Below are 115,343 nucleotides of genomic sequence, written 5' to 3'. Positions count from 1 at the left end.
GGACTTCGCTGTAACATTAAACGAAGGTGACTTTGGTTTAAAAGTTGAGAATGTTGAAAAAGTTTCAGGACAAGTAACTATCGCAGATGCTGATATCGTTGTATCTGGAGGTCGTGGATTAAAAGGTCCAGAGAATTGGAAAATGTTAGAAGACTTAGCTGAGGTATTAGGAGCGGCGTTAGCATGTTCTAAACCTGTTTCTGATTTAGGATGGAGATCTCATGAGGAACACGTTGGGCAAACAGGTAAACCTGTAGCTTCAAACTTGTATATTGCAGTAGGTATTTCTGGAGCAATTCAACACATTGCAGGTGTTAATTCATCTAAAGTGAAGGTTGCTATTAATACTGATGCAGAAGCGCCATTCTTTAAAGTTGCAGATTATGGTATTGTTGGTGATGCTTTCCAAGTTGTACCGCAATTAGTTGAAAAATTAAAAGAATTCAAAGCTCAAAATTCGTAAGAAGTACAAAGCTTTCACAAAATATAAAAGCAACTAAGCAAAGAATTTATATCTTTGTTTTAGTTGCTTTTTTGTTTATAAACGAAAATTATGAGTTTGATAAAATTAATGGTGAAAGGAATATCATACAGCCATTCACAAAATGGTGCGTATGCCCTAATATTAGATGAAGTTGAAGGTCAAAGAAAGTTGCCAATTGTCATTGGTGCTTTTGAGGCTCAATCTATTGCGATTGCAATTGAGGAGGAGATAAAACCCCCACGTCCTTTAACTCACGATTTGTTTAAGACTTTTGCTGAGCGTTTCGAGATTCAATTGAAACAAGTAATTATTCATAAATTAGTAGATGGTGTTTTCTTTTCAACTATTATTTGTGAAAGACTTGGTGTTGAAGAAATGATGGATGCGCGTACTTCTGATGCGATTGCATTGGCTATTCGATTCGGTGCACCTATATTTACCTATAAAGATATAATGGAGCAAGCTGGTATAATACTCAGTGGAGAAGATGCTCAAGAAAATTCGCAAGAGGATGATGTAGATGATATCGTAGCTCAAGTTGAACAGATTATAGAGGAGGATACAAAGGTAGATGACTACAGTGGATTCAATGAGAAACAATTGAATATTTTACTGAATGAGGCTATTGAAAATGAGGATTATGAAAGAGCAGCTAAGTTGAGAGACGAATTAAATAAAAGATAAGAAACGATAAGATTTTAGGACCACACAACAATGAAACAATATTTAGATTTAGTAAAAGAAGTATTAGAAAAAGGGGTACAAAAAGGTGACCGCACGGGTACAGGAACCAAAAGTATTTTTGGTTATCAAATGCGTTTTGATTTATCTGAAGGCTTTCCTTTAGTAACAACCAAAAAAGTACATTTAAAATCGATAATACACGAGTTATTATGGTTTTTAAAAGGAGATACTAATATCAAATATTTGAAAGATAATGGCGTTCGCATTTGGGATGAATGGGCAGATGAGAATGGCGATTTAGGTCCAGTATATGGTTATCAATGGAGAAATTGGAATGGGGAAGGGATAGATCAAATTAAGGAAGTAATAGAAACTTTAAAGGGGAATCCTACAAGTAGAAGGATTATGGTTACAGCTTGGAACCCAAGTGTAATGCCAGATACTTCTGTTTCCTTTGCTGAAAATGTTGCCAATGGCAAAGCAGCTTTACCTCCTTGTCACTCTTTCTTTCAGTTCTACGTATCTGATGGTAAATTGTCATGTCAACTTTATCAACGTAGTGCCGATGTGTTTTTGGGTGTGCCATTTAACATCGCTTCTTATGCTCTTCTAACGATGATGGTAGCTCAGGTTTGCGATTTAGAATATGGAGACTTTGTACATACTTTTGGTGATGTACATATCTATAATAACCATATTGATCAGGTGAATTTGCAATTGTCAAGAGAGCCTAAAAAATTGCCTAAAATGTTAATCAATAGCGAAGTAAAGGATATCTTCGAGTTCAAGTTTGAAGACTTTAGTTTGGTTGACTATGATCCGCATCCAGCTATTAAAGGACAAGTATCAGTGTAATAGTAAAAAAGAGAATACTATGGATAAAGAAAATAACTATGAAATGTACGATTACGCACGTCATCGTATAAAACAGAAAAAGTATTTATTCTTTCATTTTGTACTGTTTGTATTAGGGAGCATTGCAATGTTTGTTATAAATGCTTTTGTTCAAGATACTACAGTCGCTCCAGTTTGGTGGCCTTATGCAATTGGATTATGGGCATTTGTGTTGTTTCTTCATTTTGTCAATGTGACAATTGTCAACCGATTTATGGGCAAGAAATGGCAAGATAAACAAATAGCTCGTTTAATTGAACAGCAAAAAAAGAAGATTAGTGAACTCAGAACAAAAGTAGAAAAGGACTTTCCGTTAGTGGATGTGAAGCGCGATCTGAATCAACAAGAAACAGTTTCAATCAACACAGATACTGAGTCTATAAACTAATATACTGAGAGATGACTATTACATTAATAGCGGCAGCTGCTGAGAATAACGCTTTGGGTAAAGACAATAAGTTATTGTGGCATTTGCCAGATGATTTTAAGCATTTTAAAGCAAAAACTTCTCATCATACAATCATTATGGGAAGAAAGACGTTTGAGACATTTCCAAAGCCCCTTCCTAATCGAAAACACATTGTTATAACAAGGCAATTAGATTACGTTGTACCAGAAGGATGTGTGGTTGTTCACGCTTTGAGTGAGGCATTTGATTTAGTCAAAGATGAACAGGAAGTATTTGTGATAGGCGGTGGAGAAATATATAAACAGGCTTTGCCTTTTGCTCATAAGATTGAATTGACACGTGTTCACCACACTTTTGATGCAGATGCCTTTTTTCCTGAGTTTAATCAAGATTTATGGGTATTAGAAAAAGAAGAATATCACGAGAAGGATGAGAAGCACTTTTACGCTTTTACCATTCTTACTTATACAAAAAAATAAGAAATGCGTTTTGTAACTACTGTACTATTTTTATTGTTTTCTGTTTATAGTTTTGGACAAGATACGCTCCGACCAAAACTTAATCTATCTGAAGGCATAATAAAGAACTCTTCATTTCTGATTAGAGATGTTTTTGACTATAACTATACGCTATTAGAGAATACGCTATATAAAGCAAATAAATATCAATCAAGCCATTATAAAACAAGTAAGTTTGGAGATATTTCTAATGTGGACTTAACAATCCCGAATTCTCCTATCTTGTTTTTTAAAGAGGAACAAAGTATCATTGTTTTGAATCGACTATTAGCCCAGCTTGATATCATAGATTTCAATGTAAAATTTCCAAGCATGGATATAGCTTATATTGCGCATAGTGCTGGGAGAAAATTGTGGATGGTTGATTTGGCAAATGATGGATTTGTTCGCTTGTACAATATGAACTCTTATGAGCGTCATACGATTTACAATTTAGAAGAAACAAATTTTGTCAGTTATTATTCAACGTTGACAAACTTATATTGGTTGAATACATCCAATGAGATTAAGGGAATAGACGTAAAAGGACAAGTTACCTTGAACTATAAAAGCGAAGACCCTATTGATAAATGGCAGATGGTTGACAATAATAAAATTATTTATTCTTCTAATAATAAATTGTACTTCGTTGATATAGTGAAAAGTAAAAAGTATTTCATTGATTTGAAGGAAAAAAGCATTTTAGGCTTCTTTTATAACACTCAAAAATTGAGTATTTTTACAGACGAAAAATTAAACAATTACCTTTTAAAATTACCGTAATGCATATAGCTATTGCTGGAAATATTGGTGCGGGAAAAACTACATTGACTAACTTATTGGCTAAACACTATGGGTGGGAGCCACATTATGAGGACGTTGTAGATAACCCATACTTAGATGATTTCTACCATCAAATGGATCGTTGGTCTTTTAACCTACAAGTTTACTTTTTAAACAGTCGTTTTCGCCAAGTTTTACAAATTAGACAAAGTGGTAAGGCCATCATTCAGGATCGTACTATATATGAAGATGCGTATATATTTGCTCCAAACTTACACGCTATGGGGTTAATGTCAAATAGAGACTTTAACAACTATTCTTCGTTATTTGAATTAATGCAAGAACTTGTTGCAGCACCTGACTTATTAATTTATTTAAAAAGCTCTGTACCTAACTTAGTGGGACAAATACACAAGAGAGGGAGAGAGTATGAGAACTCAATCTCTATCGAGTACTTGAATAAATTGAATGATCGTTACGAAACTTGGATTAAAGGGTACGACAGAGGTAAACTCTTGATTGTAGATGTTGATAACTTGAACTTTGTGGATAATCCTGAAGATTTGGGAGATATTATCAATAGAATTGATGCAGAGATAAACGGATTATTTAAGAAATAAGAAAAAAAGCTAATTCAATTGAATTAGCTTCTCCGATATTGTAGAAAGTCAAGAATCATCATTCTTGACTTTTTTTATTGTGTAATTTCTCTAAAGAGATTTTCTAAGTTTTTGCTTTTTACTTGTAAAGACAACAGTTTTAAGCCTTGCTCTTGTGCAAAGTCAAATACAGTAGCTCTAAAATCTCCCTCTATTGGAAATACAAGTTCCCATTTGGTATCGTGGATGTGATTTGAACGAATTAAATTAGGGATTCGATTAATGAACTCTATCTCAATTTTATAGTCAAATTCTACTGCAATGATTTGTTCGTTTTGATTCTCTAACATTGATGAGAGCATTTGGTCTGCTACTATTTTACCTTGTTTAATGATAATAACGCGTTCACATATAGCTTCGACTTCTTGCATAATATGAGTTGACAAAAACACCGTTTTATTCTTTCCAATATTCTTAATTAAGTCTCTAATTTCAACTAATTGATTTGGGTCTAACCCAGTTGTTGGCTCGTCTAATATCAAAACAGCAGGATCGTGTAATAGAGCTGTCGCAAGTCCAACACGTTGTCTGTATCCCTTCGATAGTTGACCTATCTTCTTGTGTGCTTCAACAGTCAAACCAGTTAGAGTAATCACTTCTTCAATGCGTTGTTTTTCTACTTTGTATATTTCCGCATTGAACTTTAGATATTCGCGTACGTACATATCGAGATATAGGGGATTGTGCTCAGGTAAGTAGCCGATAGAACGCTGCACGTTTCGAGTTTGCGTCTCTACGTTGTAGTCGTTGACAAAGGCTTGACCTTGGTCACTGTGTACATAAGTAGTTAAGATTTTCATTAACGTTGATTTTCCCGCTCCATTCGGACCCAAAAAACCTACTATTTGACCTGTTGGTACTGAAAAATTAATATTGTCTAAGGCTTTTTGATCGCCGTAACTTTTACTTATATTTTGAACGATTAAAGACATTTTATAGCTGTTTATAAAGAATTGACTATTGATTTAATGCGAAAAACCTAAGGTTACACTCAGTACTATGATTCCAATCACTATCAGAGAAATAAATACATATAACCAGTCTTTTTCAAAAAAGAAAGACACTAATGAAAGTAACAAACGCAAAGCAGGTGTTATAAAAAGTAACAGTATCCCAAGAAAGATGATTGATTCACCATCTCCATGTCCCACTCCTGCAAATATGCGATTAATTACATTGAATATATTGTCGTCTTTTTCTATAAACGTACTAAAGTCTACTGTATTACCTGACTTGGTAAACATTACGATAATTCCCCCAATCACTGCTACTGTCAAGGCAAGTAATACACCATATCTCAAGACATTACCAATGATGCTTTGTAAGTCTGAGTCGTTGAATTTTGCTGTACTCATAGTTTATATATTACCCATTATACCATTATACATCATATTTATAGCTAATGCCAAAATTAAGAAAGCAAAGAATACTTTTAGTTTCTTAGGATTAGCTTTTACCAAAACTTTTGCTCCAACCATAGCGCCGATCAATACACCTATAATCACTGGCATACATATACTCGGTTCGATATAGCCTTTTTGGATATAGATAACAGAACTTGCAATAGCTGTCACTCCCATCATGAAGTTACTTGTAGTTGTTGAAACTTTAAAGGGTACTTTCATGATTGTATCCATTGCAATTACTTTAAAAGCTCCTGAACCAATTCCTAAAAGTCCGGACATCATACCTGCAATTCCCATCATACTGAATCCACCGACAATATTGGTCATTCCGTATTTTACTTTTTCTCCTGATGGAGTTGGATAACTGCTGTTTAATTTTAAGTTGCGGGCAAGAGCAGATGAATCTTCGGGTAATACTAAGTGATCCTCTTTTTTTCTAAGTGAATTAATAGATGAAAAAGTCAGTGTAAGTCCAAATACGATTGCTAAGATTGAGGTAGGAGCATTTGTCGAAATAATAGCGCCAATTACGGCTCCTGCTGTAGTGGCTATTTCTAAAAACATTCCCAATCGCATATTCGTTATACCTTCTTTTACATAAGCAGAGGCGGATCCGGATGAGGTTGCAATAACTGCTACTAAGGCTGTACCAATGGCATAATGCATATCCACCCCTAAGAAAACAGAAAGAAGAGGAATAATGATAATTCCTCCACCCAAACCTGAAAGTGACCCTATAAAACCTGCTGCAAAAGCTCCTAAGAACATAATTAGTGTAAAGGTTAATAATGTCATTTACTTTGATTTTTGATTGAGTAAGGCGTAAAAATACTTATTTATAAACAATTAATCTTTTAAAAATATAAATATTCTAATTCTTTAGCTTAAATTGTATCCCTTTTTGAGTATAAAATCGTAATTTTCCACTCAATTAAAAGTCGTTATTAATGTAAATATTTAAACCAATGGAAAAACTTGATGTAAACAAGGATTGGATGTCTTTATTCCAAGGACAAAATCCTGCAATAATTGCAGGACCATGTAGTGCAGAAACCCCAGAACAAGTAATGAGAATCGCTAAATCTTTGCCAAAAGAAGTAAAGGTCTATCGCGCTGGTATCTGGAAACCTCGTACTCGTCCAGGTGGGTTTGAAGGTGTTGGAGCCATTGGATTAAAATGGTTGCAACAAGTGAAAGCTGAAACGGGAATGTTACTTGCAACAGAAGTAGCAACTGCCGAACACGTTCAATTGTGTTTGGAACACGACATCGATATTTTGTGGATTGGTGCGCGTACAGCTGTTAACCCTTTTGCTGTACAAGAAATTGCCGATGCACTTGAAGGTACTGATAAAATAGTACTAATTAAAAACCCTGTTAATCCAGACTTATCTTTATGGATGGGTGGAGTAGAAAGATTAGCAAAAGCAGGTATTAAAAAACTGGGTGTTATCCACAGAGGTTTTAGTACTTACGAAAAAACAAAGTATAGAAATATTCCAGAATGGCAAATACCATTAGATTTAAAGTTACATTTGCCAAATATTCCAATTTTCTGTGATCCATCACATATTACAGGAAATAGAACGAAGATATTAGGAGTATCTCAACAAGCATTGGATTTGAATTACGATGGGTTAATGATTGAAACTCACTGTGATCCTGATAACGCTTGGAGTGATGCTGCTCAACAAGTTACTCCAGAACAATTAAGCGATATTATCGCTAATTTGAAGGTGAGAAATGCAACAGATGACACAGAGGATTTCTTACAAAGAATACAAGGAATGCGTATCCAAATCGATGATATGGATAGTAAATTATTGGATTTGTTGAGAAAGAGAATGGTGATATCTGATTCTATCGGTACATTGAAGAAAGAGAAAAACGTAGCCGTGTTCCAACAAGATAGATGGACGAAAATATTGGAGAAAATGCAAGAGGAAGGAAAACACATTGGGTTTACCGAGGAGTTCATTACTAATATTTATACAGCTATTCACCAAGAGAGTATCTATAGACAAGATAAGATTATTAATAAAGAAGAAAAGTAAGATAAGAGTATTATATGAAGGGAATCGTTTACAAATCAACAGGTAGTTGGTATTCGGTTAAGAGTGAGGATGGCGAATTCTATGATTGCCGTATAAAGGGAAAATTCCGTATAAAGGGGATCAAGAGTACTAATCCTATTGCAGTTGGAGACCATGTACAATTTGAGTTGGAAACGACAAATGATGTGACTACAGGAGTAATTGATATAATTGAGACAAGAAAGAATTACATTGTCCGTAAATCAGTCAATCTATCAAAGCAAGTTCATATTATTGCATCGAATATCGATGTAGTGTTTTTACTTGTAACTATTGATAATCCTGTCACAACAACGAGCTTTATTGATCGCTTTTTAGTTACCGCTGAAGCTTATGGTATTAAGACAGTATTGGTGTTTAACAAAGTAGATACTTTCTCGGAAGAAGCCTTAGATGAACAACTTTATCTTCAGTACATTTACAGTCAAATTGGATATGAGTGCTTACGTGTTTCTGCCATGACGGGTAAAGGTATAGAGGAAGTGAAAGAGAGAATGAAAGGAAATGTTTCGATGTTTTCTGGACATTCCGGGGTAGGAAAATCTACTTTAATCAATGCGATTGAGCCTGGCTTGAATCTAAAGACAGCTGAGATTTCACAGCAGCATCAACAAGGGCAACATACAACAACCTTTGCTGAAATGTTTGATCTTTCTTTTGATGCCCAAATTATCGATACACCTGGAATCAGGGGGTTTGGTATTGTGGATATGGAGCCACAAGAAGTAGGGGATTACTTTCCTGAGTTCTTCGCCTTGAAAGATCAGTGCAAGTTTAATAATTGCCTGCATAGAGAAGAACCTCAATGTGCTGTCAAAGATGCTTTAGACGATGATTTGTTAGCTTGGTCAAGATACAAGAGCTATATACAGATCTTAGATGGAGAGGACGAAAATTATCGAACAGATGTTTATAAAGAAGGAAGAAACCAAGACGAATAGTCTTGGTTTTTATTATTATTGCTGGATTGATCTATCTTAAACATCTTTGTTTTTCTCAAAGAATACCTTACCTTTCTTCTCAATTATTTTAAGTAGAGTATAAATGAAAAAAATATTTCTTATCTCATTTTTAGTTTTGAGTACTTTTAGTAGTATTGCTCAGGTATCAATAGACAATGTAACTAAAGAAGAATTATTAGAAAAGCAGAATAGAGCGTTTCCTACAAGTGGTGCTGTCATTGTAGATGAAAAGAACAAGGTGTATTTTGATATTAACTTAAGGGACGGAAATTTTATATCAGGCGAAGAAGTTACTCGAAAAATTAAGCTTTACAAGGAGCGGGACCTTAGTAAATTATCCTTTACAATACCTTATTTTGTTCGAGGTGCTTATGCAGAAGATGTCACTATCGATGAAGTCTATGTTTATTCTTTAGTAAACAATGAAATCACAAAAACTAAAATAACATCTTTTGAATCAAAGAAGGAGGGGGATTACCGCGAGAAAGGTGTAGATTTTACCAAGATTCCCAATATCCCTGAAGGCAGTATAATTACTTATCGATATAAAAAGTTATCGGAGAATTTAGATGTCTTGCCTGAATGGTTTATACAAGGAGATTTGCCTAAACAAAGATCTATTTATACCATGCGCATTCCAACTTATTTTACGTATCAGATGATTCAAACAGGTAGTCAAAAGATTGCGTCAAATGAGAGTATTATCGATGTGAAATACGGAAATGGTTTACTGGATTCGAATACGATTAAAACATTAGAGAAAACACTTGTCGCACTTAATGTTCCCACTTTTTCTGAAGAAGTCTTGGTAGATAATGCTGCCAATTATATCAATAAGGTTAGATTTGATTTGAGTAGTGTACAATTTCCTGGAAGTAAACAGCAACAAGTTTTAGGAACAAAACAAACGTTTTTTGAAAACTTACAGAAGAATAAACGCTATTGGAAGGAAATTTTAAATGACCGCTATTACAGAAAAAAAATAAGTCAACTTGATTTATCTGCAAAGAGTGATTTAGAGAAAGCTGATTTGATACTAAATTACCTTCAGAAGGAAGTTACTTGGAATGGAATGTACGGCATTTACCCAGAAAACGGACTGAAGAGCACTTATTTAAGAGGGCAGGGAAATACTGCTGATATTAATCTCATGTTAATCTCAATGCTGCGATATGTTGGATTAGATGCAAACCCTGCTTTGGTTAGTACACGTAGCAATGGGAAGAAAAAGGAATGGCAAGGAATGTACTACAATAACCTTATAGCTGTTTTACAAAGTGAAGGTAGCTACTATTTTTTAGATGCCTCAAGTAAAAATGCCTCTATAGGTGTAATTCCAATTGACAATCTAAATGGTGTTGTTACTATGTTTAGTGACAAAGAAGGTACGAAAGACTTAATCTCTACACCTGCTTTTGTTTCTTCTCGAAAGGAGAATTATCAATTAGAGTTTAAACCTAATGGTTCCTTGACAGGTACAGCAATCCACGCCTATGATAATTACGAAGCTTTTTTTGTAAAAGAAAAGTTTAGTTTTATGGGAAGGTTTAAATATATAAAGGAGTTAGAGTTTGTAAACCCAGGGCTATCTGTTCACAATTTTGTTCTTAATGACAATAGGACGGTGGATAAGAATATTGCTCGAATATCGTTTGGTGTGAATAAACCAAATGGAAGTTTTAGTTTTAACAATAAGTTTTTTGTCAATCTCTTTCAATTCTATGATGGGAAAAGCAATCCTTTTGTGACAGATAATAGGCTTTACCCTATCGACTTTGCCTTTCCTAATTCATATACTTATTCTGTTTCCCTTTTAATTCCTAAAGGGTATAAGGTTGATGTGTTGCCAGATGATTTAGAAATTAAAGATGTTGATTCTGGTGTATCAGCTCAAGTAAAATATACAAGGAAAAACAATAGGATAGAGGTAATGGTCGGTTTGCTTAAATCAAAAGCGGTCATTGAACCAGAGTATTACGAGAATATAAAACAGGTATACAACAGCTTCTATAATAAGTTACAAGAGCAAATAACGATTGAAGTTGAACTTGAATAAGCATATTAAGTGACTATTAGAAAACGGATTATTCTCGATCGGAATAATCCGTTTTTTTTATTTATTTACCCTGTGTATTCAGTTCTGTGATAATTATCTTATGTGAAAGAGTATGTCATAAAAGATGTATCTTGATCTAATTAAGACTAATCTTTAGTATTTTCTCATTAAATTATCATAGTGAGATAGCAGTCAGGTAAGTAACAAGTAGAATGTTATTTTGGTGTAACTAAGAATACACCGTAATTAGTCTTATCAAATATAGAATTTGCTGTATTTAGTACATCCTTTGGGGTAATGCTGTTAAGTATATTCTCATAGTCATTAAAGTCCTTCAAAGATCCAAAATTAAGCTGAACTTCACGCAGCTTTTCTATCCACTGGTAAGTGCTGAATTCCGTTAAATGAAGCTGTTTGTTGTTGAGTACAGCTAATTTCATTTGATCTAAATCCTTTGTTGATATTGGTCTTGTCTGTATAGACTGAATCACCTCTTTAGCTAAGTTTTCAAGCTTTTCTATATCGGATAAAGCTGCAGAAAAGTATAGACTAACAGACGTTTTGGGCGTTGGATAAATCGCAACATCTATTGAAGAAGAAGGAGAATATACTAATCCCTCTTTTTCCCTTGATAACTGTAAGAATTTATTGTCAAACAATTCTCTTACCATCTGAGCAAGGATACTTTCTTTGAGTGTTGGATTAATACTTCCATTAAATACAAGTGTTGCTTCAGTGCGTTCTACATCTGCACTTGGTATAGTCACTCGCTTGATATCGTTTATTTGTGCCTTTGGTTTGTTGTTTTCTTTTAGGTAAGAAGTATGTGGCGTAGTAACTAAACTACCAAAGTATGCGATTGATTCAGCCTTTATATCTTCTACATTAAAGTTACCAGAGATCAATATGTACACTTGGTCTAAGTTTGCAAATGTTTGTTGATAAAGCTCAAAGAAGCTTTCTAACTTAACCTTTTGCCAATCTGCTATTGTGTTTAATTCTTCTTGAATAAAAGGCGTTCCTTTTTTGTATTCTTCTATTTGATGACTGAGCTGAATAGAAGGATTGTTTAATAAAGTAGAAGGTATAGGCTCATGTTCTAAAGACACGATGCTCTCTTGTATATATTCATTAAAATCCTCTTTTGGTTCTATGTAATCATACATTTTGCGGTAGGTCCATTCAAACATATCTCTAATATGTCCTAATCTACTTGAAGTATTGACAATAGTTGCCTCATTAGAGAGGCTTACCAGTGTGGATACCTCTCTATCAGCTCCCACTTGTAAGTACCCATCTTTAGTTAGGCCATGAATCCATGCAGAGTCAATAAAGTAACTGGCGTCTTGATAATACTTTTGCTCTTGTTCCTGGATAAGATTTAAGCCATTTCTGGTAAAGACAGTGAGTATGATATTATTATCCGTAGCATGAGTGGGTTTAATACCAATGCGTAGACCGTTTGCTAAGGTTAATTCAGTTACCCCAATGTGGTTGTAAATATGCTCTTTTACAACGGCATTATCATTTGATTTAACTATAGGAGGCATCGTCTTCCAGTGAAACGAACCTTGTGTTCTTTCTTGTTTTTTCTTTTCTTTTTTGTCTTTAAAGAGGAGTGTTTTAGTCTTGCCTTCATTCCAGGAGTCATTTAATTCTTGAATAGAATGAATTGAGAAGATATTGCTATTTACGGTGCATAAGTACAAATTTTGTCTATCTACCGACCATGTATTTTCGTGTTTTACTACAAGATCATTTGCTGTGATTGTCGATAGAATTTCTTCTAATAATTGAATTTTGTGTCGATCTGTCAAGTAATGACTATTCACAACGACTTGGTCTATATAGTTATTAGCTAAGAAGTATGCATCCTCCTCAGTAGAAATAGCAGATTGATTGAGCAAGTGCTGTTTATAAGCTTCTAATTCTTCTTTGTGAATTCCCTTTAAACTCATTGTATTTAGCACACTTGCTACTAAGTGGATGCGAGTAGATAGTTCTTCCTTTGTTTTGGCAGTTATTTCTATGACATCCTCATTTTTATTAGGTAGATACCACGTGCTATGAGCAGAGGTATGTGTCTTGGCTTGGCGAAGCTTCTTGCTTAACCATTGTTTATACAATTGTGCAATAGTGTGTTCTTTAAACCCTTCTTTAGTAGATAAAAAGGGAGCACTATTAAAACGAATAATTTCAACCTTATTAGTACGAGTATCTGAGGTGTTTACTATTTCTAATGCATTGTCAAATGAAGGGGAGAAGGTATCCCAACTTTGAGATCGCATTAAAGTAGAGTTCCCTTTAAACGAGCTGAAACTCGTTTCAATCTGTTGTATAGCTTCTGTTGGATTTACATTTCCTGTGATAATTATAGTAGCGAGAGAAGGTGAGTACCATTGCTTATAAAATGCCTTTAACCTTTTTGCGTCTAGTACTTTAATGTTTTCTATACTTGAGATAGGCAATCGATGTGCGTGTTGACTACCTTCCAACTTTTTTTTGTTAAAAACGGATGCTGTCCCAAAGTCCTTAATTTCTTGGATGACGATCCTCTTCTCTTTCTCAATATCCTCTGTGTTAAGGTGTGCTTTGCCTAAGAAGTTCGCCAATATAGTAATCGCTAAATTTTGTTGACTTTGATCGAGCAGGGATAATTCATACACAGTACGCTCATAGGTAGTATAAGCATTGATATCTCGGCCAAAGCGATACCCTAAACGCTGTAATGTATCAATGGCTTGTCTACCTGGAAAGTCATCACTACCATTAAAAAGCATGTGTTCTAAGAAGTGTGCATATCCTTGTTCATCATCTCGTTCTTGTAGTGATCCTACATTTAAGACCAGACGATATTCCGTCTTCTGTTGAGGTATAGGATGGATAATATAGTTTAGCCCATTGTCTAATGTACCATAAATTGCATTATCTGCTTTAGGCAATGGAGATAAAGTATCTTGCCCAACTGCAAACAGGGGGCAAAGTACTAAAGCAAAGAAATATAGTATTTGAGTACGTTTCATTATTTTAGTTTGTATTCAACAGTGAATAAGATGTAGTCATTTGCATGTTCATGCCCTATGATGAACTGAAAGTTAAGATGCGTATCTGTTAATGTAGCCGATGTCGTTCTGTAGTTACCTCCTTCTCCCATATCGTAATAATCTTCTTGTATATCCTGATTATTGAGATAGTATGACGGGTTTACAGTACCTCCCATTTCTGTGTTTTCTATAGCAAGGGGATTTCCTTCGTCTAAGAGTTTCTTAAGTCTATCCCATGCACTGTATTTAAACTGAAATGGTACAATCGTATAATCATCTCCCCATATATCTTGGAAGGTTTTAGTATATGATAGCTTTCTAGTCTTTAAATCTATGTATATATCGTCTAATTCTACTTCAAAAGTTTCCTTGCTGGTAGCACTTAGGTTGATCAAATTCATGATGTGTTGAGAGGCAGGTACTTGAGTCCAAAACTCGTTGTCATCTATCGTAAGCAACCGCTGTAGTTTATATAAATACCCTTCTATCCCCATAGGATTAGACACCATTTTTAATACTGGTTGTTCAGGTGTAGATTTATCGCTTAATGTGATAGTGGTAATTCCATTTATTTGGGAAGTTTCTGCTTGATACATAGTTTCGAGATTAGCACCTCCAGGAAAGTTGATTGTAGTATTCACTTTAATCTCTCCCATTAATGGATAAAGATCTAATCCCTTTCGTTTATAACCATCGAGTAATTCAATTTGTTTATCTGTTAGTGCTTCTACCTTTTTGATAGGGGTGACTAATAGTTGTACCTCTTTATCTAAGGGGAGTTTGCTTGTATTGTTGATTAGTTTTATAGTGATTGTGGTTTCATCACTTAAAAGTTGTCTTGATGAACTCTTTATTTTTAGTTGTGCTTTTTTCTCTTTTGGAGCAAACTGTATAATAGGATTTTCAATGGTAAGAATATCTTTACCATCTATCGTATTGTTTTCTAATGCGAACTCCAGTGTAACGGCTTCTGTGATTGAATTAACCAAGAAGACATTGACAGTTACTTCATCTGTACTGTTATCTTGTAAGATGTGAGTCCCGTTTGGCTGTAAGACAATTCTGTTCTCTCCCGTATAGCCTTGTAGCTGATTGTCGTCTTGTGTACAGCTCAAGGTAAATAAACTCAAGAGTATTCCCGTAAATATCGTTAAGTAGTGTTTCATTTTAGTAATCTTAAAGTTCTATTGACTGCCATCCATCATTTTGTACCAGGTTGTTATTAAGGCGAATTTCAGCAGTTGGTATAGGCCATGTCCAGCGAAAATCTGTAGCTTCTATGGTATTGGATTTTTTATTAGAATCAGATTCATATCTCGCGATATTGGTATTCCACCTTTTTAGGTCAAAGTAATTAGTTTTTTCACCTATGAATTCCTTTTGTTTTTCTGCTCTAAAGAGTAGTCTTAGTACTTGTTGAGAAGGAGAATCTGTGATAGTTTCACTGTGTACAGAAGTTTTAAAATCATTGTAGAGTGATATTGCTTGTGCTATTTTATTTTGCTCGATTAAGCTTTCTAACAATAGAAAGTAAGTTTCTGTATTTCTCGATAAGATGATGCGTTGTTCTTCTTTGTCATTATAGTTAGATTTGTATTTGCCCAATAGAGCTCTTGTACTTGAGGCTATACCTTGTGCTTTCATGTCATAAAAGAACTGAGATATTGTATATCTCATGTCACTTTCTTCAAACTTATTTAAGAAATGTATTTGCATAATATCACCATCGGTTGTTGTAGTTAGGTAATGATTGGGATTTTCTCTGAAATCGTAAGCCCAATACACTTGCCTTGTAGGCGAGTTGTCTTTGTATTTCCAAAGCGAAGCATATGTCTCAGCAGTATTTGGAAGTGGAGCGGATTCGCTTAATAGCGCAGTGGCTAAAGCTTCTGCCTTGTCGTATTGTCCTTGGTATAACGCAATTTTGATCTCTAATTGTTTAGCGGCTTGAGTAGTGATAAAGTATATTTTTTGCGCTGCATAACTATCCATTAAAGAGATACCTTCTTGTAACATCCTCTCTATATATTGAATAGATTCACTTTGTGTTAACCTTTTGTTGGATTCTATTTTTAGCTCATCCTTTCTCAACACTCCTGGAGCTTCTGGATTATATCGCGTGCTGTATAGCTGTAGTAGATCAAAGTAGATATACGCTTTAAGTACTAAGGCATTTCCTTTGATGTAATCCCAGTCAGTCCCTTTGTCTCTAATGTGTGCTTCTGTATTTAAAAGTGCATTTAAGTGAACCATTGCGCTGTAATAACTATCCCATTGACTATTGGCTAAGGTCTTTAGGGCTATCTCATTCCAAGTATAGTGTTGCTTAGCATTGCTATTATATTCTATGAGATAAGTTGGCTGTAGGTCTTCGCTTAATAGTGTAAATGTACTTCCATTTACAGGTAGTTCCTTGTAAGCTTGAGCCAATACAGAGGTTGCTTTTTGGGTTGTATTGATGATGTCATCACCTGATATTTCTTGTTCATTTTTGACATCTAAGGAACAAGAGCTGATTGACAGAACCGTCAAGGCTGATAGTATATATTTTATCATTAGAATGTGGCGTTAAGTGAAAAGGTTAAAATGGGTTGAACGACGTCTTTTAAGTTTCCTCTATCTTTTTCAAAGCGATAAGTGTATATGTTATCTGCCTGAATATTTATTTGTAGTGTTTTAAAATATTTATTGACAAAACTGTTGTTTCGAATACTATACCCTAATTGGATATAATTAAGTTTGATATAATCTGTCTTGTATATTTTTCTTGAACTGGGTTGTTTGTATAAGTTAAAGACACTGCTGGGCATATCTTTCATTGGATAAGTTTTGTTTTCATCTCCTATTTCAAACCACATATTGTCTAATTGACCAGCCAAAGCATTTTGATTTGAACTAGATAGATCGCGTACATATTGTTGGCTTTGTACTGCTTTTCCTCCTAATCCATAGTTAATATTTACAGCAAGAGACCAGTTTTTATATGACCAATAGTTATTAAAGAATCCTTGGTAAGGAGCAATGCTATTTCCATAGTCTCTATAATAAGTCTTTTGTAAAGGGGCATTGTAAATGATGATATTGTTATTGCTGTCTACATATTCTGGCAGCCCTGTAATAGGGTGTATTCCATTGTCGTGAATACCGTAGATTATACCTAAAGGTTTGCCTACTTCGTACTCAGGCATTACTGCGGTAGGTGAATTATAGATTTTATCTGTTCCATATAGTCTTTTGACAGTATTCTTGTTGTAAGATATGGAAGCAGCTGTATTCCATTTGAAGTCTGACAGGCGTACAATATCTCCACTTAGCAAGAACTCAACTCCCGCATTTTCTATTTCTCCTATATTTTTGGTATATGTCTGAAATCCATTACTTGAAGCTATAGGCGTAGCGAATATGGCCTCTTTAGTTAGGTTGCTATAAAAGGATGTCAATAAATTAAATCTCCCCACAAAACCTAAATCCATGCTTATATTGGTACTGTATGTCTGTTGAGGTTTTAGACTCCTATTGGGTAACCCCATTAGTTGTAGAACGCGGTATTCTCCATAAAAGCTATTGGTATTTGAATAAGTTGTGTTTATCGCACTTGGGACGATTCCTGTCATACTTGCTGTATAACCTAATGAGGTCTTAAATTTAAGAGAAGTTAATAGATCTTGTTTTTTAAAAAAGTCATATTCACTTGGTGTCCAACCTATACCTGTAGACCAGGCATCATTCCATCGCTTATTACTTGGGAGAATAGAAGATCCATCTCTTTTAATACTGGCATAAAAATCATATGTATTCTGGTAGTTATATCCTAAGGCTAACCCGAAACCGAGTTGAGTATTTTTAATTTTATTACCGCTGGCTTTTGGTGCATAAGTACCAGTCAAGCCATTGTTAATACCAGAGAGACTATTGACGTCGTCTGATATTCCATATCCACTTGCTTGTAGATCTTTAATTTGTGTTGTGTAATAATCCATGTTTACTCCAACAAATAAGTTGTGATCTCCAAATTGCTTTTGATAGTTGGCGCGGATATTAGAAGAGAAGTCAAATATCTTGTTATCACTTTCACTGATATACCCTTGTGCGTTTAGAGGTATTTGTTTTTGACTATAGGCCGTAGATAGAATGCGTTGGTTTTTTTCTGCGATGCTGTAATCACCACCTAATACACCCGATATATTCAGCTCTGGCAAGATATCCCAGTGCATGACCACAGAGGAACTAAAGCGTTTAGTCGTTGTCTTCTGTTTGTATTGGTTGATCAAATCTTGATAGCTGAGATTAGAATTTTGACTAAATAATTTTTTTGAATCTTTAGATTCGTATGGGTTGAGTGTAAATGCTAATGAGGTAGGGTCATTACTCATGCCGTTTTCTGTATTCGCCGTAGACAGACCAAAACTATTGTTTAAAGACAACCTAAAGTTGTGTGCTAACATATAATCTAAATTGGCACGTGCGGTTAGTTGATTGATATCATTACCTGGAATACGACCTCCTTGTTTACTGTAGTTCAGGGAATAGAAATACGTACTTTTTTCTGTTCCTCCGCGTACTCCTAAGTTATAAGCTTGAAAGATATTGGGTCTGATTAACTCTTTAAACCAGTCTGTGTTGATTTGTTTTAAGGAATCCAATGTTTTAGCTCCACGTGCTAATTCTTGTTGCAGATTTGGGCTATTAGCATATAGACTGTTGATGTATTTAGCAGAATTGATATAACCAGGAGAACCAGCTTTTTGGATGCGTTCTTCGAAAGCGAGTTTTTCTTCTGTTCCCATCATACGCGCAGGGCGTTCACCTCTAAAAGTAATTCCTTGTTTCATCGAGAAGCTCACTACTGGTTTGCCTTCGAAGCCTCTCTTCGAAGTTAATTCTATGACTCCATTAGCCGCTTTGATTCCATATAGAGCAGTAGCAGGTGCGTCTTTTAGTACCTTGATTGTACTAAAGTCGTTAGGGTTAAGCGTCATAAAGGTTTCTGTTGAGATAATAATACCATCCATAACAAATAGTGGTTCATTAGCACTACCTGTATAAGAAAAGGAAGAATTACCTCTAAGGCGTATCTCTGGCTTTTGACCTAATTCTCCCGAAAAATTGACTGTCAAGCCTGGTACTTGACCTTGTAATAGCTTTGCCATGTCTAACTCAGAGCGTTGGCTTAGTTGTGTCATGTCTACTGTGATGACAGAACCTGTGCTATTTCGAATATCGATATCGTTGATATTCGTGGATTTGTGTATGATTAATTCGTCTAGTTGTTTGACGTTGGAAAGTAAACGGATGGTTTGTTCTCCTTTTTTCAGTTTCGTTTCTAAGTTTTCGTAGCCGTAACGACTGATGATGACTGAGGAGTGATATAATTCAGGAATTGCGAACTCTCCTTTTTCATTGGTAAAGAAAGTATCTCCTGAGGCTAATACGGTGATTATAGCCGTATCAATTCCTTTTCGGGTTTCTAAATCAATAATCTTACCTGTAAAGACAGGTTGTTGTGCATAGACCCCTATAGCACAGAGTAAACTGATTACAAGTAAGGTAATCGTCCGTTTAGATGTGAGTAACATAATAGTTAAATATAATTAAGACTAATTCTAAATTAAAGCGCAAAAGTAAAGAGTTTTTTTGCTTTTCAAAATAGATAATGACTTTATTTAGATTAGATAGATTTTAGTAGTGGATAAATTGCGAACTATTTGTTTGTCACTTTCGCTTGAAGCATAAACTGTTTTGTTTAGATAATGTGTTGTTTTTTAGTTGTGTGTAATCTTTGTCTATGGTATATTTAATAAACTATTATTTAGAGTAGTTTGGCCTACTTCTTTGAGTTGCGTTTGGGATAGTAGTAGTGTTATATTTTGGACTTTTAAGAATAGTTATAATAATTAGCTTGATAAATTCGAAGACAAAAGAGAGGTGAAAATCTGTTTTTTACAAGAAAACGATCCCATTTCAAAGGAGTTATTAAATAGATTGTATACAAGGGAAATTGATAAGTATAAACGATTTGTTATATTTTTATTGGAAGTGGTCGCATAGTGATCGCGATCTGATGGCATAGTGATCGCATGTTTTTTGCTTTTTATTATGCGACCACGATGTGATTATTATACTATCATTATACTATGATATAGACTAATATTCAATGAGATAGTCAAATAAGCGGGATGTAATCTTGCTCATAACCTTAGAAGTAAAGCAATAGCAATTTAGGGGAGGAATGAAACTCTGTCTATTAGATAGCAATGGATTCAATTAGCACCTCTTCTTGATTTCATTTGAAAAGGGATAAGAGTGATGAATATTTCCCATAAAAAAAGAGGACTGCTTATTAGGCAGTCCTTGCAATGTATGGTAAAACAATTTTTATTTTTTAGTAGAGGTAGTATTCTTATAGATTTTCCCACCTTTGATAATCACGATAAAATTCTTCTCAGGATTAGCAATAAGTGATAAATCTTTAAGTGGGTTTCCATCGACTAATAATAAGTCTGCATAAGCATTTTCTTCTACTACCCCAAGTTTTCCTGGATATGGGCTGCGTAAGCCAGATAGTTGTAATAATTCGGCATTATCTTGCGTCACCATTTTTAGAATCTCAGCATTTGTAAACCATTTTTGTAAACGCAGGATATATTCGTTTTGTTCTTTATTTAATTCTGGTTCGAATAAGAAGTCAGTTCCCCAAGCCAGTTTGACACCTAATTGTTTGGCTAATGGCCATACTTTGTCTTGACCTTCTAATACAGGTTTGCGTTTTTCTTTGCGTTGGGCATCCATATTATCATTGTTGTCCATTAGGTTCTGTAAGCTTAGCCATATACCTTTGTCTTTCATGATTTTCAAGGTTTCTTCATCCAACATCTGACCGTGTTCGATAGATTTTACACCTGCTTCGATAGCGCGTTGTACAGCTCTGGGTGTATAGGCGTGTACCATAACATAAGTACCCCAATCTTCCGCAGCATCTACAGCTGCTTTGATTTCGTCAAAAGTGTATTGTGTCACATCGATAGGGTCATAAGCAGAAGAAGTACCTCCACCTGCCATCACTTTGATCTGACTTGCCCCGAAGCGTAGGTTCTCTCTTGTAGCAGTAAGTACTTCATCACGTCCATCTGCTATAAAAGTAGCCCCCATTTCTTCAGCACGAGAAGGCTTTCCGAAGAAGCGTCTTGAGCGCTCATTAGGAGTTCTAAAGTCTCCATGTCCTGCAGTCTGACTGATCGTAGCTCCTGAAGGCCAAATACGTGGACCTGCAGTCTTGTCTGCATCAATAGCTGCTTTTAATGGGAATATTGGTCCACCAGCATCTCTCACGCTTGTAAACCCACGCATTAGCATACTGTGTGCTCCAGTAGCTACCTCTTTCATCAAGCTTTCAGGAGTAGCTGTAGGCGACATCATTTGCTCCATAGTTAACGCTCCAAATACCATATGTACGTGTACATCGATTAACCCAGGCATAAGAGTCTTGCCTTGACCATTGATTTTAGTAACGTCATTACCTTTTACAGAGATGGTTTTAGGACTAATTTTTTCTATCGTTTGCCCATTAACCAATACATTCATTGGCTCTGTTAGAGAGGCAGTTTCGTGATTCAGGATTCTGACGTTCTCAATTAGAACTTGTTTTGTCTGTGCAAATGTGATAGTTGTACTAACTACAAATAGCGCTAATATGGATTTTAACTTCATAGACTAAAGTAAATTTTATGTTGATTCTACTAAAAAATTTGATAGCCTCTAAGATATTATAAAAACAGGGTTTAGCCTAATGTAATTTTTGAAAGTAGCTTGTAATTCGATTAGGTAGGCAGGAATCTCCGTTTGTAAACAGTGTGTTTTTAATCATTTGTTATCAAAATAAATAAAGGTAATATAAGGTATAACTTTAGAAAGTTTTTAAGTTTGTAAGTAATAGATTAAAATAAAAAAATGAAAGTAGTAATCCAGCGTGTGACCAGAGCGTCTGTTACCGTAGAGGGAAATAAAATAGGAGAGATTGACAAAGGGCTTCTTGTTTTAGTAGGAGTAGAAGATGTAGATACTGAGGAAGATATTAATTGGCTATCAGGAAAGATTGTGAATTTGCGTATTTTTGAAGATGAAAATGGAGTGATGAATAAATCTGTAAAAGAAGTAGAAGGGGAGGTATTATTAATAAGTCAGTTTACGCTGCACGCTTCTACTAAAAAAGGAAATAGACCTTCTTATATCAGAGCTTCTAAACCAGATTTTGCTATTCCGATGTATGAAAAGTTTATTAATAAACTTGAAAGTGATTTAGGAAAAAAAATACAAACAGGTGAGTTTGGGGCAGATATGAAAGTAGAATTACTGAATGATGGCCCAGTCACAATTGTAATAGATAGTCAAAATAAAGAATAATGAGTACATTAGTAAAATACAGTTTCTTTACTGTAATATTTGTAATCCTAACTTGGGTTATGACAGATGAAGTTTCATGTGCCTTGAAGGGAGATGAAATCTGTTTAATGAATTTTGCATTTAAATACTTGGTGTTTATGGTGCTAATGGTTATCTACGATAAATGGTTGAAATATAAGATTTTTAAAAAAAAGTAAATAATGAATATACAAGATGCACAAAAAGCTGTAGATAGTTGGATCAAAGAACACGGCGTACGCTATTTTAACGAGTTAACTAATATGGCTCAGCTTACGGAAGAAGTAGGAGAAGTTGCGCGAATTATTGCAAGACGTTATGGTGAGCAATCTGAAAAAGAGAGTGATAAAAATAAGGATTTAGGTGAAGAATTAGCAGATGTAGTCTTTGTTGTACTGTGTTTGGCAAATCAGACTGGTGTGAATCTACAAGAGGCATTTGATAAGAAAATGGACTTGAAGACAAAGAGGGATCACGATCGTCATCACAATAATGAAAAATTAAAATAAAATATAAAGCGTGAAAGTATTTCTTCCTCAAACGCAATTAGCCACGAATCAGCATCTCTTTATTTCAGGTAGTAAGTCTGAGAGTAACCGCCTGTTGATTTTAAAACAGCTATTTGACAAATTACAGATAGGTAACTTATCTGATGCTGATGATGTGCGAGCTATGGAACAAGCCTTAGAATCTAAAGGAGAACTTGTTGATATTCACCATGCAGGTACTACGATGCGTTTTTTGACTGCGTATTATTCTTTATGTACTACTCGTGAAGTAGTATTAACAGGGAGTAGTCGAATGCAAGAAAGACCTATAGGGGTTTTAGTAGAAGCATTAAGGCAATTGAACGCTGAGATTACCTATGTAAATAAAGAGGGATTTCCCCCATTGAAAATCAAAGGTCATCTTTCTGAAGGTGGAAAAATAACACTTCCAGCAAATGTGAGTAGTCAATATATTACTGCACTATTGCTGATTGGAACCAAACTTGAAAAGGGAATGGAACTGCATTTGATCGGTGAGGTAACTTCTCGTCCATATATTGAGATGACTCTGCAATTGCTCAGAAAATTGGGGGCAAAAGTGTTTTTTGAAGATAATGTTATACATGTATATCCTATTGAGCAAATTGTGGAAACTAACTTTGTAGTAGAATCTGATTGGTCATCTGCATCTTATTTTTATTCTATGATTGCTTTGTCTGAGATAGGAACTAAGATTCAGTTGTCAAGTTATAAGGAGGAGAGTTTGCAAGGAGATAGCAAAGTTGCACTATTGTATGAACAGTTAGGAGTAAACACTTCATATAAAGCTGACGCTACAATAGAACTTACTAAGGTCAAACATGTAAATACAGCTTTCGAAGCTAATTTGATAGAAACGCCAGATTTAGCACAGACAATTGCAGTGACTTGTTTTGGCTTAGGGATTGACTGTCGTATGTCTGGTTTGCACACTTTGAAAATTAAAGAAACGGATCGATTATTAGCTCTAAAAACAGAGTTATCAAAATTAGGGGCTACTATTTCGGTTGATGATGAAAGTTTAACATTAGAAGCTTCAAAAGAGATTCGCTCAAATATTTCTATTGATACTTACCAAGATCACCGTATGGCTTTGGCTTTTGCTCCATTGGTGCTAAAGACCAATCTCATGATTAATGAGGCTGAAGTGGTAACAAAATCTTTTATTAGTTATTGGGATGATTTGCAGAAATTAGGTTTTCAAGTTCAAGAACAATAAGGGATAAAAGAAAAATATGGGCAAATACTTGACAACCCCTATGTTGAGGTTGTATATTTGCAAATTCTTTTGCGAAAGCAAAAAGTCTTTGTGTAATTAAATATTAAAAGCGTATTCAATGAAGTTATCAAACTTTAATTTTGATTTGCCAGCTGAGTTATTAGCAGAGTTCCCATCTGAGAACAGAGATGAGGCACGTTTAATGGTGGTGGACCGTAAAACTGGAAACATAGAACATAAATTATTTAAAGACTTAATCGACTATTTTGACGAAGGAGATGTTATGGTATTGAATAATACGAAAGTTTTTCCTGCACGTCTATATGGTAATAAAGAAAAAACTGGAGCAAGAATCGAGGTTTTTTTATTGAGAGAGTTAAATGCAGAACAACGTTTATGGGATGTTTTAGTTGATCCAGCCCGTAAAATACGTATTGGAAATAAACTATATTTTGGTGATGATGATTCTCTTGTGGCAGAAGTAATTGATAATACGACTTCAAGAGGTAGAACACTGCGCTTTTTATATGATGGTTCTTATGAAGAATTTAGATTTAAATTGCAAGAATTAGGAGAAACGCCAATTCCTAAATACATTAATCGCGAGGTTGTGCCAGAGGATGCAGAGAGATACCAAACAATATATGCGACCGAAGAAGGGGCAGTAGCTGCACCGACTGCTGGTCTTCACTTCTCTAAACACTTAATGAAGCGTTTAGAAATCAAGGGAATTAAGTTTGCTGAGGTAACTTTACATATTGGTTTAGGGACATTCAACCCAGTTGAAGTAGAGGATTTATCTAAACATAAGATGGATTCTGAGGAGATGTTTGTCAATCAAGAATGTTGTGATATCGTAAATGAAGCTAAAGTTAATAAGAAACGCGTATGTGCGATTGGTACAACTTGTATGCGTGCATTAGAAAGTTCAGTTTCTTCTAATCAAACATTAAATCCGTTTGTGGGTTGGACTAATAAATTTATTTTCCCTCCATACGATTTTAGTATTGCAAACTGTATGGTGACAAACTTCCATATGCCTAAATCGACTTTATTAATGATGATTTCTGCTTTTTGTGGTCATGATCTTATGATGAAAGCCTATGATTTAGCTGTAAAAGAGAAATATAAATTCTATTCATACGGAGACGCAATGTTGATCCTATAGTAGATTAAATGATAATTTAAAAAGCCTTTGAGTCTCTCAAAGGCTTTTTTTATGTCAAATACGAAGGAGGGTTTTATCTTATATTTAGGAGTTTGTTTGTTTAAAAAGGATTAAATTTACAGTTAATAGTTATTGAAAACACTCTATATATCATGACTTTTAAGAATATACTTGCTTATGCCAAGAGTTTGGATGAAAAAGATCCCCTTGCTAAGTACAGAAGCGAATTTAACTTTCCAAAAGTAAATGGAAAGGATGCTATTTACTTTACAGGTAATTCGCTTGGATTACAGCCCAAAAGAGCTGTTGAATATGTAAATGAGGTAATGAAGGACTGGGGAGAGTTGGCTGTTGAGGGGCATTTTTATGCTGATAAACCTTGGTGGGATTATCACGAAAGATTTCGTGAGCCTTTAAGTGCAATTGTTGGAGCCCTTCCAGAAGAAATTACAGTTATGAATACACTGACTGTAAATCTGCATTTGATGATGATTTCCTTTTACAAGCCAACAGCACAACGCTATAAAATCATCTGTGAAGAAAAAGCATTTCCCAGTGATCAATATATGATTCAATCTCAAGTGAAGGTACATGGATTAGATCCAAAAGAGACTATTATTGAGGTGAAGCGAAGAAAGGGAGAACACAATTTCAGAACAGAAGATATTTTAGCTGCTATTGAGGAAGCAGGTGAGGAGTTGGCTTTAGTGTTAATGGGCGGACTAAATTACTATACTGGCCAAGTCTTAGATATTGAAAAGATAACTGCTTCTGCTCAAGAACAGGGGGCAAAAGTTGGTTGGGATTTGGCACATGCTGCGGGAAATATTGAATTGAAATTACACGAGTGGAATGTTGACTTTGCAGCATGGTGTAGTTATAAATATATGAATGCTGGACCAGGAAGTGCTTCAGGGTGTTTTGTTCACGAGCGCTACCACGACGATGAAAGTATTGTTCGCCTTGGTGGATGGTGGGGACACAATAAAGAGAAGCGATTTTTAATGGAACAAGATTTTGATCCTATTCACTCTGCTGACGGATGGCAAATAAGTAATCCTTCTATTTTAAGTTTAGCACCCTATTTAGCTTCTGTTGAAATGTTTGCTGAGGTTGGTATGAAGGCTTTGATAGAGAAAAGGGATAAGATAACGGCTTATTTGGAATTTGTACTGCAAGATATTGCAAATGAAGAACAAGCCTCCTATGAAGTAATAACACCTCAAAATTCATCAGAGAGAGGAAGTCAGGTGTCTCTCTTTCTGCATGGCAAGGGTAAGAACTTATTTAAATACCTTATGGAACAAGGAGTTATTGTAGATTGGCGTGAACCGAATGTGGTTAGACTTGCTCCAGTACCACTTTATACTTCTTATGAAGACGTTTTTAATTTTGGACAGATTTTAAAGAAAGCAAGTCGAATAATATAGTTTTAATCAGAGTTTTAGAGATTGAATTATAATTTTAAATTTGCAAAAAATAATAACTATATAGATGTCAACAAAACAGCAAAAGATAGCTAATTTCGATCCTTCTCAACCAGGATTAGCTGATGCAACAATTTATGGGCTTCCATTCACAGCAGATGAGAGTGAGGTAATTGTAGTTCCTGTACCTTGGGAAGTTACAGTAAGTTATGGAGCCGGGGCGTCAGAAGGGCCAGAAGCTATATTAGAAGCTTCTTATCAAGTAGACTTATTACACCAACAATATCCTGATTTATGGAAATTGGGTATTTATATAGATGAAGCTCCAGAACATTGGGCAACAGATAGTGCAAAGTATAAAGAAATGGCTCAGCCAATCATTGAAGCACTTGAGAATGGTGAGAACATTGCGGACTTACCAGAGTTGCAAAAAGATTTAGATACAATTAATGCCGTGTGTGATAAATTTCACAAAGAAGTAGAAGAGAAAGTATCTTACTGGATGGCAAAAGGAAAACGCGTAGTATTATTAGGAGGAGATCACAGTACTCCATTGGGATATTACAATGCATTAGCAAAACATCACGATTCTTTCGGTATTTTACACTTTGATGCGCATATGGATTTAAGAGATGCTTATGAAGGGTTTACGTATTCGCATGCGTCTATTATGTTCAATACTTTAAAATTACCTCAAGTAAAAACAATAGTACAAGTAGGTATTCGCGATTTCTGTGAACAAGAAGTGGCAACAGTAGTAGAAGCTGATGGTAGAGTGCTAGTGCATACTGATGCAGATTTGAAGAAAGATGAGTTTGAAGGAATGAGCTGGAAAGATAAATGTGATCAAATAATTGCTTCATTACCTGAAAAAGTAGCTGTTAGTTTTGATATTGACGCTCTATTAGCATGGTATTGTCCTAATACAGGTACACCAGTACCAGGAGGGTTAACTTATGAACAAGCGACTTATATGATTACTCGATTATCAGAATCTAACAAGCAGATTATTGGAATGGACTTAGTAGAGGTTGCTCCAGGTGATGATGATTGGGATGGTAATGTCGGTGCAAGGCTGCTGTTTCACATGTGTGGCGCTTTTGCTAAATCACAAGGTTTAGCTGTAGGTCAGAAGATAGAGTTTAAGAAATAGTAAAGTTTTATAAAAAAATAAGAGTCCCTTAGGGACTCTTATTTTTTAGGATAGGGATTGATGATTATATTATATATTGCAATACTTATTGCTGCAATTAAAAAGATCTGTTTAAACATACTATCCGTTTTGAATATAAAGTGCATAATATACCAAAAAGATAGTAAGATAGTGGCTGCTGTCCATAGTAAGTGCTTCATTAGGCTTGTGATTTAGGGGGTACTTAAAGGTAGAGAAAGTTTGATTTTTTAGAGAAAGAGTATCAAACAATGTTTCGAGATTTTAATAACAAAACAAATAAAATAAAGGAATGAATAGTATAGCTGTTGTGGGAAGTGGGTTAGTTGGAGTGGTACTGGCAATTAGTTTAAAGCAAAAAGGCTTTGATGTTGTAGTTTATGATAAAAGTATTGATATACGCCATATGGATTTTAAAGGAAGATCAATCAATTTGGCAATGTCTGATAGAGGGTGGAAAACGCTTAGGGAAATCGGTATAGAAGATGAAGTCAAACAATTGGCAATTCCCATGCATAGTCGTGCTATACATACCATAGACAAACAACAGAGTATTCAACCTTATAGCGTAAATGGTGATTCTGCTATCTGGGCAATATCCAGGGGAAATCTCAATAAAGAGTTAATTACTATTGCAGAGCGATTTGGAGTTGAGTTCTGTTTTGATACGCCTATTTGGGATGTGGATTTAGATCAAGGACTTTTGTACACTGCTAAGGAAGAGAGAGATAAGTGGACGTCAATTAAATACGATGTTATTTTTGGTGCCGATGGAGCTTATTCACGCGTTCGCCATAGGATGCAGAAACAAAGTATGTTCGAATATCAGCAGTCTTATTTGGAATTGGGGTATAAAGAGTTTATCATACCTGCAGATGCTGCTGGAAAACACAAACTTTCGCCAAATCTATTCCATATATGGCCGAGAAAGGATTTTATGTTTATCGCTTTAGCTAATACCGATGGTTCATTTACTTGTACGCTGTTTCTACCGTATAAAGGAAAGGTGTCCTTTGAGAGTATTCAGTCCGTTGAGGAAATTGAAGTGTTTTTTGAAACCTTCTTTTCTGAGGTGAAAGAGTTAATTCCTGATTACTTAGCTTTATATCAAGAAAATCCTGTAAATTCATTGGTTACCATGAAATGTTTTCCTTGGGTATATGAAGGTAAAGTTGCCCTGATAGGAGATGCAGCTCATGCTGTAGTGCCGTTTTATGGGCAGGGATTAAATGCAGGTTTGGAAGATATTTATGTTTTAAGTCGAATTATTGACAATTGTACTGAACGCAATTGGAAGGAAGTATTTAAGGCTTATCAGGAAAATCGAAAACCCAATGGGGATGCTATAGCAGAGTTGTCTTATCGCAACTTTGAAGAAATGAGTGCGTCCACGGCAGATACTATGTTTTTGTTGAGGAAGAAAATAGAAGTGAACTTTTCTAAGAAGTACCCTAAACTTTGGCTACCTCTTTACGATAGGGTTACTTTTAGTGATGATAGTTATCTCAAAGCATTAGAAATAGGAGACAAACAAAAGAGTATAATGGATGATATCATGCAAATTGAAGAAATTGCATTGATTTGGGATACGGAAGCGATTGAAAAGGAAATACTAAAAAGATTATAAAAAAAGAGAAGGTAAGAACCTTCTCTTTTTTGCTATTATTTCTTTTTCTTGTTGTTGTTCATCATCTTGTTTAGGATTCCAAAAGCGCCTCTAATGAAGGTAGCACTTGTGACAACTTTTAGAATGCCTTTTGTCAAATCGCTGTTGTCTGACTTAGAACTGGTAGAAGATGTCTTGGAAGGAGTTTTGTTGTTCTCTTTTTCACTTTCTAATTGCTCTAATTTGGCGGTAAGTATTTCATAAGCACTTTCTCTGTCAAAGTATTCGTTGTATTTAGGTGTTAGTTTAGATTTAGATATAATATCATCTATTTCAGCTTGTGACAATATATCCATTCTACTCATTGGAGCTCTCATGGCGCAAACTGCCAAGGGAGTAGGTATCCCTTTTTCGTTTAGTGCTGTAACTAAAGCATCACCTGTTCCCAATTGAGTAATGATCTCATTTGTTTTGTAGAAATCAGTAGAGGGGAAGTTTTCAGATGCTGTTTTGATTGCTTTTCTGTCTTTTTCAGTAAAAGCGCGTAGTGCATGTTGGATTTTTAAGCCCAATTGAGAGAGAACACCATTCGGGATATCTGTGGGATTTTGGGTAATAAAATAGATACCAATACCTTTAGAGCGAATTAGCTTTATAATAGTTTCAATTTGATTGAGTAATGTTTTGCTTGCCTCATTAAAGATCAAGTGAGCTTCATCTATAAAAATTACTAATTCAGGTTGTCCGCTATCCCCTTGTTCTGGCATTTGCGAGTAAACTTGTGCAAGTAAATTAAGCATAAAAGTAGAGAATAACTTAGGTTTGTCTTGAATATCCGTTAGTCTTAAGATATTCACATAACCGAAGCCTCTGTCATCTACACGCATTAAATCTTGAATATCAAAAGAGGGTTCACCAAAGAAAAGTTCTCCTCCTTGCTGTTCGATTTCGATTAGTTTGCGAATAATAGCTCCCGTAGAAGAAGCAGATATTCTACCATAATCGGCTTCTATTTCTTCTTTTCCTTCATTTGTAAGGAATTGTAATGTCTTTTTAAAATCTTTTAAATCTAAAAGTGGTAATTTTTTATCATCACAATATTTGAATATTAGAGATACAATTCCACTTTGAGTTTCATTTAAATCAAGGATTCTACTAAACAGTATTGGACCAAACTCTGTCAAGGTTGCTCTTAGTCGAACTCCATTCTGTTCAGAAATAGTCATCAATTCTACAGGAAAGCTACTCGCAGCAAAAGTTAGGTTCATTTGCGAATGTCTATTCTTAATAAATTCATTTTCTGTACCAGCTTGAGCAATTCCACTGAAGTCTCCTTTGATGTCCATCATTAAAATTGGAATACCTTTTGCAGATAACTGTTCAGATAATACTTGTATAGTTTTGGTTTTACCCGTACCAGTAGCTCCAGCGATAAGTCCGTGTCTATTAATGGTTTTAAGAGGAATATTGATGAAGTGATTAGGCTGAATTTCCTCATTAAATTTGGCAGCACCGATAGTAATAAAATCTCCTTTAAAGGAATATCCACTATTGATTGTCTGGGTGAAGTTTTCTTTTGTCATAACTTAAGTTGAAATGTGAAAAATTTTATACATTAGCACAAAGATAAAAGAAAGAAAAATTATATTTTGTTTAATTTCGAAATGTTAAATTTAAAGGTAATGTAAAAATCTATGTAGATTATTTCATTTAGAGTTGTTATCTTTACCTTTGCTTAACATTTTCTTTTAATACGAGGTTGTTAAATTATATTAGTGTTAAATGAGATGGATTAATTTTAAAAATATTGTTTTTAATTTTTTTATTTCATCTAAAAACATAAATTTGCGACTCTCATATGTTCTAAAAGAGAAAAAAGTAATAAGTAATAATTGAAAAAAAAAGAATTAAATTTTTAAAAAGATGACAAACGTATCAAACGAATCAGTTGAGAAAAAAAGTTCTAGTTCAGGAGCAAGTAGAGTAATTGCATCTGCAGCAGTTGTGCTATGTATATTATTTGGATATGTTATTTGGCAGTATGTAATGGGAGCTCCATCTAACTTTGAGAATGGAGATCCAAATGGACACCCACTTCCAGGAAACTTCATGGGAATGGTTTATAAAGGAGGAATTGTAGTAGCGGCGTTAATTGGATTATTAACAATGACTGTAGTTTTCTCAATTGAGAGATTCTTTGTGATTTCTAAAGCATCAGGAAAAGGAAATGTTGGGAAATTCGTACAAGAAATTCAAGCAAGCATCAATGCTGGTAGAATTAACGAAGCTATGGAAGCATGTGACGCTCAACAAGGGTCAGTTGCTAACGTTGTAAAAGCTGGATTAATTAAATACGAAGAGATGAAAAAAGAAGGTTTTAGTAGTGAAGAAGCTACTGAGGCTATTCAAAAAGAAATCGAGGAAGCTACAACATTAGAGATGCCAATGTTAGAGAGAAATATGATTGTATTAGCTACATTAGTATCTATTGGTACGTTAGTTGGATTATTAGGAACAGTAACAGGTATGATTAAAGCGTTCTCTGCTTTAGCAACTTCTGGTACTCCTGACTCAGCTGCATTAGCAACAGGTATTTCTGAAGCGTTAGTATGTACTGCAACAGGTATTGGTACTTCTACATTAGCAATCGTAATGTATAACTCATTTACTACAAAAATTGATAGATTAACTTACTCTATTGACGAAGCTGGTTTTGCTATTACTCAATCTTACAGAAGATTCAAAGGGTTAGTAAAATAATTAAAGGTTAAGTTAAATAAAGTATTAATAGATTGGGATTTGCCTTTGGCAAAACTTAATCAAAAGATCTAATCAATGGCAAAAGGTAAAATGAAAAAGAAAAGTATGAGAGTGGATATGACCGCGATGTGTGACGTGTCTTTCCTACTTTTGACTTTCTTCGTATTAACTTCTACAGCTAAACTTCCGGAGCCATTACCAGTAGATACACCAAATTCGACAGTTCAAACTAAATTACCTGAAAGTAACTTAGCTACTGTAACACTTGGTGAAGGTAAAGTATTCTTTGGAGTATTAGGAAAAGAAGATCGTAAAGCTACTCTTGAAAAAATGGGTGAGCGTTACAATATTACTTTTAGTGAGGATGAGAAGCTAGCATTTTCATATTTGGAGGGAATCGGTTCTCCAATGAATGAATTAAAAAGCTTTCTAAGTTTGCCAGCTGATGTTCGTACAAAACAAAGTGCATCACAAAGTGGTATACCTACAGATTCACTAAATAACCAATTAAAAGATTGGGTTCAATGTGCACGTCTTGTTGCCAAAGAAAAGAATGAACTTGTCTTAAACGTTGCTATCAAAGGGGATGCTGAAGAAGAATTCCCTCAAGTTAAAAAAGTTATGAACATTCTTCAGGAGCAAAGAGTAAACAAGTTTTTCTTGGTTACAGGTTTGAGAAATGAAGATTTTTAATCATTAAAAAGATACTGTAAATGGCTGAATTAAATACAGGTGGTGGCGACAAGGATAAAAAAGTAAGAAGTAAGAAACAAAATGCCGGAGTTGACTTAACAGCGATGGTTGACTTAGCATTCTTATTGATTACATTCTTTATGTTGACAACATCAATGAATAAGCCTCAATCAATGAACTTGGCGATGCCTGATAAATCTGAAGATATTCCTAAAGAGGAAAAAATTAAGGTTGATGAGAATCGTACAATGACTGTTCTAATTGGAGGTGATAATAAAATGAAGTGGTATATGGGGATGCCTGGTACACCACTTGAAGGACCTACAGAATCTTCTTATGGAAAAGAAGGAATAAGAAAAGTCCTACTTGAGAAAGATAAGCAAGCTAAAGCTTATTCTCAAGACGTAGAAAAAGGATTGATTGTTATTATTAAAGCAAGTGATAAAGCAAATTATAGCAACTTAATCGATATTTTGGACGAAATGGCTATCACGAACATAGGAACCTATGCTATTGTAGACATTACTCCAGAAGAAGTTGAAATGTTAGGTGAGAATTAATAAACGTCCTTAAGGATAAATAAAAGAAATTATGTCAAAATTAAATATCTTTAAAAAAGATTGGCTTGATATCGTTTTCGAAGGACGTAACAAATCTTACGGAGCATATCAGCTTAGAGCTACTAACCCTACAGTGACCACTTTTTCTTTGATAGGAGGTATTGCTTTCTTTACGTTAGCAGTTTTTTCTCCAAAGATTTTTGGTGAATTAGGGAAAGAGCGAAATAAAGGAATTGATAAGGAGGTTGTGATTCAGACAATTGAAATGCCTGATGTGGAGTTACCACCACCGCCACCGCCACCACCACCAGTTGAGGATGTTCCACCACCGCCACCTCCAGCAGTGAAGTCGGTAAACGATACTAAAAAGTTTACAGACCCTGTAGTTGATACTAAGGAGAATGCGAATGAAGAACCACCAAAACAAAAAGATTTCAAAGACGATGTTGATCCTGGAGCTAAAGACGCTGAAGGAGATAAAAAACACGGTGAAATTAAAACTGGTGAGAAAACTGGTGACGCAAATAAAGAGGATAAAGTAGAAACAGATGAAAATACAGTATTCGTTGCTGTACAAGTTCAAGCTTCTTATCCTGGAGGTATGCCAGCTTTCCAAAAACAATTTGTTAGTAGATTTAGAACACCAGATATTGATTCATCTACTAAGCGTATTCAAGTTATTGTTCAGTTTATCGTAGAGAAGGACGGTTCATTAACTGATATCAAAGTTCTTCGTGACCCTGGTTACGGAGCTGGTAAAGAGGCAGTGCGTGTTCTTAATGGTATGCCAAAATGGAAACCTGCACAACAAAACGGTAGAACAGTACGTTCTCAGTTTACATTACCTATTACAATTCAAGTACAATAATCGTATGTTGAAAAATAAATTTGAACAGAAATCGCTATTGCAGCGATTTCTGTTTCTTTTTGGCTTCTGTTTTTTTTTATTGTATGTCGGACTCGGCATTACTTTAATCGTATGGAAGGATATGCCTATAGCTTTAGAATATAATAATCGTATGCTATTTGGTATTTTATTAATTGTTTACGGAGTATTTAGATTCATCCGTTTAAGGCAAGAGAATTAGAATTATTAGAAATAGTAAAAAGGGGACCTGTTTAGGTGCCCTTTTTTACTTTATGCTTTTGTTAAATCATTCTATTTAAGGATGTTTTCTTATAAATCTTTTTATCTTTATAGAACTTAGATTGGTTTAAGTTTGTAATAAAGATTATTTATGAATAGAGTAGTGCTCAAAAGAGCTCGTTTTATCTTGACAATATGTTTGTTAGGATTAGGATTTGCACAGTGTAAAAGTGATAAAAAAAGTGGTTTGGGGTCTAATGATACCAAGGAAATTAACTTTGAAGAGATCGAGGAGACACCAGTTTCTGGAAAGATTTCTATTCTGGTAGAGGAATCTGTATTTCCAATTACAGAGGATGTGGCAAGAGTTTTTGAACATGAATACACACGTGCTAAAGTTGACTTAATTTCAAAACCCCAACAAGAGATATTAAGTATGATGCTCAAAGATTCATTGAGAGTAGCTATTCTTCCACGTGACTTAAATGAACAAGAACTTGCTTTTTTTGTTGGAAAAGTTACGCCTAAACGCACACATTTTGCCACGGATGCTATTGTATTTGTTACCAGTAAAAGCTTTAAAGATTCTGTTGTAGATTATGATCGCGTTTTGAAGAACTTGGTTAAGAGCGATTATCTAAGAGATACGAAAGATTTGCAATCTGAGTTAGTGAAAGATCCTATTTTGGTATTTGATCATTATAGTTCTTCGGTATCTGCCGCTTTTAGAGAAGCAACAGGAAGTAGAGATTTTCCGAAGGATTATGCCTATTTTTTACCATCAACTAAGGATGTTGTCAAATATGTAAATGAGAATCCAAATGCAATCGGTGTTATTGGGCTAAATTGGTTGGTTCAACCTGATGGTGAGTTAAAAGATGTACTTAAGAATATTAAGGTTTTAGGTGTAAAGAATAAGGAGGACGGTATCTATTATAAGGCGAGTCAAAATAATATAGCCGAAGGAAAGTATCCTTTAACTCGTAAGATATACGTGATAGATACGCAAGGTAAATCGGGATTAGGTGTTGGTTTTGCATCTTATATCGCTGGGTATAAAGGGCAGAGAATAGTACTTAAGTCAGGTTTGGTTCCATTTAAAACCCCGCCAAGAGAACTTAACGTTCGCAATGAATTATAAATCAGAATTAATAAACACACTATATCATGACTAAACACAATAAGTTATCACTTACTTTATTAATTGGCGCTTTGTGTAGTACTGGTGCACTTCATGCACAGGACTTAGCAGAGGCAAAGAAAGCCATAAAAGGAGATCAACTAGATAAGGCAAAGCATATTTTAAAAAATTTGATTGATAGTAAACCTAATGAAGGTGAGAACTATTATTATTTAGGAGATATTTATTTGCAAGAATCTCAAGTTGATTCGGCTAAGTACTTTTTTAATCAAGGTGTCTCTGTTAAGAAAAAGGGATCTTTAAATTATATTGGTTTAGGGCAAATCGATCTTGATTCATCGAATTTAACTGAAGCAAAAGACAAATTTGCTAAGGCTGAGAAAGAAATGAGAAAGAAAGACTACCATGAACAGTTACTTGTGGCAGCAGCTTATTTGAATTCGAAGAACCCAAATGTTGAAGAAGCAGAGCGCATAGCTAAAAAAGTGTTGGAGCAAGACTATCAGAATGCTTACGCTTTTTTCATTGTAGCTAAAGCTAATTTGGCTAAAAGCAATTATAATGAAGCATATGCTGCTTTTAGCGATGCCGCTATATTAGATCCTAATTTATTAGAGGCTCGTATGGAGCTTGCAATTATTACTAAACGTACAAGGGCTTTTAAAGAAGCAATTAATTCTTTAAATGAAATTAATAAGGAGTTTCCGGATTATGCACCTGTTTACAGAGAGATTGCAGATACTTATTACTTATGGTCGACTACAAATAAAGCTGATGAAAGCGATTTATTGGCTAAGGCAAATGACAACTATAAGAAGTATGTTAGTGCTACTGATAATTCTTTAGAGGCTAAGATGAGATATGCTAAGTTTTTAGCGCAATCAAATAATTATAAAGAGTTAGAGATACTTGCTGAAGATTTAGTAAAGTCTAAAGGAGTAAATGATAGAGTATATGAGTATTTAGCTGTGGCTACTTTTAATAATGGCAATTATGCGAAGAGTAGTACTGCTATTGAAAGTATAAAAAACAAGTCTGCAGAGAATTACCTGCAATTAGGTATCAGCTATTTAAAGCAAGGACAGCATACATACAGTAAAGGTATCGAAAGCTTAAAGAAAGCGGTTCAAGTGGATTCAAAAATAGCATCTTCTTTTAATACTTATGGAATAGAGCTTTTTAGAGCTGATAAGTTTCAAGAAGCTATTGATTTGCTAAGTATCTCTGCTGAAGTTAAGGATCAAAGCAATTATAGTTACGATAACTATTATATCGCTTATTGTTATTATTCTTTAGGATTAGATATGAAAGAAGGTCAGGAAGATTACATGAAACAAGCGGTTAAATACTTTGATCGAACTATTGCAAGTGCTCCTAATATTACTGAATCTTATTTTTTCCAAGCGAGAGCATATCGCAATATAAATAGCGAAGAAGCATACGAAGCGCGTTTCAAAGCTTATCAAACATTTGAGAAGGTTGTTTTAGCTAATAGCAAGGAGACGGAACTATCAGATAGTGATAAGAGTCGTTTAGTTGAAGCTTATAATGCTATGGGGGCTTATTATGCTAACATAGATGATATTTCTAATGCAAAAGATATGTTTAATAAGACATTGCAATATGAAGCAAACAATGAATTTGCAGTACAGACATTAAAGGCAATTTCGAATTAAGTGTTATAATTTTAAAAAACTTATTTGTATTCTAACAAATAAGTTTTTTTTATTTAGGAAGTTTATACCTTGAATATGCTTTATCTTTGTAACCATTAAGAAGATTAGAATATGTTACAAGAAGAACGTAATCTTGCGTTACAAGAGGGTAGAGTATTGCCATTAATGGAGGAGTTTTATACTATTCAAGGAGAAGGATTTTATTCGGGAAGTGCTGCTTATTTTATACGTTTAGGGGGATGTGATGTTGGTTGTCATTGGTGTGATGTTAAGGAAAGCTGGGACCCAGAATTACATCCATTAACTAAGATTGAAGATATCGTCGCTAATGCTTCGTCAGAGGCAAAATTGGCTGTAATAACAGGAGGAGAACCTCTTATGTACAATTTAGATTACTTAACTTCTAAATTGAAAGAAGCAGGTATGCAGACTAATATTGAGACTTCTGGTGCTTACGAAATGTCTGGAGATTTTGATTGGGTTTGTTTATCGCCTAAGAAAACTAAATTGCCTACTGAGAGCGCTTATGCTGCAGCGAGTGAGTTAAAAGTTGTAATTTATAATAAACACGACTTCATCTTTGCTGAAGAACAAGCTGCAAAGGTAAATCCTAATGCTTTGCTTTTACTCCAAACTGAATGGGGTAAACGCCAGGAGATGATGCCACTTATTATAGAATACGTTAAGAATAATCCCAAATGGAGAATCTCTTTACAAACACATAAGTATTTAGATATCCCTTAATATGTATTTCATTTACCAATTATAAAAATTAATTTAATATGAGAAAACTACTATTTACTTTTGTTGTAATCTTCGCATCTCAAGTGAGTTTTGCACAAGATTTCAAAACTGATACTAAGAAGTATATGGATATGAGTGGGCAACTTGCAATCTTTGAAAAACTTACAAGTCAGTTAGAAGAAAATATACCATCAGACAAAAGAGCAGATTTTAGAAAAGATCTAAATGCAAGCTTGAATGTATTAAAAGATAAGATGGCTGATTTGTATATGAGTGAGTTTACACATCAGGATGTAAAAGACCTAATCCAATTTTATGAAACACCTTTGGGAAAGAAACTTTCAACTAAGAGTACAATATTAATGGAAAAGGGTGAAAAAGTAGGTCAGGAATGGGCTATGGGATTACAGGGAATTATGATGAAGTATATGCAATAAAATAGAAAAAGAGGAACTAAGTTTCCTCTTTTTTATTTTGTCAAACCTACTGTATATGGCAATAAAAGGAAAATCACTTTTAATCGTGATAAGCACAACTTTACTGCGATGAGCAGGAAATGGTGAATCGTATTGAATTACAATTAGATATATAGCTTAGCTAAGTAATCACAATTGTCTCCTTCGTAAATTAAATCACATTCAAAACCATTTGCATGGGCAGCATTTTGCAAGGTGTTATAGTCCAGGTATAACCAATTAAATGGATTGTCAATTTCCCCTTTGTATTCAACTGTAAAGGTTAATTCTCCATAATAATCTTTGTTCTCCATTGGTATCCACACGCCGCCATCTTCATCTGTATCAAACATATAAATCAAGTCAGAACTGTCTATTAATATTTGTCCACCTGGATTCAATAACGTCTTTAAATGTGTGAGGTATTTTGTTGTATTTATAAGTTTACCAAATATCCCTGTTCCATTCATTAACAGCAGTATAGTATCGAAAGTTTCGTCTTTTAAATCTAAAATATCTTTTACTTCAGCAGCTTGTATTCCTCTCAAGCGACAAGCTTCAATTGAATTTGGTGATATATCAATGGCTTTTACATCGAAGCCTTTCTTGATTAAATGCAAGGAATGAGCTCCAGCACCGCAACCTACATCAAGTATCTTTCCCTTAGCTAAATCAAGTGCTTTTTGTTCGATTTTAGGCATTTCTTCATATTTTCTAAAGAGATAATTAATATCCATTTCTTCAGATTCAGAAATGTCTGTTTCTGTGATTATATTCTGTGGATTATTATTTGTTTGGAAATCTAAAATTGCCTTACCTAATAAATCTTTCATTGTAATTATTGTAAATAAATTAAATGGAGGTTGTAAATTTGCATCAAAATTTAGTTGATGGATAAAGTATTAAAACAACTTCCTACACTCGCCAAAGATAAGCATAACGAGAATAAAAAGTATTTCGATAAGTTAAAAAAGAAACCTCCTAAGGATCTCGATTACAAAATGGAAGAAATACACGAACAAGTTTTTGATCGAATAGATTGTTTGAGCTGTGCCAATTGCTGTAAAACTACTGGACCTCTTTTTACCAATGCCGACATTGAAAGAATAGCAAAGCACCTGAGATTAAAACCCCAACAGTTTATCGATCAGTATTTGCGTATTGATGAAGATAGGGATTATGTTTTACAAAGTGTACCTTGTACTTTTTTGGATGCTGATAATTATTGCATGATTTACGATGTAAGACCAAAAGCTTGTCGAGAATACCCCCATACAGATCGCAAAAAGTTTAATCAAATAACCAATCTAACTTTAAAGAATGTAGCTATTTGTCCTGCTGCTTTTGAAGTTGTAGAGGAAATGAAAAAAAGAATAGCCTTAAAATAATTATTATTTTAAGGCTATTCTTTTTATTTTTTAAATGAAGAAATGTTCTTCTTCTAATAATTGTAATTCTTCTTCTGTGTATTCATCTACTTTCTTTGTAAAGTATTCTACGTACTCTAAAATTAAGTCTTTTAGTTTTTCAAAAAATGCAACCGCATTACTTAAAAAGCCTTTGATTCTATCAAACCAAGCAAGAATACAATCCACCCAGTTGATTAAACGATCTCCTATGTTCATAGTTGTTTTATTAGTGTATTTGTTAGTTGATAATATTCCAAATATAATAAATTAAAATGCGAATAGTTTATAAAATTAATATAAAGTTATTGAAATATTAGTAGTTAACTTAACCATGCTTTAAGCTCGTGAATCTGTGATTTACTCACGAGTATAGGACTTTCCTCTTCGGGATTTGGCTGTAGTTTTATCTCAATTTTTTGGCTATTGTGTTTAATTATTTCGCTTACTGAATTTATATTAACAATGTATTTTCTATTGATTTTAAAGAAGTAATCTGTGTCTAACTTTTTAATTACGTCTTTTAAAGTGTCATCGTATATATAACTATTGTTGTCAAAAGTATGTAAGAATAAATGCTTTCCTTCCGCAACAAAATAGGCAATGTGGTTTGATTCAATAGATTTTAATTTATGACCATTGTGTACTAAGAAGCGCTTTCTAATTTCAGAACTATTTTCTTCATCCAATAAAACTAGACTTTTAAGCGTATTATCAACTTCAAATTGCTTTACAATATTGTGAAACTTCTGCAATGCTTCCTCTAATTCTTCCATTGTGAAAGGCTTGAGTATATAGTCTATTGTAAACTGTTTAAATACTTGTATAGCATATGAATCATAGGCTGTTACAAAGATTATTGGGCTCTTTACTTCTACGTTTTCGAAGATTTCAAGACTTTTGCCATCGCCTAAGTGAATGTCCATGAAGATTAAGTCGACCTTGTTCACTAAGAAAAAGCGAGTAGCTTCCTGAACTGAAGACAGTAAAGTAATATCTGTGATATGGATAATATCTTGTCTTTCTAAAAGGCTTTTTAGGTAGTTTGAAGCCAAGCTCTCATCTTCTACTATAGCTATTCTCATTTGTGACTTAATTTGATCACAAAATTAAGAAAATTAATTTTATATCATTATAGTCAATTAAGAACATAAAAAAAACTACTCTAAAGATAGAGTAGTTTTTAAGGCGTGTTTGGCTATAAATTTGGATTGCTTTGTTTTGCTGTTTTTGGAAAAGGTAAAGTATACCTTATATCGTTTTCGACAAGTCTGTAAACTTTCCCATCTAATTCGTGAATGATTTCTTTTTGATTTAATCGTCTTAAATCAAACCAACGATGTCCTTCGAATGCAAACTCTCTGAATCGCTCTTCTAAGATAAAATCTAAAAATTGCGCTTGATTAAAATTAGATATCTTTGAAAGTAGTTTAGTAGCAGCATCGCTTTTATAGCGTTTAGCTATCAGTGACTCTAAAGCTTCTTTTGCTTCAGCTAAGCGATTTAATTGTACTAATGCTTCTGCTTTGATCATGTATAATTCAGCAGTTCTAAAAGATACTTTTCTGTCTTTTAAACCAGTTTTTTCTACTGTTAATTTATCTCCTGATTTTGAAAAGTAACTTGTGAATCTCAAATCGTTTTCTTGATCATACGCTTGAATTAAATCTTTTGATACATAAGCAATATTTCTAAACTGACCATCAAGAGCGTCTTCTAATGCTAAGATTGACTCTACACTTGTGATTGAAGTCACAGGTGTTTTATTGTCTTGATTCAAATCTTGTAATTGATGCTTATAAGTCAATGCTTCTTCAGCACTTTTTAACGCATCTTCATAGTTTCTTTGATAAAGGTGTACGCGAGCTTCTAAGGCTAAAATTGCTGGTCTTGTAAAACGGTAATTTTTCCCCACTTCATAATTGTCCACTTGAATGTGTTCTTTTGCACGCTGGATGTCACTGTGAATTTGAGCATATACTTCAGCTACAGTGTTAGGAGATTTGAATTCTTCTATCTGAACTTCATTTTCAATTACAATACCTCTTTCATGCCCAGCAGTTTCTTTGTCATATGTTTTAGCATAAAGGTTTACCAAATCAAAGTTAGCCATTGCCTTTAAGGCATAGTACTCAGCTAATAACTGTTCTTTAGCACTTCCAGGCTCCATAGTCTTTACTCCTTCAAGAGTCGCGTGATTAGCGTAAAATACTATTTTATAAAAACTCTCATATGGAAACTCTTGTGTGGAGTTGTCTGCATTTTGATCATTGAATCTGTATATCTCTCTAACAGAAGTAAGAAATGTATTTTCTTCTGTGTATAAGACTACTTCATCAGTACGAGTAGTAGCTAATGATTTATGCTTAGGATAAGCATCGTAAGCCGAAGTGATGAGTTTTCTAAAATCATCTACTGTCTTAGGTATTACTTTTCCCTTTGGTTCTATATCTAAGAATTTATCACAGCTCGATGTTGTTAGAGCTAATGTGATACAACTCATTATTAATACTATTTTTTTCATTTTGTTTCAGGTTGTTAGAAGCTTATGTTTAATCCTATTGATACAGACTTTTGTATTGGCTGAGTATATATGTTTCCATAAGTCTCAGGGTCAAAATAACCTTTGTAATCACTTCCAAATACAAATAAGTTTCTTCCCTCAATAGTGATTTTAGCATTGTCAATTCTCATTTTACTCATGACCTCTTTAGGGAATGTGTACCCTAAACGAATACTGCTGATACGGATATAGCTTACCTCTTTAGTCCAAATGTCAAGGTTCTTGTATGCGTTTCCTGCATCAATTCCTCCGAAGTACTTCGATAACATCCACATGTCGTTTGTTGCTCCATAGTTACCATTGTTATCATCTGGTGTCAAGTTAGGCATTGATCCATTTGGATTCTCAGGTGTTTTCATATCTAAGATTTCTCTTGAATAGTTATGACCTGGATCCAGTAATGAAATATCGTATGAAGGTGCTCTTTTTACAGTTTGTTTTATACTAAAAGCAGCAGAGATATTCAAATCGAAATTCTTGTATCTAAAGTTGTTGATGATACCTCCTGTAAACTTAGGATCTGCATCTCCAGCATAGCTATATAGGTTTCTATATTCTTCAGCTGTTAGGTCTGATCCTACAAGATATCCTGGCATAATATCTTCCATTTCATCTTTTAGTTTAAAGAACTCTACTCCTGAAACTTTATTTCCATCTTTCCAGAATAGTATATTTCCTTGATCATCTAAACCTGCAGTTTTAATTACAAATACTGAGTTTACTGGTAATCCTTCTCTTGAAGGTAAAAAGCTATTCTCACTAATCATGATTCGGTCAACATTGCTCTTATTACGAGCCAAGTTGATTGTTGTACTCCATGAGAAATCAGGTGTAGCTATGTTACGTGTGGTTACCGAAACCTCAAAACCTTTATTGGTTACTTGAGCCCAGTTCATTTGTGTAAAAGCAAAACCTGTTTCAAGTGGCAATGCTCTCAATCCGATTAAGTCTGTACTCTTACGGTTGTATGCATCAAATTCAAAAGCAATTCTGTTATTGAATAAACCTAAATCTAAACCAACGTTTGTATTAGTTGTTTTTTCCCAGCGCAATGTTCCGTTAGGAGGATTTGTAACCTGGATATTTGACTCTGAATATCCTGGTAGAATTTCACTTTTGTTGTATTCTCCAATTACAAAAGGAGATGTTGTTTTATCTATGTTTCCTTGTAACCCATAGGATGCACGTAAACGCAAGTTGTTAATAAACTCAACGTTTTCCATGAACTTCTCATTGCTTACTGCCCATGATCCTGAAATAGCCCATAGTGGCACATATTTGTATTTTGGATCTACTCCGAATAGGTTAGAACCATCATATCTCACACTACCAAAAATGGTGTACTTACGGTCAAAAGTATATGCCGCTGTCGCAAAGAAAGAAGCAAATGCATCATTCGCTCTGGTCTTTCTATACGTTTCGTATTTGTTTTTATCTCCTTGCCCAATACTCTCAGGAAACAGAATTTGTTGTGTTTGCAGGGTATTAGGATCATAACCATATCCCTTTGACTTGATAATTGTGTTTTCTGTTTCGCGAATCTCCATACCTGCCATAACATCTACTTCGTGTTTGTCGTTGAATATAGCATTGTATGTTGCTTGAGTCTTCCAGTTGTACTGGAACAATTCGTTGTTGAAGTTCTCAATTACTCCACCATCAGGTAAGAAGTATTTTGTTTCTCCATTTTGTCTATATCTCGTTCCTTCTCTGAGTACACGAGTAGAATAGGTTTCTTGTCCTAAGTATTTTTCAGTGTCACTTTTGTCTAATTGTAAACCAAATTGTGATGTTACTTTAAGATCTTCAAGTATTTTATACTCTAAGTCAAATACTGCTTTGATAGACTTAGTCTTTAAATCATAGCTTGTGTTTGCTCTTTCTTCTAAGAAGTTAAACGGAATATAGTTTCCGTCAAATCCATCAATATCTTTATCGTAATTGTAACTTCCATCGGCATTGTAAGGTGTTAAATATGGATTAGCATTACGTGAATATACGCTTGGACTAATATTCGCATTTATGTCAGTAACAAAATTCTCCTTGATAGAGTAAGTTCCGAATACTGCCACTCCTGCTTTAAACCTATCTGTCAATTGATAGTTGTTTTTGAAAGTTAAGTTGTAACGCTCAAATCCTGTACCTATCGTAGCTCCTTTTTCATCGTAGTAACCTAAAGAGAAGTAGTAATCTGAATGGTCATTTCCTCCAGATAAGCTCAATCCATACTGTTGGTTCACAGTTGCACGATACAACTCATTCCCCCAATTTGTATTTGTATTTCTTAAATTATTAATGCCATTTTGAGAAGCTAATGAGATTGCTCCAATACCTCCTTGACGGTAAGCATCTAAATCGTTGTTTTGGTTTAAGATGCGCATTACTTCACCTTGTCCAGAACGCAAGTTATTGATGTCTTGTCTTCCTGCTAACATTAATTCTAAATCAACTTTTTCAGACGAGTTCATCATGTTTAATTTAGAGAATCTCGGTCTTTCGTTGATAAATGTATTTGCAGTGAAGTTAACCTTCATAGGTCCTTTTTTACCTTTTTTAGTCGTAATAACGATTACTCCATTGGCAGCTCTTGCTCCGTAGATTGCTGTTGCTGATGCATCTTTTAGAATAGTAATATCTTGAATGTCATCTGGGTTTAGACCGGCAATTGAAAAGTTTTGCAACTGATCAATATTGTCTTTATCGTTAAAATTAGGTACGTCATTACCTTCTAATGGCATACCGTCAACTACCCATAATGGATCTTGAGGCCCATTTAAAGAAGCTGTACCACGTATTCTAATTTTTGTTGGTCCTCCTGGTGAACCTGTAAGTGGTGTAACGGCAACACCTGCAATCTGTCCTGTTAACATTTGGTCAACGCTGGCTACACCTACTTGGTTAATATCCGACATTCCTATCTGCGCAACTGATGAAGTAAGTTTTCTTTTTTCAATTGTTTGATATCCAGTTACAACCACTTCACTTAACATATTTGTGTCACTACCAAGAAGTATAGTATAGCTGTCTTTTGTCGTTAAGTTTACCAGTTTAGATTCATATCCAATGTAACTTACGCGTATCGCTTTTGTATTAGTAGGAACTTCAAGTTTGAAGTTCCCATCCATATCTGTCATTGTACCAATACTGGTACTTTCTATAATTCCTTTTTGTGCAGTCTCGTTCGAAACAGTCTGTGTTTCTACGATAATGGATGCCCCTGGTAAACTTAATTTATCCGTAGCATCTGCAACAAAACCTGTAATCACTCTTTTCTCTTGTGCAAAAGTCAGAGAGAACGTTAGAAGTGAAAATAAAAGAAAAAGTTTCTTCATTGTTTGTTTAAATAAGTGGGGTTAGTTAAGGTTTAAAGCCTCGTTTATTCTATTGATGATATCAATATAATGTGCGCGTGTAGCTTTGTCACCTGTATTCTTCTTTTTGTTTAATAGGTGTTTGATTCTTATTAATTCTCCTTTTTTGTAAGAAGTAACTTCGGATACTCTTTTCATTACGGTATAATTGATATTGCGCAATTTGTTTGCCCCTTCTGTGTAATTACACAAAGTTGGCATTTGTAATGAGTAGTCGCTAATTAATCCTTTTTTACTTGTTTTCTCAAAAAGTTTATTAACATCAATAATTAAGGCGTCAACATAATTCTTTTGTGTCATTCGCTCTAAAATCGATAGTGATTTTCCTTTTTTTGTCAATGCAAAAATCTCACTATTAAGCATATCAAACAAGTCAGAAATTGTGAAGTTTTTCTCTGTTCCCATTTCTGCTTGTAATACTTCATTCTCTAAAAGACGAAGTAAACGTTCATCCATTAATGTGTAGTACAAGGTTGTGTATTGTAACTCTCTCGCTAATGAATAAGGAGAGTATTCAAATGGACCTACAGGAGAGTCTTTTAGGCCGTATGTTCTATCTATCACTTCATTAAAGAACAACCAGTTTGGCAATTGTAAGGCATTTTTTGCCAAGTATTCTACTGCTCTTTTTTGTGTTTCATATGGGACAGGTTCATAAGCTTTTTTGTTGTTTCCGTAAACCGCATGGTTTAAATAAACCCCTCCAATATTGGATAGAACATGTTGATTATACATCTGCCATTGTCCAATAGCTCCCATGTATAATTTTCCAGCCTCGTAATATCCCTCTCCTTTGTCGTATGTCCAAGGAATAATATTATTTACTACAATTTTTAAATTCTTTAATCCGTATTCACTTGCTTTCATTGCATCATCTCCTAAGTCCTCTGATTGTGAACGTGGATCTACAATGTTTAGATAGCTCTGTTGTTCTCCGTAGAAATACATTGGATCATCTTGGTGATCTTCTATCATTTTGCGCAAAGCTTTTTTCTCTGTTTCTTGATCAGGATACCAACGGTAACCCCACTCAATTGCATATTTATCGTACAAGCCAATTTGCGGAGTTATAGCAGTTACTCCATCTTCAGGTTGAGCTACGTAGTTGTACCTCGCATAGTCCATAATTGATGGTGCTGTACCACCCATTTTATCTGTGAACTCTTTTGAACGCAATGAATCTACAGGGAATGCATAAGACGCACCCATATTGTGTTTCAAGCCAAAAGTGTGTCCTACTTCGTGAGAAGATACAAATCGGATAGCTTCTCCCATGTGCTCATCTGTAAACTTATTCGCTCGCGCTTTTGGGTCTATTGGACCAGTTTGTATTCTCATCCAACTGTGTACAGATGTCATTACATTATGCCACCATATAATATCTGCTTCTAAGATTTCTCCACTTCGTGGATCCATAACAGATGGTCCCATAGCATTAGATTTTGGTGATGCAGCATATGTAATTACGGAATAGCGTACATCGTCAATATCGAAATCTTTATCCTCTGCTGTTGGTTCTTTAGCAATAATGGCATTTTTGAATCCCGCTTGCTCAAATGCTACCTGCCAGTCATGTACCCCTGCGATAATCTTTTGTCTCCATTGTGGTGGAGTAGCAGGGTCAATATAGTATACGATAGGTTTTTTAGGTTCTACTAATTCTCCTCTTAAATATTTTTCTACATCTTCTTCTTTTGGTTCAAGATTCCATTTAGTGATGTACTCGCGTTCTTCCATTTTGTGTTGAGCATCACTGAAAAACCAACTCTTCTCAGTAAAGAATCCAACTCTTTTGTCGGCAATACGCGGTTTCATTGGCTCTTTCGCCAATAACACTATATTGGTAGTCACACCTAATGACACAGGCATATCACCACTACCTTCGTTTACACTTGTCGTCAGTAAAGACTTGACAACCATATTCTGAGGAAAGGCTTTTACACCTTCGATATACGATAAGTTTGTCTTAATGGATGTAGGTAACCCCAATCCAGTTAACACGTCATTAAAGCTGGTTTGATTTCCATCAAATACTTTATTAACTTTAATTACTGTAGCTGTGGAATCTGGGTTTTGTGCTTCAATTTCAAAAAATTCAAGAACTGATTCAATAAAGTTGTCTTTAACAGATTCTGTAATAGCATCTTCTTTGGGAGAAGTTACTCTTGGCGTTTCTGTCTTTACCCATATTTTATTAGCTAAAGTATCTTTGTGAAAAGTGATTAGTTTGTTTTCATAATTCATTCCTTTATTTGCACCAGCATCATTCACTTCTAAAGGAACTTGTGATAGTTTGTTGACAATCAAAAACTGACGGTTTAATAAACTATCAGGTATTTCAAAGTACATATCCGTTTTGACTTGGATTGCATTGAACATCCCTTTTTTGTATACGCCATCTTTTATTAAGTCAGCATATTTATTTTTTTTAGTATCTGTCGAATCTTTTTCCTTGGAAACTGCCTTCTCAGTTTTTGGGGTAGTTTTTTTCTTTGCAGCCAAGGCTGGGGGAGCCTGTAATAAGGCGCAAGCAAAAACTAATGCACTGATACTTAGTTTAACCGTGTTTTTATTCATTACAATGTTAAGTTATAGTTAAGTCAGCTAAAGCTAAAGCACTTCGCTATAACTAAAAAATTTATGGGAGTGAGTGGATTAAAAAGGGGAGTGAGTGGATAATTTTAACATTTTATCAAAGGCAATATACATACAAATGTATTCTCATGTGCTGATGCACTGAACATAGTTATATTGTAGTATTTATATATTGATTCTAAGTATTTTAGACCAAATAACTCTCCTTCTTGTGCTACTTTCTTTGGTTGCAGATTATTAATTACCTTTGCTTTATCGTCATCGATTATTAACTGAATTAACAAAGGTTTTTCTCCCGTTAGTATATTGTGTTTTAAAGCATTCTCAATGGTAATTTGCAAAGCTAAAAAAGGAATTTTATAACAACTGTTTTCCTTTCTATTGTCGTTTATTTCAAATTCTAAAACGTCTTTAAAGCGAATTTTCTGTAGTTCAATATACTTTGTAATAAAAAAGATCTCGTCTTCTAAATTCACAATATTGTCCTGAGGAGGAGTGATTAAGTAACGGTATATTTTACTTAAATTTAACGTGAAGTTCTGAGCCATTGACTTGTCTAAGTCAATTAACATAAAGAGGGAGTTCAGTGAATTGAATAAAAAGTGCGGGTTAATCTGATTCTTTAGTTGTTGTAATTGGATGAGTGCTTTCTCTTTGTTTACCTTTTCATTTTCAACAGCAAGCTCCTCTTTTTCTATATATACCTTGCGTGTTGCTAAGGTGAAAAAGTAGAAAAGCATGACAATTACCAACACCGTTGTGATTAAAATTAAAATAGTGTTTCGCTCAATTGGCGCTATGTTGTCATCGACATTGAATTTCGGAAAATTAACTGTGATATACCCTTTGAAATTCTCGGATTTAAAAGAGCTGACAAATCTAAATACATCAAGTTTTAAATACTCAGATTCCACGACATCGGGATTGGTCACTTTGGTAGGTGGGATAGTATCTTTTGGTGATATATTGTGTAATTCGAATACATTTTTCCCTATGATTGATATCTCAGGATGATAGATACACAATCCTTCTTTCGTAAATATATAGGCGTAGTTTGGTGTAGTAACATCTATTGTTGTAAGGTATTTGTGAAACATTTTCATATCTACCGTAATACCGTAGACTAAACGCTTGTTATCGTTCAGTTTATAGCTGTTGTACATCAACCAAAAGTATTGTTTGTTATCAGCAACGAAATCATTGTATGTTGATTTGTCTGGATTATTCAGAATGTGCTGAACAAATATATTTTTATCGGTTAAATTGGTAATATCGCCTACGTAATAATCACTTATTTGATTGTTCTGATCTAATACAATGTACCAATTGGTCTTGATAATATTGCCGTGACTGTAAACCTCATTTAGTACTTCAAATTTGATTTTAAGTTGATCTAATGGCGTTTGCGTAGCGATTTGATCTAATGATAGAAGGTGCTCATCAACTTTGTAAAACTCTTGTTCGAGCGAACGTAATTTTTGATAAAAGTTCTTTGAGGTAATATACTTATAGGTCTCTTGATTGTTCTTATTGATGGAAGAGCTAAGAAAATAAATAGCGATAATTGTCACGATTAGGATGACAATACCAATAAGCATAAAAGCTTGTCGTGATATGTATAATTTAGTCTTTGATGTCAAGAGATAGCCTATTAGTAGATTAGATATGGCGAACGCATTATTTTAAATTGATCAAGATCATCTTGCCAACTTGCTCTGATTTGCTGTTCGCTTTTTCCAGAGGTTATTTGTTGTTTCAATTTATTTGTTCCAGCTAACTTGATGAAAAAATTAGTGAAGAACTTTTCTTTATTTACAGAGTTTTGATATGCTTTTAGCAACCATTTGATTTCTAATTTATCTACGTTTTCTATCGCACTTAAATTTTCCCCATAACACATTTTTCCGTTGTTCATAGGGTCCTTAGCTCCTGCATTTGGTTTTGGAGTAAAAGAATAGGGCATGTTTTTGAGATAAGGGGAACCGTAGATTTGAAACTGTAAATTAGTACCTCTACCTGAACTCACATTCGTCCCTTCAAAGAAACACAAGCTCGCATAGAGGTTGATTGCCTTTTGATTGGGTAAATTTGGCGAAGGGGCAACTGGCAAGTCATATGACTTTGTTCGATCATAGTTTAGAACAGGGATAACTGTTAGGTCACATTGAATCCCTTTCTTCAACCACTTTTGACCATTAATCATTTGTCCATATTCACCAATGGTCATTCCGTGCATAGCCGGAATGGGATGCATACCCACAAAGCTTTTGTTTTCCATCTCTAAAGTTGGTCCATCAATGATACTTATGTTTGGGTTAGGTCTGTCAAGTATAATAACGGGAATATTGTTTTCCGCACATGCTTCCATAAGGTAGTGTAAGGAAGATATATAAGTGTAAAATCGTGCTCCAACGTCTTGTAAGTCAAATAACATGACATCAATATTGTTCAATTGTTCGACTGAGGGTTTTTTACTGTTTCCATAAAGTGAGATGATTGGCAAGCCTGTTTGAGCGTCTTTGCCATCTTTGATTAGTTCTCCTGCATCTGCTGTACCTCTAAAGCCGTGTTCCGGTGCATAAATCTTTGTAATGTTTACACCATTGCTTAACAAGTAGTCAACAACAGAGGTGTCATAGTCATTTGAAGTAAGATCTGACTTTACCACGCCTGTTTGATTTGTAAGAATACCTACTTTCTTATTCTTTATTTTATCGAGATATAGGGAGCTATTTTGTGCACCTACGATTATTGTTCTTTCCTCATTTGAAAGCTTTTTTTTCGTATTAAAAGCGTGTAATTGAAAATTTACTGTCAGTAGCAAGGCTAAGACTGAGAATAAAAATGTATTTTTGAACATTGAACTTGATATCATATTTGTCTTGAAATTAGAATATTTTATAACCAAACGATTAGTAACTACAAAGAATCATAAAAGTAGTATTTCTACGCCAATAATTAAAATTGCTATTACAGCTATAGCAATGGGAATTGTTATGATGTTGGTTTCTGTTGCTACTGGTTTAGGATTAAAGTACAAAATTAGAGATAAAATTTCAGCTTTTAGTGGGCATGTCGTAATTACAAGCTATGATAATAACGCAACTGATATTACTTTAAAACCACTGGATGCTGATTTGTCTAAATACGAGGCATTTAACTCGGTTAAAGACATAAAGAAAATACAGTCCTACGCATCTAAAGCTGGGATAATTAGAACAGAGTCTGCTTTTGAAGGTGTTGTGTATAAGGGTGTTGATTCTCTTTACGATCTAACAGAGGTCGAAAAGTACCTTACAGTAGGTCGATTGCCGAAAACCCAGGCAGCAATGAGTAATGAAGTTTTGCTATCCGAGTATATCGCTAATCGATTGCATTTGGAAGTAGGGGATAAGATTACAACCTATTTTATGAAAGAATGGGGAAATAAAGTACCCAATGTGCGTCAGTTCGAAGTTGTAGGTATATTCAATTCAGGCTTGCAGCAGTTCGATGAAAATATTGTCATAGGTGATATTAAGCATGTGCAACGTTTGAATAGATGGAAATCTAATCAAGTTGGTGGATTCGAAGTCATTGTTAAAGATTTTGATAAGATTGAAGAAATTGGCGCTCAAATTTATTTAGACTTACCTTCTTCTGTTGATAGCCGTACTATAGTCGAAAAGTATAATAATGTTTTTGGCTGGATTGATATGTTTGATTTTAATATTATGGTAATCATTATCATTATGATTGTGGTAGCTTCTATTAATATGATTGTAGCACTTTTGGTATTGATCCTGGAGCGCACACAAATGATTGGAATATTAAAGGCTTTAGGAGCTAATAATTGGACTGTACGCAAAATCTTTTTATACAATGCTTGTTATTTAATCTTGAAAGGTTTGTTCTATGGAAACCTTATTGGATTAGGATTATTATACTTACAAAAGTTTACAGGTTTAGTTAAACTTGATGCTTCCGCATACTATGTGAGAGAAGCGCCTGTATTGATTCGCTTATCAGATGTTTTGTTATTGAACATTGGTGTTGTTATTATTGCACTATTAGTTTTACTTATTCCTTCTTATTTAATTACTAAGATTTCTCCAGTCAAAGCAATTAGGTACGACTAAACTATACATTATTGTAGTTTTAATGCTTGTGCAAAAACGCAAGGGAGGGGCAAACTGTTTACAATTATTTTTTTATCGCTATTTGTTTTGTTAAATTCGGGAATTATTTATTTAACAAAATCATATTATGATGCGAAATTTACTTTTTTTATTGTTGTTTTCTGCAATGATACTTACTTCTTGTGAGAAGAAAGGAGAACCTTCTCCAGTGGGTGAACTTTATAGTGCTGAGCAAATTTTAAATTTGCCTAAAGACAAATCATTGGACGGAAAGTTAATTCAAGTGGAGGGATATATTTCCTTTTGTTCTAAAAGACCTTTGCGTATGAATAGTAAAAATAAAATTACTATTACAACAGAGCAATATTGTCAGGGAACCAAATTGATTGACGCTAATATTTTTATGAGTTCGGCAAGCGTTTCTTACAAGCCTGGAGGTGAAACTCCTCGAAACTATATTAGTGTTACTGATATTAATAAGGTAACAGCTGATAGTATGGTTTTTATTTTAGATGATTATTCAGAAGATAGCAATGAGAAGTTTATGATTTCTGGAAAACTTTTATTTGATGGTAGTGGTTATTCATTGGAGGAGTTAACTTTCATTAAAGCAGCTGCTAAGCAGTAATCAAGGTGAGTTTCATCTAATTAAAGAATATAAAAATAGGATTAGTGTTTTTTAGAATGCTAATCCATTTTTTTTTACCCCATAAAAGTTTTGTGTTTTCTATTGGTTAAATTACCGAGAGTGACGATGATGTTGATGAGCTCTTAATAGGATGTTGGATGATGTTATTGATGGGGTTTTCTTGCACTTCCTTGGAGTTTTCTTGGGGTTTTCTTGGAGTTTCCTTGCTAAAAGGGGTGTTTTGTCGAAGAAAGGTGCAAGAAAGGTGCGAGAAAAGTGTAATAAACTCCCAAGTAAAAGAGTACATAGCTATAGGTAAATTGTTTTTATATAAGGGTAAGCAAAAGATTCTGTATCCAGTAGAATGTATAGTATGAAATCGAGTTAACAGTGTGTTGTGTTTACAGCATCAGTGCTGTAGATTGGCTATCAACTGAAGGTAAACTTACATTAAGTAACAGCAAATAAGTATTGTTTTAGGTCAGTCATACTTCAGTGGTGTGAATGGTCATTTTGATTCGACCGTGATCATGATTGTATTGTTGCTTGTGACCTGCTTTGTATTATTAATGAGTTATAAAAGGCGACTTAAGAACTAAATCGCCTTTGTCTTTTATCCTTTGTATTCAAATAGTTGTTTAATAGTCTGACCTATATCTTCACCAAGTTGTTTACTGACTAAGTATAGAGCGCCGTCTATACCTGCTGTGATACCTGCTGTCGTCAGCACTCTTTCTTGGTCTATGTAGCGCATACCTGTGCGAACTATAGCCTTTGGCAGCGCTTGTGCTAATGCTTCTATCCCCATAAAGTGTGTGGTTATTTCTAAACCATTAAAAAGTGCTGTATTGCTCAGAAGTAAACTACCTGTGCATACTGTAAATAACAGAGCACCTTGCTGGTGTTGATTTACTATCCAAGAAGTATAAGTATTTTGGAAATATTCGTCTTGTAGATAGTTCATGACGATGTCAGGGTTAGCTCCTGGTAGAACGATGACATCCGGTGTAGGACAGTCTTCAAAACTGTACTGAGGTAAGATTTGAGTCGTATTGGCTTCTGTTTTGACTACTTCTTTCGTCGCAGAGACTAAGTAGTGATTATAGCTGTTGGGTTTAAGCACATTTGCTTTAACAAATACATCTAATGGGCCATTAAGATCTAATACTTCCACTTGATCAAAAATGATAAAGGCTACATTAAGGGGACGGTTTGTTGTTGTCATATTTTATTGTTGATAGAAGACAATAGAGGATCTGTCGAAGGCTGGCTTCGATATCGGTATTGTCTTGGGTTATTTGTGATTACTTAGTTGGTAACTAAATGCTAAAGGTTAATTCTTGTAGATTGGAACACACTTCTATAATGAGTAGGAGTGACTTTGACTAGTTTGACAAATGCCTTCCTAAATACATGATCAGAAGTATATCCTACTTGACTAGCTATTTCTACTATAGTGTAAGTTGTAGATTCTAATAGGCGCTTAGCATATTCTATTCTCACACAGTCATTAAAAGCACCTGGAGTCATTCCTGTTTCTTTCTTAAATACCCTTGAAAAATTGCGTTCACTCATATAGACATGATCTGCAAGTTCTGCAATAGTCACCGCTTGTTGGGTTAGATGATCTGTGATATACTGTTTTACTTTTCTAACTAATGAAGTGAGGTCTATATCAGCGGGTATTAATGTACTATAGAGCTCTTGTGTGTTTGTTCTTTTTAGATTCACTACTAGATATCTTGATACATCAGAGGCTAGTGTATATCCATTGTCCTCTTCTATTAAGGCTAGAGCTAAGTCTATACCAGAAGTAATTCCTCCAGAAGTATAGATATTGTCATCTTTGATATAAAAGTGATCATAGGTCAGTCGAATAGAAGGGTAAGTCTCCTGGAGTACTTTAGCATATTGCCAGTGTGTAGTTACTTTTTTATTGGTTAGTAATCCTGTCTTGGCTAGTAAAAAAGCTCCTATACAGATAGAACCTATACGCTTTACAGTAGGTTGTATACCCTTTATCCAATGTAACACAGCTGGATCATAGTCATGCGTTAGGTCTGCCTTAGACCCAGCGATGAGTAATGTATTTAATGGAATATGATGGTCATAAATGGTATAATCACACTTTACACTAATGCCTGCACTAGTAAGTACACTTTTGTCTACTGTTCCGGAGATTAAGTGGATTTGATATTGAGTAAGTGCAGATGTAGCTGTGCGGATCATGAGCTGATTAGCAGTATTGAATACATCACTCGGCCCTGCGAAGTCCAGTAGCTGTACTTGAGGTAATAATAGAAATCCGATATGATGTAGTGGGGTATTCATACTGCTATCTTGTTTTATGATAAGACAAAGGTAAGAAGGCTTTATGATGTATAAATGACATATAACGTACTTTTTCTGCCAAAACAGAAGATGTCTTAATAAATGAATCGTTGTTTTATTTAGATTGATTTGAGTTTAAATGTTAATTTTTATCAGTTAAGAGCTTGTTTGACTGTGTTTTGAGGTTTGTTATTTAAATTACTTCTAAATAATGTTGTTTAGAATGATTTTAGATTATACATTTGCCCCATAAAACATAATACAGTCGTGATGCTCAAACACTTTACTATTATCACACGACCAACCCAACTAACTATTATTATCTTATCGTTATTCATTCACTTTCTCAGTTATGGGCAGAATACTCGTTCTCCTATCTCGATCAAAGTGCAGAATGAGTATGGTGTAGCTATCCCTACAGCTGTGGTGATGATAAAAAGTGATAAGGAGTCTGTCTTAGAACTTACAGATGAGGCAGGTGAGGTGGCTTTTAAACTAGTGCCTGATAACTATCTTTTAGAAGTACAGCACATCAGTTATTCTTTTTACAGCCAGAAGCTAAATACCTTAACGCACAATAATTTTACAGTTGCCTTAAAGGCTGAAACGAATCAATTAGAAGAAGTCGTGATTACAGCTAAAGAAGGGACGGGACTTACGAGTACTTCTGTGATTAATAGAAGGGCTATGCAACATCTACAGCCTTCTAGTTTTGCTGACTTAATGGAATTAGTACCTGGCGGTAGAGCACAAGATCCGTATCTAGGGGGTGTCAATAAAATACAGCTGAGAGAAGTAGGTAGAGTGGGGTCTAATATAGGGGGTGTTGGAAATAAACAATATGACACTTCTTCTCTAGGGACTTTATTTGTAGTAGATGGAGCACAACTAAACTCGGGTGCAAACCTTCAGTATACTTATGGCTATATGGATAATGTTTCATCAGGTGTTAATAAGAATATCAATATTAGCTCAGGTGTTGATATGCGTACAATCTCAACAGATCAAATAGAGAAAGTAGAAATCATAAGAGGAATCCCTTCTGTAGAATACGGAAACCTTACTTCTGGTGTAGTAAAGATCACGAAAAAGAGTGGATATTCTAAATGGCAAGCACGTTTTAAAGCAGATGGATATAGTAAACTATTTGCTGTTAATAAAGGTTTTGAATCTAAGGACAGTAGCTTTAAGGTAAATGTAGGGTTAGATTATCTAAATGCTAAACCAGAACCTCGCAATGATTTAGAGAGTTATAAGCGTGTGACAGGTACTGTACGCGTGAGTAAGGATAAGAATTTAAACAATGGAGGATTGTTTTCTTGGGTATCCAACCTAAGTTATACAGGGTCTATAGATGACGCTAAGTCTGATCCAGATATTGACCTGACAGGTGCGAATAAATATAAAGTGGATAATAAGTTCTATAGTCTGAGTAATATAGTGACTTATGAGAGTAGAAATGAATCTTTCTTTAGAAGTATAGAATTACAGACTACGTTTAATCAACGTTTTGATAAGATTAACCAGACAAAGTTTGTACAGCTAGAGGCTGCTACAGCATTGCCACTTTCTACGGTGGATGGTGAGTACGATGGTTTTTTTCCTACGGCTAATTATATTGCAGAGAGTGTAGTAGATGGTAAGCCACTAGATATCTTCGCTAAGGTAGTAAGTGCATTTCGTTATAATATGTCTGCTATTTCTACAGATATACGCGCAGGTATTGATTGGCAGTATAGTAAGAATAACGGTAGAGGTCAGGTCTATGATATCTATAAGCCTTTAGATCCTAAATCTACTTATAGAAACAGAGCATATAAGGATATTCCTGCTTATGTAACGACGGCTTTGTTTGCAGAGCATATTTCCTCTGCTAAATTTGGACAACACGGTCTAACATTAGCATTAGGAGCGAGAGGATCTATTATGCAAAACTTGTCTAATGATTTCACTATGAGTGGAAAGATGTATATCGATCCACGTGTGAATGTACAATGGACACTACCCTCATTTATGGTAGCGAATAAGGAAGCAAAAGTAGACTTAACGTTAGGATGGGGACAGCAGAGACTATTTCCTGACCTAAATCTTCTTTATCCAGAGAAATACTATAGAGACGTTCAGCAGTTAAACTATTTTCACAGTAATCCTGATTATCGTACAGTTAATTATAAAACGACCGTTTTTGATCCACAGAACAAAGCACTGACACCTGCTTTAAACAATAAGATAGAGGCTAGGTTAGATTTGAATTTGGGGTTTCATCAGCTGACTTTTACAGTATTTAAAGAAAGAATGAGTAACGGGTTTAGAACGATGAACCAGTATGGAATCTTTGATTATAAGAGATATGATACTTCTAATATAGATCATGATCATATCATGAGTACACCGAATAAAGAGGATCTTCCTTACGAACAGTTTAATGAAAACTTCTTATACAATGTCTCTCGCAATGGAAGTAGAACTGATAAAGAAGGAATAGAGTTTCAGTATAGTTCTAATAGAATATCTGTAATTAATACACGTATTACAATTAGTGGGGCATGGTTTAGAACTGAATATGGCAATAGCTTACCAACTTATAGACGTGGTAACTCTAATGCTAATGTGAATGGTAAGCCTTATCCATACTTAGGACTATACGATGAAATGGAACCTAAGAGCAAATACGAACAGCTAAATAGTAATCTATTATTAGATACATATATCCCTAAACTAGATCTACAATTCTCTACTTCATTTCAGTTTAACTGGTACTACTTAGCAAAGAATGAACCGATGAATGGAATGCCTAGCTACTATGTAGGAGTAGATGGAGAATTACGACCTTATGATGCAGAAGAGGCAAAAGGAACATTGTTAGAACAATTAGTAATCCCACAACATAGCAATGCAGATAAATCTAGAAGAACACCTATGCTGATGGATGTGAACTTAAAGCTATCTAAGAGTTTTAGAAACAAGCAGATCACAGTGTCTATGTTTGCTAATAAGCTATTTACCTATTATGCTCCATATTTTGTGAATGGGACTAAGGTAAACAGAAAGGGGCTAAGAGACCCTTACTTCGGAATGGAAATAAATTTTAATCTATAAATACTTATAAAAATGATAAAACGACTTTTACAATCATTATGCTTACTACTAGTAGTATTAGGTTTTAATGCTTGTTCTTCTGATGACAATAGCAATATGACAGGGGATGAGCAGACTTTCGTAACATTCTGGATTAATGATCCTCAAGATGCGAAGATAGAAGAGATAAAACAGATGACTATTTACTTGACAGAACTAAACTCTAATAAGAAAACGGAGTTAGTATATGAAGGAGATAAGAAAATACAGAAAGCACTTCCTACGGGTACTTATGATATCACAGTAGAAGGTGTAATCACACATAAAGTAAACGGTGTAGTAGAGGAGAGTAAAGTAGGTAACTTTATTAAAGGAGTAGTGATCTCGGGTAGAGAAATGACTAAGGCTATCGATATCGTATTTAAAACGAGTAGTACAGGTTTTGTAATAGAAGAGGTATTCTTCGCAGGGACTAAAACACCACAAGGACTTCAGTATACAGATGACCAATACTTTAAAATAACAAATAACTCTGATGAGGTATTGTATTTAGACGGAATGTTATTTGTACAATCTAAGTTTATGACAAATGATAAGCAAGATTATACACCTAATATTATGAGTGAGGCATTGTCTGCTGGAGCTATTTTACAGTTCCCAGGTAAAGGAAAAGACCACCCAGTAGAGCCAGGCAAATCAGTAATCTTTGCAGAGAATGCTATTAACCATAGAGAATTTAACAGCAACTCAATTGATTTGACTAACGCAGAGTTTCAGAATTTTAGAGATGGTGTACATGATGTAGTAGGATTAAAAGCAGCTAAAATGATTACGATTCACGATGAATTAGTGGTTAATATTCAAGGAAGTTATGCTTATGCTTTAGTGAAAATGCCTGAGGGAATGACAACGGAGAAGCTAGTAGTAGATAATATATATGATTATGAGTACGAAATGATATTCGGAGGAGAAGCATATCCTAGTGTAGACTCTGCTATTAAAATTCCAAACTCATGGATAGTAGATGCTGTAAACTTAGGTATCGCTGATGAGTATATGTGGAATGTAACATCTCCATCAGTAGATATGGGGTATACTTATATCACACAACATGTAGGGGATGAAGGAAGATATGGTAAGGCTGTAAGAAGACATGTATTAGGTAAGAATGCAGCAGGGAACAATGTTCTAAAAGATACTAATAATTCGACAGTTGACTTTGCACCTGCAGTAAGACCGTCATTATTTAAATATTAATTAGTGTAGTATGAAGCACTTTCATTTTGGGTTATGTCTGTTGTCATTGTTGAGTACTGTATGGGGATATGGTCAACAGTCAGATTCATTGGCAATAAAAGTAAAGGAGAATCAAGATGTAATACATCATTTTGAAGAACCTATTTATGTCAATCCATCTCACTATTTAGACTATAGAAAGTACAGCTTAACTTCTTTCGAAATCGCAAAACAGAATAGTAAGAATGAAACAACCTTAGCTCAAGAGGGTAAAAACAGAGATGATTTGTCTTTTCAAGCGAATGCTTACCATAAATTAGATAAGCATAGTGCTGTGTGGGGCAGTGCTACTTATCAACAAGGTAAGCGAAGAGATGTAATGTGGAATGAGAGTGCGGATTACCATTTAATATTTCCGTATGTGGTAGCGGATAGTGTAGGTGGAGATATTAAGTATGAAGATTATCATATCGCTGGTGGTTATGCCCAACGATTAGGAAAGTACAATATCGGTATCTCTGGTTTTTATAAAGCGAAGATGGAATACCGGAATATAGACCCTAGACCTAAGAACCTCTCTGCTCGATTAGGAGGGAATATAGGTGTGAGTAGAGTATTTAAGGAGTTCTTTACTATAGGGGTAAATACTTCAATAGAGAAATATACACAGAAACACAAGATGGACTTTTATAGTCCTACTGGATTTCCTGTGATATATGAGATGAGTGGAATGGGAAACTTCAATAATCTATTGAAAGGAAAAAGAAGAGAGGCTTATTATGATGGTTGGAGGTATGGTACTTCTCTACAAGTATATGACACTTATCAGAAGAAGTGGTTTGCCACAGTGGGAATGAATATTTTTAGTTTTGAGAAGTTACTGCCTGATTTCTATGATTTGCAAGTTTCTAAAGTTAAGGAGGTAGAGCATTTCTTCTCTGTAGGGAAGCTATTTGATGTACAAGCTACTCAGTTAGGTGTTCGCTTAGATGGAAACATGAAGACGAGAAAGGGTACAGAGAATTTGTTTGTCAATGTGAGCGCTACGAACTATTTAAAGATAGGACAAGAAGAACAATATAAATACGAGAATAAGAGTCTTAGATTAAGTGGAGTATTTAAGTATGGAACTTTAAATAGTGTGTATAGTATCTTACCGTATATAGGAATAACTCAAGAGGTAGAACGTTATAAAAAGCCTTATTCTAAAACAGATATTCAGTATACCTATATGGGAGCAGATTTACAATGGATGTACACATTTAAGGATAGAAGTCTATTGACAGTAGCTTCTAATTGGAAGGTAAGACAAACTGCTAAAGAAAAGGCTACTTTTAATTATGGAAATAGTAATGCTATAAATCAAATGCTACTTGATAACTATGCTGTTCAGATAGCAGAGTATTGGGAAGGAAGCTTTAAGGTTCGATATGATTTTGCTTTGCCGAAAGTAATAGATGTATTTGTAGGTGGAGAGTATTATTTCCAAAATTATAAGCAGTTTCAAAACAACAGTAGTGTGATGATGAGTTTAGGGATTACGTTTTAAAAGAGAGAGAAGATAGATGAAAAAAAAGGTAGGTGTTATTATTGGGGCGGTATTACTATTTATAGGATACACTAATTTTGAGGTAAGATCAGTTTCAGAATACACAGAGATTACAGATCAATATAAAAGACCTATAAGCTATTGGCCTAGTCCGATAATAGATAAAAGTGTAGAATGGAAAGAGTTTGGGGCAATAGAGGTAGATACATTATACTATGAGACACAAGATTTGCCAGAAGTGGTATTAGGTAAAGCACTGTTCTTTGACCCTAAGTTATCAAAGTCTAATCAGATATCTTGTAGCTCTTGTCACGATCCTGAAATGGGATGGACAGACCATAGACAGGTATCACTAGGGAATGATCATTTATTAGGAGCCAGAAATACTCCTTCTTTATACAATATTGCTGAGCGTAGTTCTTTCTTTTGGGATGGTAGAGCATTAACGCTAGAAGAGCAAGCGATGGGACCTTTATCTGCTCATCATGAAATGGATATGGATGTCAAATCACTACCAGCGAAGTTAAGCAAGTATAAAGAGTACAAGCCCTTGTTTAAAGAAACTTACGGAGATGACAAAGTGACTTATGAAAGAATAGTGGGGGCAATAGCTACTTTTCAAAAGACAATTAAAAGTCAGCCTAGTCGTTTCGACAAATTTATGCAAGGAGAGTATCAGTACCTAACAGAACAGGAGATATATGGAATGCACTTATTTAGAACTAAGGCAGGATGTATGAATTGTCATCATGGTAAATATCTTACAGATGAGTCTTTTCACAATATAGGATTGACATATTACAAGAGAGAGTACGAAGACTTAGGATTATACTTACATACCAAAAAGGCAGATGATGTGGGTAAATTTAAAACACCTTCTTTAAGAGACCTATTAGTGACTAAGCCATGGATGCATAATGGGTTAATGGATGACTTAGAAGGAATAGTGAATTTGTATAATAGTGGGATGCACATGATAGACCCTACAGAGGAAGAGAAAGCATTAGATCCACTCTTTCCTCTAACAGATCCACTGATGAAACCATTAAAATTAAATGAGAAAGAAATAAAAGCTATTGTAGCATTTTTAGAATCAATGTCAGGAAGTTACTATAAAATGGAACGTCCTATTTTTCCAACGAAGTAACGCTTATTTACTTTAATGGTATGTAAAAAACTTCTTTAGAGACAGTTCTAAAGAAGTTTTTTCTTATTTAGAAGTAATCAGTATAGTGTTAATGATGGGGACTTGGATGTAATGATGTGTTTATAATGTAAATTGGTTTAATATGTTGAGTATTTTTCATCTATTTTGTTTAATATGTGTTTTTTATGCTATTTATATTAAATCTTAAATATATATGTGTAATTAATTTGAACCAAGTCTAAATAAATTGCGTAATGTATTTTTCTTGACTACTTTTGTCAACCTATTTGAAAATAGATTTGAATGAAATGCGCGACACATTTAGCAAAACATATTTTTCTAACTATTGTTTTGTTATTCAGCTCTTTACTTTTTGGTCAAGGCAACAAAGTTTCTTTATCTTTAAGAGCAGTTGATTCTGCCAAAATACTCATCACAGATGCCACCATAATCGCTGTTGATAGTAAGAATCAAAGTTATATCCAATTGACTAATGATAAGGGAGAAGTTATTTTTAGCTTAACTCCCGATAATTATACTATTCATGTGAATCATATTGGATTTCAGCATGAAGAATTTTCAGTATCCTTATTAGGTGATTTATCAAGAGAAATTGTTTTAACGCCTAATGCTAACATTTTAGAGGAGATGATTATCACGGCCACAGAAAGTAAAGGTTTAACTTCTACTTCAGTGATTAATCGCCAAGCGATGGAACATTTGCAACCTTCAAGCTTTACGGATCTTATGGAATTATTGCCAGGTGGTCAAGCAAAGGATCCTATCTTGACAAGTGTTAACCCTGTGCTATTACGTGAAAATGGCAGTAGTGGTTATAATACCAGTTCCTTGGGAGTTCAGTTTATGATGGATGGGAATGTGCTTAATTCTAATGCGGATCTACAAGTATCCTCAAATACAACATCAGGTCCTCTTGGCAAAACTTCTCACATAGGTATTGATATGCGTAGTATTGCTACCAATGATATTGAAAGTGTTGAAGTGATTCGCGGTATTCCTACAGCTGCCTATGGTGATTTAACCTCAGGATTGATTAAAATCAATAGAAAGGTTGGGTATACTCCTTTACAAGCTCGCTTTAAAGTGGATGGCTTTAGTAAATTGTATTATGTAGGAAAGGGAATTGATACCAAAAGTGGTTGGAGGCTGAATGCAAGTGTTGATTTTTTAGATGCTAAAAGTGAACCGCGAAATGTACTTGAGAATTATAAGAGAGTTTCTGCTTCACTTCGTTCGGAGAAAGCATGGACTTTGAATGATACGGAGTTAGTTTGGAAATCCAATCTTGATTATAGTGGAACGATCGACAATGATAAGTTTGATCCTGATACAGGTTTTGACCGTACAGATTCTTATAAGAATAGTAAACAATACTTTTCATTAGGTAATAATTTACAATTGAACTTCCCAGAATATGCGGTGTTTAATAATGTAAAATTGAATACATACATCTCTCAAGGAATAGAGGATATCAAAGGAAGTGTCTTTGTTCAACAAAGTGGGCGAAATGCCATACCTATATCAAACGAGACAGGAGTTAACGAAGGTGTTTTTCTACCTTCTTCTTATGTGTCAAACTACAAGACGCAAGGAAGACCTCTGAACATAAATACAACTTTACAAACTACTTTGGGGTTTGTCACAGGGGGGATTAGTCATGAGATTGAATCCGGTATTGAATTTAGATATTCTAAAAACAACGGAGATGGTGAGGTCTACGACCCTATGTTACCTCCAACATTAGGTGTTGTAAAAAGACCAAGACCTTTTAAGGATATACCTGCTTCACAATTATTAGCTGCCTATATTGGAGATAGAATGGAGTATGACTTGGGAGCACATCACTTACAATTATACGGAGGACTTCGCATGTCTAAAATGTTAGGTATTAGCAAGGACTTTAGTATTAGTGACCGCGTTTTTGTAGAGCCACGTGTCAATTTTCAATGGGGATTACCTGAGGTGAAGATAGGGAATGATTTTTTGAAAACAGATATCACTGTAGGATATGGTGAACTCTATAAACAACCTACTCTGGCATTGTTATATCCACAAGATAGATATTTTGATATGGCTCAAGTAAGTTATTATGATCCACAAAATGATAACTACTATGCTCAATTTTATACGTATAGAATGTCTTTGCAAAATCAAAGCCTGATTGGAGCAAAGAATATCAAACGCGAGATTAGACTGGATTTAGCTTATAATAAACATAAATTCTATATTACTTACTTCGACGAAAAGATGTCAACAGGTTTTAGAGATATGACACAGTTTATGGGGTTTGAATACGATCGATATGAAGCTAAGGATATCGTGTGGAATGACGAGTTAGGCCGCCCTAACTTAGATAGTTCCACTTCTACCAATAAGCAAGTAATGTCACAGTATTCTCATACCGAAAACGGTAGTAATACTTTTAAAACAGGGATTGAATTTGGATATAGTTCTCCGCGATTCGAAAGTATTAATACTCGTTTTACTTTGAATGGAGCTTGGTTTAAAACTACTTATTCAAATAGCGCTCCTATTTTGCATAGACCTGGTCTATCTGTAAATGGTCAAGAGTTTTTATATGCCGGTATATATGCTGATGATAATGGGTATAGAAGGTCTTCGTTAGTTTATAACTTGGTTGTAGATACTTATTTACCAAGCTTAGATATGAATATTTCAGCTTCTCTACAAGGTGATTTGTTTAGAAGAGATTTGAATTTGAATCGAGTGGCAGCTCCTTATGCTTATATAGGTATTGATAATGTTGTACATGAGTATACTGAAGAGAGTATGAAGGATCCAATGCTTCAACATTTAGTTAGAAATGTTTCGAGCACTGACGGGATGGAGAAACGCACGCCTTTTACTTTTAATGCAAACTTTAAGATTTCTAAGCGAATATATAAGTCTGTAAAAGCGTCAATGTTTGTTAATCGACTATTTACGCATTATGAATCTTATACCTTCAACGGTGTGAAAGTTAATAGAAAAGATGATAGTGGTCCCTATTTTGGAATGGAAATCAATTTTAATATTTAGAAAATGAAATTTAGACAAATATATTTAGCTGTTTTATTAACAGTAATGAGCTTAACTGTTAGCTCTTGTCTTAGTGATGATAACGCAACTGAATTAACTCAGAATGCCGTTGTTTCTATGACATTTAAAGTTGATGATGTTAAGGAAATTAAAGAGTTAGAAGTCGAATTTACCGAGGTGAATACAGGGATGAAGACAATCGAAAAGGCTGAGAATACGCCTTATTTTTCAGTTGCGCTTCCAGTGGGATCCTACCGAATGTCTTCGGAAGGTATTGGTATTCTTGAGGATGGTGAAGAAGTAATTTTAGGTAGCAAAAACGAGATGCTTGATATTACAAGTCAAGTAACGAATGTGAATATCAAATTGACAGTTAAACAATTTACTGATGATTTTATTTTTGAAGAATTATTTTACACTGGTTTTCAGACCAATGAAGGAAAATCATACCAAACGGGTAGGTATTTTAAAATTGTCAATAATACAGATAGAGTGCTCTATGCAGATGGATTGTTAATCGCTCAATCTGACTTCATGACTACACGCGATAATAAAGAAACCCCATTCATTTTAGATGAGGCATTTGTTTGTCAATCTGTTATGATGCTACCTGGTAATGGAACGGACTATCCTGTTGAACCTGGTGACTTTATCGTTATTGCAGACAATGCACAGAATCACAACCTGCCCAATGTGGCTGGACCTGACTTAACAAAAGCTGACTTTGAGTTTCCAACTTTAGACGGTCCAAAAGTGCAGCCAGATAATCCAAGTGTACCAAACGTTGATGTAATTTATACAAAAATGAATTTTGGTATGTTTGTCATGCATGACCGTGGTTATACAGGTTATATTATTGCTCGTTTTCCTGATGGAGAAAGTGTTGATAGTTGGTTAAGTGAGCACAAGTATGACTATTCTTACTTGACTGGATCTGGAAAAGAGCAGAGTTTTAGTCGCTATAAAATTCCAAATAATTGGATATTAGATGGTGTGAATAATAGTATTCCTGATAAGCTGGAGCGTTTGGTTACAAGTGCTGGTATTGATAGTGGTTTTACTTACTGTGCAACATCGGATGGTGATAAGGGAAGATATGGTAAATCGGTGCGTAGAAAAGGTTTAGGACAGAATGAATTTGGAAGAGAAGTATATAAAGATACCAATAATTCATCAGTTGATTTTGTTCCCGAATCAAGAGCGTCTTTACTAGATGGAATTATTCACAATTAAAGAAGGACAAGATTGAAGAAGATTGTTGTAAATAGTATCAGTGGTTTATTTGTTTTTATCTTATCACTGCAGACTTACGCTCAGCACGTAGTTGCGGATAGTCTTTATATTAATAGAGAACTACAAACGAACGTGTACACTGAATTTGGAAAGGAGTTCTTTGCTAATCGCTCGTATATGTATTCGGCAATTCCCTTGTCGTATTCTGAATTGAATATGAATTATCAGTCTGATCGGAAAGATGCTTATTTGGTACAAGATGGTGATGGATTAGACGCTTTTAGTGTCAATACTTTTTCTTACCAAAGATTGAAAGGGAACAAAGTTATTTGGGGTGGTGCTTCATATAAGAATCAAAAGCAAAAGAATATGATGTGGAATGAAAATATGGATAGGCATATTTTGGGTCCTTATGTTGTAGGGGATTCTATTGGTGGTACGATGAAGCAAGATATTTATCACTTTAGTGGAGGTATTGCTAAGGAATGGCGGAAATTTACACTTGGTGCTGAGGTTACTTATACGGCAAAAAGCGGTTATAGGGAAGTGGATCCAAGACCTAAAAATACCGTTTCTGATTTGAAGGTGCACTTAGGTATTACCTATAATGTCTTTAAAGATTACGAGATTGGTGTATATACTCATTTGAATAAGTATTCACAAAACTCAAGTTTGAAGTTTGTAAACTTATTAGGTAAACCAATCGCTTATCATCTGACAGGCTTGGGATCTTATAATTACTATTTTAGCTCGGCTGTTGATATGACTAATTTATACGAAGGTTTTGGTTATGATGTTGGAGGTACCATTGCTAAGAATAAGGGGAAAGATTTTGTGATTCAAGGAGCTTTTGGCAAATTTCAAGTAGATAAAGGGATAGGCAGTTCTCCTGCAAAAGATATGTCTAAATTGGAAACCAAAAAGTATACAGTAAGTGCTGTTAAATACATTGATTTTGAACAACATCGCCTTGGAGCTAAAGTAAGTTACCTCTTGAGTGAATCGAGAGGAACAGAGTATTTTTATTCGAAAGTCGAAAAATTAGAGACCAAGATTGCAGAGAAAGAGTTGTATAAATTTGTACGCAGCGACATTTATACTTCTATTTTCTATCAGTATAGTACTGCTTTAAGTAGATTCACTGTTACTCCGCTATTTGGAGTGGAACAAACAGATGAAAAAAGAAGGGATACACAAGTTAAACAACGATTTACATATATTCATTTAGGTATTGAAGTAGATTATTTGAGAAGTATTAATACTTCAAGTACAATTAGTCTAAAACCGTATTTTAAGGTTAGAAACTTAAAAGAAACAACAGAAAGATTGAAAGAGTTCCACTATAGCCCTGCTATGAATCAATGGGTTAAACAGGACTATATGATTAACTCTGCAAATTATTTTAATTGTGGCTTAGTAGTTAGATATGATTTTAAAGTACAGAACTTACCTAATATTTTTGTACAAACTCAATTTGAACAGGTTAAATATAATGTGAATGAAACAAACAATTTCGTTAGTGCAACCTTAGGGGTTACATTTTAATGAATTGTTATTTAATAAAATAATTAATGAAAAAGATAGTTTATTTGTTATCTGGAGTCATGGCTTTTGGACTGGTTAGTTTTAGTTCTGAGTTTACAAGTGTTTTGTGGAGTGATACTCCTGATTACACTAAAATAGTGGAAATGTACAAGAAACCGATTAATGAGTGGCCGAAGCCAACGATTGATCCGGGAGTAGAGTGGAGTGAATTTTCAAGTATTAAAAGAGATACAGCTTATTTTGTAGATCAGGCTAAGCCAGAAGTATTGTTGGGAAGAATGTTGTTTTTCGATCCTAAGCTGTCTAAATCTAATCAAATATCTTGTAGTTCTTGTCACGATCCTGAAATGGGATGGACTGATAGACGTATGGTAGGATTAGGACATGATCATTTAAAAGGGGCACGCAATACACCTTCTTTGTATAATACAGCCGAGCGTACTTCTTATTTTTGGGATGGTAGAGCAAACTCTTTAGAAGAACAAGCAAATGGACCTTTGAGCGCTCATAATGAAATGGCAATGGACGTAGTTGAATTACCTGCAAAAATGAGTAAAATTGAAGGCTATAAAAAGTACTTTATTGATGCTTTTGGAGATGATAAAATTACATACGATCGAATTGTAGGTGCAATTGCCTCATTTCAACGTACAATTAAAAGTCAACCAAGTAGAGTAGATGCTTTCATGGATGGAAAATACAATGCCCTAACGGAAGATGAGATTTACGGAATGCATTTATTCAGAACGAAAGCTCGTTGTATGAATTGTCACCACGGACAGTACTTTACAGACGAATCCTTTCACAATATTGGTTTGACGTATTACAAACGTAAATTCGAAGACCTGGGAAGATATGTCGTAACTAATAATCCTGATGATGTAGGTAAGTTTAAAACTCCTGGACTTCGAGATTTGTTGAATACAAGACCTTGGATGCACAATGGTTTGTTCGATGACTTAGAAGGTATTGTGAATATGTATAATAGTGGGATGCATATGATTGATCCTAAGCCTGAGCAAAAATTAGCAGATCCTCTTTATCCTGTGACTGATTCTTTGATGAAGCCTTTAGAATTAAGTAAATCTGAAATAAAATCTTTAGTGTCTTTTCTTGAGGCACTGTCAGGTAGTAAGTTTAAGATGAGACGTCCTGAGTTTCCTATAGAATAGTAAGAAGGTGGTTATTTTAACTACCTTTTTTTGGCTGTAAACAGAGTTATCTTAAATCTTGCTTTGCTGTTAAGGATAAAATAGGAAAGGGATAGGATAAACTTCTATGGACATTGTTATTTCTCTATGGATAGAGCATGTACAGTCATTTATATCAAAAAAAGGTTTCTTACAATAAAGTGTAGAAACCTTTTTTTATGTAAATGCAAGAGCTATGACAAAAAGATTATAGTAAAATGTCTGTTATATCTTATTAAAAAAACGTACTATATCTGTTATTATTGTTAAATTAGAGGATATTTAAAGTTATAGTTATGTCGTTACAAATCTATCCAGAGTATCCTTTGGATGAGTTAGAACAATTATTGATAAATGGAGTAAAAGTTCCTTATGGTGAATTCTTAGTTTACAAGGATATAGTGGATGCGCTAAGTGATAGCCCTCACGATTGGTACGTGTGGTATAGTATGAAGTTGCCGTTCCACGATAATTCAATGATCAAGAGAGTAAAAGCAGATGCAGAGCTCGATTTTATTATTGTCTCTAAATTTGGAATTATTGTCATGGAGGTGAAGGGAGGAAATATTTCTGTTGATCAAGGCCGTTTTTGTTATAAAGATGGCAAACGAAAAAAGTGGTTGAACCAAAATCCATTTGAACAGGTTAAAGGATATAAGTATACTTTAATGAATAAGGTTTTTCCAAGCTTTAAGCATATTGCTTTTTGTGAAGCTGTTTCTTTTCCTACTACAATGATTCCCATTGAAAATACAATCTATGATTCTAAATTGATTTATAGTGAGTACACCAAAAGAAATAAATACAAGAATATTGAAAAGTTTTTAATGCACATTTATGATTATTCGAAACATAAATTAGAAAGTATTCATCCAATTCGCTTTTCCAATTTAACTCCTGGAGAGATTGAGACTATCGTCAATACTTTTAACCCTGTCGTATCGGATACAAATGTGTTCCAAAGTCGTGATTCTCTCGCTTGGTTGAAAGAACGCAATCTTGATATTTTGTATTCGCTATCTGAAAACCCAAGGCTAATGATTGAAGGTGCTCCTGGTACAGGTAAAACGACAATGGCAATGGCCTATGCTGAAATGCAAGTTGGTCGTAAAGGTATTTACTTGTGTTGGAATTTGCTTCTGTGTGGTTATAATGCTCAACGATTTAAGGAACTGAAAGTGAATATTGACTGTATGACATTTACGCAGTTCGTCATTGAGAATTTGCCAAATGTAAATGAGAGTGATTTGTATTATTTAGAACCAAGTAAGTTTGCTGCATATATTCGTGAAACAATTGACTACTTACAAGATAGTGGTAAATTGCCAAATTACGATTTTATGATTATTGACGAAGCGCAGGATCTATTCGATCGCAACTTACACTTGATGATGCATAAGTTATGTGGTGATCACAATGGAATGAAGCAAGGTAATATCATGTTGCTATATGACCTGGATCAAAGTTTTTCACTTTTCGGAAGGGATGTTACGGATTATGCTTATTTCTTGAAAGAGTATTTTACACACTTTAAACTTCACAAAGTTAGACGTAGTGCTCAAAAGACACAGATTAGGAAAATTGCTGAACATATACAGAGTCATCCTGAAGACTGGGATGATGTTACAACACATCATGAGTATGATGAAATTGAACTCAGGTCTTTTGATACTCGAGATGAATTGAAATATGCTATGGAGGAAATTATAAAGAATATAAATGACCCAAGTTCCTCTTTAATGGCAGAAGATGTTATTGTTCTCGTTCAAAGTAAAGTTTGGCAGCGTAAGAATAACGTTGCAGATTTGATATTGGAAATGGGAATGGAGGAGCTTACGATTGAGAACCTTAGTTTAAAGCCTAATAAACTTCAATATACTACTGCAGTTAAGTTTAAAGGACTGGAGCGTAAACACGTTATCTTAATTGTGGATAAACCTAATAAGTTGACGCCATATGAATGGTACATAGGTTGTACACGTGCTATTGAGAATTTGTGTATTTGGCAATTACATACTTATGAAGAACATGATGGAAATGGGGAAGATGCCTATAAACGCCGTAAAGCTTAAATCTGAAATATTGATTGAAAGACTACGGTGGTAGTATATCTGTGCAATTAGTTGGAAACGCGAAGTGTTTGCTTTAAAACTATTTAGTGTATGGTTGAAAATTGTAAGAATACTTGAGGCAAAAAGAATATAAGAAATCTCAGGGATATTATTTATGCTGTTTCTATTTTGGAAAATAGGATTAATGCTTTCTTTGTGAGATTGTCTAAAGGTGTTTTATCACCTGATTACAGTTTATGTAAAGATCTTCAATGGTTGTCTTATTAGAAGTATGATAGCGATTTCCTTTATCTGTAGATGGAGAACGGTATACTAAAGTTTGTTGAAGGAATTAAGTTTAAACTGCTTGTTCTTCCCATTCTCGCTATTAAAAGAAAGTTACTTAGAAGTATTTATTAGAAATTAGTATTTAATATTAAAGGGATAATGTAGTATAATGTCTCTACTTAGCTTTGTAACGATGGATGATTGAATAGGTATTGTAACAGTAGTTAAGGAAATAAGATTAGATATCGTAATAGGACATCTGTTCAAGTAAACTGAAAAGGCTTGACTATTTATATTGTCAATTAAAACTTTATGATTATTTAGAAATTTAACTTGTTCTAAATTTTTCTACAACTGAGATAGAGATTCAAAATGAAAGCAGCCACCTTTTTAAGGTGGCTGCTATGCAATAAAAAAAGATTAGGGCTACTGTTTCTTCAGTTATTTTAATTGCTTGAAGAAAGAGCAATAATTATACATGAAGTAATTTAAGTGAAAATGTTTTTTTCTGTTGTAAAAATAAGATTTTTATCTCACATAAACTTATAAATTTCAAATGAATTTATGTGTTTATTAGTTTTTCCTAAATACGTTTGGACTCATTTTAGTTGCTTTTTTAAAGAAACTAGAGAAATATGTTGGATATTCAAAGCCTAATGTATAAGCTATCTCTGACACACTCCAGTCTGTTGTACTTAGTAGTTTTTTAGCTTCAACAAGTATTCTTTCTTGTATACATGTTGAAGTAGATTTACCTAATATCTTATTAATTGTGTGATTCAAGTGATTTGTATGTACACTTAGTTTTGTTGCGAAATCATTAGGAGTCTTTAATTCTAAGACATTTTGAATAGATGTCACAGGGAACTGTTTTTCTAATAATTCCAAAAACTGTGAGCACAAACGTTGTGGCGCATTCTTTTTATGTTCTACTTTATAAGCAACATTTAGTTTATTACTTTGGTGAATAATAATCTCAATGTAGTTTCTTAATAATTCTATTTTCTGTGCGTAAGATTGTGACGCTTCTTCTTTCATCTTTTTGAAGATAAAAGAAATTAATTCATCCTGAGATGGGGTTAGACTAAAAACAGGGTTCTCCTCAAGGTGAAATAAAATCGATTTCATTAAGTTACTTTTGAAACCTAAGAAATTATTGCTAAATAAACAGAAGTAACCTTCTGGATTTTCAGATATAGGTTCAAATGTATAAGGAGATAAAGGGTTTGAAAAGAATAAAGTTGGACCTTCTAATTCAATTACCTTTGTTCCACTAAAAAATTTACTCTTGCTTTTTAAGTAAGAAACTTTGTAGTAAGACTTTTTATTGTAAGGAATGAATAATTTCTTTCCTTCTTCTTGTGTGTAAATTTTAAAGTCTTCATTTGGTGAATTTTTCAATTCAATCAAACTAGATTGAATTTGAATTTTTTGTCTTGTGTTTGTCATAATAGGTGTCTTTTGTGTGTTGTGAAAGTGGCTTAAGTTTTCTTTAACACTTGTTCGTAATTAATAGTACTAAAGGGTTGTTTCATTGTATCTACTTATATGTGTTTTTATTCTGTCTTATTGCTCATACTTGTATATTGTAAAAATATTAACATAAAATGTATTGAAGTTGTGTAAAAAGTTTTTTTTATTGACTTTTTTACCTAAAATAAGGCGATTTTTTATGGTTTAAAGGTTGCTTTATGTTGTTTTTTTAATATTGTTTTATGTGATTTATATAGATATTTTTCTTTGATTTATAGATATGGAAACTGAATTGTTAAAGAATACTATTTAATTTTAGTATGTCTTCAATGTGAATAGGATAAAATGTGTCGTCTTATTTTTGTTAATAGTTACTTAAAATTTTAGTATTGTTAGATTTTTTGTTTATGCTTATTATTTCTTATTTCTTTAATTTTATGAGTAGTTGTATCTGATCTTCCACAGATGGAATATTTTCGATTTGTTAACTTGCGATTTATGGTAGGCTCAGTTTTAATACTTAAATTTGTATAGAGTGGTTAAAATTTAAGTGTGATTTAATGAAAAAAGAGGAAGAAGTGAATAAAGAATGTCCTGCAGAACAATTGCTAAAGACATTAGGGGGGAAGTGGAAAATGCATATTTTGCATTCTACTGAGGGAAAGCCTAAGAGATTTAGTGATTATATGCGGTTGATTGAAGGAACGAATAAACAATCATTGTCTGTTGCACTACGCGAGCTTGAAAGTGATGGCCTATTAATTAGACAGGTGATTACCGAAAAGCCTATTCATATAGAATATTCATTGACTGAGAAAGGAAAACTTATTATTCCAATTTTCGACGATTTATATAAAACCTTAACTGATTAATCAGTTAAGGTTTTTGTGTATTGAATACGTGTCACTTCTGTTGATATCTTTGTTTCTTGTGTTTTTCTGTATCCTCTTTTTTGTAATAGCTTCTCTGATGCTTTATTACCTTTGATTAGGTGTGCAATGATCAACCTCTTTTTTAGAATGTGTTGTATATAATCTTCTACTTTTATTAATAATTCTGTTGCAAGTCCCCTTCTCCAATAGGTTGATAGGATAATGTATCCTATTTCTATTGCATTATCTGTTTTATCACAGTCATACAAACCTATTTCGCCTATTATTTTATTGTCTGCTTTATGTGTTATTTTATAAATTCCTATGCCATTTTCATATAGCTTATTATAGGATTCAAACTTCATTGACAAGTACTCTGATGTGTAATAATCTTTTCTATTGGGAATCCAACACATTGTTTCTTTGTCGTTATAGTAGTGTCGAACCTGCGGAATATCATTTAACAAATTAATTTTGTTGATATATAACCGGTCTGTCTCAAGGAAGTTGTTATTGTTCATTTTTTAACATTTTTCGGTTTTGTATTGTATTCTATTTTTTGAAATTGGTATAAATTATGTGATAAGGTCTAAATAAAAATGAAACGTAATTATTAAAGTTGTTTTAATATTTTTATATATTGTACCCCCGTTTTGGTATCAAAACGTTATTTTTTAATCATAATCTCTTTTTGATTTTTCTCTAAATTTAAATGAAAAAAGATTAGACATAATTTATCGAATGAATAAAAAGAAGTTTTTCGATGCGTTAACAATAGGATTTGCACTTTTTGCAATGTTTTTTGGCGCTGGGAATATCATTTTACCACCTATTATTGGTCTTTTGACTGGTAACGATTGGAATTGGTCAGTTACAGGCTTTTCCTTAACAGCTATTCTTGCTCCTTTTCTTGGTATCATTGCTGTACTATACTCAGGTGATGAGTTCACTGATTTAGGAAAGCGAATTGATAGTAGATTGGGATGGATTCTGGCAACAGCTATCATCTTAAGCATAGGTCCTTTGGTGGCTATTCCACGTACAGCAGCAACGACCTTCGAGATTGGTGTGGTTCCTATATTTTCTGATTTTAGTCCAGTTCTATCTTCTCTTATTTTCTTCGGAATTACTTTAGCACTGTCAATTTCACCTTCCCGTGTAGTTGATATTATTGGGAAGTATTTGACCCCTATATTATTAATATTGTTGATTTTTTTAATTTTCTTAGGGATTACAAGCCCATTAGGTCAGTTAGAAGAAACTAATATTAACGGATTGGAGGCTTTTAGAAAGGGATTTTATGAAGGATATCAAACGATGGATGTGTTAGCTTCAGTAATTTATGCAGGAATTATTATTTCTGCGGTGAAAGCTCGTGGATATGTAGAGTTGGGTGAAAAAACGAAAGTTACTTTTATGTCAGGCTCTGTTGCTATATTCTTTTTGTTATTTATTTATGGAGGTTTGGTTTACCTGGGAGCAACTTCTGGTTATCCTATAAATGATAGCTTAAAAAGAACGGAGTTGTTGTTACATATTTCAAATGGCGTTCTGGGTTCAAGTGGTACTATAGCCTTGTCTTTGTGTATTGCTTTAGCTTGTCTTACTACGGCAATCGCTTTGGTATGTGCAACAGGTACTTTCTTTAGTCAGTTGACAAACGGCAAATTGAGTTATCGCTTTATCGTTATTGTTACCTGTTTATCATCTGGATACCTAGCTGTAAAAGGCGTGGATGATATTATTGATTATGCAGGGCCTTTCTTAGGGATAATTTATCCAATAACGCTTACCTTGATTATATATATGGTTGTTTTTGGTAAATATGTAAAGAGAAAAGCTCCTTTTGTAGCTGCAATTATAACTACAACTGTTATTGCTTTGTATCAGTTTGTTGTTTATATGATTGGTTTGTATAGAGAATCAATTTTTGAGAATAGAATGCATGCGACTAATACTATTGATAGACTTAATTCATTAATAGAAGTTGTTCCAATGAGTCGTTACGATGTGCCGTGGTTGATTCCTTCTTTTATTGCTTTTACAGTTGTTTATTTTTTAGGTAAAGTTGTTTTCCCTAAAAGGGAAGCTTAATGAGATATTTAGTACAAAAAAGCCAATCATAGACATGCCCCAAAAAGTTAGACACATTTTGGGGCATTTTTTATGAGTAGAAAACAGAAATACAATTATGAATTTAAGTTACGTTTAGTAACTATAATTCTAGAAGGGAAACATAGTTTAACAGGACTTGCAAAAGAGGAAAGCATTATGCCTTCGAATCTGAGGTTTTGGATTAAACTTTATGAAGCTTATGGCAAACAAGGCTTACTGGGAATTTCCCAAAGTAACTTTACGATAAAGGAAAAAGTTAGCATTATACAAGACTATCAAAAAAGTGGATTATCTTTGATTAACACCTGCGTTAAGTATAGAATCTCTAGTTCTTCTGTGTTATTACAGTGGATTAAAAAATTCCAGAATAATGGATTTAAAGGCTTGGAAGATAATCGAGGTGCACATTTTAGGAAAAACAAAACAAACATCAAGATGACTAAGAAAAGAAATATTCCAGGGATAAAAGCATCGATGAGCGAAGTAGAGAAGCTAAAAATAGAACTAGCATACTTGCGGGCAGAGAATGATTATCTAAAAAAGTTAGAAGCCTTAGCTCAGAGCAAGCAAGCCAAAAAGAAGAAGCCGTAATAATTACGGAGCTAAGGCGCATACATAAACTAGAATATTTACTACACTTAGCAGGGCTAGCTCGTAGTAGTTATTATTACCATACGAAGAGTATAACTTTTTTGGATAAACATGCTGAATTAGGTAAACATGTAACTCGTATTTTTACTAAGTATAGAGGATTATATGGGTACAGAAGAGTCACATTAATGCTTCGATGAGAACTCAAAATACCTGTAAATTTCAAAACTGTCGCAAAACTAATGAAAGAACTAGGTCATAAAAGTGTGATTAGAGCAAAGAAATACAAGTCTTTTAAAGGAGATATAGGTAAAGCAACAGAAAACGTACTAAATCGAGATTTTAATGCAACTAAGCCTCATCAAAAATGGGCTACAGATGTAACAGAGTTTAATGTTAAAGGAAGTAAATTATACCTATCTCCAATAATAGATTTGTTTAATGGAGAGATAATTAGTTATAATTTATCCACTTCTCCAAACTACCAGCAGATTCTTGATATGCTCAATAAAGCATTTAAAAGAAGAAAAAAAGACAAAGCAACTGACATAGAAACCATACTTCATTCTGATCAGGGTTGGCAATATAGATTACAGAGATACCAGAATAAGTTAATGGATAATAATATTAAACAAAGCATGTCCAGAAAAGGAAATTGTCTAGATAATGCTATAATCGAAAATTTCTTTGGAGTATTGAAATCAGAACTGTTTTATTTAAAGAAATACAACTCCATATTGGAATTAACTCAGGAGATAAAACAGTATATAAAATATTATAATAACGAGCGAATACGCATTAATTTAAATGGAATGAGCCCAGTAGAATACCGAGCTCATTATATTAAAAAGATTGCATAACTTCGTCCAACTTTTTGGGGTCAGTCCACTTAAGGGCTTTTATTTACTTATTTCTTATCAATACACTTTAGCAGTGACTGAAACATTTTACTATCGATATTGAGCTTTCTAAACTCTATACTATCAGGATTTAAAGCCCCCATAGACTGATAGATACCATCTCGCTGCGGTTGTATAACAAACCAAGCTATAGCACTTTCTACCATATGAGGATGCTTCGGATCGTCTGACAAATTATCTCGAACATATGCCTTAATGATTATACTGTCGTCAGATATATCCTCTATTCGCACAAAATAGTTGCTATCAGTATATTCGAAATTACTGTGCTTAATAACTTTAGATAAAATATAATTACAATCGTTAGGAGCTATTTTAGATTTATTACTTGCAAAAACGTTAATGCAACTAAAAAGAAAAAACACACTAATACTATTAATTATTGCCTTTTTCATATTCAAGAACTTATTACTTTACTTTCAGCTTAGTAAATGTACTTATTTCTATTGAAAAAAGACAATTATTATCGACTAACTTTACTCTTTCAGCAAATTGTAGATCATTATTCTCTAAACTGCCTATACTCTACCTAAAAAACGCATAATAAAACTATCAGCCTAACAATTAAAACCAAATGTAGTATACATCTATATCTTTCCTTTATAACAACAAGCAATTTTGCCCAACGAAGCTGTAAACTTCTTTTGCCTTGTCCTCCATACTACTCTAATTCTTCAACTAAATACCCTACGCTTTCAATTGTTTGACTTCCCCTATTTCAAGAGCTGTATATGTTTTGACTTCTCCAATTTTATATAGTGATACTGTCACAATAGTCCTTTTTATACGTATAAATCAACAAGCCACATGATTACTCTTGTAGCTTGTAACCTTACTTCTTAATCCTCTCTACTTCCATCATCTGCCATACGCACAATCTTAGGCGTAAACATCGCGACGACATCAACTAACTCTCCCTGTGCAGCCATCACTTGGTGGATATCTTTATACGCCATAGGCGCTTCATCTTTACCCGCTCCGATTAGCTGCACGCCACAGTCTGCTAATACTGCCTTAATATCTTCTGCTTTCAGGTTCTTGATTGCTTGTGTTCGACTCATCTGACGTCCTGCTCCATGCGAAGCAGAGTTTAGAGCGTCCTCTTCTCCTTTACCTCTCACTAAGAATCCTGGTGCGGTCATAGAGCCTGGGATAATTCCCATCACTCCTTTACTCGCAGGAGTAGCTCCTTTACGGTGTACAATAACCTCTCTACCTTGGTACATCTCTTTCCATGCAAAGTTGTGGTGATTCTCTATCTTAGCTAACACCTCAGCACCTATCGCTTTAGTCAACTTATCGTGAATTACCTCGTGACAGGCCGAAGCGTAATCTCCTGCCAAGTTCATCATCGCCCAATACTCTTGTCCTGCTTCTGATTTTAAGTCAAGGTAAGCTAAGTTCTTTGCTTCATAAGGCAACTTACAGATATCCTTAGCGATCTGCGTATACCTACCTGCTATAGTCGCTCCCATTCCTCGTGAACCAGAATGTGTTAGTAACGCTAAATAAGTTCCCTTATCAATATTCAACACCTCATCACGCTCCAGAAACTCCATCAATCCCCATTCTACAAAGTGGTTACCTCCACCCGATGAACCCAATTGTTCCCATGCTTTATCTTGCAAGTTCTTAATAAAAGGGTTAAGGTTAAACTCTCCTCTATCTAAGATATCGTGTTGTGCTTTATACTGCCCTTGGAATCCATGACCTGCTCCAAACTTAGTATGCTTAACCAATTGTTCTTTTAGCAAACCTTCCATTCCGTAGAACTCCACTCCCTTAATATCAAAGATTGACAAGGCCATTCTACATCCGATATCTACACCTACCCCGTAAGGAATGACAGCATTCTCTGTCGCTAATACTCCTCCGATAGGCAATCCATAGCCTTGATGCGCATCAGGCATCAAAGCACCCGCCACTGCTACAGGAAGCTTCGCTGCTGTCTGCATCTGCTTGATAGCTCCTTCTTCTATATGTTCGCTACCATAGATGCTATACCCTACGCCATGTTCTCTTAGTGGAATAACATCCTCCTCTTCACGTTGTCCTACGCCTTCTACAATAGCTTTGGCCAACTTACCAAAAACATGGTGGTTTATATAATCTTCCGCCTTATCTAATACCATTTTATAATGGGCTAACATCTCTACTTTAGTTAGACCTGTTCTCTTCTTGTTTGCTTTCAGAGCAATACCCAACAATTCTGTTTGTGGGTATCCTAAAGCCATTAAATCATTTCCATTAATTGGTGTATTATCTTTCATTTTTTATCAATTTAAAATTAGTGGGGAACGGAAAACCGAAAACCGAAAACCGAAAACCGAAAACGGGGAACTGGAGGACCGAGCGTTAAGAAAGTGCCCAGGTGGCTTTTCGGGGAACGGAAAACAGAAAACAGAAAACAGAAAACAGGGAACTGGAGGACCGAGCGTTAAGAAAGTGCCCAGTGGGCAGTTTTAGCGAAGGGGCCAGGAGGCGCGGTGGCTTTTTGGGGAACTGTAAACAGAAAACAGAAAACAGAAAACAGGGAACGGAAAACAGGGAACGGAAAACTGTAAACTGTAAACTGTAAACTGTAAACTGTAAACCGTAAACTGTAAACTGTAAACTGTAAACCGTAAACCGTAAACTGTAAACTGTAAACCGTAAACTACCTCGAAAACACCTCTTTCAATTGTTTCAATACATTACCTCCACCAGACAAGCTGATCTCACCTACCTTATCAGCGATCTTCTCAATGTATTCCATCTCTTTTAATCGCATTAGCATTTCGTTTTCTTCCATCAACTTAGCAGTGTTTAACAAGCTACGTGTAGCAGCTGTTTCCTCTCTACGTGTGATCATATTGGCTTGCGCTTTTTTCTCCGCGATCAACACCTGATTCATGATCTCTCTGATATCTCCTGGCAAGATGATATCCTTGATACCACACATTTTTACCTCAATACCTAAAGTAGCAATCTCATCTTTTATTCCTGATAAGATCTCCGTAGACAAGTTTTCCTTGTTTTCCATCAACTCGTCAAAAGACATTCTACCTACTTTCTCTCTCAACACTAACTGAACTACATTGTACATCTGTTTCTCTACCTCTTTGTTATCCACATAAGCTTTCAATAAGTCTTGTACTTGGTACACCAAGTTAAAGTTGATACGCAACTGCACTTTATCTTTTGTCAAGATCTCCTGTCCATTCATATCCATCACTTGCTGACGTATATCAACTAAAGTGATTTGTACCTTGATATCGTTTTTCCAATATCTGTACTCACCTGCATTCAAGATTTCTTGAAACTGTCCATCTACGAATAACAATCCTTTCTCATTCACCCCAACTGTGTACATACGCACATAGCTTGGCATATTAGACTTACCAGTGATATTTCTTGCTATTGACTTATCTACTGCTAACCCTTCTGTATTATATCGCTCAAAAGAGTATTCCTTCGCAGCCTTCCAATAGATATGTCTTCCAGCTCCTAATACATTATTAAACACCTTGTTTCTATAAACCAACACTACCTCATTGTCCATCACATCGATTACTTCAAGCATCGCATTTAACTCTGCATTTTGCAACAAGGCATCCATATCTCTACGCATACCGAATGCCTCAGCCATATTGTATTCTAATACTTCTCTCTCTCCCCACAACCAATACTGACCTGCAGTATATACTTTTTGCAACTCTCCTTGTTTAAACACTAAGGCAACGTGATTTGTTTTTACTTGTAACTTTTTCATGATTCTATATTTTTAATGTTTTATGTCTTTATCATAAAGAACAGTCTAAATAGGTCTCCCTTACCTCAGGCGGAAAAAGAAGTACACTTAGAAATAGAATAGCTTGTGTATAGCCCAGAACAACTCACTGAGCAAGTCATTCACTCTATATCATCCCCTATTCCTCTTTCAGAGTATAGCTTGTTTTTACAGGCTTTGATAAGTTGTCTTTTATTCTCTTAGTCTAAGACTGCAAGAAAAAAGACAGAAACACTATTTGACTGAACCTTTTTATAGGAGAGGATTTTTAATGAAGTTCCTCTGCTTCTCCAAAATTGCGTGACAGGCAATTGTTCTGATCTACCAACTGATCTATATTACCCTGAGGTAACAGTAGGATTCGAACCTACGACTTGAACATTGTTTACTAATCCCATATTAGTCGTCCTTCTGATCACAAACAGGATAAGGTAAACTACTGTCCCTTACTTCTGCGCTATACCGAAACGCTTCCAAGGTTTGTATCTTTCGAACAGTACAAAGATGCACACCTATCTACGCAATCAAATTGCGTAGATATAAATAATTACAAAATACTTTATTAAACACTATATATCAATCAATTATAAATAAAAATATTTTACAAAAAACACTACTACGCAACTACACTGCGTACATAAAGAGAAGAATATGTATATTTGAAGTGAATAAAACGCTAAAAAGTAATGGCAACGAATAAATTAGCCCTTCTGCGCTACCGAATTATTGATGAATGTCTACAGAACAGATTCAGAAAATGGACGTTGAACGACCTCATTGAGAAAGTATCTGATGCCCTATACGAATACGAAGGCATAGACACAGGTATCAGTAAGCGTACCATACAACTTGACATACAAGCCATGCGCAGTGAAGGTTTAGGCTACAATGCCCCCATCATCGTAGTTGACAGAAAATACTATACTTACGAAGATCCGAATTACAGTATCAAAAACTCTCCTATCAACGATGCTGATACCGAAAAGCTCAAAGAGGTAGTCGCTATACTCAAACACCTCAACGGATTCAGTCAAGTAGATGAGATGAGTGAAGTCATTGCGAAGTTGGATAACAGCCTACTTACCCGTAGTACGAAAGCGCCTAACTATATACAAATGGAAGGCAACCCTCTATTAAAGGGAATCAAGTTTATCAGCCCCCTCTACGAGGCGATTAAGAACAAACAAACCCTATTGATCGAATACAAATCCTTCAAGTCAAAAGAAGCTACAAAGAATATATACTATCCTTATTTATTAAAAGAGTACCGCAACCGGTGGTTTGTCGTTGTACGCAGTAGTACAAATAAGCATTTGTTAACCTTAGCACTTGACCGTATCCTCAATGTGTATGCCTTAGCAAATGAACCGTATAAAGAATATGAAGGGGTGGACTTCGATAGATATTACGAAGATACGCTTGGGGTAACCAAGACAGAAAGTGATAGAGCTCAGAAAGTCATCCTATGGGTAAACGCTTATAATACACCTTATGTCAAAACCAAACCGATTCATCCATCGCAACAAGTCATCGAAGAAAATCAGGAAGGGATGAAGATACGCTTAGATGTCGTGCTTAATTTCGAACTGGAAAGAGAAATACTCGGATTTGGGGAAAGTGTAAAAGTACTTACTCCCAAATTGCTTCAAAAGAAAATTATGAAACGAGTAATGAAGATGAATGATCTGTATTTTAGAGAAGAAGAAACAGACTAAGCGTAAAAAAAACGCTTACCTTTACCTTCTTTAATTACAAAGAATACAATCAATCCGTATATGGACAAACAACAAATAGAAGAAATATTCAATATGACTTTTGCAGGGTTATCCCTTTTCTATCGCGACTGTGAGCTAAGTCAAAACCTCATCAATAAGTATCAAATTGGTCAGATTATACAAGAACGCGGTTTCACAGACGCAACTTATAAAGGAGGGGGACTTGCGACTAATATGCGTTACCTCATCGCTTCTGCACATGCCAAAGATGTAGCAGCACTGGTACCTCAGATGGAAGAATACGGATTGGTAATGATACAATCAGGTGCTTACTATAAGGTATTGGACACTTATCAAGTAGGAGGTCAAACACAGGTTACCTTATTGCATATTGCAGAAGAAACAGTGGATTTCTTTAAAGAAAACTCATCGAATATAGAAGATCAAATTGCATCAAAAGCAAGAGAAGGATTCCTGACAAAACTAAAAATGGATGTCATATCTTGCCTTCAGAATCCAGAGTGGATAGAGCGCACTGCTGCTCCATTAGGGATGAGTGATAGCGGGGAATTGAATCTATAACAGACCTTACCTTACAATATAGTTAGCCAAGATAACAGCTTGTTATCTTGGCTTTTTTTATACCTCAGGATTTCATCTCTTTATGACTATCTGCCACTTGATGCCCATATGATAGACTATTGATAGGTAAGTGGTCGGCTTATTTTAGGTACTTTTAAGCCGATCACATGCCGACCACAAGCCGACCACCCTCTCCAAAATAGAACTAAAAAGACATTTGATAGGATGCTCAACTGCCGTTTTTAATCCTATAAAAGCACTTTTAGCTTTTTAGTATCTCCCTGAACTTCCTAAATCACTCTACTTAAGACACAATGCCATGTTTGCCACTTCTTACTTTTCTAAGAACCTTTACGCTAACAGCGAAAAATTAGTTCACGCCGACCTTTATCTCTATGTAATTCTCATAGCGAAAAACACAAGATCCCCCATTATTTCCTTCTCCATACATATACATTAGAAACGTAAAATTGCCAGTAGTCTGTTGCTTGATTGCATAGACTATCCCACTTTGAGGATTATCCCTTCACTCTGTTAACGCCATTGAGTGTAAAGCTAATCCTCCTACCAAAAGGATAAACAGACTTAAACACATAGTCACCAACAACCAAAAGAAACTAATAATCAGCCCTTTATAAGGGAAATAATTATTTTTATTCTGCCACAAAAGAGCATACTACTATGAGGGGAAAAATCGCATTTACCCTTGTTATACTTGCTGCATTGGTAGGGATATTTATCCTGCGTAAACCCTCACCTACAAGAATTGACTTAATTCCTATTGGTACCCCAAACAATCGAGATTTTGAAGATTTCAAAGAAGAGCTCTTTCAGCAAATAATAATAAATACTGATACAATTCATACGTATATTGATTATGAAAGATTTATTATTAACAAGGCTGTTTTCGTTTATAAACTTCCTTTGGCAAACGAACAAAACTTAAAAGCAATCAAAAAAGATTATTATCATCCTACTGGAATGACTAAAGAGCATATTGATTATTTTATAAACAATACTGATGAAGAGCAATTAAAAAAAATAGGCTTAGGCAAACCCACTTCTGAAAATGTTGATAAAATTATCACTAATCTGAAATTAATACTCGTAACAGTACAAGCTCAAAATGACTTTTCTAAAGAATACGATATCAATTACATTTATGATATTACTGGTATCGATATGGGAGAGATACATCTATCAGTAACTACTGATGTTAATGGAGGAAATATAGAGGTAGGTTGGGAAACTTAAAATGTAAGGATTCCAATTTAGACATCACACAGAGTTGATTATCTAAATAGTTTTATTGATTATTGACACAAAAGTGATTTAAGTCATAGAATTAATACTTCTATCCTGTGTATATTTGCAACATGAAACGATGTATATTAATCATAGTAGTTTTATTCTTCATGAAGCCAATATTTCCTGTATTGGACTTTGTGATAAACTATGATGTTATACAAGAGCTTTGTATTAATAAAGACAGACCCGAACTTTCTTGTAATGGATCATGTCACCTGAAAAGTGAATTAGCCAAAACAGCTCAAGAGGACAATCCTTTAGCTGGAAAAACTGCATTGAAGCTTCACTTTGAGGTTTTATACTTTCAAATCATACAATGGGATTTACCCTTTGTTCAACAATCAAAGATTGATACCAAAGTTGTCGATAGTTACAATAGTCTATATGCCTATTTGACTTCTGCTGACTCTATAAAACCACCCCTCGCTTAATTTTTTATTTTATCCAATTTAGTTTTCTACTGGGTAAAGCCTTTTGCTTTACGTGGTAAGTGGCTATATAAATTCTATTTTATAAAATTAAAAATTAAGCAAAATGAAAAAATTCATATACTTCGCATTAACTGTGTTCGCTCTTGGTTTAACTACTTCTTGTACTTCTGATGACAACAGTATAAGTAATGACGACACAACAAATCCTACTAAAACAGATCTAACAATAAAGGTATTAGAACAAAAAAATGACCACTATAACATTGCTATTTATAGTAATGTCAATGAGTTCTATGCTCCTTCTACAACACCTATTATTGTAGAAATCACAGATGCTACTGATGCAAACAACAAAGTATTCACTGATGTATCGATGAATATTATGATGCACATGACTATGCCTAATGGTCATAAAAAGTCTCACTCTGCACCTATCTCTCAATTAAAACCTATTGCGGGATCAAGTAATAAATTTGAAGGAGAGATTATGTTCTCAATGGCAGGAATGGATATAGAGAAAAACTTCTGGGAAATTGAAATCAAAGCTAAAAATAAAGATAAGAACATAGAAACTAAGTTGCCAACAACTGTTCGCAACGGACAATTCTTCGATAGAAATGATATAAATTCAATCAAGGGAAGTGATAGAAAAACGCTGGAAACATTCAATATAGATAGTGAAAAACACTTTGCTGCTTTACATCACGTAAGCAAATTCATTGTTGGTAAAAACAATATTGCAGTATCGATCTACAAAAGAGAAGATAACGGCATGAGATTTCCGGAAGTTGGAGAATTACAAGTGTCAATTGACCCGAGAATGCCTGATATGGCAAATCACGGTGTACTTGATGGCGTGATCAAACTAAATTACAATTCAACGACTAAACAATATGAAGGGAAATTACCATTGAGTATGACGGGGTATTGGTTCTTGAACTTAGTGATCAAAGATCAAGCTGGTAATATATTAGCTGGACAACCTGTTGGATTGGATGCTGATGGTAAAGAGACGGTAAATGGAGACAAGTTCTTTGATCTTGTATTCTAATTGACCATGCTCAAACTACAGTAGAACCTATCGCTTAGCATAACCACTTCTTATTAGATCAGTTGACATGATATCAAAAAACCACTTAATAGCAAGTTTACTTCTTACGCTGCCATCATTACTTTCAGCGCAGAACACAGTAGAGCAAGACACCTTGAGTGCCAAAGCTCTTGAAGAGGTAATCGTTACTCACAAATCTCAGAGTAAAAACCTTACAGAGAAAAAGCCATTAGCATCTGTAGATGACTATTTGGCTAAACAAGAAAATATAACACTTGTTCGCAGAGGAGCTTATGCCTGGGAACCGATGATCAATAATATGTCCATTGAACGAACAAGGCAGACAATTGACGGAATGCAGATTTTTCATGCCTGTACGGATAAAATGGACCCTATCACCTCTTATGTAGAAGTAAACAACCTCGATGGAATGGACATTACTTCTGGCTCACAGGGCTCCATGTTTGGAGCTACATTAGGAGGAAGTATAGACTTGCGTACGCGAAAGCTATCGTTTACAGAGGAGGATAAACTTACAGCTCAAGTTCAAACAGGTTTTGAGTCTATCAATAAACAGAAAATTGTCGGTGGTAACTTTGATTATACAGCTAAGAAATTCTATGTAAGTGGTTCAATCATGTACAGAGATGCAGACAACTACAAAGCTGGTGGTAACAAGGAGATATTGTATTCACAATTCAGAAAATTAAACGCATCTGGAATCATCGGTTATGCTATTAATAACTCCCATAGCTTAGAAGCTGCAATTATCTACGATAAAGCAACTGATGTAGGGTATCCTGCTTTGCCTATGGATGTTGGCTTAGCAGAGGCGATTATTACTTCTGTGAAACACACTTATAAGCCAACAGGGTCTTGGGTTGACAAATGGGAGACGAAATTGTATTACAATACCATCACACATCGTATGGATGATACAAATCGACCAAATGTACAAATGCGTATGGATATGCCAGGATCGACAGATACTTATGGAGCCTATACAACTTTGTCAACTACCTTAAAAGATAGTCATCATATCAGTGTAAATGCCAATACTTATTACAACAAGTCCTTGGCAGAAATGACGATGATTCCCAATAATCCAGGTTCAGCAAATATGTTTGCTTATACTTGGCCTAACATCAAGACTAATTACGGAGGATTAACGATCAAAGACCACTGGCAGATAGATGACAAAAATAGCGTATTGCTATCTGGTACTTTAGGAATCAACTTTAATCACGTAAGTGAAAAGGGTATTAACCAACTGAGTATCTTTTTAAATGACGATACTTTCAAACAAAATAAAACTCGAACAGTAGGAAATATAGCTGCCAATTACGAATACTTTTACGATAGTTGGTTATTCGGCATAGGAACAGGTTATGGCAATAGAGCCCCTTCGGTATCTGAGGGATATGGATACTATCTGTTCAATAGTGGAGATCGCTATGACTATATTGGTAACCCTAATCTAAAAAATGAATCTTCCTATGAAGGTAATTTCTTTGTTAAATATGCCTCACCTGCCTTTTCTACTAAATTGTCAGGTTCTGTATTCTACTTAGATAATTACATTATTGGTGTTATTGATCCGATCTATAATGCAATGACTATTGGTGGCTTAGGTTTGAAGAAATACGCCAATATAGATCATGCTATACAGGGAACATTAGCTTGGAACTTTACTTACAACCTTGATGCGAATTGGAAAGTGTCAGGAGGCCTTACTTATAGCTTTGGAGAAGATAGCGATAAAAACACATTGCCTTTTATTGCACCTTTGGCTTATAGTACAACAATTGACTACAAGTACAGTGTATTTAAAACACAGTTAAGTTTAAAGGGAAATGCAGTTAAAAATAATGCTGCAAAAGCTTATGGTGAAGTGCGCACACCTTCCTATGCTATTTTAGATTGGAATGCAAACTACGACTTTTTAATAAAGGAACAATCCTTGAATATCGGTGTGGGTATAGAAAACATATTTGACACCCATTACTCAACCTATGCAGATTGGAACAAAATACCAAATCCTGGGAGAAACTTCTTTGTTAATCTAACTTATAAATTATAATTAAAATTTTTCACTTGTCCCTAAAAAGGCTGAAGACTGCGGTTTTCAGTCTTTTTTTTCCTATATACATAATGTTCATAACTGATAATCCAATCCTCAATATTCTGTAAAACACAGCGCATGGCTACATGCTGGATATACTCAGTATAATTAAGTACAAAAGCAATACTTCGCAAAATAATTACTTTAAACATTGGCTTTTTAGTATTTTTACGCATAGCGTTAGCTTTGTTTAATCCCGCTATCAATGAAAGGTAGCATTTAAAAATAATCCCTATACTATGTCTCGAATTAAAATTACTATGCCTACTGACTATACATACAAAGTATCAATACCTGTGCGAATCACAGATTTAAACTATGGCAATCACTTAGGCAACGACAAACTGCTCTCTATCTTGCACGAAGCGAGAGTGATGTTTTTGAATCACTTCGGATATACAGAAATGGATTGTGCCGGCGTAGGGTTAATTATGGCTGATGTCGCTATTGAATATAAAAATGAAGCCTTCTACGGAGATGTATTATCCATCCAACTGGTTGCTGGTGATTTTAGCAGAGTGGGCTTTGACTTATACTATCTCGTACAGACAGAAACTAAAGTTATTGCTAAAGCCAAGACAGGCATGGTTACTTTCAATTACCAAAGTAAATCGGTAGTGGCTGTTCCCGAAATTCTCCTTTCGCAATTTGTCTCACAGAATATCTAAGAACCAAAAGCCATAGTGTAGGATTTCCTTTTGATGACATTGCTTTGGAGCATCGTATGTCTTATACACCCTTTCTCCAATCTCAAAAGGAACAGGTTTCTGAAACATCGGCCCATCATATACAAAGGTGTGAAACTCTCCGTTCTCTCCACATGGATCAACTCCTTTTGGCAAATCAGCTATAAATTGTTTGTCAATCGTACGTCCAACGAAACTCTTGTCGAGATATTGCTCATTCACACAGACTACGATTGTCTTCAGTCCACTATCAACCATTTCGTGAATCAATGCTGTTGTATCTCGATTCCACAGCGGAAACACCCCATTTATACTTAATCGAGCAAGCTGTTGCTCCCGAAAGGTTTTCAGATCTTCTAAAAGAATATCGCCATATACACTATCGTAAATCCCCTGTTCACTATATTTTTGCAACTGTTGCGTTACGATATCTTCATACTCCTGCAAAGTTAATTTCTCGTGTAGATATACGACATCAATAGGCAAACCGAGACACTCTGCTTGACGACGTAAAACACTTTCTCGTATTCCGTGCATTGAAACACGTCCAAAGTGCTCATTAACCGTTGTCATGAGTCGGGTAACTTGCAACTCTTTACTCTGTTGCAATTGATATAAAGCGAAGGCTGCATCCTTTCCACTACTCCAATTTAAAAAAGCTTCTTTCATACTGTATGATAACCTTTAGACAAAACAAGATATAAAAAAACGGTTTCACAAAGGTGAAACCGTTTAAATAAAATATTTTAAATGAGTATTATATCTCTCTATTTGGATCAAAAGCTTCTAAGATCTGAGCAACTCTTTGTACGAATTGTCCTCCTAATGCTCCATCTACCACTCTGTGGTCATAACTGTGAGATAAGAACATCTTCTGACGGATACCGATGAAATCTCCCTCTGGAGTTTCGATAACCGCTGGTACTTTACGGATAGCTCCTAAAGCAAGGATACCTACTTCAGGTTGATTGATAATCGGTGTACCGAATACACTACCGAAAGTTCCTACGTTAGTTACTGTATATGTACTTCCTTGTGTATCGTCTGGTTTTAATTTACCAGCTTTAGCACGATTACCTAAGTCATTAACTGCTTTAGCCATGCCAACTAAGTTTAATTGATCAGCGTTTTTAATTACTGGCACAATTAAGTTTCCGTTAGGTAATGCAGCAGCCATACCCAAGTTAATATTCTTTTTCTTAATGATATAGTCACCTTCTACAGAGATATTCATTCCAGGGAAGTCTTTTAAAGCCTTAGCAACAGCCTCCATAAAGATAGGTGTAAACGTAAGTTTCTCTCCTTCTCTCTTCTCGAATGAATTTTTAACTTTATTTCTCCAGTTTACGATATTGGTAACGTCTACTTCGATAAATGATTGCACGTGAGCAGAAGTCTGAACAGATTTCACCATATATCCTGAGATAAGTTTACGCATGCGATCCATTTCTACAATCTCATCCGCACCATTTACAGATACAGGCGCCGCTTTAGTTGCAGTTGGAGCAACAGGAGTTGCTTTTGGAGCTTCTACTTTTGCCGCTACAGGTTGAGGTTGGTTACCTCTGTTCTTAACGTAAGCTAATATATCAGTTTTAGTAACTCTTCCATCTTTTCCTGTTCCAGTGATTGATTCTAATTCAGCTAATGATATACCTTCTTCTTTAGCAATATTTTTTACTAAAGGAGAAAAGAATTTATCAGAATCTGCAAAATCAACAGGAGTCGCAACAGCTTCTTTTGCTGCAGCTACTGTTTCTGCTACAGCTTTAAATTCAGATGAAGTACTAACAGCAGATGGAGCTGGTGCAGCTGCATCACCCTCTGTTTCTATAATTGCGATTGTTTGCCCTACTTGAACAACATCGTCTACTTGGAATAATATCTCAACCAAAGTCCCTTCCACTTCTGATGGAACTTCACTATCAACTTTATCAGTTGCAATCTCTAATACTGTTTCATCAGCTTCAATGCGGTCCCCTACATTCTTCAGCCAGTTTGTAATGGTTGCTTCAGCAACACTCTCACCCATTTTGGGTAATTTCAATTCGAACTTTGCCATATTTATAACCTAAGGTTGTGATTTTTGATTCAAATTACAAATTTAATAATATTTCGGACTTATAATAGCAGAAATAAAAATTATGAATCTTATAAAATCTACATCTTCAAAACATTATTTCTCTCAGAAGTTCTAATTAAAAAATCATAATATAATCGTTTTATTAAATAATTTAATCCAAATAATATATTTAGCAGTTCTTTACAAACTGACAAAATACTGCATCAAAACACTAATTACTCGAATTATTCAAATAAAAAAACAAAAGGTAATTACCGCATTTGTACTAAATAAAAAAGTCAGCTTATTGCTAAGCTGACTTCGTATATCAAAAATAAAATTTGATTCTTATTTAATAGTATTGCGTTTTCTATCTGTCTCTTTCAAGAAGATTTTTCTTAAACGCAAAGACTTAGGAGTTACCTCAACATACTCATCTTTTTGAATGTATTCTAAAGCTTCCTCTAAAGAGAATTTGATAGCAGGAACAATACGTGCCTTATCATCTGCTCCAGAAGAACGAACGTTAGATAACTTTTTCGTTTTAGTAACGTTAACAGTCATATCATCGCTACGTGTATTCTCTCCAATTACTTGACCTTCGTAGATGTCTTCATTAGGATCAACGAAGAATTTACCACGATCTTGTAATTTATCAATAGAATAAGGAATAGCTTTACCATTCTCCATAGAAATTAAAGAACCATTGTTACGTCCTGCAATCTCTCCTTTGTATGGTTGATATTCTAAGAAACGGTGTGACATAATTGCCTCTCCTGCAGTAGCAGTTAACAACTGATTTCTTAAACCGATAATTCCTCTTGATGGAATTAAGAATTTAATAATCATACGCTCACCTTTAGGTTCCATACTTAACATTTCACCTTTTTTCAATGTAACGTATTCTACTCCACGACCAGATAAGCTTTCAGGAATATCAATAGTTAATTCTTCAACTGGCTCACATTTAACACCATCAATCTCTTTGATGATAACTTGTGGTTGACCAATTTGTAATTCATATCCTTCACGGCGCATTGTCTCAATCAAAACCGATAAGTGCAATACCCCACGACCAAATACCATAAACTTATCAGCACTATCCGTTTCGTTTACACGTAGTGCTAAGTTTTTCTCCAGCTCTTTGTTTAAACGATCTTTAATGTGTCTTGAAGTTACGTATTTACCTTCCTTACCAAAGAATGGCGAGTCATTAATAGTGAATAACATACTCATCGTAGGCTCGTCAATAGTGATTGTTGGTAATGCTTCTGGATTTTCGAAATCAGCGATAACGTCACCAATTTCAAAACCATCAATACCTACAACAGCACAAATATCTCCAGCTTGCACTTCAGATACTTTCTTGCGTCCTAATCCTTCAAACGTATGTACTTCTTTAATTTTAGACTTAACCGTTTTTCCATCTCTTTTAATCAAAGAAATGTTCATTCCTTCTTTTAAAATACCTCTATGTAAACGACCAATAGCAATACGTCCTGTAAATGTAGAGTAATCTAAAGATGTAATTAACATCTGTGGAGTACCTTCTTTAACCTCAGCTTGAGGTATGTGCTCAAGAACCATATCCAATAATGGTTCAAATGAATCTGTTGGTTTTTTCCAATCAGTTGACATCCAGTTGTTCTTTGCAGAACCATAAACAGCAGGGAAATCCATTTGCCATTCTTCAGCTCCAAGTTCAAACATCAAGTCAAATACTTTCTCGTGAACCTCTTCTGGCGTACAGTTCTCTTTATCTACTTTATTAACAACTACGCAAGGTTTTAAACCTAAGCTAATTGCTTTTTGTAGTACGAAACGGGTCTGAGGCATTGGTCCTTCAAAAGCATCTACAATTAAAAGAACACCATCAGCCATATTCAATACACGTTCCACCTCACCACCAAAGTCAGCGTGCCCTGGAGTATCAATAATATTAATTTTAGTTCCCTTGTAGTTTACCGATACGTTCTTAGAAGTAATAGTAATACCTCTTTCTCTCTCGATATCCTCATTATCCAAAATTAATTCTCCAGAAGTTTCATTCTCACGAAATAATTGACAGTGGTGTAATATTTTGTCCACCATCGTAGTTTTACCATGGTCAACGTGTGCTATGATAGCAATATTCCTAATTGGTGTCATATAAGGATTTTAAATTAGTTATTTTGTAAAATACGAATTTGGCTATAAATCAACAAAAAAAGCTCTCATTAATTGAGAGCTTGTATTCTTTTCTTAACTTTAAAAGACACTTGCTTTGCAATTATTATAATGCAGCAACGTGTTTTGTTAACTTAGATTTCAAGTTAGCAGCTTTATTATCGTGGATAATATTTTTCTTTGCTAATTTGTCAATCATAGATACTACTACAGGTAATTTATCAGCAGCCTCTTTTTTATCTTCAATCAAACGTAAAGCTTTGATCGCATTACGAGTTGTTTTGTGCTGATATCTGTTAAGTACTCTTTTCTTTTCGTTACTTCTAATTCTTTTTAAAGCTGACTTATGATTTGCCATTTCGTTTAAATATTTTATTAAGTCTATACTATTTTTTCTCTGTAGTCCGTAGGGGAATCGAACCCCTGTTACCAGGATGAAAACCTGGCGTCCTAACCCCTAGACGAACGGACCATTACCATCAATCTTGTTGTTCCTCTAAAAGAAAGAACTTTGTAGTCCGTAGGGGAATCGAACCCCTGTTACCAGGATGAAAACCTGGCGTCCTAACCCCTAGACGAACGGACCAAAATTTCAATTATTGACTCAAAAGACTCTGTAGTCCGTAGGGGAATCGAACCCCTGTTACCAGGATGAAAACCTGGCGTCCTAACCCCTAGACGAACGGACCAAAATTTCAATTATTGACTCAAAAGACTCTGTAGTCCGTAGGGGAATCGAACCCCTGTTACCAGGATGAAAACCTGGCGTCCTAACCCCTAGACGAACGGACCAAAATTTCAATTATTGACTCAAAAGACTCTGTAGTCCGTAGGGGAATCGAACCCCTGTTACCAGGATGAAAACCTGGCGTCCTAACCCCTAGACGAACGGACCAAAATTTCAATTATTGACTCAAAAGACTCTGTAGTCCGTAGGGGAATCGAACCCCTGTTACCAGGATGAAAACCTGGCGTCCTAACCCCTAGACGAACGGACCGAAATTAATGTTTGACTCAAAAGAATCTGTAGTCCGTAGGGGAATCGAACCCCTGTTACCAGGATGAAAACCTGGCGTCCTAACCCCTAGACGAACGGACCATAAATTTCAATAATTGATTCATAAAAAAAGAATCTGTAGTCCGTAGGGGAATCGAACCCCTGTTACCAGGATGAAAACCTGGCGTCCTAACCCCTAGACGAACGGACCATAAATTTCAATAATTGATTCATAAAAAAAGAACCTGTAGTCCGTAGGGGAATCGAACCCCTGTTACCAGGATGAAAACCTGGCGTCCTAACCCCTAGACGAACGGACCATAAATTTCAATAATTGATTCATAAAAAAAGAACCTGTAGTCCGTAGGGGAATCGAACCCCTGTTACCAGGATGAAAACCTGGCGTCCTAACCCCTAGACGAACGGACCAATTTGCATTAGATTATTTCTCTTATAGAAAATCTTGTAGTCCGTAGGGGAATCGAACCCCTGTTACCAGGATGAAANTGTAGTCCGTAGGGGAATCGAACCCCTGTTACCAGGATGAAAACCTGGCGTCCTAACCCCTAGACGAACGGACCATTTGTTTCTCTAATGCGGATGCAAAACTACAATAAATTTTTTATCCCGCAAGAGAAAAACAAAAAAAATATAATTTTAATACGCTTTTGCGAATAACACTCTTCCCTTAGATGGCTTGCCTGTTAGCACACATACACCATCTTCTTCCACCCTATCAATTGGAATACAGCGAATTGTAGCTTTCGTAAGATCTTTAATCTTCTCCTCTGTCTCTGTTGTACCATCCCAGTGAGCTGAAATAAATCCACCTTTACCTTCCAAGACTTCTTTAAATTCATCAAAAGAATTTACTTCAGTAATATGTGCTTCTCTATAATCAAATGCCTTTTTGAATAATGTAGCTTGTATTTCCTCTAACAAATCTTGGATATACTCAACAATACCTTCTTTTGATATAGTTTCTTTTGTCAATGTATCACGACGCGCTACTTCAAAAGTGCCATTCTCTAAATCTTTTGGCCCTACAGCTAAGCGCACAGGAACTCCTTTTAATTCATATTCAGCAAACTTCCATCCTGGTTTAAATGATGTACGATCATCAAACTTAAAGGAGATGTTTAGTTTTTTAAATCTATCTGTGATCTTCTTCACTTCTTCGCGAATAGCTTCTAACTGCTCATCTGTTTTGTGAATAGGAACAATAACCACTTGTATTGGTGCCAAGTTTGGAGGTAATACTAATCCATTATCATCTGAATGTGTCATAATTAATGCACCCATTAATCTTGTACTCACACCCCACGAAGTTGCCCATACATGCTCTTGTTTTCCTTCTTGAGAAGTAAACTTAACGTCAAATGCCTTAGCAAAATTTTGTCCTAAGAAATGTGATGTTCCAGCCTGTAAAGCTTTACCGTCTTGCATTAATGCCTCAATACAATATGTCTCAACAGCACCAGCGAAACGCTCATTTGCTGTTTTAAATCCTTTTACAACTGGAATAGCCATAAAGTTCTCAGCGAAATCAGCATATACATTTAACATTTGTTCTGCTTCAGCAATAGCCTCTTTCTCTGTAGCGTGTGCTGTATGACCTTCTTGCCATAAAAACTCTGCTGTTCTCAAAAATAATCGAGTTCTCATTTCCCAACGTACAACGTTAGCCCATTGATTTACTAAGATTGGTAAATCGCGATAAGACTCAATCCACTTTCTATAAGTATCCCAAATAATTGTTTCCGAAGTTGGACGTACAATTAATTCCTCTTCTAATTTCGCTTCAGGATCAACTTCAATTGTCTTACCATCTTCCGCTGTCTTTAAACGATAGTGAGTAACTACTGCACATTCTTTTGCAAATCCATCTACATGACTCGCCTCCTTACTAAAATAAGACTTGGGGATAAATAAGGGGAAATAAGCATTTTGGTGACCAGTTTCTTTAAACATTCTATCTAACTCTGCCTGCATCTTCTCCCAGATTGCATACCCATATGGTTTTATTACCATACACCCACGTACTCCTGAATTCTCAGCCAAATCTGCTTTGACAACAAGTTCATTGTACCACTTAGAGTAATCTTCGCTTCTTTTAGTAATATTCTTGCTCATTTTTAATATATTAGCAGTTAAAATTGTTTAACTCTTAATTAACTATAATAATTCCACAAATCTAATTAAATTTGTTTTGACCAACAATTAAAAAACAGGGAAATGAAAACATTTGTAAAAAACTTCGTAAATACAAGTAAACTCTATGCTTTACTTGCAATAGGTGTATTTACTGTTTCATGTGGTTCATACTATAATACATCGTATTACGATGATGGTATATATAATAGTAATTCCAACAGAGCAGTGGTTCAACAACCTCAGCAAAACTATTACCAGCAATATTTTGCCAGTAAAAGTGATGATTTAGAATATTTTACAGATGTAAATAATTATATTTCGCCTGTAAATGACAGTATTCAACAACAAAGAGAACTTTCAGCAAAAAGCTATGGCACTTGGGGCAGTCAACCTAATGACGTCAAAATAAATATCTATAACAACAGTTATGGCTATGGCTATCCTTATTACGGATCGCCTTATTATGGATACCCATATTACAATGCTTTTTATGATCCATTTTACGATCCATATTATTATGGAGGTTGGGGCTGGGGTCTAAGCTTTGGGTTCGGATTTGGATGGAATGGCTATTATGGCGGTCATTGGGGACATGGTGGTTATTGGGGATATCCTTATTACCATTCTTACTCATATAGACCTACTTATTATGCAGGTTCAAGATATCCTACTACATATAGTAGAACGTCATACAACAGAACAAATAATAGTACTTCATATTCTCGTAATCCTTCTTATAGTAGAAATACATATAGTAGAACTTCTTATAACAGAGGTAATGTAGGAAATAATGGATACAATAGATCATCGTATTCACGAAACAACTACAACACTAATTCGAGTAACTCCTATAATAGATCAAACTACAGTAGAACAAATTATAGCAACTCTGGAAACTACAATAACAGTTCTTCTTCATATAGTAGAAATAACTATAATAATAGTTCTTCAAATTCAAACAACAACTATTCAAGAAGTACATATAGTAGAAGTAGTAACAGTACTCCGTCTTCTTATAGCAGAAGTAGCTCATCATATAGTAGAGGTAGTTCATCGTCTTCTTCCTCTTATAGTAGAAGCAGTTCTTCAGGTGGAGGATCTAGAACGACATACAGTAGATAATTATTCACTTTAGATATATATACATATATTAATTATGAAATTAAAAAAAATAGCTTTATCTGGAGCATTGTTAGGCCTTACGCTATCTTCATATGCGCAGGAAACTAATATGCAGAGCGCAATGCCCTTAAATGAAAATGATCTTAATGGTACAGCTCGTTTTAGAGCAATGAGCGGAGCATTTGGTGCAGTTGGAGGTGATTTATCAGCTTTAAAAATTAACCCTGCTGGGGGTGCAATCTTTAATTACAATAACGCTGCATTTTCAATGTCTTTTGTCAATAAAAGCAATAAGGCAAACTATAATGGCACAAACGACAAGAAGAATTATGATGGATTAGACCTTGGACAATTAGGAGCTATATTTGTTTTCAATTCTTTTAAATCGGATGCCGTAATGAAAAAATTTAGTATTGGAGTTAATTACGAGAGTACTAATAATATGCGTAACAATGTGCGCTTTAGAGGTATTGGTGATGAAAATTCACTAGGTGATTACTTTTTACAAATTGCTAATCACGGTGGGCCAAATGGTGGTCCTATCCCTCTTGGCGATATTAGTCCAGAAAATCAGCAAACAACGATTACTGATGGTTATCTACGTGCAAATTACTACGGTGGATTAACAGGAAGAAATGCGTTTTTGGGTTATAACGGAGGTTTATTCACTGAGAACAACAATGCTGAAGGATATCACCATGATTTCCTTACTGACACTCCTTTTCACCAATCGCGTAGCATAAGCACTTCTGGAAGTACAGGCTTATTTAGTGGTAACTTTGCAGCTCAATTAGGCGATCGCTTTTATGTTGGGGCAAACTTAAATATACACACCGTAGACTATACAGTAGATAGTGCATCTTATCAAACAGCAAGAAACTCATCTAATGGCAAAGACGAGAACATCTCTTTCATGAATAGCACCTATACGTATGGTACAGGATTTTCTTTTAATATTGGTGCAATTGCTCAAATAACAGAGGGACTTAGAGGAGGTTTATCTTATCAGTCACCAACTTGGTATTCGTTAAAAGATGAACTATATCAAGGGCTTCGAACGCAAATGAGTTATGATAACAATACTAATTTTATCTATCCTGATGTAGTGTTAAAAACGCCTACTTACAAGTTGAAAACTCCTTCTAAATACACTGCGAGTTTAGCTTATATTTTCCAAGAAAAAGGATTAATCAGTGTGGATTACTCTTTGAAAGACTATTCTAATAACAAATATAAACCTACAAACGAATATCAAGATATTAATCAAGATTTCAACAATGAACTACAGGTTGCCAGTGAATTAAGAATTGGAGCTGAATACAAAATCAAACAAGTAAGTTTACGAGGGGGATATCGATTTGAACAAAGCCCATACAAAAACACTAAATACGTAGGTGATTTAAACAGTTTCTCTTTAGGTTTAGGATATAACTTCGGTCCGTCTAGATTAGACTTGTCTTACAATCATACTGCAAGAAACTACCAAACTACTTTAGTGGATATGTCTTATAATAATTTATATTCCAATGCTACTGTTAAATCAAAAGAGAATTGGATAAATCTTACCTATAGCATCACTTTTTAAAACTTTGTTTTTAGAACTTAAACAACTAACAATCTCTTTGCTGAGGAAACTCGCAAAGAGATTTTTTATTGTACCTTTGCAGATTAATAAAAGACTACTTAAATAAAAATTCTTATGAAACATATTTACAAATTAATAGCTGTGCTAACTCTATTTTCTTCGACAATAAGTTTTGCTCAAGAAGCTGTGACAACACCTTTGCGTTATACAGACTCAAATAAAGGTAAATTTTATATTTACTGGGGAGGTAACCGTGGATATTTTTCAAACTCAGACATCACGTTTAGAGGAAATGATTATGATTTCACGATTAAAGATGTACAAGCATCTGATAAGCCAAAAGGATGGCATATTGACTATATAAACCCATCTCGTATGACTATTCCACAAACGAATCTTCGTATCGGGTATTTTATTAGTGATAAATACAATATTTCGATTGGTGTAGACCATATGAAATATGTAATGGATCAAAATAAAATGGTGAAGCTTTCAGGGTATTATCCAGGTAAAGGTACATATGGTGAAACAATCGAAGGTGATCCAGACAGAGTATTGTTAACAGATGATTTCTTAACATTTGAACATACAGATGGATTAAACTACCTAAACTTTGAGATCAACCGCGTAGATGATATCTCAAAACTTTTTGGAGTATGGAATACAGATAAAGTACAAATTAACCTTACTGAAGGTGTTGGTTTTGGTATAGTATACCCAAAGACAAATACTAAATTATTAGGTAAAGAAAGATATGATGAATTCCACGTTGCAGGATTAGGTGTATCTGCAAAAGCAGGTTTGAACGTTACATTCTTTAAACACTTCTTTATTCAAGCTGAATTAAAAGGAGGTTTTATAGATATGTATGACGTACGTACTACTTCTGATAAAGCGGATAAAGCAATGCACAACTTTTGGTTTGGACAAACAGTTATTGCTTTTGGAGGTATATTCAGACTATAACAATTGCATTAAAAACAAATACAATATAAAAACGGGTGTCAGAATACTGACACCCGTTTTTATATTAGGTACATCCATGAGAACTTATAACAGAATACTGGAAATAGGTCTAAAATCAGAAATGACGTACATACCTTACTCTATTCAAAATAGAGAAGAACTCTTATCTCAACAGTCTCTAACGATTGTAAAACACAAAAACAATTTACTCTTTCCTCTCCTACCTTGATTGTAGATTCAGGATACCTCAATACAACCTACTATCCCTTAACGAAAACTTAGAATACAGCTGACTTCATCACAAAGTTGTCTCTACTTTACAAACTTGCTATTCAAGCAGTATAAGACCATTCCTCATGACTAGAGCCTAAGTTTGCTAAAATGGCTATCACTTTACTCAAATAGTTAAAACCATAAGCCACAAAGACTAATTGCAACCTTAAGTATAATTAATTGTACATAAACAAGTTTATTTTCTCCTTACAAAACCACATATCCAACTTTATTATAAAACAGAATGTTTCCATTTTGCAAAGGTGTATCATATAAATATACTAAAGCAGATGTTTTGTAGCTAAAAAAAATGTAATTTTGCAGTCCAATTTTTTTAAATCAATGAGAACCAAAACTTTAAAAAAGAATAAAATCAACGTCATTACTTTAGGTTGTTCAAAAAACGTTTACGACAGTGAAGTGTTAATGGGACAATTAAAAGCAAGTGGAAAAGAGGTAACACATGAGGCTGCTAATGATGAAGCTAATATTGTGGTGATCAACACTTGTGGTTTTATTAATAACGCTAAGGCGGAGTCAGTAAACACAATCTTAGAATACGTAGAGAAAAAAGAGGAAGGTATTGTTGACAAGGTCTTCGTTACTGGATGTTTATCTGAGCGATACAGACCTGATTTAGAAGCTGAAATCCCTAATGTAGATCAATACTTCGGTACGACAGACTTACCTTTGTTGTTAAAAGCATTAGGAGCTGACTATAAACACGAATTATTAGGAGAACGTCTGACGACTACTCCTAAAAACTACGCTTACCTTAAAATCGCTGAAGGATGTGACCGTCCTTGTAGTTTCTGTGCTATTCCAATAATGAGAGGAAAGCACGTATCTCAACCGATCGAGAAATTAGTAAAAGAAGCTGAAGGATTAGCTAAAAACGGAGTAAAAGAGTTAATCTTGATCGCTCAAGACTTGACCTACTACGGATTAGACTTATACAAAAAGAGAAACTTAGCAGAGCTATTAGAGAACTTAGCGAAAGTAGAAGGTATCGAATGGATCCGTCTTCACTATGCATTCCCTACAGGATTCCCTATGGATGTATTAGAACTAATGAAGAGAGAACCTAAGATCTGTAACTACTTAGACATCCCTCTACAACATATCTCTGACAATATCTTAAAGTCTATGCGTCGTGGTACTACACAAGCGAAGACAACTAAGCTATTAAAAGAGTTTAGAGAAGCCGTACCTGGTATGGCTATCCGTACGACATTAATCGTAGGATACCCAGGAGAAACAGAAGAAGACTTCCAAATCCTAAAAGATTGGGTACAAGAGATGAAGTTTGAGCGTTTAGGATGTTTCACTTATTCTCATGAAGAAAATACACATGCTTATTTACTGGAGGACGATGTTCCTGAAGAAGTTAAACAAGCTCGTGCGAATGAAATTATGGATATTCAAGCACAAATCTCTTTTGACTTAAACCAAGAGAAGATAGGACAGACATTCCGTTGTATCATTGATAGAAAAGAAGGTACTGAGTTTATCGGACGTACTGAGTTCGATAGTCCAGACGTAGATAACGAGGTAAGAATAGATGCTACTAAACACTACTTAAAAATAGGTGAATTTGCAGATATTCACATCGATAGTGCTTATGAGTTTGACTTATTTGGTACACCCGTAAAATAAAGAAAAAGGCTGAATATTATCTATTCAGCCTTTTTCTTTACACAAACTTAATGATTAGATAAAGTTAGATTAATTGAATTTTATTTCCTTTGAATAAATCATTAAGAACAATACAATGAACATTAAAAAGAGTATATTAATAATTGCATTATCGATGAGTTCTATTTCGTTTGCACAAGAATATAATCCCCTAAAAATTGCGCATAGAGGAGCAATGGGGCACGTAACTGAAAATACTATTGAATCAGTACAAAAAGCTTTAGAGATGGGGTGTGATGCAATAGAGATTGATGTTTACAAAGTAAAGGATGGCTCTTTAATGGTCTTTCACGATGAAAAACTCAATAGAGTGAGCAACGGAACTGGTAACATAGAAGACTATACTAAAGAAGAATTAAAAAAACTGTTAGTCACAGGTAATTATCGAATTCCTACTTTAGAAGAAGTCATATCTACTATTGACAAGAAAGTTATTTTGAATATTGAACTAAAAGGTTCTAATACAGCTGAAGGAACGATTGAAATCATTAAAGATTTTAAGAGAAAAGGTTGGACCAATTCAAACTTTATTATTTCGAGCTTTAAATGGGAGGAGTTAGAGAAGATTTACGAATTAGACCCTACATTGGATATAGCTGTATTGACAGACAAAGAACCTGCTGACGCAATTGAATTTGCACATAAGGTCAAAGCAGTAGCTATCAATCCACATTTCAAAAAATTAAACAAGACAAATGTTTCTAAAATCAAGGAAGCTAATCTTAAAATTTACCCTTGGACTGTAAATGAAATTAAAGATATCAATCGAATGAAAGAACTAAAAGTAGATGGTATTATAACAAACTACTTAGAAAGATTGTAGAAATAAAGCTATTTTTCTTATTACTAAAAGAGGTCAACTGAAATATCAATTGACCTCTTTTTTATATTTAACTATGTATTATTTATTAAATGTAATCAAAGAATGTAGTAAAGTTTTGAAGTAGTAAAACCCAAAGGACAATAATCACTGTACCTAAAAGTGCCCCAAACAATCCCCCGAGAACAAAGTCTTTCTGTTTCAACATTCCCGTACCAAAAACAATGGCATTTGGCGGTGTAGAAACTGGTAAAAATAATCCACATGAAGAACAAAGTCCCACTACTAAACCAACAGGTAGTAACTGATCATGGGGTAGAACAATTGCCGCAATGTTTATGACAATTGTTGCGGTTGCTGTACTACTCATAATATTAGAAAACAAGACAGTTACCACTGCAAATATTATCATCATCACCACTACATTAAACTCCATATCAGCTAAAAACTGAGAATAATATGGAGCCAATAATTCTTTAATTGCCATACCCAAGGCTAAACCTCCAGCTACTAACATCAAGGTATCCCATGGCAATTTTCTCACGTCCTCAGCCGTTATAATTCCAAGCATTGGTAAAAACATAATAGGTACCATAGCTGCACCAGCTGTAGGAATATTCAATCTATTTCCAAACATCCACATTCCTACTGTTATAAATAAAATAATAACAACTATTAGGCGCTGTAGCCTCATAGTTTTAGTTAACTCTAAAGCTTTATTTACAAAGGATACATCAAGACCTTTTACTTTCGAAGTATATTTTCTAACAACAGCAAACCAAAAACCTACCAACAAAATTGTTGCTGGTATAAATCCCAAAAAGAACCATTGTGTAAAACTTACATCAAAACCCTTTGACTTTAAAACGTTCACAACGATTAAGTTTGGAGGGGTTGACACCATACTCATCATACCTGCAAAAGTAGCAGCAGCTGGTATACTAACCAATATTGCCTTTGACATCATAGAGTCTTTCCCTTCTCTATCTATAAGTGGCATAACCGATGCCAACACCATCGCTGCTGTAGCTGTATTAGATATAATCAAAGATAGAACGGAAGTAACAACAATGATTCCCAATACTAACGTATTGGGGTTTGATCCAAATATTGAAATCGTTTTCTTAAATAGAGATAAATCGAGATTGGTTTTCCGCATCCCCTCACTCAAAAAGAAACCTCCTAAGAATATCCAAATAACATTATCAGACCAAGTATCCGAAATCTCTTGGGAGGACAAAGTTGCTCCCTCAATATTATCCATTGTATAGACAAGGAAACCAATAATCATAATACCTACCGCAAAGGGAGGTATAGCTTCTGTTGCCCATAGAAGAATGGAGAAAATTAATATAAACATGGTGTATTTCTGCGCTCCTGTAAACACCTCAGGTGATAAAAAGTACGTTCCCCCAAGAGCTACTAACAATGAGAAAAAGAAAATTCCCACCCTTGTTTTGATATTCCACATATTCCATGAAGCTTCGATTAACAGCTCACTATAGAAACGAATACCAGTTCTAATCTTTCGAATCTTTTCGAAATAGTCAAATTCCATAACCCTAAAATTTTGACTGTTAAAATTACAACATTTAAACGCAAAATGCCACATTTTTAAGAAGTATAACCTACTAAAAAGCCTACCTTGAAAGACTCTGGTTTTATCTTTCTAAAAAATTCACTTAATTAGCATGAGTTCGTTTTACAAAAAACAAGAGGTAACCTTTTCTAAGGTGTTTGTTCACACCTATTTAATTCAAAACATCTGTGCATTCACTATTGATAAAATCACTACAACTGAGCATGAACTTAACGCGTTTTTAAAAGTATACTCGAATGCTGTAATAGCGGTCTTAGCTTGCACTTCCTTGGGGACTGATAGGCCTTTTCTGGGGGTTTTCTATCCCAGAGGGTGGTTTTGTCGAAGAAAGGTGCGAGAAAGGTGCAAGAAAACCTAAAGCAACTCCCTATCAGATCAGTGAAAAACTATCGATAGGTAATCAATAAACATGGATAAGCAATTAATTCTCTTTCTGCCGTTTTTTATAAACGATGTACTAATGTTAGATCACTTCGTTTTTTAATGTGCTTTAATTATACTTCTTAGGTTTTTACACAGAAAAGAATTTCTCTAAGTGCAATCTTTTGATTAACTATTCAGCGAGGGAGTATATTGAATTACTAAAGTCATGAATAAATAAATATCTCAATGTTGTTGTTAGAGAATAAAAAACCTTAATAGAGAAGGAATCCTGACAAAACTGTAAAGAAATTAATTCAATATTTTGTAGCAAGTAAAATATACTTACCTCAAAGCCTACTCTACAAAATATTCACGATATCATTGATAAAACCAGTTTACGAACTAAAGTTTAATATATGTTTATTATAATCTGTCTTTCTCTGTCATATCTATTTCTTTAGAGCTGTATTTCACCTTTTGGTTTCCTAAATTATACTTCAAAGAAACAGCAAAACCTTGTGTATCGCTATAGTCTTTAAAGTAGTTATTTTGATTCGCATAGTTAGTACTAATGATCTGTCTATCACTACCAAAAATATTATATACATACAGATTAGCAGCTAACTTATTCTTCAAGAATTCTCTACTCATGATAAAGTCTGTACGCTGATAACTACTTATTCTAAAGGTTCCTTGTACAGTAGGAGTATAAAAGTTATAAGTCAACATCGCTTTCCAGTTACTTTTCTTTTCAATATCAACAGAAGTACTTAATCGCCCTCCAAATATTAAAGCATCATTCTTATACAATTTCTTATCTACACCATAAAAATAATCTTCCTGCTGTTGCAAGTAAAGAAAAGGACTCACTGACCAAATAGGTAAAATCTGGTGAGAATAGTTTACAATCATACCCGCTAGTTGTCGTTTATCTATATTCGTATAATGATAGATTAACATATTATTTTCAGGTTCTTGATAAGAGATTTCCATAGATGGATTGTTCTCACGATTATAAAACAGTTCAATATTTAACTGATTCCAATTATAACTTAAACTAAAATTATGACTGATCGTTGGTTTTAAATCAGGGTCACCTTGAAAATATGAAAACAAATTATAGTAACTCTTCGCAGGGTTCATCCAAGAATACGAAGGTCTGTCAATGCGCTTGCCATACGAAAAACTCAAATGATGATCGTCTGTTACATCATATTTCACATAGGCTGTAGGAAATAGTTTAAAGTATGACTGTGTGTCACTCCCTACTCCTGTACTCTTCGTCTGAATACCGGTGTACTCTCCTCTCAATCCTGCTTTGATTTGCCATTTATCCCATTGCTTCGTAAAGGAAGTATATCCAGCCCAATTGATTTCTTGATAATCATATTCGTTACTCTTGTCTTTATTAGGATTACTTGTTTTAGTATCAAAAAAGTCTAATGAATATAAAGCTTTGACAATACTATACTTACCACCTAACTCCCATTTGGTTGTTTCTTTATCTATCGTATAATCAACACCAGATACAGCTAATCGTGTGCGCGACTTATCTTTCGTTGCAAAAAAGCGTTCAGATGGTACTTGATCTTTAAAGTTTAATTCAGTTAAAACATCTTGATTATCTTTTTGGTTATCATACGTAAAATAAGATGACCATAATAAATTTTTCTCGTGACTAAACTTTTTGTCTAACATAAAATACCCTGTGTACGTATCCATATTAGCACGCTTCTTATTAAAAGTGGTATAATTAGATTCTACAATCCCTTCTTTATTATAGATCAATGTAGGGATGACAAAGTCACCTTTGGTTTGTTCATTAATATAACCACTTCCTCCTACTGTCAGTGTCAATGTACTATCTACCTTTACATCCATCTCTGCATTAAAACTATGACGACCTTTCATCTTATTCTTACGTGTCAGGTCTGTACTCCAACGCTCTCCGTTCTCATAGATAACGTTGTCTTCATTATACCGCACTCCAGTTCCTTTTGTATAAGTATAATTGCCAGATAAATTCACTTTATCACCAGAGTAAAAATGTTGTGTACCTAAGGTGTTAACCGCGTAGGTAGTTTGTTTAAAACGATTTGTTACGCTCCCTTTATACCCTAAATTTATATTCTTTTTTAATTTAATATTCAATACTGCTCCACCCTGAGCATCATACTTAGCAGGAGGATTAGTGATAACTTCTACAGCTTCTACCTGTGTACCATCTGTAGATTCAAGCATCTCCTTTAATTGCTCTCCTGTCAGCATCACTTTTCTATCGTTAATCGTCACTAATATACTAGAGCTCCCACGGATACTTAGGTTATCTCCTATCGCACTTACCCCAGGTGTTTGTTTCAGAATATCCCACGCATTCGTAGTCGCTAAAGGCGTATCTTGTACATTAAATACTAATCTATCTATTTCTCTTTTTATAGTAGGACGCTTAGCAGTAATCATTACTTCATCTAAAATAGCGTTATCTTCTGTTAACTCTACTACAGCTGGAGCCGTACCTAAAGGTATTGTTTGAGATTTAAACCCTACATAGCTAAACTCTAATTGAGTAATCAATGCATTATCATCTAAATCATAAACACCTTGTTCATCCGTATAAACAGCCTGTACCATCTTGCCATCTGCATCTTTTGCTACAACAGTAACGAAAGCCAATAGTTCCTTTTTATTATCTGTTACTTTTCCTTTGATTTGAGAGTTAGTTGTTTGTGCATTGACTAATACACTTAACAATAATATGCTCCATAAAATAAGTATGCGTACCATAATTTCATTAATTTTAAACAAAGGTGTTGTATTCATTAAAAGAAGGTGGTTAATGAACGGTTAATGAACGGTTAACAGCAAAAGCCTGTTGATGTATTACCCTGTTTTTAAAGTATATTTGTGTATATGAAAAAGCTAAATTCTAAATATTACTTAATCATCTTTTGTGTTTTCTATATCCTCTTATTAGGATTAATGGGGTTCTATTTTAACCAAGCTATCCGTCTTAAACAAAAAGCTATAAATAGTCTAGCACATGAGAAAATAGATGATTTATTAGAGCAGAGTTCATATAAGAATATGAGTCTGAATAAAGAGAGTGAATTATATAAACATTTCTTAGCTCTAAAAAAACAAGAAACAAGTATAAATATTATCAAAGAGGATTATAATCATAATAGCGAATTATTTACTACTAAAGTAGATAGTACCTTTAAAGAATTAGGTTATAAAGTAGCTGCTAAATTCACGATAACACAGATTACCCTTAATGATAAAAATATAAACTTACTAGACGAACCTTTTACTTTCTTAGAAACAAATGAGAAAGTAGTTCATCCTCAAAAAATAAATACTTCTGAGTGGGAAATCAATGAGACGAGTACTCATGATCAAAATGACAATCATATAGGGGTAAAAAACGATAAGGATTTACATATCACTGTTCATCAAGAAAAAGAAATCGAAGTAGTTAATTATTTAAGTATTGTACTAAAGCAATTACTTCCTTTATTTATAGGTTCTAGCCTTATCTGTATCTTTATTTTAGTGCTTTACTATATCACTTATCGTACCATAAAACACAAAGAAAAAGAGGTAGCTAATCTATACAATATGGTAGATAATGTCTCTCATGAGTTTAAACTACCTATCGCTACCTTAAAATACGGTTGTAAGAATCTGTCCAAAGAATATGAGTCTCCAACAGTGAACCTTCTACTCCGTCAAGTAGATCGATTAGACCGATTACAGAATAGCCTTAATCCTATCCTATCAGATGAAGAAGAAAGCTATAAAAAAGAAGATGCTTTAGTGCTGATAAAGGATCTCCAAAACCTATATCCTGAAGTATTATTATCAATAGAGTGGAGTGCTAAAGATGAACTCAATCTCCCTAAAACTAAAATAGAGACTGTGCTTCTTAATTTATTAGAGAACAGTATTAAATATGGTGGGACAGAGATTAAATGCAGTGTCTCATCAGATGCTAATCAATATATCATCACAGTTATAGATAACGGAATGGGAATCGCTAAGGATAAACAGAGTGATATCTTCAAGAAATTCTATAGAATACGAGAAGGCAATATCCATAACACCCAAGGACTAGGTATCGGCTTATACCAAGTACAACAAATAGTAAAATCACTTCACGGAAGTATTAATATAAATAGTAAACTACAAGTAGGGACTACTTTTAAAATCACGATACCTTATGTATAAATTATTATTAGTAGAGGACGATATTGATTATGGTACTGTTATCCAACAGTATTTAGGTATTTGTGGATTTGAGGTAAAATGGTTCACTACTCCAGAAGAAGTTATAGATACTGTAACTCAAGAACACTTTGACTTAGCGATATTAGATATTATGCTTCCACAGAAAGATGGTTTTACCTTATCGAAAGAGATTAATACGGTATTACCTAATTTGCCTTTCTTATTCTTAACAGCAAAGAACCAAAGCATCGATCGCTTAATGGGGTTAAAGTTAGGTGCTGATGATTATATCTCTAAAACATGTGATCCTGAAGAACTAAAACTGAGAATAGAGAATATCCTAAAGCGAACCGCTGTACAAAAGACAGAACAGTACTCATTAGGTAGCTATACTTTTAATCCTATACAGCTAAAGCTTAGTCATCCCTCTGAAACAATACGTCTCACAGAACGAGAGAGAGATTTATTACTTTTATTAATCAGTCATAATGGCGATATTATCTCTCGTGAGGAGATCTTACAGAAACTCTGGCCATCTGCTGATTACTTCAATGGCCGTAGTTTAGATGTATTTATAACCCGTTTGAGAAAATACTTTCTACACGATGAATCTATAAGTATTAATAGCTTAAGAGGTGTTGGTTTTGAAATATGTTTAAACGTGAAAAAAATATAAAAGGAGAAATCACTATTCTGACTTAAATGTAAACTTATCAAGAAATTCCTGTGTAATAGTAGGTAATTTTCTCAATTTACTTAAAGTAGCTTTACATTTTTCTTCCCATTTGACATCGTGTGTTTGCAAATATAAATTGTAGGTGGACCAAGCATAATTTGCTAAATAATCTAGAAGTTGGCCAAACATATCTTCACAACCTTCAAATGAAACAACAGCTTCTTCATATTGTTTAAGTTGAGTATAGAGTATCCCTTTCATTAATAAAACTTCACTCTTTCTCTTTTCAGTCAAACTATTTATTTGAACAAACTTTTGCTCTGCGAGTTCAAGACATTCTATTCCTCTTTCATAATCACCTAAACTTGTAGCTGTTAGTCCGATTCCATAAAAGCCAATAGGGCTATTCGGAAACTTCTCTACGATATTTTCATACTCCTTACGAGCCAATCCTACACTACTCACTCTTAATGCTGCTTCCGCGAGTTCTTCTTTAAACTTTAAATTTGGTGAGCTTGATAAGCTATCAGCATAAAAATAATAGGTTAAGGCAGCTTTGTGTTTATCTTGTTTTGTAAGAGATACACCTGTAAAATAATAGGCATCACATAGTGCTTTGTCTTTTTCAATAATTTGAAAAAATATCTTTCCTGCTAAATTCACATGCTCGTCATTATTGAGCGATTTAATACCTACTTTGTATAACTGCTTGAGATATTCATCAGAGGTAGGACATGCAAACTTATAGGAATCTATACGATAAATATCATCGATATCTTGTCCTTTAGTTATAAATGTCCCAGTAATTAAAAAAATAAATACAAATATTTTAAACCTACAAAACATACAGTCTATTTTCGATAAACCAATTCTCCATTTGGCGAAGCACTGAAAAATTCTTCTTGCAATTGTTCTTCGATGCGTTCTGGAAACAAAACACCATTTAAATGGTCAAACTCGTGTTGTAATATAACTGCAGTATATCCTTCAACAACTTCCTGAAAATGCTGACCTTCCAAATCGTAATAAGTAATCTGGATAGCTAAACTACGGGCAACTTCTTCATAAATATCTGGAATCGATAGGCATCCCTCTTCCCCTACTCTCATTACTTTAGAATACCATACAATCTCAGGATTAACAAAAAACTCAAAAGGATTATCTTTTTTGTCCAATCGCTGAGCTAAAAATACTCTGCGATTTATCCCAATTTGTGGAGCTGCTATACCTACACCAGGTTTTTCTTCATCGCGTACAGTGGCATACAAACGAGATATAAGGATTTTCAAATTAGGATCACGAGCATCAACAGGTTTACACTTTTCGTGTAACGATTGATTATCGATACTATCAGTACTTTGTAAAACACGCATAGGTTCACTAACGCTACCTTGACTTAATAAGTTTAATTCTATTTCGTTTAAAGGAGTAAAACTTTCCATCAATTCAAATTTTGATTGTAAATGTAAGGATTTAATACACTTTGTACTAAACAAAAAAGCTCAAGATTTAACTTGAGCCTTTGTTATTACGCTGCATTCTCCGTTATATTGGGAGGGGTTGCATTATTTTCTTCTGGGAGTGTTGGCATTGGATCATTCACAGATTTTACTTCAACTTCATCATCTTCCTCGTCATCCTCTGTGCTTTTTCCTAAAACTTCACTTGGTTTATACTTCCCGAGTTTAATTTTAAAATCCTCTGGAGAGCCTGTAATTTTCATTGGTATTCCTATAATTCCCATAGGAGGAAGTCCCAATCTAAACCCTATATTCATTTCACCATCCAAACTAACCTGTCCTTCAAATCGAGGTCTAAACCCTGCCATTTTCATCTTCGTTCGCTCAATAGTCAAGACATTGTCTTTAATAGAAGATTTAATATCTACTTTTGATACATTCCCTTTTTCAAGAGATTTAGCATCAGTCTTATCAGCAATTGCACCTAACAACTTAAATGATTTAAACTTAATATCCTCTAAGGTCAAAGTTCCCTCTCCTTCTAATGATCTCATCACAGGAAACATTCCACTGTTTAAATTCCCCTTTAACTTGTAATCTAAGGAAACAGTTCCATAAGCATCTTTAGCCATACTTACCATCTCTCTAAACATTGGTACTTCTTTGTAAGCACGTTGAATATCAAAGTTAGAAGCATCTATTGCATATTCAAACTCAGCTTTTCTAAGTCCATTAGGCTTATATCTACCTGTCATTCCTACATTGGTCCCAACTAACTCAAACTGTGTCTTATTCAAGTTTATTTGACCTTTATTTATAACTAACTCTCCATTGAAGTCATTTAAGTTATAATCCGTATACTTTACTTTCTTAGCATCTGCTGTAAAAGTAATATCGATATTCCCCGGTACTTGGATAACACCTGTATTATCAGAAGATACTTTCGTTGATGTGGACTGATTATCAGCAAAAACCATAAACTCATCTACATTCATGAAAGGAGTTTCTAAATCAAACTTTCCTTGGATAGTGTCTTCTTTCAATATATAATTAATAACATTTGTTAGATACCCATTCATACTAAACTTAGAGCTACCGTATTGGGCTTCAAACTTTTCAAACTTCATCTTCTCTTTAAAAAATTTGAATACTCCTTTCTTAATATGGAGAGGTTTTGGAAATAACTCCGAACTAACTGTTATATTATCTACCTCAAAACGTCCTCCGTTCTTCAGCTTATCAAAGTTTCCGTTAACTGCATCACTTTGCAAACCACTTAAAAATAAATTAGTTACAATTTTACCTTTAACGTCAATACCGTCTATCTTAAATAACTTATATAGATTATCAATGTTTAGCACTCCTTTAGATTTAACAGTATAATTTAAATTATTTAAATTATACAAACTAGCTGCTATTTGAAATGATTCGTCAGCAATCTTAAAGTCAATTGGAAGTACTTCTACGGTTAAGTCACTCATGGAACCACGTTTACTATTGATCTTAGTATGAATATGAATATCTTCTACTGGTAACTCCGGAATCCTGTCAAAACGAAGATAACCATTCTCCATTTTGATATCTGCTGATACAATAGGAAAACGCTTGCGATTAGGTTCGAATGTACCATTAACTGATCCATCAATATTTACAAGTCCTCTTATCTCCATATCAGAGATTGGTATAAATTCTTTGACATTATCAAGATCAACCTTTGCCTTTAAATCTCCTTGTAAATCATAATTATGTAAATTCTTTATTTTAGCTTTACCTTCTATAAAGTTATCCATTGCTAATAAACTAATATGATTTAGATTAATAGCGATGTTCTTGTAGTTAGAATCTTTACCAATAGCTTCTAAATCGACGTCTACTTTGGAGATTGCTTCCGGTAGCTGTTCGAGTTTGAAATAACCGTTACGCAAAGTTGTAGTGATATCGAATTTTGGAACACTGCTAATAACTGTATCAGTTATAGTTTTACGCAATGTTCTACTTACAACAATGTCCTTTGTAAACAACCCATCAACATTTCCCTTCATTGTTAGATCCCCTTTCATATCAAAGCTACTATTACCTACCGCTTTATTAAATAAAGCTAAATCTAAATTAGAATCTATACTACCATTTACATGCAATGAATCAATACCCTTACTCGAGAGATTCAAAAGACTTTTCTTGCCATCAACACTGAAAGATAAATTGTTCACATTTACTTCATTCTTCTGAATGTCCAATCCTGGTAATGAAAATGAAAATCCAAGCTCTAAATTTTCTAAAGGCTTTGTCAGTTCTCCATGTTGGATATAACCATTATTAACTTGTAAATTCAAATTAACATTTGGAGCTAAACTATCCGCAATAACGTATTTCCCTTCTAATAAGAAATCTCCTGTAACAGTTCCTTTTATAACGGTATTATCTAACCAATCTTGATACTCAGGAGGTATCACTGATAATAGCTGCTCAAGAGACGAATCTTTAGTTTTAATATCGAACAACATATCGTAACCATTCTCAATGAAAGCAAACTTACCTTTAAAATCTACAGGAAGATCTTTTATGCGAATATCGTTACGTTCAAAAATTAAAGTAAGCGACTTAGTATCTATCTGTGTAGATAACTTTGCAAGTATAGGTTTTTCCTTAACATAATGAACACCATCAAAATTCAAATCAAAAGACTGAATACGAATAACACTTTTTAAGTCAAAAATAGCTTCACTCATATTTCCGCGTCCAACATAGTCAAAATTTTGCATAACAAAACTCAACTTGCTTGCTAAATCATTATAAATTACCTCTGCATTCTTAATATGTAATCGATTAATATTCAACTCCAAATCACTGTCCTCCTCTAATTCATTAGACTCACTTGCATAAAAAATATCATAATTAGAAGAACCATCTTCCATCACGTTCACATTCACAAAAGGTTTATCGACATAGATACGACCAAAGCTTACTTTACCAGATAAAAGAGCAAAGGGATTAACTCCAAGACTTACAGACTCAGCTTCGAACAATTGTGTAGAACTAATAGAATCTTGATTAACACCACTAATTGAAGGCTTGGAAATATTTGCAGTTAAAAAAGGGAACTTTGTGTAAAATGATAAGTCTATCTTATCAAACTCAACTTCACCTTTAATTGTTTCTTTAATAACTACCCTAACTTTCTCATTTATAGTATCTATAAAAAACATAGGAACAATCCACATTAATAATAATGTAATTCCTGTAAAACCACCGACAAATAATAGGGACCTTTTTAATATAGTCTTCATTCTAACACTCATAGCTAACTCAAATATTAACACGTACAAAGTAAAGCATTTTTTTCGCAATACATTCTAATTAATTCCACAAAAGCCTGCAGTTTAAGTAAAATAATAATAATTACAATTATTGATTCGCAATATTTACCATAAATAAAAACAATCTTTGTGATAAACAAGAAGCTAATAAAACTAATAATAGATAAATAGCCTAAGTATATAAACAAAAAAATCCCCAACCTCATATGAGAT

General features: G+C 34.5%; 93 protein-coding genes and 11 tRNA genes (1 of these 104 running past the window's edge). 57 read left to right on the top strand and 47 right to left on the bottom strand.

What is annotated here, in order from left to right; genetic code table 11:
- The 7 genes from GJV76_RS02790 to GJV76_RS02760 all read left to right on the top strand — a co-directional run.
- Window positions 1–463: the 3' portion of an electron transfer flavoprotein subunit alpha/FixB family protein gene (locus tag GJV76_RS02790; RefSeq protein WP_155091123.1), read on the top strand. It extends 506 nt beyond the left edge of the window; 463 of the gene's 969 nt are visible here — the last part of the coding sequence; the start codon falls outside the window, past its left edge; the stop codon is at window positions 461–463.
- A 90-nt stretch (window positions 464–553) separates the two neighbouring features.
- Window positions 554–1,168, top strand: coding sequence for a bifunctional nuclease family protein (locus GJV76_RS02785; protein ID WP_155091122.1), 615 nt, complete (start codon window positions 554–556; stop codon window positions 1,166–1,168).
- Between the two features lie 30 nt (window positions 1,169–1,198).
- Entirely contained in the window at window positions 1,199–2,023 is an 825-nt protein-coding gene (locus tag GJV76_RS02780) for a thymidylate synthase (protein WP_155091121.1), read from the top strand.
- Window positions 2,024–2,042: 19 nt separating this feature from the next.
- A complete protein-coding gene (locus GJV76_RS02775) occupies window positions 2,043–2,450 on the top strand; it encodes a 2TM domain-containing protein (protein ID WP_155091120.1) in 408 nt (135 codons plus the stop codon).
- 11 nt (window positions 2,451–2,461) lie between these two features.
- Entirely contained in the window at window positions 2,462–2,950 is a 489-nt protein-coding gene (locus GJV76_RS02770) for a dihydrofolate reductase (protein ID WP_155091119.1), read from the top strand.
- 3 nt (window positions 2,951–2,953) lie between these two features.
- A complete protein-coding gene (locus GJV76_RS02765) occupies window positions 2,954–3,751 on the top strand; it encodes a hypothetical protein (RefSeq protein WP_155091118.1) in 798 nt (265 codons plus the stop codon).
- Window positions 3,751–4,371, top strand: a complete 621-nt coding sequence (locus GJV76_RS02760) for a deoxynucleoside kinase (protein ID WP_155091117.1) — start codon at window positions 3,751–3,753, stop codon at window positions 4,369–4,371. The genes GJV76_RS02765 and GJV76_RS02760 overlap by 1 nt, the downstream gene beginning before the upstream one ends.
- Before the next feature lie 74 nt (window positions 4,372–4,445).
- Here GJV76_RS02760 and gldA read toward each other — a convergent pair whose 3' ends face one another.
- The 3 genes from gldA to GJV76_RS02745 are packed head-to-tail and all read right to left on the bottom strand — an operon-like array spanning window position 4,446 to window position 6,611.
- Window positions 4,446–5,342: a gliding motility-associated ABC transporter ATP-binding subunit GldA gene (gene gldA / locus GJV76_RS02755; protein WP_155091116.1), complete on the bottom strand. Its 897-nt coding sequence runs from the start codon at window positions 5,340–5,342 to the stop codon at window positions 4,446–4,448.
- A 33-nt stretch (window positions 5,343–5,375) separates the two neighbouring features.
- Window positions 5,376–5,765, bottom strand: coding sequence for a DUF1634 domain-containing protein (locus GJV76_RS02750; protein ID WP_155091115.1), 390 nt, complete (start codon window positions 5,763–5,765; stop codon window positions 5,376–5,378).
- A 3-nt stretch (window positions 5,766–5,768) separates the two neighbouring features.
- The gene (locus GJV76_RS02745; RefSeq protein ID WP_155091114.1) at window positions 5,769–6,611 is read right to left on the bottom strand and encodes a sulfite exporter TauE/SafE family protein; all 843 of its coding nucleotides are present in this window, start codon (window positions 6,609–6,611) and stop codon (window positions 5,769–5,771) included.
- Window positions 6,612–6,781: 170 nt separating this feature from the next.
- Between GJV76_RS02745 and GJV76_RS02740 the strand changes: the two genes are divergently transcribed.
- The 3 genes from GJV76_RS02740 (at window position 6,782) to GJV76_RS02730 (ending at window position 10,927) form a co-directional block, all read left to right on the top strand.
- Window positions 6,782–7,870 (top strand): chorismate mutase, encoded by a 1,089-nt coding sequence (locus tag GJV76_RS02740; RefSeq protein WP_155091113.1) that lies wholly within the window; start codon window positions 6,782–6,784, stop codon window positions 7,868–7,870.
- Window positions 7,871–7,884: 14 nt separating this feature from the next.
- Complete coding sequence (rsgA, locus tag GJV76_RS02735) at window positions 7,885–8,850, top strand: ribosome small subunit-dependent GTPase A (RefSeq protein ID WP_155091112.1); 966 nt, start codon at window positions 7,885–7,887, stop codon at window positions 8,848–8,850.
- A gap of 103 nt (window positions 8,851–8,953) precedes the next feature.
- Window positions 8,954–10,927, top strand: coding sequence for a transglutaminase-like domain-containing protein (locus GJV76_RS02730; protein ID WP_155091111.1), 1,974 nt, complete (start codon window positions 8,954–8,956; stop codon window positions 10,925–10,927).
- A gap of 215 nt (window positions 10,928–11,142) precedes the next feature.
- On the opposite strand, the gene GJV76_RS02725 is transcribed toward GJV76_RS02730, so the two are convergent.
- The 5 genes from GJV76_RS02725 to GJV76_RS02705 form a co-directional block, all read right to left on the bottom strand.
- Window positions 11,143–13,950 carry a M16 family metallopeptidase gene (locus GJV76_RS02725; RefSeq protein ID WP_155091110.1) on the bottom strand — a complete coding sequence of 936 codons (2,808 nt, stop codon included), beginning with the start codon at window positions 13,948–13,950 and terminating at the stop codon, window positions 11,143–11,145.
- Window positions 13,950–15,137 (bottom strand): DUF4929 family protein, encoded by a 1,188-nt coding sequence (locus tag GJV76_RS02720; RefSeq protein ID WP_155091109.1) that lies wholly within the window; start codon window positions 15,135–15,137, stop codon window positions 13,950–13,952. The genes GJV76_RS02725 and GJV76_RS02720 overlap by 1 nt, the downstream gene beginning before the upstream one ends.
- A gap of 10 nt (window positions 15,138–15,147) precedes the next feature.
- Window positions 15,148–16,527, bottom strand: coding sequence for a RagB/SusD family nutrient uptake outer membrane protein (locus GJV76_RS02715; RefSeq protein WP_155091108.1), 1,380 nt, complete (start codon window positions 16,525–16,527; stop codon window positions 15,148–15,150).
- On the bottom strand, window positions 16,527–19,547 hold the full coding sequence (locus tag GJV76_RS02710) for a SusC/RagA family TonB-linked outer membrane protein (protein WP_155091107.1): 3,021 nt from the start codon (window positions 19,545–19,547) through the stop codon (window positions 16,527–16,529). The genes GJV76_RS02715 and GJV76_RS02710 overlap by 1 nt, the downstream gene beginning before the upstream one ends.
- Before the next feature lie 799 nt (window positions 19,548–20,346).
- Window positions 20,347–21,678 carry a metal-dependent hydrolase family protein gene (locus GJV76_RS02705; protein WP_155091106.1) on the bottom strand — a complete coding sequence of 444 codons (1,332 nt, stop codon included), beginning with the start codon at window positions 21,676–21,678 and terminating at the stop codon, window positions 20,347–20,349.
- A gap of 240 nt (window positions 21,679–21,918) precedes the next feature.
- Here GJV76_RS02705 and dtd point away from each other — a divergent pair, with 240 nt between their 5' ends.
- The 7 genes from dtd to GJV76_RS02670 all read left to right on the top strand — a co-directional run bounded on the left by dtd (window position 21,919) and on the right by GJV76_RS02670 (window position 27,883).
- Window positions 21,919–22,371, top strand: a complete 453-nt coding sequence (gene dtd, locus GJV76_RS02700; RefSeq protein ID WP_155091105.1) for a D-aminoacyl-tRNA deacylase — start codon at window positions 21,919–21,921, stop codon at window positions 22,369–22,371.
- On the top strand, window positions 22,371–22,568 hold the full coding sequence (locus GJV76_RS02695; protein WP_155091104.1) for a hypothetical protein: 198 nt from the start codon (window positions 22,371–22,373) through the stop codon (window positions 22,566–22,568). Before dtd ends, GJV76_RS02695 begins: the two co-directional genes overlap by 1 nt.
- A gap of 3 nt (window positions 22,569–22,571) precedes the next feature.
- On the top strand, window positions 22,572–22,898 hold the full coding sequence (locus tag GJV76_RS02690) for a nucleotide pyrophosphohydrolase (RefSeq protein ID WP_155091103.1): 327 nt from the start codon (window positions 22,572–22,574) through the stop codon (window positions 22,896–22,898).
- Window positions 22,899–22,908: 10 nt separating this feature from the next.
- Window positions 22,909–24,135 (top strand): 3-phosphoshikimate 1-carboxyvinyltransferase, encoded by a 1,227-nt coding sequence (locus GJV76_RS02685; RefSeq protein ID WP_317162590.1) that lies wholly within the window; start codon window positions 22,909–22,911, stop codon window positions 24,133–24,135.
- 118 nt (window positions 24,136–24,253) lie between these two features.
- The gene (gene queA / locus GJV76_RS02680) at window positions 24,254–25,303 is read left to right on the top strand and encodes a tRNA preQ1(34) S-adenosylmethionine ribosyltransferase-isomerase QueA (RefSeq protein ID WP_155091102.1); all 1,050 of its coding nucleotides are present in this window, start codon (window positions 24,254–24,256) and stop codon (window positions 25,301–25,303) included.
- Between the two features lie 152 nt (window positions 25,304–25,455).
- A complete protein-coding gene (gene kynU / locus GJV76_RS02675; protein ID WP_155091101.1) occupies window positions 25,456–26,733 on the top strand; it encodes a kynureninase in 1,278 nt (425 codons plus the stop codon).
- A 64-nt stretch (window positions 26,734–26,797) separates the two neighbouring features.
- Window positions 26,798–27,883 carry an agmatinase family protein gene (locus GJV76_RS02670; protein ID WP_155091100.1) on the top strand — a complete coding sequence of 362 codons (1,086 nt, stop codon included), beginning with the start codon at window positions 26,798–26,800 and terminating at the stop codon, window positions 27,881–27,883.
- Between the two features lie 38 nt (window positions 27,884–27,921).
- Here the strand turns inward: GJV76_RS02670 and GJV76_RS02665 are convergent, their stop codons facing one another.
- Window positions 27,922–28,083: a hypothetical protein gene (locus tag GJV76_RS02665; RefSeq protein ID WP_155091099.1), complete on the bottom strand. Its 162-nt coding sequence runs from the start codon at window positions 28,081–28,083 to the stop codon at window positions 27,922–27,924.
- 110 nt (window positions 28,084–28,193) lie between these two features.
- Between GJV76_RS02665 and GJV76_RS02660 the strand changes: the two genes are divergently transcribed.
- The gene (locus GJV76_RS02660; RefSeq protein WP_155091098.1) at window positions 28,194–29,528 is read left to right on the top strand and encodes an FAD-dependent oxidoreductase; all 1,335 of its coding nucleotides are present in this window, start codon (window positions 28,194–28,196) and stop codon (window positions 29,526–29,528) included.
- A gap of 35 nt (window positions 29,529–29,563) precedes the next feature.
- Here the strand turns inward: GJV76_RS02660 and GJV76_RS02655 are convergent, their stop codons facing one another.
- A complete protein-coding gene (locus tag GJV76_RS02655) occupies window positions 29,564–31,090 on the bottom strand; it encodes a helicase HerA-like domain-containing protein (RefSeq protein ID WP_155091097.1) in 1,527 nt (508 codons plus the stop codon).
- A 340-nt stretch (window positions 31,091–31,430) separates the two neighbouring features.
- On the opposite strand from GJV76_RS02655, the gene GJV76_RS02650 reads away from it, so the two are divergent.
- The 9 genes from GJV76_RS02650 (at window position 31,431) to GJV76_RS02610 (ending at window position 38,605) form a co-directional block, all read left to right on the top strand.
- On the top strand, window positions 31,431–32,267 hold the full coding sequence (locus GJV76_RS02650; protein ID WP_155091096.1) for a MotA/TolQ/ExbB proton channel family protein: 837 nt from the start codon (window positions 31,431–31,433) through the stop codon (window positions 32,265–32,267).
- Between the two features lie 75 nt (window positions 32,268–32,342).
- Window positions 32,343–32,960 carry an ExbD/TolR family protein gene (locus GJV76_RS02645; protein ID WP_155091095.1) on the top strand — a complete coding sequence of 206 codons (618 nt, stop codon included), beginning with the start codon at window positions 32,343–32,345 and terminating at the stop codon, window positions 32,958–32,960.
- A 20-nt stretch (window positions 32,961–32,980) separates the two neighbouring features.
- Window positions 32,981–33,520: an ExbD/TolR family protein gene (locus GJV76_RS02640; RefSeq protein ID WP_155091094.1), complete on the top strand. Its 540-nt coding sequence runs from the start codon at window positions 32,981–32,983 to the stop codon at window positions 33,518–33,520.
- A 31-nt stretch (window positions 33,521–33,551) separates the two neighbouring features.
- Window positions 33,552–34,388 (top strand): energy transducer TonB, encoded by an 837-nt coding sequence (locus GJV76_RS02635; protein WP_155091093.1) that lies wholly within the window; start codon window positions 33,552–33,554, stop codon window positions 34,386–34,388.
- 4 nt (window positions 34,389–34,392) lie between these two features.
- Entirely contained in the window at window positions 34,393–34,608 is a 216-nt protein-coding gene (locus GJV76_RS02630) for a hypothetical protein (protein ID WP_155091092.1), read from the top strand.
- 150 nt (window positions 34,609–34,758) lie between these two features.
- Window positions 34,759–35,748, top strand: coding sequence for a PstS family phosphate ABC transporter substrate-binding protein (locus tag GJV76_RS02625; RefSeq protein WP_155091091.1), 990 nt, complete (start codon window positions 34,759–34,761; stop codon window positions 35,746–35,748).
- Window positions 35,749–35,774: 26 nt separating this feature from the next.
- The gene (locus tag GJV76_RS02620; protein ID WP_155091090.1) at window positions 35,775–37,424 is read left to right on the top strand and encodes a tetratricopeptide repeat protein; all 1,650 of its coding nucleotides are present in this window, start codon (window positions 35,775–35,777) and stop codon (window positions 37,422–37,424) included.
- A gap of 111 nt (window positions 37,425–37,535) precedes the next feature.
- Window positions 37,536–38,168 (top strand): 7-carboxy-7-deazaguanine synthase QueE, encoded by a 633-nt coding sequence (locus GJV76_RS02615; RefSeq protein WP_155091089.1) that lies wholly within the window; start codon window positions 37,536–37,538, stop codon window positions 38,166–38,168.
- Between the two features lie 38 nt (window positions 38,169–38,206).
- Window positions 38,207–38,605 carry a DUF2059 domain-containing protein gene (locus GJV76_RS02610; RefSeq protein WP_155091088.1) on the top strand — a complete coding sequence of 133 codons (399 nt, stop codon included), beginning with the start codon at window positions 38,207–38,209 and terminating at the stop codon, window positions 38,603–38,605.
- A 143-nt stretch (window positions 38,606–38,748) separates the two neighbouring features.
- Here GJV76_RS02610 and GJV76_RS02605 read toward each other — a convergent pair whose 3' ends face one another.
- Window positions 38,749–39,456: a class I SAM-dependent methyltransferase gene (locus tag GJV76_RS02605; protein WP_155091087.1), complete on the bottom strand. Its 708-nt coding sequence runs from the start codon at window positions 39,454–39,456 to the stop codon at window positions 38,749–38,751.
- Between the two features lie 57 nt (window positions 39,457–39,513).
- Here GJV76_RS02605 and GJV76_RS02600 point away from each other — a divergent pair, with 57 nt between their 5' ends.
- Window positions 39,514–40,011: a YkgJ family cysteine cluster protein gene (locus GJV76_RS02600; RefSeq protein ID WP_155091086.1), complete on the top strand. Its 498-nt coding sequence runs from the start codon at window positions 39,514–39,516 to the stop codon at window positions 40,009–40,011.
- A gap of 30 nt (window positions 40,012–40,041) precedes the next feature.
- Here the strand turns inward: GJV76_RS02600 and GJV76_RS02595 are convergent, their stop codons facing one another.
- The 7 genes from GJV76_RS02595 to GJV76_RS02565 all read right to left on the bottom strand — a co-directional run bounded on the left by GJV76_RS02595 (window position 40,042) and on the right by GJV76_RS02565 (window position 51,433).
- A complete protein-coding gene (locus tag GJV76_RS02595; RefSeq protein WP_155091085.1) occupies window positions 40,042–40,248 on the bottom strand; it encodes a hypothetical protein in 207 nt (68 codons plus the stop codon).
- Between the two features lie 104 nt (window positions 40,249–40,352).
- Window positions 40,353–41,114 carry a LytR/AlgR family response regulator transcription factor gene (locus GJV76_RS02590; RefSeq protein ID WP_155091084.1) on the bottom strand — a complete coding sequence of 254 codons (762 nt, stop codon included), beginning with the start codon at window positions 41,112–41,114 and terminating at the stop codon, window positions 40,353–40,355.
- Between the two features lie 113 nt (window positions 41,115–41,227).
- Complete coding sequence (locus GJV76_RS02585; RefSeq protein ID WP_155091083.1) at window positions 41,228–42,553, bottom strand: RagB/SusD family nutrient uptake outer membrane protein; 1,326 nt, start codon at window positions 42,551–42,553, stop codon at window positions 41,228–41,230.
- Window positions 42,554–42,567: 14 nt separating this feature from the next.
- Window positions 42,568–45,924: a SusC/RagA family TonB-linked outer membrane protein gene (locus GJV76_RS02580; RefSeq protein ID WP_155091082.1), complete on the bottom strand. Its 3,357-nt coding sequence runs from the start codon at window positions 45,922–45,924 to the stop codon at window positions 42,568–42,570.
- A gap of 21 nt (window positions 45,925–45,945) precedes the next feature.
- On the bottom strand, window positions 45,946–48,540 hold the full coding sequence (locus tag GJV76_RS02575; protein ID WP_155091081.1) for a zinc-dependent metalloprotease: 2,595 nt from the start codon (window positions 48,538–48,540) through the stop codon (window positions 45,946–45,948).
- A 104-nt stretch (window positions 48,541–48,644) separates the two neighbouring features.
- The gene (locus tag GJV76_RS02570; RefSeq protein WP_155091080.1) at window positions 48,645–50,156 is read right to left on the bottom strand and encodes a sensor histidine kinase; all 1,512 of its coding nucleotides are present in this window, start codon (window positions 50,154–50,156) and stop codon (window positions 48,645–48,647) included.
- A 53-nt stretch (window positions 50,157–50,209) separates the two neighbouring features.
- Window positions 50,210–51,433 (bottom strand): exo-beta-N-acetylmuramidase NamZ family protein, encoded by a 1,224-nt coding sequence (locus tag GJV76_RS02565; protein WP_155091079.1) that lies wholly within the window; start codon window positions 51,431–51,433, stop codon window positions 50,210–50,212.
- A gap of 7 nt (window positions 51,434–51,440) precedes the next feature.
- Here GJV76_RS02565 and GJV76_RS02560 point away from each other — a divergent pair, with 7 nt between their 5' ends.
- On the top strand, window positions 51,441–52,676 hold the full coding sequence (locus tag GJV76_RS02560) for an ABC transporter permease (RefSeq protein WP_155091173.1): 1,236 nt from the start codon (window positions 51,441–51,443) through the stop codon (window positions 52,674–52,676).
- Window positions 52,677–52,803: 127 nt separating this feature from the next.
- Entirely contained in the window at window positions 52,804–53,304 is a 501-nt protein-coding gene (locus GJV76_RS02555) for a hypothetical protein (RefSeq protein WP_155091078.1), read from the top strand.
- A 613-nt stretch (window positions 53,305–53,917) separates the two neighbouring features.
- On the opposite strand, the gene GJV76_RS02550 is transcribed toward GJV76_RS02555, so the two are convergent.
- A complete protein-coding gene (locus GJV76_RS02550; protein WP_155091077.1) occupies window positions 53,918–54,529 on the bottom strand; it encodes a DJ-1/PfpI family protein in 612 nt (203 codons plus the stop codon).
- Between the two features lie 101 nt (window positions 54,530–54,630).
- Window positions 54,631–55,635 (bottom strand): GlxA family transcriptional regulator, encoded by a 1,005-nt coding sequence (locus GJV76_RS02545; protein ID WP_155091076.1) that lies wholly within the window; start codon window positions 55,633–55,635, stop codon window positions 54,631–54,633.
- A gap of 270 nt (window positions 55,636–55,905) precedes the next feature.
- Between GJV76_RS02545 and GJV76_RS02540 the strand changes: the two genes are divergently transcribed.
- The 9 genes from GJV76_RS02540 (at window position 55,906) to GJV76_RS02500 (ending at window position 71,745) form a co-directional block, all read left to right on the top strand.
- The gene (locus GJV76_RS02540; RefSeq protein ID WP_155091075.1) at window positions 55,906–58,734 is read left to right on the top strand and encodes a TonB-dependent receptor; all 2,829 of its coding nucleotides are present in this window, start codon (window positions 55,906–55,908) and stop codon (window positions 58,732–58,734) included.
- Window positions 58,735–58,746: 12 nt separating this feature from the next.
- Window positions 58,747–59,970, top strand: coding sequence for a DUF4876 domain-containing protein (locus GJV76_RS02535; RefSeq protein ID WP_155091074.1), 1,224 nt, complete (start codon window positions 58,747–58,749; stop codon window positions 59,968–59,970).
- A 10-nt stretch (window positions 59,971–59,980) separates the two neighbouring features.
- Window positions 59,981–61,498 carry a DUF6850 family outer membrane beta-barrel protein gene (locus GJV76_RS02530; protein WP_155091073.1) on the top strand — a complete coding sequence of 506 codons (1,518 nt, stop codon included), beginning with the start codon at window positions 59,981–59,983 and terminating at the stop codon, window positions 61,496–61,498.
- A 16-nt stretch (window positions 61,499–61,514) separates the two neighbouring features.
- Window positions 61,515–62,645, top strand: coding sequence for a cytochrome-c peroxidase (locus tag GJV76_RS02525; protein WP_155091072.1), 1,131 nt, complete (start codon window positions 61,515–61,517; stop codon window positions 62,643–62,645).
- A gap of 303 nt (window positions 62,646–62,948) precedes the next feature.
- Complete coding sequence (locus GJV76_RS02520; protein WP_155091071.1) at window positions 62,949–65,705, top strand: TonB-dependent receptor plug domain-containing protein; 2,757 nt, start codon at window positions 62,949–62,951, stop codon at window positions 65,703–65,705.
- A 3-nt stretch (window positions 65,706–65,708) separates the two neighbouring features.
- Window positions 65,709–66,938: a DUF4876 domain-containing protein gene (locus tag GJV76_RS02515; protein ID WP_155091070.1), complete on the top strand. Its 1,230-nt coding sequence runs from the start codon at window positions 65,709–65,711 to the stop codon at window positions 66,936–66,938.
- 12 nt (window positions 66,939–66,950) lie between these two features.
- The gene (locus tag GJV76_RS02510) at window positions 66,951–68,483 is read left to right on the top strand and encodes a DUF6850 family outer membrane beta-barrel protein (protein ID WP_155091069.1); all 1,533 of its coding nucleotides are present in this window, start codon (window positions 66,951–66,953) and stop codon (window positions 68,481–68,483) included.
- A gap of 26 nt (window positions 68,484–68,509) precedes the next feature.
- Window positions 68,510–69,655 (top strand): cytochrome-c peroxidase, encoded by a 1,146-nt coding sequence (locus GJV76_RS02505; protein WP_155091068.1) that lies wholly within the window; start codon window positions 68,510–68,512, stop codon window positions 69,653–69,655.
- Between the two features lie 314 nt (window positions 69,656–69,969).
- Window positions 69,970–71,745 carry a nuclease-related domain-containing DEAD/DEAH box helicase gene (locus tag GJV76_RS02500; protein ID WP_155091067.1) on the top strand — a complete coding sequence of 592 codons (1,776 nt, stop codon included), beginning with the start codon at window positions 69,970–69,972 and terminating at the stop codon, window positions 71,743–71,745.
- Between the two features lie 840 nt (window positions 71,746–72,585).
- On the opposite strand, the gene GJV76_RS02495 is transcribed toward GJV76_RS02500, so the two are convergent.
- Window positions 72,586–73,461 carry a helix-turn-helix domain-containing protein gene (locus GJV76_RS02495; protein WP_155091066.1) on the bottom strand — a complete coding sequence of 292 codons (876 nt, stop codon included), beginning with the start codon at window positions 73,459–73,461 and terminating at the stop codon, window positions 72,586–72,588.
- 584 nt (window positions 73,462–74,045) lie between these two features.
- Between GJV76_RS02495 and GJV76_RS02490 the strand changes: the two genes are divergently transcribed.
- Window positions 74,046–74,357, top strand: coding sequence for a winged helix-turn-helix transcriptional regulator (locus GJV76_RS02490; protein ID WP_155091065.1), 312 nt, complete (start codon window positions 74,046–74,048; stop codon window positions 74,355–74,357).
- Here GJV76_RS02490 and GJV76_RS02485 read toward each other — a convergent pair.
- On the bottom strand, window positions 74,354–74,878 hold the full coding sequence (locus GJV76_RS02485) for a GNAT family N-acetyltransferase (protein ID WP_155091064.1): 525 nt from the start codon (window positions 74,876–74,878) through the stop codon (window positions 74,354–74,356). The two genes, GJV76_RS02490 and GJV76_RS02485, sit on opposite strands and share 4 nt — an antisense overlap.
- Before the next feature lie 220 nt (window positions 74,879–75,098).
- Here GJV76_RS02485 and brnQ point away from each other — a divergent pair, with 220 nt between their 5' ends.
- The 3 genes from brnQ (at window position 75,099) to GJV76_RS02470 (ending at window position 77,923) form a co-directional block, all read left to right on the top strand.
- The gene (brnQ, locus tag GJV76_RS02480; protein WP_155091063.1) at window positions 75,099–76,451 is read left to right on the top strand and encodes a branched-chain amino acid transport system II carrier protein; all 1,353 of its coding nucleotides are present in this window, start codon (window positions 75,099–75,101) and stop codon (window positions 76,449–76,451) included.
- Window positions 76,452–76,523: 72 nt separating this feature from the next.
- Window positions 76,524–77,063, top strand: coding sequence for a helix-turn-helix domain-containing protein (locus GJV76_RS02475; protein ID WP_155091062.1), 540 nt, complete (start codon window positions 76,524–76,526; stop codon window positions 77,061–77,063).
- A gap of 209 nt (window positions 77,064–77,272) precedes the next feature.
- Window positions 77,273–77,923 carry an IS3 family transposase gene (locus GJV76_RS02470; protein WP_317162591.1) on the top strand — a complete coding sequence of 217 codons (651 nt, stop codon included), beginning with the start codon at window positions 77,273–77,275 and terminating at the stop codon, window positions 77,921–77,923.
- Window positions 77,924–77,970: 47 nt separating this feature from the next.
- Here the strand turns inward: GJV76_RS02470 and GJV76_RS02465 are convergent, their stop codons facing one another.
- The 3 genes from GJV76_RS02465 to GJV76_RS02455 all read right to left on the bottom strand — a co-directional run bounded on the left by GJV76_RS02465 (window position 77,971) and on the right by GJV76_RS02455 (window position 81,734).
- Window positions 77,971–78,378 carry a hypothetical protein gene (locus GJV76_RS02465; RefSeq protein WP_230381488.1) on the bottom strand — a complete coding sequence of 136 codons (408 nt, stop codon included), beginning with the start codon at window positions 78,376–78,378 and terminating at the stop codon, window positions 77,971–77,973.
- 444 nt (window positions 78,379–78,822) lie between these two features.
- Window positions 78,823–80,253, bottom strand: coding sequence for an RtcB family protein (locus GJV76_RS02460; protein WP_155091059.1), 1,431 nt, complete (start codon window positions 80,251–80,253; stop codon window positions 78,823–78,825).
- A 386-nt stretch (window positions 80,254–80,639) separates the two neighbouring features.
- On the bottom strand, window positions 80,640–81,734 hold the full coding sequence (locus tag GJV76_RS02455) for a slipin family protein (protein WP_155091058.1): 1,095 nt from the start codon (window positions 81,732–81,734) through the stop codon (window positions 80,640–80,642).
- 704 nt (window positions 81,735–82,438) lie between these two features.
- Here GJV76_RS02455 and GJV76_RS02450 point away from each other — a divergent pair.
- The 6 genes from GJV76_RS02450 (at window position 82,439) to GJV76_RS02425 (ending at window position 88,919) form a co-directional block, all read left to right on the top strand.
- The gene (locus tag GJV76_RS02450; protein ID WP_155091056.1) at window positions 82,439–83,467 is read left to right on the top strand and encodes a helix-turn-helix transcriptional regulator; all 1,029 of its coding nucleotides are present in this window, start codon (window positions 82,439–82,441) and stop codon (window positions 83,465–83,467) included.
- Window positions 83,468–83,527: 60 nt separating this feature from the next.
- Entirely contained in the window at window positions 83,528–84,049 is a 522-nt protein-coding gene (locus tag GJV76_RS02445; RefSeq protein ID WP_155091054.1) for a hypothetical protein, read from the top strand.
- A 681-nt stretch (window positions 84,050–84,730) separates the two neighbouring features.
- Window positions 84,731–85,303, top strand: coding sequence for a hypothetical protein (locus tag GJV76_RS02440; RefSeq protein WP_155091053.1), 573 nt, complete (start codon window positions 84,731–84,733; stop codon window positions 85,301–85,303).
- A gap of 161 nt (window positions 85,304–85,464) precedes the next feature.
- Window positions 85,465–85,788 (top strand): hypothetical protein, encoded by a 324-nt coding sequence (locus GJV76_RS02435; protein WP_155091051.1) that lies wholly within the window; start codon window positions 85,465–85,467, stop codon window positions 85,786–85,788.
- A gap of 103 nt (window positions 85,789–85,891) precedes the next feature.
- Window positions 85,892–86,839 (top strand): hypothetical protein, encoded by a 948-nt coding sequence (locus GJV76_RS02430; protein ID WP_155091050.1) that lies wholly within the window; start codon window positions 85,892–85,894, stop codon window positions 86,837–86,839.
- A 67-nt stretch (window positions 86,840–86,906) separates the two neighbouring features.
- Complete coding sequence (locus GJV76_RS02425) at window positions 86,907–88,919, top strand: TonB-dependent receptor (RefSeq protein WP_155091049.1); 2,013 nt, start codon at window positions 86,907–86,909, stop codon at window positions 88,917–88,919.
- Window positions 88,920–88,939: 20 nt separating this feature from the next.
- Here GJV76_RS02425 and GJV76_RS02420 read toward each other — a convergent pair whose 3' ends face one another.
- Window positions 88,940–89,137, bottom strand: coding sequence for a hypothetical protein (locus GJV76_RS02420; RefSeq protein WP_155091048.1), 198 nt, complete (start codon window positions 89,135–89,137; stop codon window positions 88,940–88,942).
- A 63-nt stretch (window positions 89,138–89,200) separates the two neighbouring features.
- On the opposite strand from GJV76_RS02420, the gene GJV76_RS02415 reads away from it, so the two are divergent.
- Complete coding sequence (locus GJV76_RS02415) at window positions 89,201–89,629, top strand: acyl-CoA thioesterase (RefSeq protein WP_155091047.1); 429 nt, start codon at window positions 89,201–89,203, stop codon at window positions 89,627–89,629.
- Here GJV76_RS02415 and GJV76_RS02410 read toward each other — a convergent pair.
- From GJV76_RS02410 to proS, 16 genes are all read right to left on the bottom strand, one after another.
- Window positions 89,615–90,316 (bottom strand): Dph6-related ATP pyrophosphatase, encoded by a 702-nt coding sequence (locus GJV76_RS02410; RefSeq protein WP_155091046.1) that lies wholly within the window; start codon window positions 90,314–90,316, stop codon window positions 89,615–89,617. The two genes, GJV76_RS02415 and GJV76_RS02410, sit on opposite strands and share 15 nt — an antisense overlap.
- Window positions 90,317–90,404: 88 nt before the next feature.
- On the bottom strand, window positions 90,405–91,709 hold the full coding sequence (locus tag GJV76_RS02405; protein ID WP_155091045.1) for a dihydrolipoamide acetyltransferase family protein: 1,305 nt from the start codon (window positions 91,707–91,709) through the stop codon (window positions 90,405–90,407).
- Window positions 91,710–92,057: 348 nt separating this feature from the next.
- A complete protein-coding gene (gene typA, locus GJV76_RS02400) occupies window positions 92,058–93,857 on the bottom strand; it encodes a translational GTPase TypA (protein ID WP_155091043.1) in 1,800 nt (599 codons plus the stop codon).
- Window positions 93,858–93,981: 124 nt separating this feature from the next.
- Window positions 93,982–94,233, bottom strand: coding sequence for a 30S ribosomal protein S20 (rpsT, locus tag GJV76_RS02395; protein ID WP_155091041.1), 252 nt, complete (start codon window positions 94,231–94,233; stop codon window positions 93,982–93,984).
- A gap of 42 nt (window positions 94,234–94,275) precedes the next feature.
- A tRNA-Glu gene (locus GJV76_RS02390) sits at window positions 94,276–94,347 on the bottom strand.
- 42 nt (window positions 94,348–94,389) lie between these two features.
- Window positions 94,390–94,461, bottom strand: a tRNA-Glu gene (locus GJV76_RS02385).
- 31 nt (window positions 94,462–94,492) lie between these two features.
- Window positions 94,493–94,564 (bottom strand) — tRNA-Glu (locus tag GJV76_RS02380).
- Between the two features lie 31 nt (window positions 94,565–94,595).
- Window positions 94,596–94,667, bottom strand: a tRNA-Glu gene (locus tag GJV76_RS02375).
- A gap of 31 nt (window positions 94,668–94,698) precedes the next feature.
- Window positions 94,699–94,770, bottom strand: a tRNA-Glu gene (locus tag GJV76_RS02370).
- A 31-nt stretch (window positions 94,771–94,801) separates the two neighbouring features.
- Window positions 94,802–94,873, bottom strand: a tRNA-Glu gene (locus GJV76_RS02365).
- A 29-nt stretch (window positions 94,874–94,902) separates the two neighbouring features.
- Window positions 94,903–94,974 (bottom strand) — tRNA-Glu (locus GJV76_RS02360).
- Window positions 94,975–95,011: 37 nt separating this feature from the next.
- Window positions 95,012–95,083: transfer RNA gene (locus GJV76_RS02355), tRNA-Glu, on the bottom strand.
- 37 nt (window positions 95,084–95,120) lie between these two features.
- Window positions 95,121–95,192 (bottom strand) — tRNA-Glu (locus GJV76_RS02350).
- Between the two features lie 37 nt (window positions 95,193–95,229).
- Window positions 95,230–95,301: transfer RNA gene (locus GJV76_RS02345), tRNA-Glu, on the bottom strand.
- An 80-nt stretch (window positions 95,302–95,381) separates the two neighbouring features.
- Window positions 95,382–95,453: transfer RNA gene (locus tag GJV76_RS02340), tRNA-Glu, on the bottom strand.
- Window positions 95,454–95,529: 76 nt separating this feature from the next.
- Entirely contained in the window at window positions 95,530–97,005 is a 1,476-nt protein-coding gene (gene proS, locus GJV76_RS02335; protein ID WP_155091040.1) for a proline--tRNA ligase, read from the bottom strand.
- Window positions 97,006–97,107: 102 nt separating this feature from the next.
- Here proS and GJV76_RS02330 point away from each other — a divergent pair, with 102 nt between their 5' ends.
- The 5 genes from GJV76_RS02330 to GJV76_RS02310 all read left to right on the top strand — a co-directional run bounded on the left by GJV76_RS02330 (window position 97,108) and on the right by GJV76_RS02310 (window position 103,490).
- Window positions 97,108–98,148, top strand: a complete 1,041-nt coding sequence (locus tag GJV76_RS02330) for a hypothetical protein (RefSeq protein ID WP_155091039.1) — start codon at window positions 97,108–97,110, stop codon at window positions 98,146–98,148.
- 34 nt (window positions 98,149–98,182) lie between these two features.
- The gene (locus GJV76_RS02325; RefSeq protein ID WP_155091038.1) at window positions 98,183–99,733 is read left to right on the top strand and encodes an OmpP1/FadL family transporter; all 1,551 of its coding nucleotides are present in this window, start codon (window positions 98,183–98,185) and stop codon (window positions 99,731–99,733) included.
- A 114-nt stretch (window positions 99,734–99,847) separates the two neighbouring features.
- Entirely contained in the window at window positions 99,848–100,699 is an 852-nt protein-coding gene (locus GJV76_RS02320) for a hypothetical protein (RefSeq protein ID WP_155091037.1), read from the top strand.
- Between the two features lie 615 nt (window positions 100,700–101,314).
- Entirely contained in the window at window positions 101,315–102,628 is a 1,314-nt protein-coding gene (rimO, locus tag GJV76_RS02315; RefSeq protein WP_155091036.1) for a 30S ribosomal protein S12 methylthiotransferase RimO, read from the top strand.
- A gap of 115 nt (window positions 102,629–102,743) precedes the next feature.
- Window positions 102,744–103,490 (top strand): glycerophosphodiester phosphodiesterase, encoded by a 747-nt coding sequence (locus GJV76_RS02310; RefSeq protein WP_155091035.1) that lies wholly within the window; start codon window positions 102,744–102,746, stop codon window positions 103,488–103,490.
- Between the two features lie 85 nt (window positions 103,491–103,575).
- On the opposite strand, the gene GJV76_RS02305 is transcribed toward GJV76_RS02310, so the two are convergent.
- Window positions 103,576–105,045 (bottom strand): SLC13 family permease, encoded by a 1,470-nt coding sequence (locus GJV76_RS02305; protein WP_155091034.1) that lies wholly within the window; start codon window positions 105,043–105,045, stop codon window positions 103,576–103,578.
- An 828-nt stretch (window positions 105,046–105,873) separates the two neighbouring features.
- The gene (locus GJV76_RS02300; protein WP_230381487.1) at window positions 105,874–108,270 is read right to left on the bottom strand and encodes an outer membrane beta-barrel family protein; all 2,397 of its coding nucleotides are present in this window, start codon (window positions 108,268–108,270) and stop codon (window positions 105,874–105,876) included.
- A 90-nt stretch (window positions 108,271–108,360) separates the two neighbouring features.
- Between GJV76_RS02300 and GJV76_RS02295 the strand changes: the two genes are divergently transcribed.
- Both GJV76_RS02295 and GJV76_RS02290 read left to right on the top strand, forming a co-directional pair.
- On the top strand, window positions 108,361–109,677 hold the full coding sequence (locus tag GJV76_RS02295) for a sensor histidine kinase (protein ID WP_155091033.1): 1,317 nt from the start codon (window positions 108,361–108,363) through the stop codon (window positions 109,675–109,677).
- Window positions 109,670–110,353 carry a response regulator transcription factor gene (locus tag GJV76_RS02290; protein ID WP_155091032.1) on the top strand — a complete coding sequence of 228 codons (684 nt, stop codon included), beginning with the start codon at window positions 109,670–109,672 and terminating at the stop codon, window positions 110,351–110,353. The genes GJV76_RS02295 and GJV76_RS02290 overlap by 8 nt, the downstream gene beginning before the upstream one ends.
- Before the next feature lie 12 nt (window positions 110,354–110,365).
- On the opposite strand, the gene GJV76_RS02285 is transcribed toward GJV76_RS02290, so the two are convergent.
- The 3 genes from GJV76_RS02285 to GJV76_RS02275 form a co-directional block, all read right to left on the bottom strand.
- A complete protein-coding gene (locus tag GJV76_RS02285) occupies window positions 110,366–111,199 on the bottom strand; it encodes a tetratricopeptide repeat protein (protein WP_155091031.1) in 834 nt (277 codons plus the stop codon).
- A gap of 5 nt (window positions 111,200–111,204) precedes the next feature.
- Entirely contained in the window at window positions 111,205–111,795 is a 591-nt protein-coding gene (gene def / locus GJV76_RS02280) for a peptide deformylase (protein WP_155091030.1), read from the bottom strand.
- Between the two features lie 86 nt (window positions 111,796–111,881).
- Window positions 111,882–115,100 (bottom strand): AsmA family protein, encoded by a 3,219-nt coding sequence (locus GJV76_RS02275; protein WP_230381486.1) that lies wholly within the window; start codon window positions 115,098–115,100, stop codon window positions 111,882–111,884.
- Window positions 115,101–115,343: the final 243 nt, after the last annotated feature.

The sequence above is a fragment of the Myroides albus genome, assembly GCF_009711045.1.
Classification (GTDB): Bacteria; Bacteroidota; Bacteroidia; order Flavobacteriales; family Flavobacteriaceae; genus Flavobacterium; species Flavobacterium album_A.
Note: the sequence above shows the minus strand (reverse complement) of the source record. Positions and strands in the feature narration are given on the sequence as shown.

What these genes read in the sequence shown, in the direction of transcription:
- GJV76_RS02575 (WP_155091081.1), bottom strand. Translation starts at nt 48,540, where the DNA reads ATGAATAAAAACACGGTTAAACTAAGTATCAGTGCATTAGTTTTTGCT.
- GJV76_RS02775 (WP_155091120.1), top strand. Translation starts at nt 2,043, where the DNA reads ATGGATAAAGAAAATAACTATGAAATGTACGATTACGCACGTCATCGT.
- kynU (WP_155091101.1), top strand. Translation starts at nt 25,456, where the DNA reads ATGACTTTTAAGAATATACTTGCTTATGCCAAGAGTTTGGATGAAAAA.
- GJV76_RS02660 (WP_155091098.1), top strand. Translation starts at nt 28,194, where the DNA reads ATGAATAGTATAGCTGTTGTGGGAAGTGGGTTAGTTGGAGTGGTACTG.
- rsgA (WP_155091112.1), top strand. Translation starts at nt 7,885, where the DNA reads ATGAAGGGAATCGTTTACAAATCAACAGGTAGTTGGTATTCGGTTAAG.
- GJV76_RS02515 (WP_155091070.1), top strand. Translation starts at nt 65,709, where the DNA reads ATGAAATTTAGACAAATATATTTAGCTGTTTTATTAACAGTAATGAGC.
- GJV76_RS02475 (WP_155091062.1), top strand. Translation starts at nt 76,524, where the DNA reads ATGAGTAGAAAACAGAAATACAATTATGAATTTAAGTTACGTTTAGTA.
- GJV76_RS02530 (WP_155091073.1), top strand. Translation starts at nt 59,981, where the DNA reads ATGAAGCACTTTCATTTTGGGTTATGTCTGTTGTCATTGTTGAGTACT.
- GJV76_RS02650 (WP_155091096.1), top strand. Translation starts at nt 31,431, where the DNA reads ATGACAAACGTATCAAACGAATCAGTTGAGAAAAAAAGTTCTAGTTCA.
- GJV76_RS02425 (WP_155091049.1), top strand. Translation starts at nt 86,907, where the DNA reads ATGATATCAAAAAACCACTTAATAGCAAGTTTACTTCTTACGCTGCCA.
- GJV76_RS02285 (WP_155091031.1), bottom strand. Translation starts at nt 111,199, where the DNA reads ATGTTTTGTAGGTTTAAAATATTTGTATTTATTTTTTTAATTACTGGG.
- GJV76_RS02765 (WP_155091118.1), top strand. Translation starts at nt 2,954, where the DNA reads ATGCGTTTTGTAACTACTGTACTATTTTTATTGTTTTCTGTTTATAGT.
- GJV76_RS02500 (WP_155091067.1), top strand. Translation starts at nt 69,970, where the DNA reads ATGTCGTTACAAATCTATCCAGAGTATCCTTTGGATGAGTTAGAACAA.
- typA (WP_155091043.1), bottom strand. Translation starts at nt 93,857, where the DNA reads ATGACACCAATTAGGAATATTGCTATCATAGCACACGTTGACCATGGT.
- GJV76_RS02590 (WP_155091084.1), bottom strand. Translation starts at nt 41,114, where the DNA reads ATGAGAATAGCTATAGTAGAAGATGAGAGCTTGGCTTCAAACTACCTA.
- GJV76_RS02430 (WP_155091050.1), top strand. Translation starts at nt 85,892, where the DNA reads ATGAAAAAATTCATATACTTCGCATTAACTGTGTTCGCTCTTGGTTTA.
- GJV76_RS02720 (WP_155091109.1), bottom strand. Translation starts at nt 15,137, where the DNA reads ATGAAACACTACTTAACGATATTTACGGGAATACTCTTGAGTTTATTT.
- GJV76_RS02605 (WP_155091087.1), bottom strand. Translation starts at nt 39,456, where the DNA reads ATGAAAGATTTATTAGGTAAGGCAATTTTAGATTTCCAAACAAATAAT.
- GJV76_RS02440 (WP_155091053.1), top strand. Translation starts at nt 84,731, where the DNA reads ATGAGGGGAAAAATCGCATTTACCCTTGTTATACTTGCTGCATTGGTA.
- GJV76_RS02580 (WP_155091082.1), bottom strand. Translation starts at nt 45,924, where the DNA reads ATGAAGAAACTTTTTCTTTTATTTTCACTTCTAACGTTCTCTCTGACT.
- GJV76_RS02565 (WP_155091079.1), bottom strand. Translation starts at nt 51,433, where the DNA reads ATGATATCAAGTTCAATGTTCAAAAATACATTTTTATTCTCAGTCTTA.
- GJV76_RS02275 (WP_230381486.1), bottom strand. Translation starts at nt 115,100, where the DNA reads ATGAAGACTATATTAAAAAGGTCCCTATTATTTGTCGGTGGTTTTACA.
- GJV76_RS02535 (WP_155091074.1), top strand. Translation starts at nt 58,747, where the DNA reads ATGATAAAACGACTTTTACAATCATTATGCTTACTACTAGTAGTATTA.
- GJV76_RS02745 (WP_155091114.1), bottom strand. Translation starts at nt 6,611, where the DNA reads ATGACATTATTAACCTTTACACTAATTATGTTCTTAGGAGCTTTTGCA.
- GJV76_RS02420 (WP_155091048.1), bottom strand. Translation starts at nt 89,137, where the DNA reads ATGCGTAAAAATACTAAAAAGCCAATGTTTAAAGTAATTATTTTGCGA.
- GJV76_RS02300 (WP_230381487.1), bottom strand. Translation starts at nt 108,270, where the DNA reads ATGAATACAACACCTTTGTTTAAAATTAATGAAATTATGGTACGCATA.
- GJV76_RS02770 (WP_155091119.1), top strand. Translation starts at nt 2,462, where the DNA reads ATGACTATTACATTAATAGCGGCAGCTGCTGAGAATAACGCTTTGGGT.
- brnQ (WP_155091063.1), top strand. Translation starts at nt 75,099, where the DNA reads ATGAATAAAAAGAAGTTTTTCGATGCGTTAACAATAGGATTTGCACTT.
- GJV76_RS02290 (WP_155091032.1), top strand. Translation starts at nt 109,670, where the DNA reads ATGTATAAATTATTATTAGTAGAGGACGATATTGATTATGGTACTGTT.
- rpsT (WP_155091041.1), bottom strand. Translation starts at nt 94,233, where the DNA reads ATGGCAAATCATAAGTCAGCTTTAAAAAGAATTAGAAGTAACGAAAAG.
- GJV76_RS02305 (WP_155091034.1), bottom strand. Translation starts at nt 105,045, where the DNA reads ATGGAATTTGACTATTTCGAAAAGATTCGAAAGATTAGAACTGGTATT.
- GJV76_RS02620 (WP_155091090.1), top strand. Translation starts at nt 35,775, where the DNA reads ATGACTAAACACAATAAGTTATCACTTACTTTATTAATTGGCGCTTTG.
- GJV76_RS02665 (WP_155091099.1), bottom strand. Translation starts at nt 28,083, where the DNA reads ATGAAGCACTTACTATGGACAGCAGCCACTATCTTACTATCTTTTTGG.
- GJV76_RS02465 (WP_230381488.1), bottom strand. Translation starts at nt 78,378, where the DNA reads ATGAAAAAGGCAATAATTAATAGTATTAGTGTGTTTTTTCTTTTTAGT.
- GJV76_RS02330 (WP_155091039.1), top strand. Translation starts at nt 97,108, where the DNA reads ATGAAAACATTTGTAAAAAACTTCGTAAATACAAGTAAACTCTATGCT.
- GJV76_RS02460 (WP_155091059.1), bottom strand. Translation starts at nt 80,253, where the DNA reads ATGAAAGATAATACACCAATTAATGGAAATGATTTAATGGCTTTAGGA.
- GJV76_RS02445 (WP_155091054.1), top strand. Translation starts at nt 83,528, where the DNA reads ATGGACAAACAACAAATAGAAGAAATATTCAATATGACTTTTGCAGGG.
- GJV76_RS02785 (WP_155091122.1), top strand. Translation starts at nt 554, where the DNA reads ATGAGTTTGATAAAATTAATGGTGAAAGGAATATCATACAGCCATTCA.
- GJV76_RS02450 (WP_155091056.1), top strand. Translation starts at nt 82,439, where the DNA reads ATGGCAACGAATAAATTAGCCCTTCTGCGCTACCGAATTATTGATGAA.
- GJV76_RS02760 (WP_155091117.1), top strand. Translation starts at nt 3,751, where the DNA reads ATGCATATAGCTATTGCTGGAAATATTGGTGCGGGAAAAACTACATTG.
- GJV76_RS02405 (WP_155091045.1), bottom strand. Translation starts at nt 91,709, where the DNA reads ATGGCAAAGTTCGAATTGAAATTACCCAAAATGGGTGAGAGTGTTGCT.
- rimO (WP_155091036.1), top strand. Translation starts at nt 101,315, where the DNA reads ATGAGAACCAAAACTTTAAAAAAGAATAAAATCAACGTCATTACTTTA.
- GJV76_RS02600 (WP_155091086.1), top strand. Translation starts at nt 39,514, where the DNA reads ATGGATAAAGTATTAAAACAACTTCCTACACTCGCCAAAGATAAGCAT.
- GJV76_RS02705 (WP_155091106.1), bottom strand. Translation starts at nt 21,678, where the DNA reads ATGAAGTTAAAATCCATATTAGCGCTATTTGTAGTTAGTACAACTATC.
- GJV76_RS02630 (WP_155091092.1), top strand. Translation starts at nt 34,393, where the DNA reads ATGTTGAAAAATAAATTTGAACAGAAATCGCTATTGCAGCGATTTCTG.
- GJV76_RS02710 (WP_155091107.1), bottom strand. Translation starts at nt 19,547, where the DNA reads ATGTTACTCACATCTAAACGGACGATTACCTTACTTGTAATCAGTTTA.
- dtd (WP_155091105.1), top strand. Translation starts at nt 21,919, where the DNA reads ATGAAAGTAGTAATCCAGCGTGTGACCAGAGCGTCTGTTACCGTAGAG.
- GJV76_RS02725 (WP_155091110.1), bottom strand. Translation starts at nt 13,950, where the DNA reads ATGAAACGTACTCAAATACTATATTTCTTTGCTTTAGTACTTTGCCCC.
- GJV76_RS02690 (WP_155091103.1), top strand. Translation starts at nt 22,572, where the DNA reads ATGAATATACAAGATGCACAAAAAGCTGTAGATAGTTGGATCAAAGAA.
- GJV76_RS02525 (WP_155091072.1), top strand. Translation starts at nt 61,515, where the DNA reads ATGAAAAAAAAGGTAGGTGTTATTATTGGGGCGGTATTACTATTTATA.
- GJV76_RS02505 (WP_155091068.1), top strand. Translation starts at nt 68,510, where the DNA reads ATGAAAAAGATAGTTTATTTGTTATCTGGAGTCATGGCTTTTGGACTG.
- GJV76_RS02570 (WP_155091080.1), bottom strand. Translation starts at nt 50,156, where the DNA reads ATGCTTATTGGTATTGTCATCCTAATCGTGACAATTATCGCTATTTAT.
- GJV76_RS02670 (WP_155091100.1), top strand. Translation starts at nt 26,798, where the DNA reads ATGTCAACAAAACAGCAAAAGATAGCTAATTTCGATCCTTCTCAACCA.
- GJV76_RS02295 (WP_155091033.1), top strand. Translation starts at nt 108,361, where the DNA reads ATGAAAAAGCTAAATTCTAAATATTACTTAATCATCTTTTGTGTTTTC.
- GJV76_RS02730 (WP_155091111.1), top strand. Translation starts at nt 8,954, where the DNA reads ATGAAAAAAATATTTCTTATCTCATTTTTAGTTTTGAGTACTTTTAGT.
- def (WP_155091030.1), bottom strand. Translation starts at nt 111,795, where the DNA reads ATGGAAAGTTTTACTCCTTTAAACGAAATAGAATTAAACTTATTAAGT.
- GJV76_RS02545 (WP_155091076.1), bottom strand. Translation starts at nt 55,635, where the DNA reads ATGAATACCCCACTACATCATATCGGATTTCTATTATTACCTCAAGTA.
- GJV76_RS02455 (WP_155091058.1), bottom strand. Translation starts at nt 81,734, where the DNA reads ATGAAAAAGTTACAAGTAAAAACAAATCACGTTGCCTTAGTGTTTAAA.
- proS (WP_155091040.1), bottom strand. Translation starts at nt 97,005, where the DNA reads ATGAGCAAGAATATTACTAAAAGAAGCGAAGATTACTCTAAGTGGTAC.
- GJV76_RS02555 (WP_155091078.1), top strand. Translation starts at nt 52,804, where the DNA reads ATGATGCGAAATTTACTTTTTTTATTGTTGTTTTCTGCAATGATACTT.
- GJV76_RS02615 (WP_155091089.1), top strand. Translation starts at nt 37,536, where the DNA reads ATGTTACAAGAAGAACGTAATCTTGCGTTACAAGAGGGTAGAGTATTG.
- GJV76_RS02410 (WP_155091046.1), bottom strand. Translation starts at nt 90,316, where the DNA reads ATGAAAGAAGCTTTTTTAAATTGGAGTAGTGGAAAGGATGCAGCCTTC.
- GJV76_RS02595 (WP_155091085.1), bottom strand. Translation starts at nt 40,248, where the DNA reads ATGAACATAGGAGATCGTTTAATCAACTGGGTGGATTGTATTCTTGCT.
- GJV76_RS02520 (WP_155091071.1), top strand. Translation starts at nt 62,949, where the DNA reads ATGAAATGCGCGACACATTTAGCAAAACATATTTTTCTAACTATTGTT.
- GJV76_RS02640 (WP_155091094.1), top strand. Translation starts at nt 32,981, where the DNA reads ATGGCTGAATTAAATACAGGTGGTGGCGACAAGGATAAAAAAGTAAGA.
- GJV76_RS02495 (WP_155091066.1), bottom strand. Translation starts at nt 73,461, where the DNA reads ATGACAAACACAAGACAAAAAATTCAAATTCAATCTAGTTTGATTGAA.
- queA (WP_155091102.1), top strand. Translation starts at nt 24,254, where the DNA reads ATGAAGTTATCAAACTTTAATTTTGATTTGCCAGCTGAGTTATTAGCA.
- GJV76_RS02550 (WP_155091077.1), bottom strand. Translation starts at nt 54,529, where the DNA reads ATGACAACAACAAACCGTCCCCTTAATGTAGCCTTTATCATTTTTGAT.
- GJV76_RS02320 (WP_155091037.1), top strand. Translation starts at nt 99,848, where the DNA reads ATGAAACATATTTACAAATTAATAGCTGTGCTAACTCTATTTTCTTCG.
- GJV76_RS02610 (WP_155091088.1), top strand. Translation starts at nt 38,207, where the DNA reads ATGAGAAAACTACTATTTACTTTTGTTGTAATCTTCGCATCTCAAGTG.
- GJV76_RS02655 (WP_155091097.1), bottom strand. Translation starts at nt 31,090, where the DNA reads ATGACAAAAGAAAACTTCACCCAGACAATCAATAGTGGATATTCCTTT.
- GJV76_RS02310 (WP_155091035.1), top strand. Translation starts at nt 102,744, where the DNA reads ATGAACATTAAAAAGAGTATATTAATAATTGCATTATCGATGAGTTCT.
- GJV76_RS02695 (WP_155091104.1), top strand. Translation starts at nt 22,371, where the DNA reads ATGAGTACATTAGTAAAATACAGTTTCTTTACTGTAATATTTGTAATC.
- GJV76_RS02485 (WP_155091064.1), bottom strand. Translation starts at nt 74,878, where the DNA reads ATGAACAATAACAACTTCCTTGAGACAGACCGGTTATATATCAACAAA.
- GJV76_RS02490 (WP_155091065.1), top strand. Translation starts at nt 74,046, where the DNA reads ATGAAAAAAGAGGAAGAAGTGAATAAAGAATGTCCTGCAGAACAATTG.
- gldA (WP_155091116.1), bottom strand. Translation starts at nt 5,342, where the DNA reads ATGTCTTTAATCGTTCAAAATATAAGTAAAAGTTACGGCGATCAAAAA.
- GJV76_RS02415 (WP_155091047.1), top strand. Translation starts at nt 89,201, where the DNA reads ATGTCTCGAATTAAAATTACTATGCCTACTGACTATACATACAAAGTA.
- GJV76_RS02540 (WP_155091075.1), top strand. Translation starts at nt 55,906, where the DNA reads ATGCTCAAACACTTTACTATTATCACACGACCAACCCAACTAACTATT.
- GJV76_RS02635 (WP_155091093.1), top strand. Translation starts at nt 33,552, where the DNA reads ATGTCAAAATTAAATATCTTTAAAAAAGATTGGCTTGATATCGTTTTC.
- GJV76_RS02435 (WP_155091051.1), top strand. Translation starts at nt 85,465, where the DNA reads ATGAAGCCAATATTTCCTGTATTGGACTTTGTGATAAACTATGATGTT.
- GJV76_RS02325 (WP_155091038.1), top strand. Translation starts at nt 98,183, where the DNA reads ATGAAATTAAAAAAAATAGCTTTATCTGGAGCATTGTTAGGCCTTACG.
- GJV76_RS02625 (WP_155091091.1), top strand. Translation starts at nt 34,759, where the DNA reads ATGAATAGAGTAGTGCTCAAAAGAGCTCGTTTTATCTTGACAATATGT.
- GJV76_RS02645 (WP_155091095.1), top strand. Translation starts at nt 32,343, where the DNA reads ATGGCAAAAGGTAAAATGAAAAAGAAAAGTATGAGAGTGGATATGACC.
- GJV76_RS02750 (WP_155091115.1), bottom strand. Translation starts at nt 5,765, where the DNA reads ATGAGTACAGCAAAATTCAACGACTCAGACTTACAAAGCATCATTGGT.
- GJV76_RS02780 (WP_155091121.1), top strand. Translation starts at nt 1,199, where the DNA reads ATGAAACAATATTTAGATTTAGTAAAAGAAGTATTAGAAAAAGGGGTA.
- GJV76_RS02740 (WP_155091113.1), top strand. Translation starts at nt 6,782, where the DNA reads ATGGAAAAACTTGATGTAAACAAGGATTGGATGTCTTTATTCCAAGGA.
- GJV76_RS02585 (WP_155091083.1), bottom strand. Translation starts at nt 42,553, where the DNA reads ATGAAAAAAATAGTATTAATAATGAGTTGTATCACATTAGCTCTAACA.
- GJV76_RS02715 (WP_155091108.1), bottom strand. Translation starts at nt 16,527, where the DNA reads ATGATAAAATATATACTATCAGCCTTGACGGTTCTGTCAATCAGCTCT.